The following is a 115,343-nucleotide window of genomic DNA, read 5'->3' as shown; positions in this document are numbered from 1 at the left end:
CTCCAATTATCAACTTATCTGCAAAGAAATCATTTATGTTCAACTGTACTTTAAATGCTACTAATTTTGATATTTCTAATGAAAGTAAAGTTGATGTAGAGCTATTAGTAGATGGATACCCTTATCCAGGAATGGACTCTGCCACAATATTTTCAAATAATGAAGTAATAAAAATAATTGGTTTAGCGATAATAAGAACTTCAACATGTACTACTATAAGTTTAATAAACAAATCAAATTGTCCTGTTAAATTTTCTAATATTAATGTAACAATTATTGAAATTTAGCTATTATATTAGTATATTACTAAAAATTAATCTCATTTAACCTTCTACTTTTAATTTTAATGTTTGAATCCCTCAATAAAAAATACCGTATATTACAAATGCAATATACGGTATTTTTTATTATCCTCTTATTAAATTTTCTATCTTAAACAAACTATTATTCTTATTAAATTAATTAACTTTATCAATATACCTTACTGTTACTTGTTTAACTTATAATTACTTATAAATTGCTTCAGTAGTTTTAATTTTTCTACTTACAGCATCAATTTGCATTTCTTTTACAACTTGTGTATATATCAAATCCACAATAAATATTTGTGCTATTTTTGATGATACTGCTCCACTTTCAAGCAAAGTTTCAGAAGAAACATAATTTAAATTTATATCAGAAACTCTTGCAAGTGTTGAATTTTCATTTTCAGTTATTGCAATTATTTTCGCACCATTTTCCTTTGCAATTTTTACAGACTTAATAATTTCTTCAGTTTCTCCAGAATGAGAAATTGCTAATACAACTTCACCTTCATTTGCAAGTGCAGACATCATTATCATAGTATGTGTATCTTGATAATACATGCTATTTATGCCTATTCTCATAAATTTATAATTAGAGTCTTGTGCAACTATTCCTGAATATCCAACTCCCATAAAATATGCCTTCTTGCAATTTTTTATTAAATCAGCACACTCATATATATCATTAGTATTTAATTTATTAACAGTTCTTTCTAATACATTAATATTGTTTCTTAAAAGCTTATTAGCTGTTTCTAATACATCTTCATTATTACTTATTTCATTATTAATAATACTATTGCTATTTTTTAATGATATTTCTTGAGCTAAGGTTACCTTAAAATCCTGAAACCCTGAAAACCCCATTTTTTTAGCAAATCTAGTTACTGTTGCTTCACCTGTATTAGTTTCTTTTGCAGCTTCTGATATACTCATGTAAATAACTTTTTCTGCATTATTTCTTATATATTCAATTATCTGCTTATCCGACTTACTTGTCTTAAAATTTGGAGTATCCAACTGATTTAATATGCCCATTTCTTCTCTCCTGCCACTACTACTTTTACTTAATATTTTGTTTTATATTATCTTACAATTATATAATTATCTGCTTTTAAAATTATATAAAGCTCCTAACATTCCTGCATTATTTTGATTTTCTGCAAATTCAATTTTAACATTTTTATATACTCTTTCAATAAGTTTTTCTTTTAAAGCCTTATTAATTCTTTCTTTTAAATAATCTTTTTGTGCCATTATTCCTCCGCCAAGCACAACTACTTCTGGATTAATAACATACACAATATATGAAATACCTAATGCTAAATTATCAACTAAATTATCTATTTCTTCAATACAATCAACATCACCTTTTTTAGCTAAATCAAAAATTATCTTTCCGTTGATGCTATCTTTACTAAGATTCTTTCTTATTGCAACTTTCTCAACTAATTTGCTAGTTGCAGCTATGTCTTGAAATGCACATCCATTAATTAGCATATATCCCACTTCTCCGGCACTATTGCTAAAGCCATGGATTACTTTGCCATTAATTATAACACATCCACCTATTCCTGTACCAATAGTTAAGCATACACATGAATGTGAATCTTTAGCGCCTCCAAGCCAGTATTCTCCAAGCCCTGCACAATTCACATCATTTTCTACTTCACAGGGTATATCAAATTCCTTTTCTAACTCTTTTTTAATTTCAACTCCTGTATAATTTGGTATTAAACTAGAAGCATATACTATTTTCCCTTCTTTAGGATCAACCATTCCAGCTGTTGATACACATATCCCCTCAACTTTATGTTCAGTTATATAATTTCTTATTATGTTTTTTGCTTTTTCTAAAATTGACAATCCACCTTTACTAGCTTCTGTATCAATTTGAGACATTGTAATAATTTCTCCATTTTCTTTTATAACAGAATGTTTTATTGCTGTTCCACCAATATCTATACAAATATATTTTTTCATAATATCACCTTTGCCACTTTTTAAATTAAAACCTACCAATATTTTATAAAAGCCATTATCAATTTATCTTATATCTATAAAATTACTTAAAAGGGAGTACAAAAATACTCCCTTAACAGTTTTTAAATTATCTTTACTTTAAATATTGCTTTTTTAATATCTTTACTTTCATCAACCTTTATAGCTGTCATATGAGCATCTTCTGGGTAACATATTAAAAAATCACCTTTTTCTAATGTTACTACAGCAGATTCCTCTCCATTTAGAGGTAAGAAATCTCCTTCTTCTTCATATTCCTTTTGCTCTAAATTATCAATATGATTAAGAGCAATTTTTTCTGTTCCATCTAACATTAAATGAACATCAATGTATTTTCTATGAGCTTCCCAAAATCTATCTGCTTTATTTGTAGTTTTATAAGATACTACGTTAACGAATACATCATCACCATTAATTTCATGAGTTCCTGTACTAAATTCATTCAAGTTATTTTCAATAGCATATTTAAAGCATTCTAAAATTCTTTCATCTATAAAATTATATCTTTCTTTATCTTTTATATTTCCAAAAATCATACTTATACTCCTTCTAGTTCTCCTCTTAAAGATTCATCAGTTTCTCTATCACAGAAAACTGTTGCAGCATCTAAAGTATTTACCTTTTTGCCAGTTACAGCAAGTTCTATAGAACTTGTTATATATCCAACAACTACTGATGTTGATATAGAAATAATTGCATATGCCCATGAAGTTACACTTGGAACATTGTACTTTAAGAATACAACAAGTGCTGCTGATACTGCAAAAGCTACATAAGCACCTAAGCTTGTTGCCTTCTTTGTGAAAGCTCCTAAAACGAAGATTCCTGCTAATACTCCAAGAACTAATCCCATAAAGCTATTAAACCATTCATAAGCTGATTTAATTTCACCATTTGCAAGTACCATTGATACTGCAATTGATACAATACCAACACCTAATGATATATATTGAGCTATTTTGGTTTGCTTTTCAAAACTTAATTCTTTAGAAGATATTTTAGATTGAATATCTAATGTCCAGCTTGTTGCAACTGAATTTAATCCAGTTGATAATGTTGATTGTGATGCTGCATATATAGCTGCTAATAATATTCCTGTTATACCAACTGGTAATTGGTATGCTATATATGATGCAAAAATTTGGTCTTGTTGAGCTGTTTGTGCTAATGCTGGATTTTGATTATAGAAAACAAATAATGCTGTTCCTATTAAATAAAATACTGTTGCTAAGAATATTGATAATACTCCATTTCCATAAGTCATCTTCTTTAATTGTTTAATATCTGTTGTAGTTGTAAATCTTTGTACTATGTCTTGGCTTGAAATATATGATGAGAATGTATTGAACCCTGCACCTACTAAAATTATAAATGCACTGTTCTTTAATATGTTTATATCAAAAACTACATCTGTTGGTGCTAAGAACTTTCCTCCAGCTAATTCGCTAAATACAGATCCTATTCCACCATCGATACTAAATAATAAGAATCCTAATGCAAATGTAACTCCAACTATTAATACCATACCTTGAATAAAGTCAGTCCATAATACTGATTTTAATCCACCTGTATATGAGTAAATTATAGCAATAACACCCATAACTATTATTAATATGTTTACATTAATTCCTGTAAGTTGAGCTAATACCATAGATGGTAAATACATAATGATAGACATACGTCCAATTTGATATATTATAAACATTAAAGCACCTAAAATTCTAAGGCCTTTATTTTTATATCTTATTTCTAAGTATTCATATGCTGTATCTATTTTTAATCTGCTATATAAAGGTAAGAAGAATCTTATAGTTAATGGAATTGCAATAATCATACCTAATTGTGCAAACCATAATATCCAACTTCCTCCATAAGAGTTACCTGCTAATGATAAGAACGATATTGGACTTAATAATGTAGCAAATATAGAAACAGATGTAACCCACCAAGGTATAGTTCCATCCCCCTTAAAGAATTCCTTACCCTTCATTTCTTTCTTTGAGAATGCTAACCCTGCTAATAAAACTGCTCCTAGATATACTACGAGCACAACCATATCAATCCATGTAAAACCCTTCACTTTAATCTCTCCTTTATACCTTTAAATTTTAGAAGTATTTATTGTAGATAACTTTAGCTTGCTTAACCATTTCTGGTGTAGCTTCCTTCATTGGCTTTCTGCAATATCCAGCTTCCACACCTTCTTCTTCTAGTAATAATTTTAAAGTTCCATATAAACCGTTTGCTAATATATCAGTAATTAAGTCATTAGTAACATGTTGAACTTCTAATGCTTCAGCAATTCTACCTTCTTTAGCTAATTCAAATATTTCTCTAGCTCTCTTACCATTTACATTAAATGTTGAACCAATAGCTCCATCTACTCCTAGAACTGTTGCTGGTAACATCATTTCATCAAATCCTGCATAAATTAATTTGTCTGGGAATCTTTTTCTCATTCTTTCTAATAAATAGAAGTCTGCTGCTGTGAATTTAACACCAATTATTTTTTCATTTTCAAATAACTCTGCAAATTGATCTAAACTCATATTTACTCCTGTTAAGAATGGAATTGAGTAAATTATCATAGTGTTGTCAACTGAATTTATTATTGTATTGTAATAATCCTTAATTTCTTCAAAATCAAATTTATAATAAAAAGGTGTTACAGCTGATAATGAATCATATCCAAGTTCTGTTGCATATTTTGCAAGTTCTACTGATTCCTTAACATTAATTGATCCTACTTGCGCAATTAACTTTACTGCATCCTTTGCTTCATCTTTAGCAATTCTAAATATTTCTTTCTTTTCTTCTGTTGAAAGCATAAAGTTTTCTCCTGTGCTTCCACCAACATATAAACCATCAACTTTATTTTTGTCGATGTTATGTCTTATAATTTGTCTAAGACCCTTTTCGTTAATGTTTCCTTCCTTATCAAAAGATACTAATAATGCTGAATAAATTCCCTTCATTTTTTAACCCTCCATTTTGTAAATGTTTACTTGAAATTTTAAAAAATTATTTATTTCTAATTTACTAAACATCTGGTATTTAGCTTAATAGCTTGTCTACCAGTATGATTTTTTATTAAAGTTTAGTAAATGATTTAACTTATTGATTTAACAAATTTCTTTGTTATTAATTGTGGTCTTGTAATTGCTCCTCCAACTACACATGAATATGCTCCACATTCAAATGCTTGTCTTAATTCTTCCGGAGTATTTATTTTTCCTTCTCCAATTACAGGTATTTTTAAATCTTTAGATAACCTTTTAATAAGCTCTAAATCTGGTCCATCTCCCTGTGTTGAATACTTTGTATATCCAGATAATGTTGTAGATACACAATCAACACCTAATTCTTCTGCTTTAACTGCTTCTTCATAAGTAGATATATCTGCCATAACTAATACTCCATTACTTTTTATATAATCTACTAAGTCTTTTAACGATTCTCCATTTGGTCTTTTTCTTTCTGTAGCATCTAAAGCTATCATTTCACATTTAGTATTTAAAAGCTTGTCCACCTCTTCTTTTGTAGGTGTTATATATATTGGTGAGTCTTCATAACACTTCTTAATTATTCCTATGATAGGTAATCCCGTTACTTTTTTTATTTCTATAATATCTTCTACCCCTTGTGCTCTTATAGCAACTGCTCCACCTTCTTTTGCTGCCTTTGCCATTCTTCCCATTATAAATGAACTATGTAATGGCTCGTCATCTAAGGCTTGACATGAAACTATAAGTTTACCTTTTACCTTATTTAGCATATAAACTCCTCCCATCAAGATTTAAAGAAAATAATTTTCACTTGTTGATATTATAATATCATGTAATCATTTACTTTGCAAGTAATTTTCATAAATTATTTTCTTTTTTCTTAATTTTATTATTTAAATAAGGTTTTATATTGATTTTTAGTAAAAAAAAGAAAATAAATTTCATTTTTACTTTGAAATTTATTTTCATAAATTCATTTTTATATAAATGTTTTTTGTTTTATTTTTAAAATAATATGGAAATTAATACAAAATAAAGGATACCCTAATGAGCTACCCCTGTCTACATCACAATAGGTCAGTTCATTAGGACACCCTTTTAAGTCGTAATATTTTATATTTTTAAGCACTTCATAGTAAACTATTCTTTGCTTTCTTAATGTACATATCTTATATAGAACTTTTACTCAATCTGTAACTATTATCTTCTTTCATATTCCTTAATTAAAATACTTGCCACAATAACTGATAAAAGATATGTTATAGATTTATCTTGAGTGTATAAAAAATTACTTATAATAATAAATATTATTATTGATACTATTAAAATCTTTATTAAGTAAATATTTTTTTTCTGTTTTAGGATATTAATTAAATCCTCACTTATACCATATATATTTTTTTCATCTGAAATTTTTTCTATTTCTCCACTAGGCGAGGTAGACATGCCAAATACATATACCCCTCCAATTAATGCTATAATCCAAACTATACCCTCCATTAATATTCCCCCCTTATTATTAATTAAAAAATATTGCAATAAGAAATCCAAAAACTATAATATTTTCTCATAAAGTCATACTCCTATACCTTTACTAAACAACAGAACATACGAAAAATGTAATATACCTGCTTTTATCCAATTTTTTTTATTGCTCATAATTTTTCTCCTCACATATATTTAGCATCTAATAAAACAATTATACACTAAATAAAGTATAATTTACATATTAATTACAAATACCATGTATTCACTTTTATGATTGTAATTTACCATTCACAATATTTAAAAATAGTGTACTTTATTTTTGAATTATGAATAAAAAATACCGGATATTCACTTTTTAATAATACGGTATTTTCATTAATTTAATATTTAATTTCATCTTCTTAATATTTTAATATTATTCACAGTATATTTAATTTATTTTATATACCTTTGTAGTTATTTTTAAATATTTGAATCTTTGTGTTTATGATTTCTCAAAGAAAATACCCATGCTTCATCTTCTGGTAATTTCTTTCCTGTAATATCTTTATACGCTTCCTTAATTCCATTTTTAACTGACCATTTAATAACAAAGTATATTACAATTAAAGTGATAATAGCAGTTCCACCGCTAATCCCTAATTCTTCCCACATAACTATCCCCCCCAAAAATATCTTCAATTAATACCTTACAATATTATACCTTTAATATAGATAGATAATACATAAGCGAGCTTCTCTATCTTTTTATAATCTAGCAATTCTGGAGTATCTTTTTCATTTAAAATAAATTCCGAAATACCCTGTTGACATATATGAATATTCGGATAATCATTTTCCTCAAATGCAAAATAATCGCTTACTCCCATATTTTGCTCAAAAGCAATTTTAGCCTTTTCTGTAGGATAATCATCAACAAAATCTATATTATTATTATTAAAAATCTCCTTAATACCTGAATATAATATTTGCGACTCACTAATTCTACTTAAAGTTTTTAAACCTAAAGGATTAGAATTATATGAATCTTTCATTCCAACACAGTCAATATTTATGTTAAAAATATTTTGATATTGTAATTGTTCAAGCTTTGTTACAAAATCTCTACTGCCTGCAAAAAGAGCCATTTCTCCATTAGTCATTAGAAAAATAACATCATAATTAAGAGACTCTTTTTTTGATGTATCCTCTAATAATTTAGCTATTTCAAGAACTGTAGCAACACCTGATGCATTATCAACAGCTCCATTAAACCAAGCATCAAAGTGAGCTGTCAAAATAATAGCAGTGCTGCTATCGTTTCCACTAATTTTGCCAATAACATTGCTAATATTTCTACCATCATAGGAAAAATTGTCTAAATATGATTTACCAAAAACAAATTCTAAATTTAATTGTTTATACAATTCATCAATATATTCAGTTGCTTTTTGATTCCCTTCTTTATTATATTCCCTATCTTTAACTTTTTCTGAACATAAGTATTCAACTACTTCGCTAACTGTAAATTTTCCGTCGAGATTTTCTTCTTGAACAATAATATTACTTCCAACCTCACTTTCATCTTGTTCTACATTATTATCATTACAACCATATAATAAAAATACACTTAACACTATTAGCAGAAATCTTATTTTATTCATATTAGCCCCCTATTCATTTAATATTACAGATAAATATATATGTTCTATAGCTATTCTGATGATATAATATAAAATTATACATAAAATAATAAATCATATAATAGCAAAACTAACCCACATTTTATTCTCCCTTTACATCGTATTAAGATTATTGATTTAATCTACTGAATAACTAATTAAGATTATCCATTATTCTATTAATTTATATCTTACTATTAATGGACTTAATACAATAATGAATGATAAATATAGTAAATAAAATACTAGAATATTAATTCCTAATTTGAATAAATATGTTTGAACTAATAGAGGTAACGGTATTAATACTGCTATTATTAATCTAGATACATTGTTAATTTTCAATGCAAAATTACAATTTTTACATTCTATTTTTTTATAACCAGAAAATGGCCATATAGAAAATAGTAATTCCACATATGAAAAGTTTCTTTTGCATTTAATACATTTTTGAATAATTTCCCTCTCCTATCCTTTTTAAATTTGTCATATAATACAATTATACACTAGAAAAATCATACTTTACATATTAATTCCAAATACCCCTTAATTCTCACCATATTAAAACTACTTACAATAATTTTGAATTACTCACTAAAAAATACCGTATATTCAGTTGAATAATACGGTATTTTTTTACTATTTACTCTCTAATTTATTTTAGTAAAATCTAACTCTACTTCTCCATCGGTTATTAATATAATAGTATTCTTGTTTGTTATTGTACCAGCGTTACATTTTCTATTACAGTTTATATTTTTATAAACTATATCAGCATTTTGATCCAATACAATAATTGCAGAATCACTATCTTTATTAATAAATTGGTATTGCAAATTATATTCTCCTTTATCATTTTTATCTAATTTATAAATTCCTTCCTTGTAAGCATTATTAATAGGCGTAATAGGAGTATTTGCATATACATTGTTTGTAGCAAAAATTAGAACTGTTATTATTAATGTTGCTATATAGATTACTTTCTTTCTCATAATATTCACCTCATAAATATTATTTACTACATTTAATATTTAAATACCGTATTATTCAATTTTCAAAGATCATTTAGTTCGCAATAATTTCCAATCTACTTTAAGCGTTTTTCTATATTTTTTAACGCTTTCAGCACATCATTTAGCACTATAGTATCTCCAGAAACCTCTCTATTGTTTTCTATATGCCAAATTATATTTTCTATTTGATTTTTTAAATCCATATTCTCCTCCTATTTTTGAATTGAACACTAAAAAATACCGTATATTCTTTTTGAATAATACGGTATTTTAATACAAAATTAATAATATTTTCTATATAATTTATTCAATTTTCATAGTTTCCATTTCTTCTCTAGTTATTCCGTTTCTTTCACCGTATTTAATCCAATAATTTGTAGAAGCTTTTATAAAAAGTTTCTTAGTTAATGGCATAGTTACAGTATAAAAACTTTTTTTACCATTATTAATAGAGTTAGCAAACTTTTTAATTTTTCTTTTTGCTAAAAAAGCAAATGGTGTTCCCATTATAGCTTCTCCTCCACCAATACATAAAGTAGATCCAAAAGGATAGCCATTTTGTCTTGCAAAAAATTTTATTATTTCCACCGCTATAAAATTTTGTTCTGATTCAATAAATCCACAATTAATTAATACATGTATTGTAGGCTTAATATCAATCTTATATTCTTCCAAGCTTTTTAAAAAAGCTGTAAACACTGCAGGAATACTATCAACATATAATGGAAATATAAAAAGAATATCAGAATACTCATTTATTTTTTCAAATAAGTCTTCGTGTTTTTTTGATACAATATTATATTCTAAAATTTCCCCTTTATAATGCTCTTTAAATACTTCTGCATACTTTTTAGAGTTAGATTTGCTAGCTCTAGGACTTCCATTTATAATAATTAATTTCCCCATAATAAAACCTCTTTTCTAACAATATTATTTAAATCCTCTTCTTGAACAAATAATATTTTATAATTTTCAAATAGCATATTATGCGAATTTCTATCAACAAGTTTTTTGAATAAATTTTTTTCTTCTTCTGAAATATTTCCATATACAATAATTGTTGCATTTTTTAATTCTACATCACGTTGAACATGATGAGCTTCTCCATGATAAAGCCTTATAAATGCTTGTTGAATTGGTAAAGAACGTTCAAGTAAAGTTTTTAGAGGTGTATCATAGGTCCCAAATTTAATTTTTGTTACATAAATTAAATTTTTACTTTTCGCAATTAATGGATAAACCCTAACTGCATCATCTCGTATGATACATTTACCTGGAGTTCTTGTCCAACAATTGAAGCAACCTAGACAATTAGCTATCTTTAGTTTTGATATATCAATATATCTAGAGTTTTCAGATTCAATGAAATTAATATCTAAATCGACATCAGTAATTAGCAAATTCATAATATCATCTCCTAACTCAATAAAATTCAAAAGTTTCATTTTCTAGGGTATATACTATCATATTTTTTATAATTACACCATATTTTCTATACTATATTATTTAATTTTTAAAGATCAAATTTTATTACTTCGTAATAATTTCAAAGTATTGGTGATTTTAATGAATTGCGCACTAAAAAATACCGTATATTCTCTTTTGAATAGTACGGTATTTTCATAATTTAATATTTAATTTCATCTTCGTTATATTTTTTATACTAAGTTACTCCACAATTTTGATTTTACTAAAATATATCTTAGCTTCCTAAATCAGCTCCACTACACATACAAAGCCATTAAACGTATTCATTTTTTGATAAATTTTACAAAAATGTAGTAGACAAGTTGTAAAATATATGTTAATATTCAATTATGTCAAGCGTAAGTCATATTAGATATGATTAAATTGGTTTGTTACTGAAATATTATATATCGTCAGGCAAGACCAATAGTTAGCAGTTTTTTTGCTATACTATTGGTCTTTTTTTATATCGATGGGGGATGTTTTTATGAAAATAAGAAAAATATTAAATAATAATTTAGTCCTTGCTAGCGACGTGCAAGGAAATGAAATAATAGTAAAAGGCCGTGGAATTGGCTTTAACAAAAAAAGATGGGATCTTTTAGACGAATCTGTTATTGAAAAAATATTTACACCTGAAAACTCTAAAAACAGTAAAGAATTACAATCTTATTTAACATCAATTCCTGAAGATTACTTGGATTTTGTTCAAGAATATGTTGATGATATTAAAAATTCCTATGATATTAAATTAAATAATAGCATTTACATATCATTAAGCGACCATTTAACCGGAACAATTAAACGATTTAACGAAGGAATATCTATAAACAATTTATTACTTTTAGATATTAAGCAATTATATAAACTAGAATATAAAATCGGCTTAGATATGCTTGAAAAGCTAAATGCAAAATTCAACGTAAATTTACCTTTAGATGAAGCTGGATTTATTGCACTACATTTTGTTAATGCACAAGATTCTGAAGGTAAAAATGATGGGTTTAAAATATCTCATATTGTAAACGAAATAATGGAGATAGTTAAAAGATATTATGATTCAATTGTTTTTGATGAAGAAAGCTTATATTATCAAAGGTTTATTACACATTTAAAATATTTTGCACAAAGATTTCTTCATAAAGAACTTAATTATAAAGAAGATACTAAGTTATTTGAAATCATTAGAAATCAATATAAAGAAGCTTATGGATGTGTTAAATTAATTTATTTAATGATGGATGATAAATATAATTATAAACTTACTGAAGAAGAAATGCTTTATCTTACAATGCATATTCAATCAATTACTGAGAAATCAACATTATAAAATTTATTACTGTTATCTTTGGCTTGTTACTGAAATACGAACTTAATATTCGTAGCGTTCAGGCAAAACCTTAAATATAAATTATATTTTTAAGGAGGATACTTAGAATGAAAAAAGATTATAAAAATGATTCTAAGAAATTAACAGAAGCACTAGGAGGAAAGGAAAACATCAAAAAAGTATTTCACTGTATGACAAGACTACGCTTTTACTTAAATGATAAAAGTAAAATTGATAAAGATTCAATAAATAGTCTTTCAGAAGTATCAGGAATTAACTGGCACAATGACCAACTTCAAATTATTGTTGGTAATGATGTTAATGAAATGTATAAAGAATTACTTGCTTTAGGTGTCCCATCTGATGATAATTCATCTGATATTGAAACTAATTCAAAAGGAATTGTTTCAAAGGTTGTAGATTCAATTACAGGATGTATGACTCCTATGATACCAGCATTAACTGCTGCAGGTATGATAAAAGTTGTATTAACTTTACTAACAACTTTTAATTTAGTTGAAACTACAAGTAGTAGTTATCAAGTAATTAACTTTATTGGAGATGTTGCCTTTTACTTTATGCCATTCCTAATTGCTGCTAATGCTGCAAAGGTATTTCATGTTAATCAAGCACTTGCATTAATTATTGCCGGAGTATTTTTACATCCAAATTTTACTGCAATGATAGCATCACAAGATCCAATATCACTATTTGGACTTCCAATTACTAAGTTTTCATATGCTTACTCAGTAATTCCTGTTATTTTAATGGTTTGGATTATGTCATATATTGAAAAATTAGTTGATAAAATTACACCACGTATATTTAAATTAATATTAAACCCTACACTTATAATGCTTATTAGTGCTCCAATTGCTTTAATAGTTGTTGGACCTTTAGGAGGATTAATTGGTGATTGGTTAGCTGTTGCAATTAACTTCTTATCTACAAAATTAGGTTTTGTTATTGTTGGTATTTTAGGTGCCACTTTCCCATTTATTGTTATGACTGGTATGCATCATGCTTTAACTCCAATTGGATTAAATGCAATAGCTACTGGTGGAGCTGATAAGTTAATATTTGTTTCTCAAGTTTGTTCAAACATTGCTCAATCTGGAGCATCTCTTGCTGTTGCTGTAAAATCTAAGGACAAAGATATGAAACAATTAGCTAGTGCATCAGGTATTTCTGCTTTAATGGGTATAACTGAACCAGCACTTTATGGTGTTACATTAAAATTAAAACGTCCTGTTATTGCTGCTTCTATTGCTGCTGGTATTGGAGGTATTGTTGGAGGAATATTACAAGTTTCTTTATATATTGCTCAAAACAGTATTATGGCTATCCCTGCATTTATAGGTGAAGCTGGAATGGGTAATTTACTTGCAGGTGTTATAATGATCATTGTTTCTTTTGTTGCTTCATTTATATTAACAATTTTATTTGGATTTAAGGATATTAATCTAGAAGAAAAAAAAAATTAAATATTGATGAAGATAAAATTGAAGAAAAACCACTTGTAGAAAGAATTGAGATATACTCTCCTATTGCAGGAACATTAGAGAAATTATCAAATGTTCCTGATAGAACTTTTTCTGACAAACTTGTTGGTGATGGTGTAGCAATAATCCCTACTGATGGAAAAGTATACGCACCAGCAGATGGTACAGTTATTTCTATAATGGAAAGCAAACATGGAATTTTATTTAAAACTAATACTGGAGTAGAGCTTTTAATACACATAGGTTTAGATACCATGAAATTAAACGGTAAGTATTTCAAATCTCATGTATCTAATGGGACAGAAGTTAATTTAGGAGATTTATTACTTGAATTTGATATAAATTCTTTAAATAAGGAAGGTTATAATTTAATAACGCCTATTGTAGTAACTAATATTGATAATTATATTAAAGCTGTTCCAATGTTATCTGAAAAAGAAGAAGTTAAAATACTAGATAACATCTTAACTATTGTTTAATTGCCAAGAAAGGATGAATTATATATGACTAAAAAGATGCCTAAAGATTTTTTATGGGGAGGTGCAACTGCAGCTAACCAATACGAAGGTGGATGGAATGAAGGTGGTAGAGGCCCTTCTATTGCAGATGTACTTACTGGTGGAAGTGTTAATAAAAAACGTAGACTAACTCCTCCCGTACCACTTGAAGATGAGTTTTATCCTAACCATGAAGCTACAGATTTTTATCATCATTGGAAAGAAGATATAAGATTATTTGCTGAAATGGGATTTAAAATTTATAGATTTTCAATTTCTTGGTCAAGAATCTTCCCTAATGGAGATGAAGAATTGCCAAACGAAGAAGGATTAAAATTCTATGATAATGTAATCAATGAGCTACTTAAATACAATATAGAACCTTTGGTTACAATATCTCACTATGAAAACCCATTACACCTTTCTTTAGAATATGGTGGATGGAAAAATAGAAAATTAATTGATTTCTATATTAATTTTGCTAAAGTTTTATTTACTCGTTATAAAGGGAAAGTTAAGTATTGGCTTACTTTTAATGAAATAAACATGCTAACAGTACCTTTTGGTGGTGTCTTCTGTGCTGGAATTTTAGATGAAAATGAAAATAATGAAGAAAATAGATATCAAGCTATGCATCATCAATTAGTTGCTAGTGCTTTAGCAGTTAAACTAGCACATGAAATAGATTCTAATAATCAAATTGGTTGTATGCTTGCATATCATAATGGATATCCTTATACTTGTCACCCTGAAGATATTTTATTTGCTCAACAATATGGCCAACTTCACAATAGTATTGCTGGTGATGTTCATGTTAGAGGTAAGTATCCTGGATTTGCTAAGAGATTCTTTGAAGAAAATAATATTAATCTTAAAGTAGATGATAATGATAATAAAATCCTACAAGAAGGTACAGTTGACTTTGTAAGTATAAGTTACTATTCAAGTATTTGTGTAAGTGCAACATCTGATGGTGAAAAGACTTCAAGTAATGGATCTGAGAATATTAAAAATCCATATTTAAAGGCATCTGACTGGGGCTGGCAAATTGATGCTACAGGTCTTAGATATGTATTAAATCAAATTTATGATAGATATCAACTTCCTATAATGATAGTTGAAAATGGTATTGGTGCAATTGATGAAGTAAGCCCTGATGGAAAAATTCATGATGATTATCGTATTGATTATATGAAAAAACATATAGAACAAATGAAAGAAGCTATCTATGATGGTGTTGAATTAATTGCTTATACTAGTTGGGGTTGTACAGATGTTGTTAGTGCATCAACTGGTGAAGTTAGAAAAAGATATGGTCTAATTTATGTAAACAAACATGATGATGGAAGTGGTGACTTATCAAGAATGCCAAAAGATTCTTTCTATTGGTATAAGAAAGTTATTGAATCTAACGGTGAAGATTTATAAAAAACAAGCTACTCTTTAGGAAAAAGGAACACTTTTCTCCCTCCTAAGAGTAGCTTATTATATGTATTTAAATACTATATTCATCTTACTTAACTTCTTATTAATATTTACTTTAATCTTAAAATTTTTACTTTCTATAAATATTAAACTCATTACTTCCCACAATAATACTGTTCCACCTGAATCTAATAATGATGTTAGTAAGGATTCTCCATAATATGTTTTTATATAAAACCAACAAGTTAAAAGAATTAATGCAGAAAATATATAATAACATATTCTTTTTATTCCCATAAGGCTGAACTTCTTTTGTAATATAAAAAATGAATTATAATAATTTATTATTCCTAATTTTGATTTTTCTTCTTTATCCTTATCCATAGCATCTTCTGGCATATTTATTAATAGTTCAACATTAATAGAACTTAATTTCTGTGGTACTCTTGAAATATATTCTTCAATCCATGAATGCACTTCCCCATTAATATCTCTCTCTGCAAGATTTCTATAATCTAAGGGATTGAATAACTCTTCATAGGAATTAACTTTAATTGGTATTGTACATTTAACCTTTTCTTTTGTTTTATCACTCATAAATTTTGCTCCTAAATCTTATATGTTCCCCCTTTTACATTTTTCTTATTAATATCATATTTTATACACTTTAGAAGAAATATTTTAACTAATAACAATTTGAAACTTTAAAAGTTGTAGTACCACTTATTAATACTACAACTTTTACTTTCCTTTCTGATTTCTCATTAAATTAAAATCTTCTTTTTTATTCAATTCAACATTCATTACTTAAAACAAATACATAACTCTTTCATATTTATCGTTCTTCTCTAAAATAAGATTTTCCAAGAGATGCAGGTGGCTGATTTTCTTTTTTATTCCTTGCACTAGTAATAATTAAAACAATTATTGTAACCAAATATGGAAGCATCTTAATTAGTTCTTGTCCACCTCTGCTAAGACCTGGAATATATGCATATACTACATATAATCCTCCAAATAAAATTGAACCCAAAATAGCATTTATAGGTTTCCATAATGAGAAAATTACTAATGCAATAGCTAGCCATCCCCTATTTCCAAACCCATTATTAGTCCATGTTCCACCTAAATACTCCATTACAAAGTATAATCCGCCTAAACCACTAATAGCCCCACCAAGTATAGTAGATACATATTTATACTTACTTACATTAATTCCAACTGAATCCGCTGTTGATGGATCTTCTCCAACTGCTTGTAAGTTTAATCCTATTCTACTTTTCTTTAAAAATATTCCTATACAAATGGAAAGTACAATTGCAAAATAAGTTAAAAATCCATAAGAAAATAATAAATCTCCAATTACAGGTATATCACACAAAACTGGTATTTTAGCTCTATATGCACTAGCAGTTACTGCAACTGAAATTTGTCCAACACCACCTGCTAATTTACTTATTGAACCTCCAAAGAAGTTACCAAATCCTATTCCAAAGGTAGTTAGTGCAAGTCCAACTACATTTTGATTGGCTCTAAGAGTAATTGTAAGGAAACTATAAATAAGACTACCTAAAGCTGAAAAAATCAAAGCACATACTAATGAAATTAAAAATCCAATAAATGCATTTGGATTTGCGCTACTATTTTCATAAAAGAATGCTCCCATAAGACCTGAAATTCCACCCATATACATAATTCCTGGTATACCTAAATTTAAATTTCCTGATTTTTCAGTTATAATTTCACCAGTAGCTCCAAATAAAATTCCAATTCCTTGTGCAATTGCTTTTTGAATAAATACTAAAACAACATTCATATTATTACACCTCCTTCTTAATTTTTGTGAATTCTAACTTATAATTAATAAAGAATTCGCATCCTATTAAGAAAAATAATATTATTCCTGTAATAATATCTGAAGCACTTTTATTAAGACCAAATTTTGTTGCAATTTGAATAGAACCTTGTTGCATAAAAATAAGAACTGCTGTAACTGGTATCATTGCAAATGTATTAAATTTAGCCATCCAAGCAACTATTATTGCTGTAAAACCAAATCCTCCTGCTATAGTTGTAGAAATTGTATGACTTGATCCACTAACAATAAGGCTTCCTGTAAATCCACATATTGCTCCTGAAAGAGCCATTGTTTTTAAAATTACTTTTTTTACATTTACCCCAGCATAATTAGCAGTATCAACCCCTTCACCAACTACTGATATTTCATAACCCATTTTGCTAGACTTTAAAAAGAAGAAGATTCCTATAGTTAATAAGGCTACTAAAATAATATTTAATCCATAAGTCATTCCAAATACCTTTGGAAACCATCCTGAATTGGTAATAGAATTAATAATTCCTACTGTATTAGATCCTTTTGGATTTTCCCAAAAAACAATACAGCAAGATACAATTTGTATTGCAACGTAATTTAGCATTAATGTAAATAATGTTTCATTAGTATTGAGATGAGCTTTAAAAAATGCTGGAATTAGTCCCCATATCATTCCTGCTACTGCACTAAATATAAAAATAAGTATCAATAAAACCCAATTTGATACCTTATCTCCCATATATATCATAAGAGCAGCTGCCATAGTTCCTCCCATAAGGACTTGTCCTTCTGCTCCTATATTCCAAAATTTCATTTTAAAAGCAGGTGTTAATCCAATTGCTATACATAATAATACTGTTATTTCGCGAATTGTTGTCCATAGTCTTGTACTATTTCCAATTGCACCTTCTATAATTGTTTTATATATTTCTATTGGATTTAAATGAGTAATTGGTACAATAAAAAGTGCACATGCTATCAAAGCAAAAAAAAGTGCTATTATACGAATTCCCCAAGCTTTTTTTATAGAAATAGTATCTCTTTTTACCATATGAAACAGTGGTTCTTTATTTGCAAGTTGTAAGTTTTTGCTCATTTTCCTCACTTTCCTTTCCACTCTTCGTCATAAGAAGTCCTACTTCCTCTTTATTAGTTGTTCTAGCATCTAATATAGCTGCAACTTTTCCCTTATTTAAAACAACAATCCTATCACAAAGTTCAAGTAAAATATCTAAATCTTCTATAACACAAATAACTGCTACACCTTTTTTCTTTTGCTCATTTATAAGATTATATATTGTGTAAGATGAGTTTATATCTAATCCTCTTACTGGATATGCAAGCATTAATACTCTTGGGTTGGAATTAATTTCACGTCCAACCAATACTTTTTGTACATTTCCTCCTGAAAGTCTTCCCACAGGAGTTTCTGCACTAGGAGTTACAATATCTAACTCTTTAATAATAGATAATGCTAATTCTTTTGCTTTTTTACGTGGAACAAAAAATCCTGAATTCTTTTTATAGTTTTTTAGCATCATATTATCAGTTATATCCATAGAAGATACCAGTCCCATACCAAGACGATCTTCTGGAACAAAAGATATCTTTATTTCATTTTTCTGAATATCATCTGAATTCATATTAGTTATGTTTATGTCCTTACCTTCTGATGAAGTATATATAATACTTCCACTTTTAATTTCTTGAATACCAGCTATAGCTTCTAAAAGCTCCTTTTGCCCGCTTCCTGCTATACCTGCAATTCCAAGTACTTCTCCACTATTAGCTACTAAAGATACATTATCTAAAGAATTTATTCCATCAGAATTAACACATGTTAAACCTTTAATTTCTATTCTTTTTTGTGGATTTATAACTTCATCTCTTTCAATATTAAGTACTATTTTTTGCCCTACCATCATTTCTGTAAGTGATTCAAAGCTAGCATCTTTTGTGTTTATTGTTCCTATATATTTTCCTTTTCTCAAAACTGAAACTCTATCTGAAATTTCTAATACTTCATTTAATTTATGAGTAATTATTATTATAGATTTTCCATCAGCACGCATATTTCGTAATACTGAAAATAATTTTTCTGTTTCTTGTGGTGTTAATACTGCTGTAGGTTCATCTAAAATTAAAATATTAGCTCCTCTATAAAGAACTTTTACTATTTCTACTGTTTGTTTTTGAGATACCGACATATCATAAATTTTTTGTGATGGATTTAGTTCAAATCCATAGCTTTCTGATAATTCCTTAATTTCTTTTTCAACTTGAACCATATTTAGCTTTTCTTTTTTTTCATTTCCAAGAATAATATTTTCTGCCGCTGTCAAAATATTAATTAATTTAAAATGCTGGTGTATCATTCCTATCCCTAATGAAAAAGCATCCTTGGGAGAACAAATATTAACTTTATTATCATTAATAAATACTTCTCCTTCATCTGGAAAATAAATTCCTGAAATTATATTCATAAGTGTTGTTTTTCCACTACCATTTTCACCTAAAACAGCTAGTATCTCTCCTTTATTAACAGAAAGACTTACTTTATCATTTGCAATAACTTGTCCAAACCGTTTAGTAACATTCCTCAATTCCAGTGCTACCTTTTCCACAATAAACACCCCTTTTTTTTAGTTAGGAGTTAATAGTTAAGAGTTAATAGTTAGTAGAATAAATTCAGCCGTGCTAAATTTTAAAAAAACATATATTTTAAGTCCCCCCAAGTAGTTTCCCCCTCAACTATTAACTCAAAACTATTAACTATTAACTGATAAAAGACTTTTAACTATCTTACTCTATTCCGTCAATTTTAATATCAAATGATGGAGCTGATGCTGCTTCTGATTCATGATAATATCCATCAGAAACATAATCTGCATATTTCTTATAGTCTTCATTTGATTCAATTAAATCTTCTAATGAAGAACCATCTACAGTAAATTTACTTGTATCAAATACATGAATTGTACCATCTTTAATACCTTGCTCTACTTCTGCTACCTTTTCTTCAGTACCTTCTGCAATAGTATTTTTATTTAATTCAGTTATGCAATCTGCTCCTTCTGAATATCCCTTACACCAATCTGTATCAATCTTTTCACCATCCATAACAGCTTTTACTGCATAAGTATAATATGGACCCCAATTAATAGATGCTGAGGTTAATGCTGTGTTAGGTGCTGTTGCTATCATACTTACGTTATAACCAACTATTGGAACACCAGCAGCTTCACAAGCAGTTGCTGCACCTACTGTATCAGCATGTTGACTTATTAATACACAACCATCTGCAATTAAAGCTTCAGCTGTAGATTTTTCTAAATCCATACTTGCCCAGCTATTTGTATATTGAACTTCCATTGTAGCTGACTCACATACGCTCTTAACTCCAAGATAAAATGCTGTATAACCAGAAATTACTTCTGCATATGGATAAGCCCCAACATATCCAATCTTACATTTATCTGCTGTTATTTCTCCCTTTTCTATCATTTCATTTAATTTCATACCAGCTACTACACCTGATACATAACGTGATTCATAAATAGCTGTAAAATAATTATGCATATTACTTAATCCTGAGCTTGCAGCTTTAAATCCTGTAGCATGGCAGAACTCTACATCTGGAAATTCCTTTGCAGCTTCAATCATATAATCTTCATGTCCAAAACTATTTGCAAAAATAACATTACATCCTTGTCCAACTAAATCTTTTGCTGTATCATAACATGTTTGATCTTCAGGTATATTTGTAACTTCAATAACTTGATCATCAGATAAACCTAAAGCTTCTTTCATTTCTTTAATACCAGTCATATGAGCTTCCGTATATCCTTCATTTTCATCTCCAATGTAAATAATCCCAACCTTTATATCAGATTTTTCACTAGTAGAGTCTTCGCTTTTAGCAGTATTATCTTTATCCGTATCTTCTGTGCTTCCTCCTGATTGACATCCTACAAGCATCATTACTGTCATAGATAATGCCAAAATTAAACTTAACAATTTTTTCATAAATAACTCCCCCTTCTATATTTTTTGATAATATTTATAAATTTGTTTACATTTAACAAATACTACACTTTTAAAACTTATATTCATTATTTTTTATATTTCTTAAAAAAATAAAAAAAACAAAGGTGCTGACATATATAAAATATGTTCAACACCTTTGTTGAATATTTCCATTTTTTATAATTTTAGTATACTACCCATTATTGAGTTGTCAAGTATTTTCCATTAATTAATCCAATAATAATCAAAACCATTCTTAAACTAATATATTTCTTTTAAACTTATTTTTAAATCAGTAAATACTGTACTAACATATTCATCTTCATTTTTATAAACATCAGAAATAATATATTGATTATCTAACAAAGAGTACTGTATAATTTTCCCACTTTGTTCTACAATATTATATTCTTCTACCTTAAACTTTTGATATACTGCAAGTTTAGTTATATAATCATGAGATGCCGTACTTTTAGAAACTACTTCAAATATAATTTTAGGAACTGAAGTAAAACTTTCTCCCTTTGTAGTAGCATTTTCACACATTACAAAAATATCGGGTTTATATTTATATAATTCATCTTTGCTTTGAAATATTACTTCTATTTGTTCATCAAAAGGCTCACATTTTGACCCTTTAAAGAAGTCATCAAGTTTAGATAATATTCTCCTTTTTATCCTATTATGCTCAATAGACGTATTTGAAGTTAAAAATATTGACCCATTATCAAATTCTGCTTTACCATTAAAATTCTTCTGAATTTCTTCAAAATCCTCTTCAGAGTAGATATAATCTTTAATAATATCCATTTTACCCCTCCTTACCACTCTTATTCTTACTTTTTATTATAGCCTAAACATATCTTTTCTTAAACATAAATTTTAATCTTAAGAAAGCTTCAATTTAATATCTATCTCTTCTTTTTCTATTACCCCTATTAAATCCATTTCTTCTGCTATTTCCCCTAAATACTTTCTTATATCTAAAGTCCTTACCATCATTCATCAATTCCTTACAAGCTCTACATCTTTCACTTGGATAATCCCAAGATAACTTTTTACCACAGTTTATACAAACTCTTTCATGATCTAAAAGATTAGTTAAAAGAAGTTCATTTATTCTATTTGCTGTATCTTCCTTTTCCATTGCAATATATCTATTATTTATCATCATATTAAAATTCTTACCAAAAGAATAATTTAATTCTAATGACTTATAATAACATTCAAGTTCATCAAGCTCCTTCTTTGAACTTACATTTTTCTTAAGTACTGGCTTCTTTAAATTTACTGCTCCAGAACTATACATCTTACAATACTCTTCCCACAATGCACATACTGCCTTATTATTTTCTTCAAAAGGTATTGTTGCCATTTTTAAAAGTTCTTCTTTTGAAGCCTCTATATTAAGCTTCTTTAATCTATTTAAAAGATAAATTATTGTTGTTACATCTGATTTTTCATAATATCCTTTTACAGGCATTGTACTCCATGTTTTTAAAGCATCTACAAGATCTATATTTATTTCAAGAATAGAATCTGGTATTCCTATAAAACATTTTTCAATTTTCTTTGTTTTTGCTTTTAATGCATCTCTTATCAAATTAGGATCGCTCATAGTTGCAACATAACCTTTATTATAGATACCTTTACGCCCTGCTCTTCCTGCTATTTGCTTTATTTCAGAAACATTTAATTTTCTTAGGGACACCCCATCATATTTTCTTGTTTCTAAAAATACAATACGTTTTATAGGAAGATTTACTCCCATTCCAATAGCATCTGTACATACTATTACTTCTGTTTCTCCATCTAAAAATCTTTCAAACTGTTTCTTTCTTGTTGAATATGGTAGTGATCCATAAATTATACTTGTTTTTATATTGTTATTAAGAAGCTGTGCTGAAACTGCAAGCGCCTTCTTTTTACCAAATACAACTAATGCATCTCCTGGTTTAACATCCTTATTTAAATCAAACTTTTTATCTTCAAATATCAGTTCCGTATCTCTTTTATGTTCAATAACTTCATATGTGTCATTACAATCTTTTATTAGCTTAATTATTACATCCTTTGCTTCTGGTGCCATACATATATGAACTTCTGGAGCCATTACACCTATTATAGCTCTTGTCCATGCCCATCCTCTTTGTTTATCCGCAATCATTTGAGCTTCATCTATAACACATACATCATAAGGAGTTCCAAGCTGTAGCTTTTCAATTGTTGATGATACATGCCCTGCATATGAAATAATATCTTCTTCTTCTCCTGTTAATAATGAACAAGATATATTTTCTGAATTAAGCTTATCTTGAATTTCAAGAGCTAATAACCTTAATGGTGCTAAATAAACCCCAGTTTCTACTTCCATAAGTCTTTCAATACTTGCATGTGTCTTTCCTGTATTAGTTTCACCAACATGAAGATAAAAATGTCTTTTCATCTCTCTAGTTTCTTTATATTCATATATTGGATTATCTAAAATTATTTCTTGAATTTCATCTTTTGCTTTATTTTTAATATAGATATTTTCTGATGTCCATACTAAACCTTTTATACATATCCAAGGAATACATTCTTTAAACTCTATCATTTCATCAATAGATGGTGCTTTTTCATTTTCTTTTAAATATTCCTTATAAAGAATATTTTCAACTACTGCAATTCTTTTTATTATTTCATTAATTTTATCTTCCTTAGATACAAGGTTTCTTCTAAAGCCTGGTAAATTAACACTTTTATAATATCCAAAGACCATACCTTTAGCATCTTCTAAAAATAAATTCATATGTTCTTTTGTCTTATAAATATTCACATTAATAAGATTATCTAATCTTTTATCAATTGAATTAACAACCTTAACTTTAAGTCTATTTATTCCTTTTGTTGATGAACTTGCCTCTTCACAGCTTTCTATCATAAGCTTTATTAATTTTTCTTCATCATCACTTTTATCTTCTTCTACAATTTCTGTATAACAATCATTAGCAATACCAAGTGCTACACAGCCCTTATCATAAATATCTAATAAAAGTTTTTCTTCTAATGGTGCTACCTTAACTGCAACTGCTGCACCCCATCTTGTTTTAAATCCGTTTCCTATTTCTACTTTTATTTTTTCTTCTATACTTCTTTTTTTATCATCATTTAACTCTTCTAAGTCTAAATCATAATATACCTTTCCATCTCTAGTTCTCTTATACCATCTAACACTATTCCATATGAATTCATCATTATATTTACTTTTAAATTTTTTATATAATTCACCTTTTTTTTGCTCCATTATAGTTGCTACTTTTTCATATATAACAGTAGCAATATCTTTTGGCTCATACTTATATACAGGTGTATCATCATCATTTTCTTCAATTTCTTTTAAGTCTTCAATATATGAACCTTCCCATGATACTTCATATAAAAAATCTTTCACATATGTATAATCATAAATATTAAATGGTCCATTATCTATTAAATCGACCTTTGAATTTATATCATACTTATTGTAATTTGAATCATCTATTTGAACTTTATTAACTTCTTTTATGTATTTAACAATTTCTTTTATTGTTTCATTAATAAATTCATTATCTATGTATTTAGCTATTTCATTTTTTGTTTCTTTTCTTAGTGTACACTTAATTGAGCTCATCCCATCATTCCTTTATAAATTACTTTGTTATATTTTATGAATCTTAATTCTTTATCTTATACCTAGCCGTTGTAATACTTCCGTCTCTTTAAGAAGAAGATATAAACAGATATCACTCCAAGACTAAATTCCTTATTTTTTAACCAATTCTAGTTCTTAAATTAGTTAAAAATTCCCCCTTAAGTTAAAATTTCAATTTATACAACATACATTTTATCACTATAGGTAGTTTAACAAAAATATATGTATTTGGGTATTTATTTACCAAACTATTTTTGTACAAATCATTTCCATTGCATAATTATCTATACTCTGCTAAATTATTTTATATAGTTGTCGAAAAATTAAGAATTATTTTACAATTATGAAATTCTATATTTTTTGTCAATCCCCTAAGGAGGGTTACTAATTAATGAACTATGAAAACATCATTTCAAACACTAACCAAGGTCCCACTCCAAAAAGAACTATATATATATCTGTAAAAGCTAAATTCATAATAGCTATTACCTTTTCGATACTTTGGGCATTATTCTCTATTTATCTATCAAAAGATTGGATTAAAGATTTAGCAAGTGTTACTAATTTATTTATAGCATTATTTATCATTACTGGAATTGCATACATCCCTGGATTTATAAATGCATTTTTGCTAGCTAGTATATTATTGGACAAGCAACCTAAATTTAAAAATGATGATCCTATGGATGAAGTAACTATTTTAATTGCAGCATATAATGAAGAAAATGGTATTTATAATACTCTTTCTAAAATAAAAGAACAAGATTACAAAGGAAAAATTAATACTATAGTAATTAATAATAATTCTAGTGATAATACTGTAAATGAAGTATATAGAGCTGCAAAAGAGCTAAATTTAAAAAATGTTAAATGTATAGATGAACCTAATCCTGGTAAATTCAATGCACTTAATAAAGGATTAAAACTTGCTAATACAGAGTATGTTATAACTCTAGATGCAGATACATTATTACATTCAAAAGCAATAAGATATTTAGTATCAAGAATAAATTCTGCCCCTTCAGATATTGCAGCTGTTGCAGGTAGTGTTTTAGTTAGAAATAGTAGAGATAATTTACTTTCAAAAATACAAGAATGGGATTATTTCTTATCTATTATGTCTATCAAAAGAATGCAAGGATTATTCCAAGGAACCCTTGTTGCTCAAGGAGCCTTTAGCATATATAAAACTGAACTAGTTAAAAGTCTTGATGGATGGTCTGATGCTATAGGAGAAGATATTGTATTAACATGGCAAATGTTAATGAAAAATAATAGAGTTTATTTTGAACCATTAGCTGTTTCATTTACAGATGTACCTACTAAGTTTTCTCATTTTTATAAACAGCGTTCAAGATGGGCAAGAGGAATGATTGAAGGATTAAGATTGGTAAAACCTTGGCAACAACCAAATATGTTTTTAAAATTTTTAACTGGTATTGATTTATTAATTCCTTATATGGATTTATCTTATACTATATTCTTCATTCCAGGATGTGTACTTGCATTATTCGGAAAGTTTTACATAGTAGGACCTATCATGCTTCTTGTATTACCTATAACATTATTAACATTTATTATTTTTTACTTTAAACAAAAAATATTCTTTAAAGCATTAAATTTAAAAGTTCGTAAAAATAAATTAGGTTTTACTACATTTATTCTCTTTTATCAAATGATAATGTCACCTATTTCACTTATTGGATATCTTCAAGAATTATTTGGAGCTAAAAGAGTATGGAAATAAATAATCTCCTATCAACTTTTCATACAATATTTACTTTAAATATAAATAAGCTTAAATAAACAAGCCGTATTCAGATTTAATTATTAAATTTAATCTAAATACGGCTTATTTCTATTTTTCATTAAATTTTATATACTAATCTTTGCAGGTATCTTTATTATAAATTCTGTAATTGTATCATTACTAGAAACTGATACTTTACCATTATTTCTTTCTACTATCTCTTTAACAATAGCTAATCCAAGTCCATGCTCCTTATTGCTGTTTTCCTTTGTAGTAAATCCAACATCAAAAATCTTATCTATTATTTCATCTTCAATTTTAGGTCCATTATTTTGTATTTTAATAACAACACTATTAAGACTATAATAAGTTCTAACTATAATAAGACCTTTTTCATTCATAGCTGTTACAGAATTATTTAATATATTTGAAACAATCCTTTGTATCTCCATTTCAGATACATTTATATCTTCTAATGAAGCCTGCTCATCAACAAAAATATTAATACCTTTATGTTTTATACCATTAACTATCATAGAAATAATTGAATCGTTATTATATATTTCAACTTCAGATATAATATTGTCATGTCCATTTATTATGGACTTTAAAGAATCCGTAAGCTTGTCATATTTCCCCATAAGACACAATCCATATAAATATGAAATTTGAGAACCATAATCATGCTTTACTTTCTTTAAATCATTTATTTTTTCTTCTAATTCTTTATTTAATAACATAATTTCTTTTGATTTTTTTTCAATACTTGCAAAATATAATATAATTCCTATAATAAATAACCCTGTCATTACAAATATGATATTCTTAATTATTAGGTTATCTATATCATATACTATAAAATTATAAGCTATTACCAAATCAGCTACTACAGTAGTTATTATTAATGACATCATAGATAAGTTTTTACTTCTAACAAATAAGTAAATTCTATAAATTAAGTCTTTTCTCAATAATATAAAAATATCCACTATAAAATATGGTACATATGTAATCATTATATATGCAAATTCTAACTTCTCAGTAGGAATCCCACCTTTGAAATATAAAAATAAATTAGACATAATAAGTGTATTAATATTTATAAATAAATATACAATAGATATAGAAATAGTTGCTCCTAATGAGTCCTTTTTAAATACGATTATTCCCATAAGTATTAATACCAAATGAGTAAGAATTATTCCTATACTTAAACTTCCTACTAAATATGTTGTTAAAGTAATAATAAGCCAAAAATTTGCTATTAAAAGTCCGAGCTTTAATTTACTATTTTTATCTCTATATTTAGTACAAAAATTTGGAATCAAAACTAGTACTAAGCTCTGAAGTATCGTATTAATTACATCTGCTAACCTTATAATTTCTGTTTTCATTACTTTTTACCTTTCATCATCCATCAATTTTATATTTATTTTTCAACAAATTTCCCTATAAAAATAACTATCTCATTTCTTTTTTCATATCTTATCTCGAATTATATCATATTTTTTCTTATTATTATACGTTTTTTATAATCATTATTAAATTTTTATAACTTTTTTTATATTATTAAGAAAACCAGTAAATATATGTTACCTCATAACTACTTAAATTATTTAACTCATATTTTATTAAAATATAAATTTATAAAATTATAAAATATATAAGCAAAAAGAGTTAGTATATTTATTATTTGCATAAACATATTAACTCTTTTTTCACTATATAAATAATATTTAATTTTAAATAATTTTCAGCAATTCTTTAAGATAAAAATATTATCAGTTTTCTGCTAATATCTCATTAACTCTTTTTACAATCCTATCAACTTCCCTTTGAGGATTACTCCACCAATTTTTGCTCCAAATTCTAATTATATTCCACCCTCTGCTTTCAAGATATCTTTGTCTATATATATCTCTTTCCCTAGCAGACTTAGAAGAGTGGAAAGCAGCTCCATCACATTCAATACCTAAAATATATTTAGACCTCTTCGTATCATAAACGCCTAAATCAATCTTATACCCCGATACCCCTATTTGAGTATCTACAACTAATCCAGCCTCTTCTAAAGCATCATGAACCTCATTTTCAAAATCAGAATCAAAATGTATTTCTTCATTTCTACCAACTTTAGAATCACATACACTATTTAAAATCTCTTGAGTTAACTCCCTGTTTCCATCAGAAACAGCTTTTACATATTGAAGATACCTCTTAAATAACTTAGGTCCATTATTTTTTAAAGAGTCAACTTTTAATTCTTCTGGTTCGATAGATGTAACTAGATAAATTTTCTTTTTAGCTCTACTAATAGCAACATTTAACCTATTTTCACCCCCATCTTGAGATAAAGAACCAAAATTCATGACAACTTTACCATGTTCATTTTTAGCATAGGCTGTAGAAAAAATAATAATATCTCTTTCATCCCCTTGAACATTTTCGATATTCTTTATAAATAAGCTAACATCCTCATTATTTTCTACTCTTTCACTTTCTGCTGTATATAACACTCCAAATGCAGGATCTTTTCCTACTTCAAGCTCTAACATTTTATCTATACACTCTCTCTGATTAATATTAAAAGTAATAATTCCTATTGTTTCATTTTCTTTTCTATTAAATAATATATCCTTAATTAATTTAACTACCTCTATAGCTTCTCTCTCATTTCTCCTATCATTCCACCTACCATTAACTTTAATTCTTTCTATTGGTTTTACACCATCACCACTTGTTTTTGAAATATTAGGTGATACCTCTAACTTTCCTCCATAAAAAGCATAATTAGAAAAATTTATTAATTCATCATATTTAGATCTATAGTGATAATAAAGTGAAGTTGAATCAAAACTATACTTTGCTAAATCTAAAAGACTTTCTTCTTCTAAAGCAGCTGCACTTTCCATATTCTCTTCATCCTCATCTTCATCTTCATATCTACCTAAAAAAGTTGATGATGGTCTTAATTGTTTATCATCCCCTGCTACTATTACTTTTTTTCCCCTATATATTACTGGAATTGCTGATTCAATAAACATTTGTGATGCTTCATCAAATATAATCACATCAAATAGACCCTCTGTTAAAGGTAATACTTCTGATACAGATTCTGGTGATAGTAACCAACAAGGATATAATTCAAATATACTTGAATCAAATTTATTAACAAACTCTCTTATAGGCAATAACTGACTCCTTTTAGTACATTGCCTATACATCTCCTTCCAGAGTTTTTCATTAGCACTCTTATTATAAATAGCATTATTATCCCACATCCTATTTATATATTCAGGTACCTTTTTCCTTTTATTAATCATTTCTTCTGATATTTCTTTTCTAATAGTTTCAAAATTTTCTACTCCCTCAAGCTCTTTTCTATATTGACATTGAATTCTTCCAATATGAACTTGAATTGATAAAGTTGCTATATTCTTAATTATATTATAAGCATACTTAAAATCTTTCTCCTTATAATATATATACTCTAATACTTTCAACTGATCTTCTTCAATATCATTTACTACCCCTTTTAATGACATTATTTCATCATACCTATTTAATACTTTACTGATAAGCTTTAAACTACTAATAACTTCTTGTTTATTATCAAAATTATTAATAATTTTTTTAACCTCTTTAGTAACTAAAATGTCATTTAAAAATTCTAGTTTATATATTACTGATTTAATACTCGATATTTCATTAGATATTAGTGTTGTTAATTCTTTCTCTTTTTCATTAAATAACTTTAGATTTTCCTCTTCTTTAGCTTTATTTTTCTTTAAATTTAACCAATACTTTATACTAAGTTTCGATCCTATAGTTAATTTATCTAAAAGATATCCATTTTCTTTTTTATTAATTTCTTTTACACTCTCAATTAAATTTTTATTTTCTAAAACTATTTTCTTAGAAATTTCGTTATACTTATTATTTTTATTTAATTTACTTATTATATCTTCATAGCTAGCTATAAGTTTGTTTATATTATTCTTTGAATCTTCTAAATCATATAAGTCTATATTATCTTTTAAATAATCTACATACTTATTACTACTCATTATTTCTTTCAATTTATAGTATTTTTCTGCCGTTTTCATTGATAAAAGTGAATTCGAAATACTTTCTAATTCACTATATTTAAGCCACTCAAATGGATAATTTTTTCTAAACTCTCTAAAAAATATATTAAGCCTACTATCACTTTCTATATTAACTTTAGATTTGCTATACATCTCTTGTAATGTTAATCCAAACTTAGTTTCTTTAGTTAAAACATTTGTTAATATGTTTAATTTATTTAACTTTTCATCAATATCTATTGATATATTCTCTATCTCCTTTATATTAAGATCATTTTTTTGCAATGAATCTATCCTATCTGCAACTTGTTTATAAAAATCCTTTTTATTAACTTCATTACTAAACCTTATCATTTTAGAATTAATACTAGCTGAACGATTAAATATTACATCTAAAGCTGCTTTTTTTTGTGAAACCATAAGAACTTTTTTACCATTACTTAAATATTGAGATACTATATTAACTATAGTTTGAGATTTCCCTGTACCAGGTGGTCCATAAATAACAAGTTGTGAATTTTCTTGAGCTTTTTTTACAGCAAGCTCTTGACTATAATCCAAATCTGAAATAAAGAAAAATTCTTTTTCCTTTATATCATTATGCTTTTCTCCACTATCTCTATAGCCATCACTCAAAGCTTCATTACCAATGTCTATATTCTTTAAAAGCTTATTCATTAAACTATTGCTTAAATCTTTACTTTCCATCTCCTTATAATCATTATAAATTGAACTTGCAATATTAAATTGCCCCAATATAATGTTATTTTTGATTATAAGCTCACCTAAATTATAATTAGGCATTGTATCTCTCGTTATCTCCATAAACTTTCTTACTTTTTTTTCATTAAATATAATTTTTATATTATACTTCTTTAACTCTTTAATTGCTCCCTCTATAAAATTTTCTCCGAATACTGATAAATCATTATATTCTGTATTTATGTCAATAATTTTCTCTTCATTGAATTTGGCATATCCTATAAGAAATACCTTATTTAAAAGAATAGAATCATCAACTTTATTTTTTAATACCCATCTATCTCCCTTTTTATTAATCTCTACAGGAAATAAAAATAATGGTGATTTTATAAATGTTTTATCTTTAAAATATCCTTCTACAAATGGATATCCTATATATAATTCATACCTACCTGTTTCCTTTTCAATGCTTTTTATTTCCTTAGTTAATGTTTTTATATTATCGGAATATCCAATTAGTTTTTCTTTTTTTCGCCTTAATTTCTCATTATCTTCTTCATACTTTTTATCTAATTTTTCTTTAATTGCCTTTTCGTCTATACATTTTTCTGTTTTTTTTAAATTTATTAACATCCTTTTTTCATTTTCATTGTACTCTTTCTCCAACTTCTCTAGTTTGGATGTATACCACTCATAAGGATCTGGTGATATATACAGTTCTTTTTTATTTCTCGATAAAATAAACTTTATTACCTCTTCATCTATATTTTCTGTAAACTCATCAAGACTTGTAATATCAAATGCTCTTCTTTTATATATCTTTTTCATTACAAGGCTTCTATTTCTTCCATTTACATTAACTAATCTAGTGCTATATTTTTCTAATATTTCTTTCATTTCCAACTCCCACCAACTTCTTTATAAATCATCTGTATATTAAAACCATATGTACAAAAAATAATATTTAGTAATACTATTTTCTATTTCTTTATCCTATTCTGTTCTTATCTTTTTTGGAATAATATTGCTATTATTGGCAAATTCATATATATTTATGTATTAAGAGTAAGTTGCACAAAATTATAAAACAAAAAAGAACCCTAGCAATAACTATGGTTCTTTCCTTAATTTCAATATTAATCAACTTTAGTTTTATAAGCTTCCATCATTACAAATACAGCCGTTAAGATATGCATTATCATTCCTAAAAATGGTATCCATCCAAGAGCATTACCTACAATCCCTAAAATACTACCTGTTATAGGCAAGTCCTCCTTTTTTGATAATACTAAATTTACAATATGGAATGCTAGCATAGCTGCTAATGGTACCCATACTAATCCTATTATTATACTTGCACCTATTACTGGAATTCCTAATAAAGCTTCGATTCCTCCAGCAACCCATTTGGTTACTCTTACTGTCTCCTTCATAATTCTCTCCTAATAAACTATTTATTAATTCCATATTATATATTCAAAATACCTTAATAAAATTCCTATATATTTAACTTAGTATCATCTATACATTTTTATTGGTTTACATATATTATTGGGGCTACTTTTAATATATTATTTATACTAAATTCACACTACTAATCATTCTCTTATTAAAAGATGGAATATCATCAACTTCTTCAAAATCATCATTAATAATGACAATTTCATTTCCATCAGTAACAACACCATACTTAACAGTATCAAAAATATTCATACATATCTTAAGATGACTAATTTCACTCTCTGTTCCTGATCCTAATTTATTACTCTTAATAAAAATAAATGGTACTTTATCTTTATTTTCATAAACATATACAACAATATCAACTACTTCAGCCTTAGCTTCTATATTAACTTTAACTTCAACATCTATTAAATCCTTAGGATATCCATATCTATTCATAAGCTCACTAATAATCCATTGTCTTGTGATTTCTTCACTTTTATAAATATCGTCAATCTTATAAGTAAATAAATACTCATCAATATCAATCCTATGTAATTTTCTAAAATTACACTTAGAATTAATTCTTAAATACTTACAGCTTATATCTTTAATAAATTTAGATGGATTTCCATAACTACTTAAAAATAGCTCTTCTGTAGCTCTAGTCATTCCTACATATAATAATCTTCTATCTATAGATTCAACAAAATCACTATCTTCAAATTCATTTGCAAAATCTCTTGAAGGAATAATTTTATCATTAAGTCCAGCTATTATTACAGCCTTAAACTGTAACCCCTTAGCACAATGCATAGTAAGAAGTTTTACACAATCTTCATTAAAATCTAATTCTTCATTACTTTCTAGTTCTTTATAAGGAATATTATTTTTTTCTAAGAAAATCTTAATATCCTTAAGTTGATTTTTAAACTTACTTATTATTGCAATATCTTTGTAGTCATACTTATTTTTTAGCTCATTTTCTATTGTTTCAGCAATATATTCTGCTTCTGATACTTTATTTTTAAATCCTCTATATACTGGATAAACCCCTTGTTTATCAATTAATGATGGCTTTACAAAATTATCATCCTCAAGGATATTTTTATCATCTTCAATTAAACTATATGCTGCATATGCTATTTGCATTGTTGTTCTATAACTCTTTGATAGTGATGTAGATTTGCCTGTCATATCAAGTCCTATACTAGTAAAGCTTCTTCCCTTTACAAGCCAAGCTTCTGGATAAATGCTTTGTGCTGTATCTGAAACAAATAACATACTAGAATAGCTTCTATTCATATATAATGTTTTAATAAATTCTAATTGTACTCTTGTTAAGTCTTGTGTTTCATCAACTATAATATGAGTGTATTTTTCTCCAACTTCCCTTTTTGCTTGCTTTAATGCCATTAATGCAACATCTTGAAGATCTACTAGCTTTTCTTTTTTTAAGTTATCATTATATTGAATCATTACTTCAAAAATAGCTTTTCTTATCTTAGAATTCTTTCTTAATTTGTGTGTTGATTCCACATTATTATTTGATATTCTTCCTATTCTATCAATTGTTTGATATTCTTCAATGTCTGTATAATTACAGGATTTCATCCACCTTATTTCTTCTATAATAAAGGTAAGATTCTTTCTATCTAGTACGTTTACTTTTTCATACTCTTGTTTTACTACATTTATTGCTTCCACCATAGCTTTATTTATTTGCTTTTCAGTAGCAACTCTTAATTTTTCTAGCTTTTCTTCTTTAATATATGAAGTAAAATACTTAAACATCATATTATCAATAGTTTCTATATATAGCTTGTCCTTATCTCCGCTTTCATATATTCCTAATGTTAATTGTTCATTTTCTTTATTTCTTTCTATTTCTTCATATATATATTTAATATAATTTATTAATGATTTGTTATATGTAATAACAAGGATTTTATCATCTTTTTCATAAGTATAATCCTTTAATAAAAATGGTATTTTGTGTACTGCTACTGTAGTTTTTCCCGAACCTGCTACCCCTTTAACTAGTACATGACCATTAGGTTTGTTTTCAATTATTCTTCTTTGTTCAACATTCAACCTCATTGTACTCTCTCGTTTCCCCTTTTATTTTATCTATAGCACAATTATACCATATTTTGTATATTAACTCTTCTATAAATCCTTTTTTCTTAACTATTAAAACCTTAACTTTTTAATTCTTACCACCCACTATTCTAAACTTGAATATTCTCATTTGTATTACACACAATAATCTTGAAAGGAGGCTATTTTATGAAAAAATATATTGCTATATTTCTGATTTTAATTGGATTAATATCTACTACATTTATTTCAATACCTGCATTTACTAAAAATATCTTTACAGAGGGTGTTTATAAATCGTCTGATTTTAACTTTTCAGAAGATAAAACTTATTTTGTACAGAACGTTTCATCAGAAAACGCTGTTTTCTTAACCCTTTATGACGAAAATCAACTTGTAATTCAAAGTATCCGCTTAGAAGCTAATTCAAATAAATAAAATATAACCTCATTGTATAATTTGAGATTATTTTTCCAGTTATCAGTTATTTCTAAAAACTCTTTCAGATTATTGGCAATAATTATACCAATTCCTTATTATCTAATACCATTTTGTAATTGTTTATTTAATAAAAATATATTTTCTATCTTATTTCCTTGCTCATCATAATAATTTATATCTGCCCCTTCAATATAGCCCTTTGTATCCCTATCTAAAACTTGACCTTGCATTTTTAAAAGTTCTTCAGCAATTTCAACTGGAACTGACGAGCTATCTCCCATAGTATATCTCTCTGTAACCTTTCCTAATAAAGTCCAAAGCTTTATTTGCATCATTTCTTTTTCTTCATTACTTATATTAGCTAGGTTTGAATTATTTAAAAGCTCTAAATAAAAATTATTTTCCACCATAGTATCTCCTTTTATAACCTTAAGTTATTTTATCTTTCTCTATTTAATCCATATCTAGTATTACGGCACAACTCTTCAAGATTTGTTCCACTTAAGTACTCTATTGATCCTTGACACTCACCATTAAAATACTCTTTCATAAATTCTATTAATTCATCATCAGCTATTTGATCCATAGCTTCTCCCTTAAAAAAATAAAAAATATCTTGTAGTTCTTCTAGTGTTTCTTCATAGTTTTCCTGAATAATATAAGGAGAATCACAAAATGCTTCAATTAACTCTTTTAAAATACCATCTCCAAATTCTATTCTTCCAGTATTCTTTAAACTTTCAAATCTTTTATTAATTAAATTTTCAATTTGTGTATCTGACAATGTAACTCCATATTTCATTGTAATTTCATTACATTTTTTTATTTCCATTGCTAATTGTTTTTTCTTCATATTTTGAATAGTTAAAGCAAAATTTTCACTCATTCCTATCACCTCTCATATAGCTTACTACTGTTGCTACACAAGTACTAGACTTGAAATTTTCGCTATTTTGTGGTATTATAAGAGTATAGGAAAAGTGCTATAAAGCTTGAAATATCAAGCTTTACAGCACTTTTATTTTTTATCAATTTTTTTATTATTTCTTACCTCGTATATTCTCCATCCCATACTATTTTTCTATAATTTTCTTTATCCGTGTCTCCTTCACTATTAAAAAATAAAATAACTGAATTTTCATCTAGCATTAATTCTTCTTTAAGCCACTTTAAATCTTTATTTCTTAAAACTTCACTTACAAATCCAAAACTTGAAGCTCCACTTTCCCCAGAAATTATTTTTTCATCACCTTTTAATGGATTGCCTAAAATCCTCATTCCTTGTGCTGCTACATAATCTGGACAAGATATAAAGTTATCAGCATAATCTTTTAAAATTCTCCATCCTACTGTTGTTGGTTCCCCACAAGCAAGCCCTGCCATAATAGTTTTCATCTCCCCTGTAACTGGGTGAATTTTACCATCATTAGCTTTAGCAGTTTTAAAAATACAAGCTGCTTCATTTGGTTCTACTATTGTTGTAATTGGCCTGTCTTCACCATAAACATCACCAAAAAAGCCTTGTACTGCAGCTGCAAAAGATCCCACTCCTGCTTGTACAAAAATATGTGTTGGCTTTACTCCATTTAATTGATTATAAGCCTCATAAGCCATTGTAGTATATCCTTGCATAATCCAAGTTGGAATATCTTCATATCCATCCCAAGCAGTATCTTGAACCATTACCCATCCATTTTTTTCTGCCAAATTATTAGAATATCTAACTGCATCATCATAATTAAACTCTGTAATTTCAGCTTCTGCCCCTTCAGCACGAATATTATCTAATCTTTCTTTTGCACTTCCCTTTGGCATATAAATCACACATTTTTGCTTTAATTGATTAGCTGTCCAAGCCACTCCTCTACCATGATTTCCATCCGTAGCTGAAATAAAAGTCAAATCTCCTAGCTTTTCTCTTACTTCTTTAGAAATCATTCTTTCATAAGGCATATTTTCAATATCCTCATCTAACTTTTTAGATATATAATTTCCAATAGCAAAGCTTCCTCCAAGCACCTTAAAGGCATTTAAACCAAAACGATATGATTCATCCTTAACATAAATATTTTTAACCTTTAATTTCTTTGCTAAATTATTTAATTCTACTAAAGGTGTTTTTTTATAAATTGGAAAGCTTGAGTGAAATCTTTGTACTTTTTTTGCAGTCTCTAATCCTAAATGTTTCACAGAAACTTTTTCTTTTTTTCTCTCATAGCTTACTATTTCAAAACTCATTAAATATCTCTCCTTGTTGCTTTATAAATTTTCTTATACTCATTAGCTTCTTCTATAGAAACATCTCTTTTATTAGTTCTTAAAAACATATCTTTATCTAAATAAACTCCATTATTTTTACTATTATCGAAATTTTCTTTTGAACTAAATATAGTAAACTTTTCTTTATATGGACTATGATTATAAATACAAAACAAAGCACAATTTCCACATTCATTACATAAATCATCAATATGAACTGTATATTTCTTACCATCCACATTAACTAACTTATTACTCCTGTTAGGACAGACATCAACACAGTTTTTGCACTTTGAGCAAAACTCGCTATAATCTCCACCTTTAATTTCAGCCTTCTTTTTAATATTTTTTGAATAATTAAAATCTGAAATTGATTTAGATGCAAGTGCTTCTAATTTTTCTACATTAATCTTTGTAATCTTGCCTCTCTTATAATCCTTGCATTTTTCGTTTAATCTTGTAATATTTTTATATCCCCCTTGCTTTAATAACAAAGTTGAAACTGTAACTGGATAAATTCCGGTATCTAAAATATCTTTTATGTTATTTACATCAGCTCCCCCAGAATATGAAATTGGTAAATCGCCATTAAATTCTTTTGCTATCATAGCTGCAACATTTATTGAAAATGGGTAAAGTGGTGGACCAGACATATACATATCATTTCCCTGTAATTCATTTCTTGTAATCTTAACTGGAAATGTATTAGTTAATTTAACTCCGAAAACTAAGTTTTTATTTTCTGCAATTTTAATTAATCTTCTAATAATATCAGTTAACTCCTTAAAAGAAATATCATGTTCAAAAGCTTCTTTTGATAAAACAACATAATCATATCCAAGCCCCTTTAATATTTCCTTTGCTTTATCATATCCAACTAATGTTGGATTACACTTTATATACACACTTAATTCTTTTTCATTTAATAAATACTCTGCTATTTTTTCAATTTCTTCTGGCAAACATCCATGCATTGTAGACAAGGTTATAGTATTACAAATATTAGGTGTTATATTTTCAATATATTCTGCTGTAACATTTTCAAATAGATCTAAGTTTTCAAGAGAATATTTTTTGCATTCTTTCCATATTTCTGTGTTTGAAGCATCTTTTAACCCTTCAATAAAGTTATCTATTTTCTTTGATTTAATACCTTTTAAGTCATATCCCACACTCATATAAAAAACAAAATCATTTTCATCATTAATATTAAATTCTTTTGAAATTAATTTAAGTAAAAACCATGCTTTTATATATTCTTCTAAAGCCTCTTGTACAGTTAATTCTGTAGACCATTCAGTATTATAAGCTTCTCCTTCTACATAAATACAAGGTTTTAAAATACCTAGTTCTTTACCTTCTAATACTTGAACTGTTTTTAATTCAAAGTGATTTGCACCACCTGCATAAGCTGCTAATATATTTTGAGCTAATTGCGTATGGGGCCCTGCAGCTGGACCTATTGGACTTTTAATTCTTTCTTTTGATACTGGTACATAATATATAGTTTTTTCTCTTTTATATTCTTTAATAGCTTGATTTAAAAGTTCTTTAAATGATATAGGGGTCATTTTATCACTCATAATTTACCTCCCATTCTCTTCCATAATTTAGTTTATTCTTCTCTTCACCTTACCATTACTTTCTCTTTATTTAAATATTGTAATTAAGTATTCACACTTTTCTATAACCTACTATTATTATCAAATAAGCTTATTTCATTTCTATTCACATAAGAGCCTTTACTTTCTAAAACCTTTCCCTTTTCAGCTATTAGCTTTCCTCTTAAAAATACCTTTTCAATTTTACCTTTCATACTTTTCCCATCATAAATACTTTCACTGTCATTTATAACTTCTTTTATATTTTCATCATAAATAACAATATCCGCATATGAGCCAACCATTAAACTTCCCTTTTGTGGATACAATCCATATGCTTTTGCTGGTCCATCTGTAAATTTGGAAATAATTTTTCTTCCAAACTCTGTATACATATTTTGAAAAGAATACTGTATTCCACCTATTCCCATGGCAATTTCACTTGTATATTTTTTATTTTTTAATTCCTTTGCAAATGGACAATGATCTGTACCAATTGTTGTAATAAAATCTATTTGTTCATATAATAATTTTCTTTCCTCTTCAGGCCTTAATGGTGGTGTCATAAGATATAAGTATCCCTCTTCACCCTTATATATCTCACTATTAAATAAATAATAATGTGGACAACTTTCTAAAATAATTTGTTTTGATTTTAATTCTTTAGAAAAACACTCCTTCAATCTCTTTACAGTAGTTCCACAGCTAACATGAACAATATATAATAGCCCTCCAGTTTCCCTTGCCATTTCTGCAAGCTTTAAAACTTCTGTTACTTCACTAACTACTGGTCTTGAAACTTCATGATCTTTGACTTTTACTTTTTTATCATCACTTACTAACTCATCATTTTCTGCATGAATAACAACCCTAACATTATACTTTTTTGATAGCTTTAATAAATAATATATGTATTTGTCATATGTTCTTCTATCTGTGTCAGCATATGTTGTAAATAACTTTATAGATGTAATCCCCTTTTCAATACCTGCTTTTATTATTTCTTCTGGAGAACTTTTAGGATTTGCAATAGTTGTATGAAAAGCATAATCACTTATACTCTTTTCTGCTAATTTCATTCTATTTTTATATGCTTCTTCAATTTCTTCTACACTTTTTATAGGATCTAAAAAATCAATATATGTTGTAACTCCTCCAAGCACCCCCTTAATTGAACCAGTATAAAAATCATCACTAGATATATTACTTCCTACCCCTAAACTAAAATGAACATGAGGATCAATAAAACCTGGAAGTACTAGCTTTCCAGAAGCATTTTCTTCTACTTTACACCCTAAATCTTCATTTGTAATATTAGTAATAACACCATTCTTTATATAAATATTACAATTGAAAAACCCTCCATTTAAATAAACTGTTCCATTTTTAATTCCTAAATCATACATAACTCTCTCCCACAAAATTCAATTGATTAATTTATAAATAAATATAAAAAAATTTTTATAATAAAAAAGACATAAAATAATTGTTTAAACTATTTTACGTCTTTAATAATTGATATATGATTATGTATTATTAGCTTTCTTTTCATATTGCTATAATACCATTAAAGCCTTTTATTATTTAATAAAAAATCCAACTACTTATTCATATATAGTTTCTAAATATAATTTTCTCCTTTATAAAAATTACAAATCTTAATTAATTTAATGTATCTTTCCTATTAATTTAGATAAAACAATATTAAGAATACTTTTTTATAAATTAATAATCTTTATTTTAAAAATATTAAATAATTATATTTTTATAATTGGAGTTTAAAATGGAAAATATTATAGATTATGCTAAAACCGAATTACATACAATGGATATAAAAGAATTTAATGATGTAGATTCATTAATCCTTTCTCAACTAAGTTACATAAAACTTGATGAATTAATAGGAACAATAGATAGTAATAGTGATTCAATACTTTTAAAAGATTTACTAAAAGCTGAGTTTTTTCCTAAAATGTTTAAGGATATTGCTTATGCAGAGCAAACTAAGGACTTGCTTTTTAATCTTTGCTCTAATCCTAGATTTAGAAATATAAAAATTAATTATCATATATCAAAAACTGATCCAATTTTTGAAAAACAATTTTCTGCAACAACATTTATTTTAAATGAAAATTTAGCTTATATAGCCTTTCGTGGTACAGATTATAGCATTGTTGGTTGGAAAGAAGACTTTAACATGGCATTTACTATTCCAGTTCCCTCTCAATTAGAAGGAGTTGGTTATATAAATAAAATTTCAAAACTAATTCCTCATGATTTTTATGTAGGCGGTCATTCTAAAGGTGGAAATATTGCTGTTTATGCTTCTATGCATTGTGATTTTGAAGCATCACCACGTATTAAAAAAATTTTTAGTCATGATGGTCCTGGTTTCCGAGAAGAAGTTATAAAAAGTGATGCTTTTATTAAGATACAAGATAAGATAAGTAAAACATTACCATATTCTTCGCTTATAGGAATGCTTCTAGAAAACCATGAAGATTATCATGTGATAAAAAGTAATAAAATTGGAGGCATAGGACAACATGATCCTTTTTCCTGGGAAATAAAGGACTCTGATTTTGTTTATTTAGAAAAGATTTCTCATGGTTCTAAATATACTTGTGATACGTTGCATCAATGGTTAAAAGATATTGATGATAAAAAGAGAAAATTATTTATTGATGGTTTATTTGATATTTTTACTTGTACTAAATCTGAAAGTTTTATTGAAATTTTTCATGATTGGAAAAAAAATCTTCCTCTTATATGGGATTCTGCAAAGCATGTAGATAAGGAAATTAAAACTATGATTTTTGAGTTATTTAAAGAACTTTCAACTTTCAATTTTAAAACCTTCAGTCATAACGATAAATAATCTCCTACATTAAATTTATCCTTAAATATTATGTGATTTATTGGTTAATTATTTTCATATTTAATTCATATTCATCCATAAACTTCATGTATTAAAATTTGAATTAAACACAAAACAATATTAATAAAAGTATTTTATTTTAAGGAGGTTATTATGTGTACACACAAAAGCAAAAAAATATCTGAAGTAATAAATAAAAGTGATGAAGATCTTAACTTACATGAAATAAAGGCTAAAACTGGTGCTGGTAATGGACTTAGTTCTACTAATACAACACCATCAGAAATGATAGATAACAATAATCCAACACATAAAAGTCATAAGATAAATGAGGTTTTTAATGAGCATGGAAGTGATTTAAACTTACATGAAATTAAAGCTAAAACTGGTGCTGGAAGTGGTCATAAATATACTACTATTCCATCTAATGATAATGTATCAAAAGTCCAACATAAAAGTCATAATATCTATGATGTAGTAACAAAAATCGAAGGAAAAGCTAATATACATAAAATAAAAGCACAAACTGGTGCTGGTAATGGCTATAAAGATCATAGTAAAAGTGCTGTAAATAATTCAAATAATACTACCTCTAATGAATCAATGACTCATAAAAGCCACAGAATTCATGCATTATTCCATAACTCCGATAGAAAATTTAATCTTCATGAAATTAAAGCTATAACTGGTGCGGGAAGTGGTTATAAACATTAATATTTAGTTGCTAACAAACCTTAATATTATAAAGTGAAATTATAAAATTTCACTTTATAATATTAATTATTACTAAAAATCAGCTGACTTTATACAATTTAAACAAACTTATTTACATACTTCTAATTTATTTTCTAATTTTAAATTCCATAACTAATCCCCATAGATAAACTTATTGTTTATCTATGGGGATTATAAATATTTTTCATATTATATTTCTATCTGTTTATATTTATCTGCATATCTATATTTATATTTAAATTCGCCAATCTATTTAAACCTCTTTATAAGCAAAAATAAATCTAACTCCTTCTAAATAAATAAATTCTATATCAGCTTTAATAATACACACACTTTTCTTTCTCTTCTTAGTTTTAACTTCGTTATATCTTCTTAATGCATCAATTTCATAATCAAAAATTCCATAGACTTCTTCAGTCTCCTGTCCCTTATCAGATATAACCATATACTTCCCATATTCAAACTCTGAACCTTTTTCCTCTGGACTCATTTCATTTAATTCTTTCTCAAATTTATCAAAAACTTTTTCTAAAATTTCTGCAATATTTTCTTTCTCTCCATCATAACTCATCAATTTTTCCTCTACTTCCAAACTAATTTATATTAATTTCAGCTCCAGATAATTTTAGATATTGTCCATCTTGTACTGTTATATAAGAATCTTCCATTAAATTATCATTAGTTATAATTGAATCAAGAACTCCTCTACTATCACTAGACACTTCAATATATCCCATACCAATATTTGAATTAACAGTTACCTTATACTCTCCAGCTGGTATATCTTTCCCTACAATATACTTTCCATCTTTATATATTCCATCACTTGGTACTACTGATGGCGCATCTGCAACTGCATAAGCTTCACCACTTCTAAGTTTTAGATATTCCCCATCATAAACTGTTATATAAGTATGACCTGATACATTATCATTTGAAATAATACTATCTAATGCTCCTGTTGAATCTGAAGCAACTTCTATATATCCCATTCCTTTTGCAAAAAATATATATTCTCCTGCTGGTAAATCTACACCTATTTTATAAGTTCCAGCTTTAATTTTAGTATTCTTCTTTTCTTCCTTAGTTGTATTACTTTCTTCATTTGCAGTATCTATGCTTACTTCTTGTGCTGTATCAGCGCTTTCTTCTTGAACTACAATACCTTGATTACTATTATTGCTAGAATCAGTAGTCTTATCACTTTCTCCTCCTGATGTGATTGCACCGACTATAATAACAGCAAGTATCCATACCCACCATTTTTTCCATATTGGTTTTTTAACTTTTTTCTCCATAAAAATAACCTCCAAAAAATAAATAATAATATTAACTTCACTTGATAATATTATTTTAATTACTTTTTGAAGGCCTTTGTTATGCTGTCAGCATACATTTTAATATTTTTTTAAATTAATTCTGTGATAATTCCATATATCATAAAAATAACAATATTATATATAATAACACCTGCTATCACTCTATTTTTCACATTACTTCTAGTCAAAGGTAATTTACTTTTTATATTTTTATAATTTCCATTAAATAAAGTAAATGATAATAATAAAGCTACAACAAATATATCTTCTAAAATTAATGTAATATCACCACTTCCCCAATTGCAAAAGAATCCAAAAGCTAAAAATAAGTACCATAAACTTGCTCCCAATATCATAAAAGGATTCCTAGCCCCACATCCTGGTAAATCTTTTATTTCAGATATTATATTAATTTTTTTATGTTTTTTTCCCTTATTTAAATTTGAATTTAAATTTTCTTCTTTATCTATTTTATTTAAATTAAGCTTTTCTTTTTCATCTGCTTTATTTAAATTAACTTTCTTCTTTCCACCAAATTTATTTAAGTTCAATTTCTCTTTTTCATTTGATTTCTTAAAATTATTGTATACTTTCTCCTTATTTGAAAATAAATTTTCATTATTTGAAGCTTCCTTTTCTTTTATTTTTGGAACTCCCTTTTTAGTTTTTTCATTTGTATATTTATTTTCATTTAAAGAAATTGATACTCTTTCCTCTTCTTCTTGTTTATACTTATCTTTTATAAATTCTGGCTCAGAGTTTTCAGATTTAATAACTGTTTCTTTATACTCTTCTTGTCCTTTATAGTATAAAACATTTTCTAAAGCTTTTTTTAATTCTTTTACATTAGAATACCTATTATCTGGTGAAATGTTTGTACACTTTTTAATTATTCCTTTTAATTTTCCCTCATTTAGCTCTTCTTTTATATGCTTTCCTGTAGTTAATACATTCAGCATTACCCCAACTGAATAAATATCACTTCTACAATCTGTTTGTTCAAAACCAAACTGCTCTGGTGGCGCATACCCCTTAGTTCCTAATATATGCGTATCCATATTTCTTTCTTCTTTATATACTCTTGAAACATCAAAATCTATAAGCTTTAATATTCCATTATTATCTATTATTATATTAGAAGGCTTTATATCTCTATGTATAACTGCTGGATTTAAATTATGTAAAACATCTAAAATCGAGCATAAATTAATCATATATTTTATTGCTTTTGTTTCTTCTAATGGTCCTTCATTGTCTAATATAGCTTGTAATGTTTGTCCATTAATAAACTCTTCAATTACTATTAATGAATCTTCACATTTAAATACTTCATATACTCTAGCCATGTAGAAATTTTCTATATTCATTATTTGTTTATATACGTCAATATTATAATTTTTTAACTCCTTTTTTATATAGATTCTTCCATCTACTTCACTTCTAACTAAATATACATTACTTTTTGCTGAATTATTAAGTTCTGTAAGCTCACTGTACTTTGATTCTATTTCATCAAAGCTAACATTTTCCATACTCCTCTACCCCTTAGTTATTTGATTTTTAGCAAGTTTTATTTTATCATTATTATATGAATTACTCAATTTTGAGTATAAAAATAATAATGGAGAATAATAATGTTAGATAATAATACTACTGAACTTGATAATATAATTAATAATATTAATTCTGAAAGTGAGCTTGATAATTTTATTAAAAATACACTTTCACCAATTCCTAAATTAACATTTTCTAAGTATTTAGATAGTTTAAGAATTTCTAAAAAAATAAAAAAGAGTGAACTTATTGCTAATGCTGATATTCATAGAAATTATGGCTATCAAATACTAAATGGAACAAAAAACCCAAGTAGAGATAATGTATTAAAACTCTGCCTTGCTTGCAAGTTATCTATTGATGAATCTAACAGATGCCTTACCCTTGCAGGATTTAATAAGCTATATTCTAAAAATGCTCGTGATGGCTTAATAATTTATTTTATAAATAATGGCTACTCTGTTATTGATGCAAATTTAAAATTAGCTGAGTTAGAGTTAGAGCTTTTAGGCAATGTTGAGTAAAAATCCTTTTGATATTATATAAATTAGCCCCAGAAGCAAACTAAACTAATTAGTAGTTCACGTCTAGGGCTAATCTATTTATCCATATCAAATATATAATCCATTTTATTAAGACTGTAAATAATTTTCTTCAAACTCATCTAAATCATTATATTTTACAACATCGATATTTAACCTATTATAATTTTCTTTATATTCTTCCATAGCTTCATCAAAACATTTTGCTGCTTCCTTTAAATTATTATCTTTTAACTTTTTCATAATATCAACCTTTTTAATATTATATTCATTATACATATCATCATAAAATTCCTGACAACTTGCAGCAGTGTTCAAAGATAAATAAGTATCATTTATATCAGCAGCATGATACATCTTATTTTTCCAATTAGAGTAAATTTCTTCATAAGATCCCTTAATATCATTTTCTGTTATTGTTTTTTTAGTAGTAACCTTAGCTCTCATAACACTTGAAAAATCTTTCATAGATTTCATTAATCTTGTTGATATATTCTTCATTTCTTCAATATTTTCTGATTCAATAAGCTTCTTATATAATTCAATAAACCCTTCTGGTAAATTTTCCATTTTTGATATTTCTTCAGGAATTCTCTTTACACCTGTATTTATATATTTTTTATTATATATATAAATAGCTTGTTCAATATTATAAAGCATTCCTGCTACCTTATATCTACATTCTCCATACTCACTACTAAGCATTATATTAGCATATTCCTTAATTCCTTCTTCAAGAAGCTTTTCAGCATTTTCATTATCCTTTATAGAAAATTTTTCTTTTAATCTTTTTATAGCCTTTAACTTTAACTCATCATATCTTATTAAGAACTTTTTCTCTTTAATATATAAAACATTTAAATCTAAAAGCTTTGTAATATAAGGGTTTTTATATTCAGCCATATCTTCAAGTACATCCCATGGTGTACAATAAATATCAAAAGCAACATCATCTAAAATAAAACATGAAGAAAGTTTCCATCCTTCATCATCATTTATGACAATACATAAATCTAAATCTGACTTGTCATGTATATCTCCAGTATAAAATGAACCATAAACCCCTATTAATGCAATGGATTCTGGACAAATACTATTTGCCTTCTTTATAACTGCATTAATTATTCTCTCATTTCTTTTCTCTAACTTCTTTTTTATAGACCCATCCATTAATTCTCACCTTTTCCCATTTTTCTGGACCTTTAATGTCCAAAAATTTTATTTAACTTTCCCCCAATGCTACTTTACCTCTTCATATTTTTTATTATTTGCTACATGATTCATTTCTCTATCCCCTCTACCATTATTTACAATTTAATTATCTTTTTAACTTTAAACAAAGTCAACATCTTTATGTAAACATTTAATTTTTTATATACTAAAAAGGAGTTACTATTTACTGTAACTCCGTTAAATGCTTCCAATACCTTCTTGGCATATGCTGATTTCTACATTTATGATTTTTACGTTCTTCAATATTTACAGAATTATAAAAAGTCCTCCATAAATTTTCAAAATCACTATCATCAATTTTATTACTTAACTTTTCTCCCTGTTCTTTAGTTAAGTCTGTAATAATTGCTTCTTTTGTGTTATAAACTATTGCCTTTTCTCTTTTTAAATCATGTATTATAAAATTTTGATCAGAAAACCTGTTAGTAAAATGCCTTAATATTATAGGTAATATATTATGATCTGGCTCAATAACTGAATAATAACTTAAAGGACCTATTTCCTTAAATCTTACAAAACCAGTAAAACTATGTGCTTCTCCACTTACTCTTTTGCAATATTTATCTACTAAAATTATTGTTTCATTATTTTTAGCTAAGTTAATATCTATTCCATACTTGTAACATAATCTTAAATAATCTAATGCAAGATTTTCTGATCCTTGTATATCACTAAGGTATAAGTAATATATATTTCTTAAAACATTATTATTAAGCTTTTCAGACATACTTTTATAAACTCTCTCAAACTTATCAATTTCTGTATTTATATCTATTACTTCATCTATTAAATTTGGAATATATTCTTTTGATTTTACAATAATGCAACTATCCTTGCAGCTATAAGCATAAAAAATAGATGTTAAAAAACCTTCAAAGCTTCCATCATATAAATATGAATTCAATATATTATCACCTCTTATAACTCCCCACTTATTGACGTATCTTTATCATTTAATAATAAAACTTTCTTTTCAGTAGAATAGCTGCCATTATCCTCTAAAATAATATTTCCTATATCCTTATTAAAAAATGATATTTGCTCAACATCTTCATCAATAATATTTAAATCAAATTTAGGTTTTAATGCACTTCGTATCTTAACATCATCAAAAGCAACAGCTCCAAAATACTTTCCTTTGCAAGTAACAAAATATTGTGCTCTTTTTATTACTATTCCTAGTTTTTTTAAGTCTATAAAATCTAAAGAATTTATTCTTCTAGCACTAATAATTTTTCTTGCTCCCCTTATTCCTATTCCTGGTACTCTAATTAACATTTCATATGATGCTATATTCACTTCCACTGGAAATTTATCTATATTATTTAAAGCCCATGTAGTTTTAGGATCAAAATTAATATCAAAATTAGGATTCTTTTCATCTAATAATTCATTGGCCTTGAATCCATATACCCTTAAAAGCCAATCCCCTTGATACAATCTATGTTCTCTAAGTGTTGGTGGATTTTTAATTTCTGGTAAGTTTCCACCATTATTAACTGGTACATAAGCTGAATAATAAACTCTTTTTAAATCAAATTTATTATAAAGATTTTCTGTTAAATTTAATATATTTAAGTCATTTTCCTTTGTTGCACCAACAATAAGCTGTGTACTTTGTCCTCCTGGTACAAATATTGGTGATGATTTATACCTTTTACGTTCATCTTTATTAGAGATTATGTTATTTTTTATTAAACTCATTGGCTTAAATATTTCTTCTTTTTTCTTTTCTGGAGCTAAAAGCTTTAATGAATTTGATGATGGTAATTCAATATTTACACTCATTCTATCAACATATGAACCTGCTTTTTTAATAAGTTCCTCATCAGCACCTGGAATTGCCTTTAAGTGAATATATCCTCTAAAATTATATTCTACCCTAAGTTTTTCAACTACTGTAGTAAGTAACTCCATAGTAAAGTTAGGACTATTAATTATTGCCGAACTTAAAAATAATCCTTCTATGTAATTGCGTCTATAAAAATTCATAGTTAAATTTATTATTTCCTCAGCTGTAAAAGAAGCTCTTTCCACATCATTAGATTTTCTGTTTATACAATAAGCACAATCATATATGCAACAATTACTTAATAATATTTTAAGTAAAGATATGCAACGTCCATCTGGAGTAAAACTATGACAAATCCCACTTGATGAAACTGAACCTATTGCACCCTTTTTTGAACTTCTATTAGAGCCTGAAGATGAACAAGACACGTCATATTTAGCAGCACCACTTAAAATTCTTAGCTTTTCATTAATATCCATTTTAATCACCAGCTTTATTAATAATCTATAGATATATTATAGAGCAACCAAACTCAAAGAACAAGTGTTCTTATGTTATATATATATTTACTCTATATGGAGCTTAATCATTTAACACTCTTACATATTAAAAAAGCAGCTGCATAAATTATGCAACCGCTTTAACTATATACTTCTACATAGTAATTTTCATAGCTAAGAACCATCTTAATTTACTATGCTGTTATTTATACTTATTTCATATTCAAGAGGAGTTATCTTTAATAATTCTATACTTCTACTATCTGGTTGCGAAATACCAACATATAACTTAAATTTATTACTATTAATATATCTGTTACCATTATTATCCACAATTTCAAATGCTTTTTTATCAATCTTTAATTCAACAGTTTTAATTTCATTTATCTTTAAAGAAACACGTTTAAATGCAGCTAAACTATGATTCTTAACAGCATATATTGATTCTAAATCTTTAATATAACATTGTACAACTTCTTCAATGTCATAATTTCCGATATTCTTTATATCTACCGTTACTGAAATATCATCTAAATTATCATTTATATTGTCAACCTTTAAATTACTAAGCTCTACATTAGAATAAGTTAAACCATATCCAAAAGAATATAAACTTTCTTCATTCATATACCTATAAGTCCTATTATTCATTGAATAATCTTCAAATGGTGGTAATTTATCTATCCCTTTATAAAATGTAATTGGTAACTTTCCAGTTGGTGAACAATTTCCAAATAAAATATCAGCCACAGCTTTTCCACCATGACTACCTGGATACCAAGCATTTAAAATTGCATCACACTTTTCATCTACTCCATTTAATGTTAATGCACTTCCTGTTCCTAAAACTACAACAATAGGTGTTCCAGTTTCTATTACAGCCTCTAATAACTCTTGTTGCTTTCCTGGTAAATTCAAATTGACCTTATCACCAGCAGCTTGACTATTACCTGTATCTCCTTGCTCACCTTCAATAGTTGAATCTAACCCTAAACATAATATAGCAACATCTGCTCTCTTAGCTATAGACACAGCTTCAGATATTCTATCATTAGGTAATGCTAATGATTCAACTCTATCTTTATATATATGACATCCTTCTGAGTAATATACTCTAACATCTTCACCAACCTCATCATGTATACCTTCTAATATAGTTGTATACTTAGATGCTGTACCATAATAATTTCCACTAAGCATTATTTTACTATCTGCATTAGGTCCTATAACCGCAATAGATTTAAGTTTTGACTTGTCTATAGGTAATATTCCATTATTTCTTAATAAAACTATTGATTTTCTTGCTGCTTCTAATGATAAGTTATTATGCTTCTTACAATCATTATCTTCATAAGGTATTTCATCATACTCACAATCATCATCAAACATACCTAATCTTATTCTTGTAGCAATTAATCTTTCTGTAGCTCTTGTAATATCTTCTTCACTTACAAGCCCTTCCTTATAGGCAAGCATCATTTGTAAATATACATTACCACAATTTAAATCACATCCATTTTTTATTGCAAGTGCTGCTGATTGTGTTGCTGTACTTGTTACTCTATGATTCATATGAAAATCTGCAATTGCCCAACAATCTGAAACAACATGTCCTTTAAAATTCCATTTTCCTCTTAATATATCTACTAGTAATGCTTTACTACCACAACAAGGTTCTCCATTAGTTCTATTATAGGCTCCCATAACAGATTCTACATCTGCTTCTTTTACACAAGCTTCAAAAGCAGGCAAATATGTTTCATATAAATCCTTATCATTTACCACTGCATTAAATTCATGTCTCAACCCTTCTGGCCCACTATGAACTGCAAAGTGTTTTGCACATGCTGCAAGCTTTAGATACTTTCCATCACCTTGCAACCCTTTAACAAATGAAACTCCTAATCTTGAAGTTAAATATGGGTCTTCCCCATAAGTTTCTTGACCTCTTCCCCACCTTGGATCTCTAAATATATTTACGTTAGGTGACCAAAAAGTTAATCCTTTATAAATATCTCTATCATCACTTTTAGAATATTCATTATACTTTGCACGCCCTTCTGTTGAAATAGCCTTTGCTACTTGTCCTAAAAAATCATCATCAAATATGGCCGCAAGTCCAATTGCTTGTGGAAATATAGTTGCAGTACCTGCTCTTGCAACCCCATGTAATGCTTCATTCCACCAGTTATATCTAGGTATATTTAACCTTTCATTTGCTGCTGCATTATATGTCAATTGCTCTGCCTTTTCTTTCAATGTCATTTGTTCTACTAATTTTTTTGCTCTTTTTAAAGCATCCTCATGACTAATTCTTTTTCTCATAACTCTCCCCATCCATTTCTCTAAATTCTTTTGGTGTAAAACCTGTTTGCTTTTTAAATGTTAATGAAAAATAATTTGAATCTTTATACCCTACTATTTCTGCAACTTTTCCAGTCTTCATTGACGTTGTCTTAAATAAATACTTAGCCTTTTCTATTTTTTTTCTTATTATATAATTATTACATCCTTCTCCTGTTGAGTTTTTAAATAATCTTGAAAAGTATGTTGGATTAACATAAAGCATTTCTGCAATACTATAAACCGATATGCTTTTATCTAAATTATTCTTTATATACTTTTTTGCCTTAATTATAATATCTTTGTTTTCTTTATCATCTATTCCATATAACTGTATTATAAAATCTCTTGTAATTTTAATCGTACTTTCTTTATCAGTTCCATGAATTGATATAGCTAAAGAATTAATCTTATCATTATTCATATTATCAAATTCATTTATATAAGAAAAATATACTGTTGTTGCAATATCAAAACATGATTTTCTAATTAAATATATAGATAAATTATATGACTCTATAAGTTTACTAAATCTATCATATATGTTTATTAAATTATCTAATTTATTAATATTTTCACTTATAGATTTCTTTAGATAATATAAGCTTTCATTATATTTTTTTATTTCCTGTTCACTTTCTAAACTATTTACATTATTAACATTAGATTGTGCTTTATTAATTAGCATAATTCCATCGTTATATGATATATTAGCCTTGCTTATATCATCAACACTGCTACCCCAAATCACCCTTTGATTTATGTTATATTCATCCTTTAAATACTGAATTAAAAATTTAATATTTTCTTCAAATTTATCATTATTAGTTGCAAACAATAAAATAATTATATTCCTATCCCTATCCTCAAATGTTATTCCCTTATTGTCACAATCAACAACTTCAATACAAGCCTTCTTTACAGATAAATTTAAGAGTTTGTAATGATTTTTCCATGACAAATTATCATCTAAAATATGCTTTAATATTACAACTTTAAATTTGTTGTAATTGTCCAATTTATATTCTTTTTTTATACTATTAATAGCTTCTTCTGAATTTATGTCATAAATTATATTTTGCATTAACTGATCTAATTTTAACTGTTGCTCTGTTCCTTCAACTCTAACAATTTTTCTATGTTTTTCAATTTTATCCCTTTCACTATCTAAATCTTTAACTATTTTTTTAATGACACTAGTTAGTTCCTCTTCATCAACTGGCTTTAATAAGAAATCATTTACATTCATTTTGCAACATTTTTGCGCATATTCAAAATTATCAAAACCTGTTAATACTATTATTTTCAATTCTGGATTAATCTCATTTACTTCTTTAACTAAAGTTAATCCATCCATTTCAGGCATACAAATATCCGTAATCATTATATTAAACTTGATATTCTGCATTTTTTCAAAAGCTTCTTTTGCCGATGATGCTATGTGAACTTCATCTATCCCTAATGATGCCCATTGTATTACATTTTTTATACCTTTTCTAATCATCTCTTCATCATCTACAATAATTGCTTTATACATTCTTATTCACTCTCCTTGGCAGTGAAATATCAACAGTTGTTTGTCCCTTTTCATTCTTGCGATAAAACAAGCCATATTCTCTTCCAAATGCCATTTCGATTCTTTTATTTACATTTCTAAGCCCATATCCACTACTCTCATCAAAAATTGAAATTGAATTATTAATTGTATCTATTTCTTCTTGATTCATTCCAACTCCTGTATCACTTAAAGATACTATTATTTTATTTTCATCAGCAATGGCACTTAAATATATTTCACCTTTCAATCCATTTTTAATTTTAATACCATGATAAATAGAATTTTCGACTAGTGGCTGTAATGTCATTTTAGGTATTAATACATCATAATATTCTTTATGGATATTTACATTTAATTTAACAATATCGCTATATCTCATATTTTGAATAATTAAATAATTATTTATAAGTTTAATCTCTTCGTCAATAGAAATTAGAAGTTTTCCAGAACTTAATGAAACTCTATAAAATCTTGCTAGGGCTTTTACCATATTTGATGCATTTTTACTCCCATCCGCTAATGCTTGCCAATGAATACATTCCAATGTATTATACAAAAAATGTGGTTTTATTTGTGATTGTAATCTATTTAATTCAATTTGCTTAATTTGATTTTCTTCATTTTTAACTCTATCCATAAGCAAATTTATTTCTTCAATCATTACATTAAATCCACGTGTTATTTGCTTAAAATCAGTACCTTCGTATTTATTTTCAATTCTTATTTCAAGATTTCCCTTTGCTACTTCATCCATTGATTTTACAACTACATCTATTGGTTCATAAAGCTTATTATTTAACTTATATAATATTAATAATACTATAAATCCAACTAATCCCATTATCAAAATAATAAATATTAAAGTTATATAAGTATCTCTTATTAAAAATATCTTTGGTATTTCATTAACTATATACCAATTCCATCCTTGTATTTTTTGATATACAATTATATTTTTACCTCTTTTTATTTCTCCCTTATCACCATCTAATTTAGAATATAAATCACTGCTATTACCTATCATTGATTTATCTTTATGAGAAATAATAATACCATTATTATCTATAATATATTGTTTATAATCATCTTCACCTCCTATACTTGTATAAAAATCATTAAATAAATCTACTCCTATTCCAATTACTAAAAAACCGATATATTCTTTTTGAAAGTACTTGTTACTTATCGGTGTATAAAGATTAATAACGTTTTTATTTTTATTAAAAATTTTTCTATCAAAGCTAATTTTAAAATTATATAAATTCATTTCTTGAGCATTATAATAATTTTCTAAAATTTTTTCTCTAAAATCATTGTTTGTCCAAGTTTCTCCAACATAAATTAATTGAGAATCATTTAATTTAACTAATGAGATATAATCAATATAATTATCAGAATCTAATGAATATCTAACTAAATTATATGCTTCATTTGTTATTTTTAAATAATTAACATCAGAGTTATTATCATACATTAGATAATCCTTTACCCTTTGATCATAACCTATCAATAATGAAGTTTCTGCAAAATCATCTAATTTATTTACCAATAAATTGTTAACCATTTCAAATTGACCTTTAATTAATTCAGTAGATTTATTAGTGATTTCCTTTCCTGCCAATATAGAAATAACAATCATCATACATATATTTACTGATAAACTAATTAAAACTACCGCTAATATTATTTTTTTATTTAATTTCATTGAATGTATTCTTTTAATAATATTTTTTAACCGCTTAAGCATAATTCATAAACCTTTCATTTAATATTAAATGTATACTTTAAAATACTTGGACATATTTTTCTTATCCTTTTACTGCTCCTGCCATCATACCCTTAATTAACTTATCTTGCCCTATTGCAAATGCTACTAACATTGGTAACATTGATATTGTCAATACTGCCATTATCATTGGTACATTCATTGTATATTGACCTTGATATTCCCATAATGCCAAAGGTAATGTTCTATTTTTAGTAGATTGTGTTAATACAAGTGCAAAACTAAATTCATTCCATATTGCTACACCATTATATATAGCTAATGTCACTAAACCAGGTTTAGATAATGGCAACATTACATTATAAAATATTCGATATTTATTACATCCATCTATTTCAGCCGCCTCTTCTAGTTCTTTAGGTATGTTACTCATAAATGTTACTAATATAAATACAGATATCGGCAAATTAAATGCTACATATGGCCCAATTAATGCCCATATTTTATCGTACATACCTGTTTTTATTGCCATCATAAATATTGGTAATAATGTTACATGAATAGGAACTGACATACACGCTACTATTATACCATATATTGGCTTATTTAATTTAAATTTAAATCTTGACAATGGATATGCTGCACATGCACTTAATGCCAATAAAATTACCAATGAAACCACCAGTACAATAATACTATTCTTAAAATAGTTATAAATATTTCCTTGGAATACTTCTATAAAGTTACCTAAATAAAATTTCTTTGGTAAATCAAATACACCGCCCATCATTAACTCAAATTGTTCTTTAAGTGCAGCAAACAACATAAACATAAATGGAACAAATGTAATTATAAGCCAAATAACTGCTAGAATTCCAACGATAACACTAATAAGTCTACTTTTCTTTGAAACCTGTTTTCTCATAAATTACTCATCTCCATTTCTATTTAATATTTTCATTGTAACTAGTGAAATTACTGTTATTAAAATAAACATTCCACAGGCTATTGTTGATCCATACCCCATCCTTTGTGATGAAAATGCAGTTTTATACATATATGTGGCCATTAACTCTGATGAAGTACCTGGTCCACCACCAGTCATTACATAAATTAAATCAAAATATTTTAAAGATCCAACCATAGAAAGTATAATTGCACTCTTAATAGATGGCTTCATCATAGGAAGTGCAACTTTCCAAAAATATTGTCCCTTTGTAGCTCCATCTATTATTGCCGCTTCATATACATCAGATGGTAAACTACTATAAGCTGCTAAAAAATAAACCATATAAAAAGGAATGAATTGCCAGCATATTGCAACAGATATTGTAATAAGTGCAGTTTTTGGATTTCCTAATAAATCAATAGCAGGTCCACCAAATAATTTTGAAACCCCTGAAATTATTCCTGAGTTTGCATCTAAAGCATATTTGAATAAGTATCCAATTGCTACTGATGACATTAGCATTGGTATAAACCATATTATCTTAAATATGTTTGCTTTTTTTCCTTTAAAATCTAAAAATGTAGCAAGTGCCATTCCTATAGGCAATTGAATTATGATAGATAAAATCATAATAATTATGTTATTTGAAAACGATTTTCTAAAGGTAGAATCCATTAATAATTCTCTCCAATTGTCAAGAGCTATAAATACTTTACCAGCTGATATTCCATTCCAACTATAAAAACTAGTCTTGAATGAATAAAATATCGGATATGCTATATAAACAATTAAAAAAAGTAATGCAGGTAATAAAAAAATAATTGAAGCATTTCTTATTGATTTTTCTCTTTTCTTTTTTAAACTTCCTTTACCGACTTCCATTTTATTTCCTCCCTCAAATTATTATGGGTAAAACATATCTATCTGCTTTACCCATAACAGTTAATTTTTCTTTATCACTACTTATTCTTCGCTATATATGATTCCATTGCACTTTGCAACTCTTTATTTGCTTCTTCTGGAGTCATAGTCAATCCAAAGATTTCTTGAGAAGTGGATTTGTGTACCTCAGCAACTTCTGCAGGTAAAGATTGATCATACCATAATTGAACACCTGTAGCTTCATTTACTGTATCTAATATTTTTTGAGTTAAATCATCTTTAGCCTCAAAACTTTTTAAAGGTATAATTTTTCCATACTCTTCACGTTCTTTTAACGCTTCATCATCTAATAAACTTTGAATTAATTTAAATGCACCTTCTTTATCTTTACAACTTTCAGAAATTGAATATAAGTTATCACCAATGGTTCCAATACATAAACTTTGATCTTCAGTAGAGTCTTCTAGCTCTGGGAATGGGAAAAAACCAAGCTTGTCCATAAAATCTGGATTTTCACCTATTACTGTTCCACTAAACCAAGATCCCATTAAATCCATTGCTGCTTCTCCCTTATATAACAATTGTCTTGCTTGTCCACTATCATCATCCATTCCATTAAAACCTTCATTAAAATATCCAGCTTTAACCCATTCTTGAATTTTATTTCCTGCATATTCAAATGCTTCATTTTCAAATGACCCATCTCCTAAAACTGCTTCTTCAAATGGAGAAAGCCCACCATAACGTGTTGCTAAATACATAAAGTACATTGATCCGGTCCACTTAGTTGAATTAGCTAACGCAAATGGTGCAACACCTTCTGATTTTAACTTTTCACATATAGCTTCTAAATCACTAATTGTCTTAGGTTCTTCTAAACCATACTTTTCAAAAACCTCTTTATTGTAGAAGAATCCTGCAACGGATACATTTTCAACAGGAACAGCATATATTTTTCCATTATAAGTACATTGTTGTATACCTGCATCTATAAATTTATCTTTATAATTATCTTTCTCCATAAATTCAGTAATATCTGCACATTGACCTGCATCAACATAAGTAGCTAAATTAGCTCCTCCCCATTGCACATACACATCTGGTGTTTGATTTGAACTCATTGCTAATGATAATTTTTGTTTATACGAATCATTAGTCATATCTACAACTTCAACTTCATATTGTGGATTTTCTTCCATAAACCTTTCTGCTGATCCGTGTAAAATATCTATAGCTTTACCTGTTTGGATATGCCATAATGTAAGTTTTGTCTTTTCACCTGTTGAAACTGAATCTGAACTTGTTGAAGTTGAATCATTGCTACACCCTACAAATACACTTGAAACCATTGCCATTGATAATAAAATAGCTGATACCCTTTTTAATACTTTACTCATATAAAACTCCCCCTATCTATATAACGTTTACAAGAACCATTTGTTCACCTAAACCTTATCTATGTATTAATTCTATCATCATATTTTCATAATAAATATAGAATATTCTTACTTTTTTCTATACTATTTTGACTTATATATATTATTTTTTTATTTCAACCTTATTTATAAAATAAACTTATTATAAAAATCTCAAATTAAATAACTCCAATAAAAAATGCTTAGATAAATATATTTCTACATTATCTAAGCTCTGATTATTTTTTTAATTTTACAAACTTGTTTCTAAATCAACCTTTTTATAATATTCATCTTGAAGTAATTTAACTATATTAGGGGCTTTTCCCCCAACCTTTATTCCATCGATTTCACAAGCAGGTACTATTAATTTACTTGAACTAGTTACTAATACCTCATCTGCTTCCATCATTTCCTTTACTATAAATGCTGTTTCATCAACCTTAATATTATTATTCTTACAAATTTCAATTATATGTTTTCTTGAAATACCAGGCAAAATATAATTATCAGTTGGGTGAGTTTTAAATACACCATCTTTTATTATATGAACATTACTATGTGATGCTTCAGTTACTATATCTCCTCTATGAAAAACCGCTTCATCACATCCAGCTTCATCTGCTTTTTGAGAAGCCATAACATTTGGAATTAAATTCAATGTTTTTATATTACAATGTAAAAATCTAGTATCTTCAACAGTAATAAGCTTAAGCTTTTTTTCATAATCCTTAACTTCACCAAATGGAGTTATTGTTATATAAAGATTGCCCTTTATTTCTTTATTATATATATGCTTTCTAGGTGCTGTCCCCCTTGTTACTTGCCAATATATAAACTTTACTTTTGAATCAACCTTACTATTTAATTCTTCCAATATATTAATTATTTCTGTTCTAGTAAAAGGTAAATTAATATCTAATAATGATACACTGCTATATAATCTGTCCAAATGATCATCTAATGCAAATATTTTATTACCTATCGAAAATGTAGCTTCATAAATCCCATCTCCAAAATAAATTCCTCTATCAAGCATTGGTATTTTTACTTCTTCTATTAATCCATATTCCCCATTATAATATCCTATATTTTTCATGTATTACCCCTCTTTTAAAACCTCTATTGCTTATTTATAACCATCCGTTTTTATAAATCAGTATCTCTTGGCTCCCTTTTTTCTTTCTTTGGAAATTCTAATTCGAATTTCTCTAACTCCTCATCAGTAACATTAAATAAAGAATCAAAATTATAAACTCCACTATGCTTTGATAAATAACCTTTTTCTAATTCCATTGCCATAAAAAATTCTGCCTTATCCTCTACAGACATTCCTGGCAAAGTAACTCCATACTTATATGCCCCTTCAAATCCTAATGGATTATAAAACTTATCATTTCCAGTAATAAGAACTGCCTTATACCCTAGTTCTTTTGCCCTATTTATTGATATTTCAATTATCTTCTTCCCTATACCTCTTTTTTGATATTCAGGATGTACACTAATTGGTCCAAAGGCAATTACATCATTAAGCATTTCACCCTTCTCATTAAACATCTTTGTATAAACAATATTAGCTATAATTTTCTTATCTACTACAAAAACATAATCTAAATCACTAATAAATGATTTTGCATTTCTCAATTTATGCAATACTAAATGTTCACTACATCCTGGTCGATATACATCCCAAAATGCTTCTCTTGTTAGATTTTCTACTTCTCTATAATCATCTTTTTGCTCTAATCTTACTACTAATTGCTCTAACCTAATTTCCATAACTGCTCTCCTTTTATTTTAACTCACAATAGATTGATTTAAATATTAATCTATCCCTTCTAGAGGTACTTTTGTATCATTTAATTAATATAAGTTAACCTATTATAAAAAATTGTTTTTTACATTATACATTATTTTCATATAACATTAAACATTCTAACTAAAATGGTACTTTAGTATAAATTTATAGATACATTCAAAAGGAAAAACTAAATATCACTATACTACATTGCTAGCATTTAAATTTTTATTAATACCTATTTCGAGAATATTGCAAATCCATATGATACTATCCAACTTGTCCCTATTATAAGTACAACTAGTAATAATAATACACTTTTATTTTCAGGATTAGATTTTTTTAAGTTCTTTCTTTGCTCTCTTACTATTAGGAAATTTATAATCATCCCACATAAAATTACAATAAGAAATAAAATTCTAACATAAGACATTGATATTCTATCAGCATATCCTAAAATATTAATTATTGTACTACACACCATTAATACTAATTCTATTGCACTAATAACTTTTAATGATTTCAAAATAACCCCTCCCTTTTTACTCCTTATCTTTGTTTTGATATATTTTTTTATGTTGAATATAAGCATTTATAAAAGATAAAATAACTACAACTATGTCTAATAAAATCAAAGCAAATGTCCTTTTACTAAAAATATTTATTATACAAGTTATAAAAAAAAGCACCCCAGAAATTATCCACAAATTCCTAGTTAATTTGTAATTCATAATATATACCCCCATAATATAATTCACTTAATAAATGATATAGATATTCTTATAAATAATTATACATTAATATTTTGTAAAAATATTACTTAATTCAAATTTATACCAACTAAATTTACCCTTACCTATTTATAAAAATAACTGTAAAACTTAAAGTTTCACAGTTACTATTTTTTCTTTATTATTTATATAAATACTTTATATTATTTAGTATTGATACCTTTTATCCATAACATCTCCTTTTTATAATTCTCTATAATATGGACAAATATCTTCATAATGTCCATCCTCCATTAAGAATCCCTCCGGTATAACCCCCAATTGTTTAAATCCTAAACGTTCATATAAATTTCTTGCATGTATATTACTTGCCACTACCGCATTAAATCGAATTATTCTAAAGCCATATTTTTTTCCTTGTTCTAAAGAATCAATTACAAGTTTTTCACCAATATGTAGGCCCCTACAGTCTTTTTTTTACAGCATAACTTGAATTACATATATGACCACATCTTCCTACATTATTAGGATGTAAAATATATAATCCTAACACTTCTGACTTTTCTTCATCAATTGCAATTGCCGTATATGTTTATTCATCAAAAAAATTCTTTGCTGAATTCAATGATAAAGTCTCCATCTGAGGAAATGCTATTCCTGTTTCAACTACTTCATTCCATATTTTAATCATTTCCTCTAAGTATTTTTCTTCATATTTTCTAACAATTATATTCATTATATTTTTTCTCTTTCTTCTTTATATTTACTAATGTAATACCTTTTATTTCAAATCTTTAATTACATACTTTTTAAACTCTTCTATAGTTTTCGAGTAATATGAATTTCTATTCCATCCCATATAAATATTCTTACGTCCAATATAATCCTTTATTTTTATAATAGATAGCTTATTAGTATTTATCATTGGTGTATTTAAAATTATTGCAATTCCTGCTCCTGCAGCAACTAAACTTGCAAGCATAGTTGCTTCTGTTGGCTCAACTGCTATTTTAGGTGTATATCCTATAAGTTCTGAATAAGATATTTTTTTCTCATTATTCCTATCATTATAAGCTATAAAATACTCATCTTTTAACTCTTTCAGCTCAACTTCCTCCCTATTTGCTAAATGATGATTTTTAGGTACTATTAAAACATACTCCTCTTTCTTAACTAATATTGTTTCTATTTCTGAATACTTATCAATCTTTTCAATACTATCAAAAAACCCCAAATCTACTCTTTCATACTTTAAATCTTTAAAAATTTCTTCTGTACTTTGATTATTAAAATTAAATCTTGTTTGAATATGTGAATTTATAAAATTACTTATTAAAAATGGAATAAATGTCGCTCCTATACAATAAGTTGATGCTATTGAAATAATATTACCATTATTTGTTTTCATATCATGTATTTTCTCTATGCCTTTTTCAATATCATTTAATGCTGATTCTGCATATTTTAAAAATACTTCTCCATATTTAGTTATTTTTATATTACGACCTTCTCTTTCAAATAGTTGTACATCTAATTCTTCTTCTAATTTTGAAATTGCTTTACTTAAAGCAGGCTGAGTTATTGATAATATATTTGATGCTGTAGTAAAATTCTTTGTTTGTGAAATCACTTTAAAATATTGTAATTGTTGTAAATTCATTTTTATATCTCCTACTGATTTTTATCTAATTTGTTAAAGGAATATAACTTAAATTTATAATACTCTTAATTCCATTAATATAACTACTACATATTGTGTAAATTAATCTAAAACTTTATTTTAATTTATATATATATCCTTAACTTCAAAACAAATCTATAACTTTTAGTTATACATTTATGAATATATTGAATTAGACCTACTCTAATAAATAGTGCTATAATATCAATATTGATTCATTACTTTTTATTAACTAATGGATTAATTATAAATTTTATGAATATAAAAGTCAAAAAATACTAACTATAAAAATATAAAAGAGGAGTGTGTTTATATGTTTAAAGTAGATAGAGAAAAATGTATCGCTTGTAGACAATGTATTCAAGATTGTCCTACACGTGTTATTTCATTAAAAGATGGTAAAGCTGATATAAATAATGAAGGTTGTATAAAATGTGCTCACTGTGTTGCAGTCTGTCCTGTAGATGCTGTTTCAACTGATGATTATAATATGTCTGAAGTAAAACCTTATAATAAAGAAACTTTCACTGTAGAAGCTGAAAATCTTTTAAACTTTATTAAATTTAGAAGAAGTGTTAGACGATTTAAAAATATTCCAGTAGAAAAGGAAAAACTAAAACAAATTATTGAAGCTGGAAGGTTCACTCAAACCTCTACTAATAGCCAAGATGTTTCTTATACTGTAGTTACAGATAAATTACATGAACTTAGAGAATTAGCTTATGAAAGCTTAAAGAAAAAAGGAGAATATATATTAGCTAACTTAACTCCTGAAACTGAGCATTTAAAAAGATATGCAAATATGTGGATTCATAGTTATAATCAATTCAAAGAAGATCCTTTAAAAAATGATAGAATATTTTTTAATGCACCATCAGTAATATTTGTTACTACTCCAAATCCTATTAATGGTGGATTAGCTTCTTCTAATATGGAGCTTATGACAGATGCTTTAGGACTTGGTACTTTCTTTAGTGGATTTTTATTAATTGCATCTAAAGACAATAAAGAAATTTTAGATTTACTTGGAATTAAGGATGGTAATACAATAGTTTCTTGCTTAGTTATTGGATATCCAGATGTTAGATATAAGAGAACTGTTCCTAGAAAAGAAGCTAATGTAAATTGGATTTAAAAACTTCGCCATATTAATATTAACGTTTTTATATATAAAAAGCATCATATTTAGTTTATGATGCTTTTTACATATACTTTTATTTCATATTAATTTAAACCTTTTATATTAAAATTAATATTATTTACTTATCTTCTCTAACTAAATAATCATTTCCATCCATATCTTTAAATTTAAACATACTTCCATATGGCATTTTCATAATTTCCCCAACTTCTACTTCATTTGTTTTCATTTCATTATAAGTAGATTCAATATCATCAGTACTTAAAATTATATTTGGATGACCTACATTTGCTTGTGGATTTTGAACTAACATTAAGTTCTTTTCATATATTACAAAAGTAGTAAATGAATCTTCACTTGGTCCAACTTCTAACCATTTCATATTTGGCCCCATTGGTTGTTCAAGTTTTACAACAAAATTCATTTTCTTAGTCCAAAACTCTTTAGCTTCTTCTTGATTATTTACGTATATTGTTATTTTTCCAATTTTATTTATCATTTGATTTCCTCCAGATTTTTGTATAAGTTAAACTATACTCTAATATTTATGTTTTAACCAGTAATTAATTTACAATACATTTTACTTTTACCATGAAAGCTTTCCTGTTTTTACTGCATCTTCATATATTGAAATTTTATAATTAAGTCTATCTAAAGTTTCATCTATTTTCTTTTTTTGTTCTAAAAGTGATTGTCTTTGTTCTAATAATAACTGCAATCTTGCTGGTATTGTTGAATCTCCCTCTTGATATAATCTTACATATTCAATCATTGCTTCAACTGGAAGCCCTGCACTTCTCATACATTTAGCAAGGCCAACCCATCCTAAATCACTATCTTGATAATCTCTAATACCACTTGCTGTACGAGTTACTGGTGGAATCATTCCTACTCTCTCATAATATCTTAATGTATCTGCTGAAATATCGTATTTTTTACTAACCTCTGCAATTGTCATACTACTAACCTCAACTTCCTTTTAAGTATTTAATTAACTTTATCTATTTCCCTATAAAATATTATATTTCATTTTTCTTAATAATTTAATAATACCCCTTGGAGCTAACTCCAAGTCAATATTTTTTATAAATTTCTAGCCTAAAATGAAAAGTTAAATTCTTGATTTTAATACTAAATTCACTTTTTTAAAAACTTATTCTTCGACTACTAAAATATTATACCGCATTAATAATTATTGAATTTTTCTATTAAGAAGTAAAAAAAGCAGTAGACAATTAAAAAATATCTACCACTTCATATTTATTATAATTAATTTTCTTTAAACATACTAACTTTACATTCTTCTAATAATTCATTTGTATTACTATCTTTCATAGTAATTGAACATTCTAAATTAACTAACTGATCAACATTAGTATTAAATATCATTTTATCAAACACTCTTGTTTCTGCTGAAATATTGCAGTTAAATACTGGTTCTGTGCTTCTTCCATCAACTATAACTTCTTTACTTTCTACTACAACATTTTTGTCAGTTTTATTTTCAATACATAAATTTAAATTTAAAGCATCATCTTCATTTCTGCTTATTCTAATAAAATACACCTTAATTTTATCAGTATTAACTATTATGTCTCCATCAACATCATCACTAACATTTTCAACAACTACTGAAGCATCTGATGCAACCTCTTCATTGCTTTCTTCATTAGTAACTTCAGTTTCCTCTATCTTTTCCTCTTCTTTTACTATAGGTTTAAGTCCAGTAAACTTTTGAATAGCTTCATCATCACTTAATACTTCTTTTACTTTGTTTAATTTACCATTACACTTATTATATGCTAAATTTAAAGTATCCCATGCACTTTCATTTTCAGCATATAAATCAAGTGAATTATTAAATAACACCACTAAAGCCTCTAATGAATATGGGAATGTCTTATCTTTTTCTTTTGTAGCACTAGCAATAGTATATTCATTATCATAATATTCTTCTAATGATTTGTTTAAATTTTTTAATGCCTCTTCTAATTCTTGTCTTGCTTCATTAAGATATTTTACCTCTAATTTATCTTTGCTATATATATCTAACATACTTTCATCTACTAAATATTTTGAAGCTAAATCTTCTACTTCACCTAATAAATCACTAGTCACTCCATAATATTCTGGAACTTTATGTTCAACTTTTTCTACGTTATTTTTCTTTTTATTAAATATATCAAATATCCCCATCCTAGTACTCCTTTACATACAAATGATTTTCTACTGTATTTTTATTAAACATATATATTTAAAACTATACTATATTAATCATAATTTTCAAGTAATTATTTAAAATAACTTTTAAATGAATATGTTTATTTACCTCTAATTCAAATATATTATTTAACAATTAAATAATATAGCCATAAATATTGGATGTTTAAACATTCAATATTTATGGCTTTATTTTACCCTTGAATATTATTATGTTGGCTTTCTTCTTTTACTAACTCTTTAAATTCCATGTCATATAGCTTATCTTGTAATTCTTGAATTTTATTATCTAATTCCTGTACTTTTTCCTTTGCATGGAGCATTTTCATATCTACTTTCCAATCATCTCTTTCTCGCTTATAGTATTTTATCTCTTCCCTTAGCTTTTCAATTTCTGATAGCATATTTACACTTCCTTACAACATTTCATGTACTACTTTTTTAAGCACACTTACTAAATTTATGCTCTTATTATAAGGTATGCGTAAATACAAAATTTATATTCTAAATTTAGCCACTCATCTATAATAATTACTTCACACTACCTCTACAGTTTTATCTATATTAAACATGGATTATAACTTTCTTAGTTATGCAACAGCACTTCTTAATAACCAAATTTTATACATGTTGAACTCCTATTTTATTGCATCTTTCATTTCTTTCACATAATTAAATAATTCATCATGCGCATTGTCCCCATATTTTGCAATTATCTTAACAATTGCACTTCCAACAATAACTCCATCTGCTACTTCTGCCATTTGCCTTGCTTGTTTTGAATTATTAATTCCAAAACCTATAGCACAAGGAATATCAGTAACTTCCTTAATTGATTTTACTATACTTGATATATCTGTTTTTATTTCATTCCTAACACCCGTAACCCCCATAGAAGAAACTACATAAATAAATCCTTTAGCCTCACTTGCTATTTTTTTTATTCTATTTTCTGAAGTAGGTGCAATTAAAGAAATAATATCAACATCAAATTTATTTGCTATATCTTCAATTTCATGTTTTTCTTCATAAGGTACATCTGGAATAATAATTCCATCAATTCCAACTTCTTTACATTCTTCAAAGAATTTTTCATACCCATACTTATAAACCGGATTAATATAAGTTAAAAATACTAATGGAATATTACTTTTTTCTCTTACCTTTTTTACAATTTCAAAAACTCCACTAGTTGTCATTCCACCTTTTAATGCTCTAATATTAGCTTCTTGAATTACTATACCTTCAGCTGTTGGATCTGAAAAAGGTATTCCTATTTCAATTAAATCAGCCCCTGCTCTTTCCATTTCTAAAATATATTCTACAGTCTTATCTGCCCCTGGATCACCTGCAGTTAAAAAACCTATAAATGCCTTTTTACTTTCAAATGCTTTATATATTTTACTCATAAATTTCTTCCCCCTTATATCTAGCTATTGCTGCAACATCTTTATCTCCTCTTCCTGAAAGATTAATAATAATATTTTCATCAGAGCTAAAATTCTTTGCTATTTTCATAGCATAAGCTACAGCATGTGCACTTTCTATTGCACAAATAATCCCTTCTGTTCTTGCTAAATACTCAAAGGCTTCAACTGCTTCATCATCAGTTATAGGTACATACTTAGCTCTTTTTATATCATTTAAATATGCATGTTCAGGTCCAATCCCCGGATAATCTAAACCTGCGGATATTGAGTAAACTGGAGCAATTTGCCCAAATTCATCTTGGCAAAAATAAGACTTCATTCCATGAAATATACCTACTGTTCCATTAGCCATAGTTGCTGCATTTAATGCTGTATCTACACCTTTCCCTGCAGCTTCACATCCAATAAGCTGTACATCTTTATCTTCTATAAAGTTATAAAAAGCTCCAATTGCATTACTTCCACCACCAACACAAGCAATAACTGCACTAGGTAGCTTTCCTTCTACCTTTAATATTTGTTCCCTTGCTTCTTTACTTATAACACTTTGAAAATCCCTTACTATTGTAGGAAATGGATGCGGTCCCATTACTGATCCTAAAACATAATGAGTATCAGAAATTCTACTTACCCATTCCCTCATAGTTTCATTAACAGCATCCTTTAAAGTCATTGTTCCACTAGTTACAGAATGAACCTTTGCCCCTAAAAGCTTCATTCTATACACATTTAAGGCTTGTCTATCTGTATCTTCCTTCCCCATGAATATTTCACACTTTAACCCTAAAAGGGCTGCTGCAGTAGCTGTTGCTACACCATGTTGCCCTGCTCCTGTTTCTGCAATTATTCTTGTTTTACCTAATTTTTTAGCTAACAAAGCTTGTCCAAGAACATTATTTATTTTGTGAGAGCCTGTATGATTTAAATCCTCCCTTTTTAAATAAATCTTTGCTCCTCCAAGATCTTTACTCATTTTTTCTGCATAATACAATAATGATGGTCGCCCAGCATATTCATTAAGTAATTTATTTAATTCCTCATTAAATTCTTTATCCTTTTTATAAAATTCATATTTTTCTTCAAGATTAATAAGTTCATTCATTAATGTTTCTGCTATATACTGTCCTCCGTAAATTCCAAATCTCCCTTTACTCATAAAATTACCTACCTTCCTACAATCTTTATTACTTCCTTCATTTTTTCAAAATCCTTAACTCCATTAGTTTCAATGCCACTGCTAATATCTATAGCCATTGGTTTTACCTTTAAAATAGCTTCATTTATATTTTCTAAATTTAATCCACCAGCAAGGAAAAATGGTCTATTAAGATTTTTTATATTATTCCAATTAAATGTCTTTCCTGTCCCTTGTCCATTATCTAACAATAAATAATCTGCACAAGAATCCTTCCATACTTCAATATCTTCAAAGCAGTTTACCTTTATTGCTTTTATAACTTCTTTTGTACTCCTTTCTTTTATAGTTTTTATATACTCCTCACTTTCATTTCCATGAAGTTGAACTATATCAATAATATTTTTATCTATTATCTCTAATACTTTTTCAATATCTTCATTAACAAAAACTCCAACAGCCTTAATATTAGTATTTAATTTACTTTTTAATTTTATTGCTTGTTTTATACTAACTTGTCTTTTACTTTTAGCAAATACAAAGCCTATATAATCTGGATTTAACTCATTTACATATTCAATATCTTTTTCTCTAAACAACCCACAAAATTTTATTTTTACTTTACTCATATTTGTATCCTCTTAAATACTCTAAGGCTGTCTTTTTATCCTTACTTCTCATAAGAGTTTCACCTATTAATACTGCATTTACATTAGCTTTTCTTAACTTTTCTATATCCTCCGAAGTTTTTATTCCACTTTCAGCTATAAAAATAATATCTTCTGGTACTAGCTTTCTTAAATTTATAGAATTATTTATATTAACAGTAAAATCCTTAAGATTTCTATTATTTACTCCTATAATTCTTGCTCTAGCTCTTAAAGCCATTTTAATTTCATCTTCATCATGAGCCTCCACTAATGCTGATAATCCTAAGCTATCTGCTATTTTTATATACTTTTTTAAAGTATCTTCATTTAATATTGAACAAATAAGTAATACTGCACTTGCTCCTAAGATTTTAGCTTCATATATCATATATTCATCTATTACAAAATCTTTTCTTAATACAGGAATTTTTACTTCACTGGCTATTTCTTTCAAGAACTTATCTTCACCTTTAAAGAAATATGGCTCTGTTAAGACTGATATTGCATTTGCTCCGCTTTTTTCATAATCCTTTGCTATTTGTAAATAAGGAAATTCTTCTGCTATTATTCCCTTTGATGGTGATGCTTTTTTAACTTCACAAATAAATGATATTTCTTTACTTTTTAATACTTTTTCAAAGTAAAATTGCTGTTCAACTATTGATAGTGCTTCCTTTTTTACTAAATAAAAAGGCTTTTCCTTTTTCTTCTGTTCTAATCTAACCTTTGTCTTTTCAACTATTTCATCTAAAATCATTTAATCACCTACTCATTAGAAAACTTAATGAAATCTTCTAATTTCTTTTTAGCCTTTCCACTATCAATAATATCTTCTGCTAATCTAACACCATCTTTTATTGAATCAGCTTTTCCACCTAAATATAAAGCTGCTCCAGCATTTAAAACAACAGCATTTCTTTTAGCACCCTTTACTCCATTTAAAATAGAAAGAGTAATTTCTGCATTTTCATTAGGACTGCCTCCAACTAATTCTTCTTTATTACATCTTTCAAATCCAAAGTCCTCAGGACGTATTTTATAAGAATAAAATTTTCCATTCTTAATTTCACAAACTTTAGTAGCTGCACTCATAGATATTTCATCTAATTTATCTTCCCCATAAACTACTAATGCTCTTTTTACGCCTAAATTATCTAAGACTCTAGCTAAAGGTTCTACTAATTCTTCATCATAAACACCCATTAGCTCAATATTTGCTCCTGCAGGATTACTCAGTGGCCCTAACACATTAAATACAGTTCTTATTCCAAGCTCTTTTCTTACTGGTGCTACATACTTCATTGCAATATGATAATTTTGTGCAAATAAAAAACAAATACCTATTTTATTTAATAACTCAGTACTTTTTTCTGGCGAAATAGTTATATTTACTCCTAAAGCTTCTAATACATCCGCAGCCCCACACTTGCTACTTGCAGCTCTATTTCCATGCTTAGCAACTGGTACCCCTCCAGCTGCAATTACAATTGATGATGTAGTTGAAATATTAAATGAATTAGATCCATCTCCACCAGTTCCCACTATCTCTAGTACATCTTTATCATGTAAAAGCTTTATACAATGATTTCTCATTTCTTCTGCTGAAGCAGTGATTTCTCCAATAGTTTCACCTTTCATACTTAATGCAGTTAAATATGCACTTTTTTGAATATCACTTGCTTTCCCGCTCATAATTTCATTCATAACTTCCTTGGCCATGTTATAACCAATATCTTGCTTATTGCTTAGTTTAATAATTGCTTCTTTAATCATTTAAATTGCCCCCTCTTTTATTTTGCCTTTAAAGAACTTTTCATTTACGAATCTTTCTCTTTTAATTTGTGAACATCTCTAGTTAAATTTATGAATATTCCCTTAAGGCAAAGTACAATAAATTATTTTTAACTTAATAAATTATTTATTATTTTCAATCCATCCTTAGTTAATATTGATTCAGGATGAAACTGAACACCATATACTTTATTTTTCTTATCTTCAACTGCCATTACTTCATTATCATCAGTCATTGCTATTACTGATAACTCTAATGGTAAAGTATTTTTATCTACAGCTAAAGAGTGATATCTTCCAACCTTTATTTTTTCATTAAGCCCTCTAAACAACTTGCTATCATTATTCACATTAACTATGCTTGTCTTACCATGCATTAAGTTCTTAGCATAAGTAATTGTTGCTCCATAAGCCTCACATATTGCTTGATGACCTAAACATACCCCAAATATAGGTATCTTCCCTTTAAAATACTTAACTACATCAATACAAATTCCTGCATTCTTAGGTTTTCCTGGTCCTGGTGAAATAATTATTATTTCTGGATTCATTGCTTCAATTTCCTTAATACTCTTTTCATCATTTCTTATTACAGTAATATTAGAATCAATAGTTCCAATAAGCTGATAAAGGTTATAAGAAAAACTATCATAATTATCTATTAAAAGTATCATTATCTAATCCCACCCTTTGCAATATTTAATGCATTAATAACAGCCTTAGATTTATTTATACATTCCTCATATTCATTTTCTGGAACACTATCTGCAACAATACCAGCTCCTGATCTTACAAACACCTTTCCATTCTTTGCAAATGCAAGTCTTATTGAAATACACATATCTAAGTTTCCCGTAAAATCTATATATCCAATAGCTCCACCATATATTCCTCTTTTATTTCCTTCTAACTCATTTATTATTTCACAAGCCCTAAGTTTTGGTGCTCCTGATAATGTACCTGCTGGTAATATTGAATCTATTGCATCTAATGCATCCTTATCTGATCTTAATGTCCCAGATACTGTAGAACCTATATGCATTACATGAGAAAACTTTTCTATACTCATATATTTATCAACTTTTACTGAATTAATTTCACTTATTTTACCTATATCATTCCTACCTAAGTCAACAAGCATATTATGTTCTGCTAATTCCTTTTCATCAGCTAAAAGTTCTTTTTCTAACTCCAAATCTTCCTCTTCATCTTTTCCCCTTTTTCTAGTTCCAGCTAGTGGGAAAGTATATAACTTATTATTTTCAAGTTTTACTAAAGTTTCTGGTGAAGCTCCTGATATCTCAATATCATTACTATAAAAATAAAACATATAAGGTGATGGATTAGTACTTCTTAAAACTCTATAAGCATCTAAAATACTTCCCTCTATTTCAGCTTCAATTTTATTTGATAATACTACTTGAAAAATATCACCCTCTTTTATATATTCCTTGGCCTTTACTACCATATTGCAATATTGCTCTTTAGAAAAATAACTTCTATAATCTGACTTTATCTTTAATGGTCTTTCTTCAGCTTTTTTACCATTAATAATCAAATCTGCCATTGCCTTTAATTCAATTTCTGCTTTTCTATAATTAACTTCTAAATTTTCAACCTTAATATTTACAATTAAGATTATTTTTTGCCTATAATTATCAAATGCTATTACTTTATCAAAAAGCATTAAATCTACATCATTAAACTTTTCTTCATCATTAGCATTTAAATTTAAGCTCTGCTCTCCATATTTTATATAATCATAAGAAAAATATCCTACAAGTCCTCCAGTAAATGTAGGCATTCCCGAAATCCTTGGACTTTTATTTTCTTTTAATATTTTTCTTATATATTCATTTGGATGCTTTACTTCTTCTTCAATAGTGGTCCCTGTAATAATTTTTAGTTTATGATTGTAGCAAGTAAGTTCAAGCTTTAGGTCATATCCTAAAAAGGTGTATCTTCCCATTTTATTAGTACTATCAACACTTTCTAAAATAAAAACATTAGTACTGATTCCCTTTAAAATTTTTAAGGTTTCAATAGGAGTTTTTATATCCGAATATAACTCCATACTTATTGGTACAACTTTATAATCTTCATTCGTAGTAATTTTTTTTACTTCTTTTAAACTTGGATAAATCATCTTTTCCCTCCTAATGTACTATTAATAATTTAAAAATTTATAATAGTATACTTACTATTAAAGAACGTAAAAAATCCCGCCCAAGACAGTATAATTTACTGTCAAGGACGGGTAGAATATACTACACCCGCGGTGCCACCTTGATTCACGAAATAATCGTACACTTTATCAGATACTAACATATCCTAGACAACTAACGTATGTCAAACGTCATAGAATACTAGGAGTAAAACTCTTTTCACTATGCCCTCAGTGGTCCATTTAATAGGCTGCGTTCTGCTTGGCTCTCATCTTTCCAAACTCTCTGTTAGTGCACGATCTATTTTTATCTCCACTTCAACGGTTTAATATTTTACTAATTTTAACATTTTTAATAAAATATTTCAATTAGTTTTGATAAAAATATTTTCGCTTAATTTAAGCACATGTATTTACTTCTTTTTCTTTTTTTTCATAGTAATTTAAAATATTTATTATAAAATTTCTTGTGTCCATATCTAGTTTTCGTGTACTTGAAAGCTCGTTGACTGAAAAGTTTCTAGTATAAAAACTATATGCTAATTCAACTATAAATCTTGAAGTATTTATAATTCTTGTGTCATTTAATAATTCTTTAAATTTAATAGTAGTGCCGCAAATATATTCTTTGGCAACACTATAAACTTCATCAATACTTAATAATTTTAATACTATATATAAATCTTTATTTAATTTTCCCATAAAATTTTTAACTAACTCTATATAATTTCTTTCATGATAAGAATCTACAAATGCTATATTATTTTCCATAACTAATCACTCCTTATGTAAACATTATACTATATTAATTTGTCAATTTTGTTACAACAATCTTAATATTCTCTTAAAAACCTTTAATATATATATTTCTCCACCCCTTTTATTACGGTTTGTATATTTATATTATATAGTATTATATACTACTTTGTAAATATTCTTCATATTATATTTTTGTTAAATAACTATAAACAAAATGAGCATATCTTTTTACAGATATGCTCATTTTTAATTACTTTTTATTCTCTTTTTTATTTTTTCTAAAAATCATATTTTTTAATTTGCCCCATCCATGCTTACTATCATTATTATCTATATCTTTACTTTTTATTGCAGGCTTTGCCTTAATAATTTCATCTCTTTCTATTTTTAAAGTACTATTTATATCTTCGTTTTTTATTTGCATTTTATTACTTTCAATGTAATTTACCTGACTATTTATATTTTTCTTAGCTACTTCCTTCTTCAAGATGTTACTATCTTCTTCAATAGTAGGCTTTGAAGTATTATCATAATTTAACTTTAATATAGAAATAGCACTTTCTAGCATATATAGTTTGTTATTATCACTAGAGTATAACCCCTCAACAAGTTTCCACTTAACCTCGTCTTTTTTCTTTACCCAAGCTTTAATATTTAGTGTATCTACACCATAAGCAATATCATTAATAGAAAATACTTCATCAAAGTTTTTATAAATAATATTATTTATTTTTTCTATAATATTAACTTTAATAATTGTTTCTAAAGAATTAAATATCTTTTTATTTCTCTTTAAAATATTATTCACACTTAAATCTACTTCTTGATTTAAGTCAAATTCTTTTTCATCAATTATCATTTTTAATAATTTACTTTCCTCATTTTCTGATATGTAAAATTCATTTATTATTTCACTCTTTTCAAGTAAATCATTTAATTTATCATAAAAATAGCTTAAGTATAACAACACAATTTTATCTTCATTAACTAATTCTTGCTCTATTTCACTTATCTCATCAATTATTTTATTTAATGTTATTATACATTCATAATTATTATTTTCTATAAAGGCTTTCTTTATTTTAATGAATAGACCTTTATTTTCAATATCATCCTCTTTTGTTATTTTATTTTCTATACTTTCAATTATATGCTCTACATTACTTATTGTATCTTCTTTTTGACCTTTGCTATTTTCTGTAATTACTTCTTCTGAACTTGTTAAAATTTCATCTTCCGTAATTATTTCTTGTTCTTTAATTTCCTCTTCTTTTAATTCCTCTACTGCTAAAGCTATTTCCTCTTCAACAATAATTTCATCAGCTATATTTTTAAACCCTAATTCAATTTCTTCTGAAATTTTTTCTAACCCTAATTGAACTTCTTCATCAATTTCTTCCATTGATATTCCGTTTGCTTTTTCTTTAGTTTCTTGAAGTTCTAAATCAACAACCTCTTCTTCTTGCTCTTTAATTTCTATACAAATTTCATCTTCTTCAAGATCATCTATAGACTCCTCTTCAACAACAAACTCTAAAATTGATTTATTCTTTTCTTCATCTTTTGTATCTTCTTTTTTCTCTTTAGAAAAATCTTCACTTAATGACTCTTGTCCACTTATTGTATATTCTTCTTTTACTTTTGTGTCATCAATAAATCTTATATCTATCTCATTAATATTATCTAAGCCAATACTACTTTCATCAATCTCTTCATTTGGATTAATATTTATATTTTTAACGTCAATATTGACAGCTTTTTTTAATATCTCTATATCTTTTTTTAATTTTTTTATTTCAGTATTGGCTAAAGCCAAGTTTATTTTTAACTTTTCTATTTCTTGTATATCTAAATGTTTTTCATCAATAGCTTTTCCCAATTTTTCATTCTCCTCTCGTGATGGATTTCAATTCTCCGTTTTATAGGCTATTTTAGCCTATTTTTCTCTTACCCAAAAACAAAGCCTTTTAAAGCTTTATTACTTGTGTCCACTGAACTTGAAATTAACTTAAGTACACTTGGTAAAAATATAGAAATTATAAATCCAATAGCACAAATTACAAATATATTATATTCCCTAGGTATTTGACCTGTATAAATTCTATAACCATGAATAGCACTAATTGCAATTGCTCCAATAATTATCATCTTTGATACTATCCAAGATGATACACTTAACACCTTACAAATTATACCTAATAATGTTAAAACAGCTATAATAGGAAGTGCTAAAATTTTTAAAGGTATTAATACTATACTAGTAACCCCTACTGACTTTTGTTTATTTGCAACTTTATTAATTCTTTTATTAACTCCATCCTTTACAGCTTGTCTTCCTATTTTGTCAGACTGTATTGCACTTTCATTTTGATAATTTTCACCTTGTCTATTATTTTTACTAAAGCCATCATTTTTACCGTTACTTGTATTACTTTTCTTAGTATTATTGTAACCTTTATTTCTTTCAGAATCATTATTTTTTTTCTTAATATTTTCTTTTTTATTTTTTATATTACTTTTCTTTTTATTTTTCTTGTTTTTAATAACTTTTCCTATAAAGTCATTTTCATATTCATCTTCACTATCAAATTCATCCTCATAGTCATTATTAAAAAACTCATTTACACTTTCAAATTCAACTTTAGATTTATATATAGGTACTTCGCTTTTTTTAGCACTTTCTTTAAGTACTTCCCTTTCTATTTCTTCTCTACTCATTATTATAGTAGCTGCATAGCTTTCATTTATATTTTGAGGTTCCTTTATATCTATACTATCATTTATAGCTTTATCTTTATTTATACCTTTATCTTCATTTATACTTTTATTCGCATCTTCTACTATAGTATTACCTATTCCATTTTCAACTTTATCTTCTTTTATATAAAGTTTCATTCCATCATTTAAATTAACAATATTTTTTTCATCTGATGCTATATTACTAGTTTCAATATTGCTATTTTCACTAAAGTCTTCACCTAAAATTTCTTTACATTTTACCTTCGAATACTCTTCAAAGCTATCCTTAGGGCAATCCCCTATAATTTTATCTTCATCGTTAACATTTCTTGATTTTTCCTTCTCTTCTACTGATTTAAATAACTTACTTACTTCTTCATCAAATACACCTTCATTTTCTTCTATTGGCTGAATTATTTCTTTTTCCTCTACATTTAACGCAGCTAATGCCTCATCAAATAATTCTATAAATTTATTTAATCTTTTTTCATCCTTAACTTCACTTTTAAAATAAGCAACTTGTTTTTCATAAGCTCTTTTAATTTCTTCTTTTGAGGCATTTTCTTCAACACCTAATACTTTATAATAATTCACAAAATCGCCTCCTTATTGTCACATTACATATTATTTATTTAAATATATAAAAGCATATGCTGTCCTTATTACTGATTATATCAATTTTATAAAAAATAAAAAGGTGCAAATTATAATAAAAAATCAAATTCATTATAATTACACCTTTTGTTTTTATAGTATCAGTTATGGTTTTATTTAACTTATATTGATGCTAGTATAAGCATTATAATTTTTAAATATAAATATGCTATATTCTGGATTAATTTCACTATATCAACATTTATTTTACAATATATTTATCTTTTCTTTAATTTTCTTTATTTTTCATCCTTTTATACATAAATAAGGTAAATATATTGCAATTTTTTAACAATATAACTATAATATAATTATTAACAAATAATAATTATTTTTTATTTCTATAATATATTTATTAATAATACAAATACTATATGTAAAAATTAAATGAGGTGAAATTATGAGTAAAATATCAATAATTGGAGCAGGTGCTATTGGTGCAACTACTGCATTTGCATTGCTACAAAGAGGAATTGCAAGAGAAATAGTAATAAATGATATAAATCAAGAAAAAGCATTAGGTGAAGTTATGGACTTAATGCATGGAAGCTCATTATGCCGTCCATGTAATGTTACTTTAGGAACTTTAGAAGATACAAAAAATTCGGATATAATTATAATTACTGCTGGCTCACCACAAAAACCTGGTGAAACAAGATTAGACTTAGTAGATAAAAACTACGCAATATTTAAAAGCTTCATTCCTAGACTTGCTGAATTAAGCCCTAATTCAATTTTATTAGTTGTTTCTAACCCAGTTGATATACTTGCATATATGACATATAAATTATCAGGATTCCCAAAAGAAAGAGTTATAGGTTCTGGAACTGTTTTAGATACTGCAAGACTTAGAAGTTTATTAGGTAAGTATTTTGGTATAGATGGAAGAAATGTTGAAGGATATGTTCTTGGAGAACATGGTGATAGTGAATTTGTAACTTGGTCTTCATTAATGGTAGGAAGTATTCCTGTTAAAAGCTTCTCTGAACAAAATTCAATAACATGGGATGAAGGAAATGAAACTGTTATTGCAGAAGATGTTAAAAACTGTGCTTATGAAGTTATAAAGAGAAAAGGTGCAACAGCATTTTCAGTTGCAATTGCATTAACAAGAATTGTTGAAGCTATTATCAGAGACGAAAAAAGTATTTTAACTGTTTCAACACTTTTAAATGACTACTATGGAGTTAGTGATGCTTACTTAAGTGTTCCAACTATCCTTGGTAAAAACGGTATTGAAAAAGTATTAAACATTCAATTATCTAAAGAAGAGCAAGAAAAATTTGTTTCATCAGCAAACTTAATGAAGCAATACATTGATAGAATTAACGATAAATAAAATTACAGTAATATAAAAATAGCCATGAAATTAATAAATATTATTAATTTCATGGTCCTATTTCTTACTTTATAATACTCTTCTAGCTCTTGTAGCTGAATCCCAACGTACATCTGTTATTCTAACAGTTTTACCTGTGTTAGGTGATTCAATCCATTGTCCATTTCCTATATACATAGCAACATGTCCAAGATTGCTATCGAATAATAAATCTCCTGGTTGTATATTATTTATAGATACTTCAACACCAGCATTTATTTGATCATAAGTGCTTCTTCCAATATTAATATTTGCCTTAGCAAATGCCCATTGCATAAGCCCAGAACAATCAAAAGCTCTTAATCCACTATCTACATACTGCTCTAATGCATCATATTTTCCTTGTGCTGCGTAACTAGGAAATCTTCCTTTTAAACTATCAATTGAAGCTCTAGTAACTAACTCACCAGCTGCACCATAAGCATAAGGTGAACCTATTTGTGATTTTAAAGCTTCTAAAACTATTTCATATGAACTAGATACAGATTCTGTACTACCAGTACTTCCTGTATTTCCACCATTATTTGTAGTTCCAGTTGTTATCTTAACATAATCAGCACTTACGTAACCTGTAGATCCATTAAAGTTAATTTTATACCAATTTCCTTCTTTTCCTGTTATAGTTACAGTTTGATTATTTAAAAGGTATCCTAAAACTAATGAATTTGATGAAGCTTCTTTTCTTACTCTAAGATTTGAAGAAACATTTACTACTACTCCAGTTTCATTCATAGCTTCACTTGATGAAGAATTTCCATTTGAAACTGAACCATTGCTTGTACTATTATTATCACTACCAGAAGATGGTTTATTTTCAGTTATATAATCCTTATGAACATAAGCTGTTGATGAATTATAAGTTATCTTATACCAACTTCCACTTTCTCCTATAATATTAACAGAATTTCCTGAATATAAAGTACCTAAAATAGTAGAACTTGTTGATGCAGCACTTCTTACATTTAATCCACCACTACTTACATTATACACATATCCCGTTTTATTAATTACATTTTCAGAAGAATTATTGCTTTCGTTACTTGCATTATTACCGTTATTTGTACTATTATTATTTGTACTTCCATTTGTAGTATTATTTGAGCTTCCATCAACTAATATATAGTCTTTATGAACATATCCATAACCACTATTATATTTAATCTTGTACCAGCTTCCTTCCACTCCAACTATACTTACTGAAGTGTTATTAGTTATATATCCTAATACTGATGCACTCGTTGAGGCTCCACTTCTTACTCTTAAATTTGAAGTTACATTAACTACCTTTCCAGTTGATGAAACTGTTGAAGATTCTGTAATTTCCTTAACATAATCTCCATGAACAAATCCACTTCCACCATTATATTTAATTTCATACCAACTACCACTTTTTGAAATAATGTCAAATGTAGCACCATTTCTTAATGTTCCAAGTACCGTTGAATTTGTATTAGCAGCTGATCTAACTCTTAAAGTTGAAGTTACATTAACTACTTGTCCTTTACTTACAGATGCCACGGCAACCCCACTATTATTAACAGTAGTTGCATTTACAGGTATAGTTTTAGCACTTAACATAGCTCCTACAACACCCGAAACAGCAATTATTTTTTTTAGCTTTTTCTTCTGCATTCTATTTTTCACATCCCCACCTATTAAAATATATATTTAGACATAATAAATTATATATTTTAATCAATGATTTTTCCATATATTTTACTACTTTTCTCATAAAATTCATTATTAAGATTAAATTTGTCATTTTAGCATTATTTTTTTATAAATTTAAAATATTCTATAGATTAAAATTGTGATTTTATAATCATATTTCTGCACATAAACATCTTCAATTTATAAAATTACATTTTGTCATTTCTTCTATAAAATTATAAATTTACTTAAAACTCATATATATCTGAAAATTCAACAATGCACCTTTCAATTTTAGTTGTTTTAACCATTTTTTTATGTTCAGTTGAACAATCATTAACTGTTCTAATTGGGATAGAAAAAGTAAATTGTGTTCCTTGTCCAATTTCACTATTTACTTTTATTTCGCCCTCGTGCATTTCAACTAAAGACTTTACAAGAGCTAAACCAATTCCACTTCCCTCAGTCATTCTATTTAATTTATTATTAATTCTCTTAAATCTATTAAATATAATACCTATTTCTTCTTGTGAAATTCCAATTCCGTTATCTTTAATAGAAATTAATACATATCCATTATCAATCGATAAATTAACATCTATCTTTCCAACTTTAGTTTTATCCTTACTCGTATACTTAATTGCATTTGAAATTAAATTTAATACTATTCTTTCTATTTTTTCCTGATCACAAGCTAACATAACTTCTTCAACTTCAGTATCAAAAGTTATATCAATATTTTTTCCTTCAACATAATCAACTATAGATGCAACCATATCTTCAACTAAATAAACTATATTACAATTCGTCATATTTAAATTATAATAACCCATATCAAATTCACTAACATCTATGATATTAGTTACCAATCTCAATAATCTATATGAATTTTGTTTAATTGAATTTATATACTTCTCTAAATTAAAGTTATCGACATTTACAATTTGATTACTTTTAATTCCATGCCCTATTAATTGTACTGCAGAAAAAATTATATTTAATGGTGTTTTAAATTCATGAGACATATTTGTAAATAATTCATTTTTTATTAATTCTGCATGAAATGCTTCTTCATACTTTTTACTTTCTGATTCATATTTTTTTTCTTCAGTAATATCACTACCTGAACCTACAAAAATCCCCAAATCATAAACATATATGGCTTTCCAGTAAATAATTTTATACTCTCCATTTTTACATCTGCATCTATTTGTACCTTCACATAAATTGCCATTCATTTTGCTTGCCCTAGCCCTAGCAATAACTTCATCTTTTTCGTCAGGATGAAACAAATCTTGCCATGCTATATTTTTTAAATCATCCTCTGTCCAGCCTAAACACTTATGCCATTCCTGACTAAATCTAATTATTCTTCCGTTCTTATCTATAAATCCAAGCAAATCAGTAGTTGTGTTCAAAAGCACAGAGATTTTAGCTTCAGCTCTCTCATATTTATTAACTGCTAATTTCAAATCTCTATCTAGTTTATTTATTATATTATCATTTTTATCTTTATCATCATATTCATTTGGATTAAATCTGATCAAATAGGCTTCTTCATTATTCCATTTTGTTTTATATACTTTTCCAATAAAACTTTTAATACCTTTCTCTTTACTTCTAAAACTATATATATTATCATTCTCATTTAATAGTTTATATGAATCTTTAATATTACAAAACAATTTACTATTACACAATAAATCATCTTCTAGATTCATATCTATTACTTCTTCTTTTTTATAATTTAATTTTTCTGCAAATTTTATGTTGCAAAACTTAATTATTTTATTCTCATTAATAACAACAATATAGTCGCTTACATCCTCAAATATATTCTCCATTTTTTCCTCAATTTTTATACTTTTCTATATTTATTACATTTTTTGCCCCACATTCTTACTATTATATCCAAGTAATTCACATTTTTCAATATATAACTACATATAACATCAAAAAGCTACATTAAACTTTGTTTAGTTTAATGTAGCTTTCTTAAAAATAAAATCTTAATCTTGCTTATAAATAACATACATTATATAATTTGATCTTTGCCACGCTTTCATAAAATCTTCGAATTTATACTTCAATCTTACACTTTCATCATCTTTCCCTGCTGGATCATTTACTATAACCCATTTTCCATTATTACTAACTTCAATTCCACAAACAACAATTAAGTGTCCACTTGTAGTTAACGGTGCATTTTCAATATATGGATATTCCTTATTATTAATATCATTTGTATACTTTACACTAACTTCAATTGAATTTCCATTGCTAATTTCCCTTATAAGTGAATCTATTCCTCCATATTCAACATATGCTTTATATCCAAGGCTTCCTGCATAAGCTACATTATAAGTCCAATTCCCAAATTCATTATAATTGTAATCAAAACAACTATATGCCACATCTTCAACTTTTAAATTTTCTCCTAATCTATTTAACAACATAGTTAAACTTGTTGGACTACAAATTTTATGTGCTATTTTTTCATCTCTTTTCATTTGTGAAATACACGGAGTTTCTATCAATTTATTTATTAATTCATATTTTTTATTTTTTAAATCATTATTATTTTCTTTATAATAAGTAATTGCTACTTCCCTAATATCTGCTGCAAAGCCTTTATTATCATAATAACTAATTATTTTTAGTTCAATGGCTTTACCGCTATATCCTTCATTTATGCTTAAAGTATCAACATCAATTCTTACTTCATCACACTTACTACTTTCTGAACCTCTTTTTATATTTGTACCCCATTTTCCCCAAGACATCCATTCTGACCATTTTTTCTTTTTATCTTTTTTATTCTGAACAAAAACTCTTGCTTGAACAACAATATAAGAATTTAATGGGGTTACTGCATTCCATGAAACTATAATCTTCTTAAAATCATCAATTTTAATAACTTTAGATAAATATATCTCATTATTTTCTTCTTTTATTACCTTTAATTTTTTCTTGTTAATAAATATCATTGAATTTAAATATTTATTACTCACCTATTCTCTCCCATATTAAATAGTATTCAAATATCATTATATTTGATTAATAAAAAATTGATAATAAATTAATATTTTATATTTTTAGTGCGTATTTTATTTATTATTCTTACTTAATTTTTATATACTTTTATTTAAAAATGCTTTGTAATAAATGTGTTAAAATTCCTGTATGTTCATTAAATATATTTATTCCTATAAGAATTAAAATGATACCACCTACAAGTTCTGCATAATCTTTAAATAACCCGCCTATTTTTTTACCTGCAATTACACCAATAAAACAGACAATAAATGTTATAATGCCTATTATAGTTGATGATGAAACTATATTAACATTTAAAAATGCAAAGCTTATCCCTACAGCTAAAGCATCTATACTTGTTGCTATTGCTAATGTTGTTAATTCTTTATTTGATAACTCTTCGCTTCTTATTCCTTCATCTTCTAAAGTTGTACTAGCTTCATTAACAGCTTCATTTTTCCCTTCTTTTGCTTCTTTTCTATTTTCATAAAATTCATAAATCATTTTTCCACCTAAAATAGAAAGTAAAATTAAAGCAATCCAATGATCTATTGCTTGTATATAGCCTTGAAAGCTTATTCCTAAAAGCCATCCTATTAAAGGCATAGCTGCTTGGAATACCCCAAAAAACAATGCTATTTTTATAGCCATTTTTTTAGTTAAATTTTTAAGTGTCATTCCCTTTGTTACTGATACTGCAAAGGCATCCATTGCTAATGCAAAACCAGTAAGTATAATTGTAATAATGTTCATATCTCTTCTCCTTCTTTTTATTATTATTTACAAAAAAAATAACGAGATTCATGGATGCTCAAAAAAAGCATCCATGAGTCTCGTTATTTAAGATTAAGCCCGGCTTTTAACAGCCATTATGTTGACCTAACCACATTTTCATGCTAACTACTCCCTCATCAGGACTAATAAATAATAACATCTTTATTCTTTATTGTCAATTGATAATGATATTACTCTAATTTTTATTGAAAATCTTTTATTACTTTAGACATAGCTAATGCTAAATTGTCATTGTGTGAATTATTTCTTATAAATATAAACTCTTTCTTTAATGTTTTTATTTTTATTAATTCTTCATTCTCATTTGATATTACTGAAAATCCTTTTAGGTCTTTTAATGCTATTTTCTCTAAATCTCTTACTTCTTCAGCGTATCCAATCGCTGCATGTCCTATATATTCTAAGTAAAGTGTATCATTAGTTAAGATTATGTTTACTTTATCTGCAATATCTCCACCAGCTCTAGTTAGTAAATTTCCTAGAAAATTTGTAATGACATCCTTATTATTGATAACCTTTGCAACAGTAATCTTCATTAAGATATCTTCACTATTTAAATTTAATTTAAACATTAAAATCACCCCTAAATATATATATCTATTTTAATTATATAGTAATATAATCCATTTTTAAATGTTTTTTGAAATATAAAAGCCCAATATTAATTAAAATATTGAGCTTAAACTTTATATCTTTATAGGCTTATTTTAGCTACCTTGGAGTAAATGCAAATATTGAGCATAATGGGATTGCTATATTATTATTTTTCTCAATTTGATTTGTACTACTTCCAAAAAGCACACCATTTGACACTGCAACTACAGTTATTGTATATGAAGCTGCTGTATTATCAATTACATCTACTTCAATTTTTTTACCTATATATTTTGTTAATGCAGCTGCTAAATCTGCATTACAACAACAATCAGAAGTAGGTAGTGTAGTTGGTGTAATTGCTTTAGGATAAGTGATATATTTAACATTACATAATGATATAGTATATACATCTTGTGAACCAGTATTGTCCTTTACATCTACTAAATCACTATCTACGCTATATCCTGTTGATGTTACATTTCCGTTTATTGTTGTATTATAAGTCACTAGTGATATTCCTGTTTGTCCTCTTATTAGTCCCACTGCATAATTAGTTGGATCTTTACAACAGCATTCTCCTCCTGGACCTGTTGGGCCTGTTACTCCAGTTGCTCCTGTAATTCCTCTTCCTGTTGGACCTGTTACTCCAGTTGCTCCTGTGATTCCTACTCCTGTTGGTCCTGTTACTCCTGTTACACCTGTTACTCCAGTTACTCCTGTTACACCTGTTACTCCTGTTACTCCAGTTACTCCAGTTACTCCTGTTACTCCAGTTACTCCTGTTACTCCAGTTACTCCTGTTACACCTGTTACTCCTGTTACTCCAGTTACTCCTGTTACACCTGTTACTCCTGTTGCTCCAGTTGATCCTGTTACTCCTGTTGATCCTGTTAATCCTATTAATCCTATTCCTGTTGGTCCTGTTATTCCAGTTGGGCCAGTTGGTCCTGTTGGACCTGTTATTCCACCAAAAGAACCAGTTGGACCTGTTGGGCCTGTTGGGCCTGGAGGGCCTGGAGGGCCTGGCATAATTTGATAGCAAATAATTCTTCCCTTGCAATCTCTTATGCATTTACACCATCTATTCGAAGTTTCATCATATATCAATTCCTGATTATGACAATAAAACTGATTATTATCCATACTTCATCCTCCTTTGCGATACTATCGTAACAATAATATATGTTTTAATAAAACAAAATGTGTATAAGCGCAAAATTATTGCTTCTTATCGAATCTTGAAAGAAATAACCCTCAAAAAATTTCTTTTATAAAAACACTTGTTGCTCCTAGATTATAATATTCTATCATCATAAAAAATCATTTGATCCACCTAATTTATAGCCATATTTTACAAAAAAATAATCACAACATCTTGGATACTTCCCAAGAAGTTGTGATTATCTCCTTAAATTTTTTATTTTTCTTCTTTACTCATTTCTTTTGCAACTTCATTAATTACTTTATTAATTTCATCTATTGCTTCTTCTTCACTTTTTACACTAACATCTTCATCATTCTCATTTTCTTCAGAGCTATCCCCATAATTATTTCCATTATTATTTCCACAATAAATTCCCTTTTTAATAGGTGCTATTAAAAATCCAGCTACTGCACCAGCAAAGAAACAAGCTGCCCCTAACAATACCTTTTCATCTAACTTCATATATAACCTCTCCTAAATTAATTATTTTTCTCTTAAAATTTTAACGATATTTTAGTTATATGTTTATAAATTCAATAATATACCGAAGTAAATATAGAATTAGATTTTATTATTTATTTAAATAAGGTAATACATCTTGAGAATAGGCTCTTAATACCTCACCTACACTCCAAGCTTGAGAATAACATCCTCTTCCTGTTGAAGCAAAATCACCATCAAATATTTCAGCAATACCATTAATACATCCATCTTTCATAGTATCTTCAAAAACCTTACACATATGATTTGCTTTTTCTATAGCCTCTTTAGAATAGTCATTAACTTTACAATATGCTGTTATAAATCCTCCAATTAAGAAAGCCCAAGTAGTTCCCATATGATATGCACAATCTCTATCAATTAATTTTCCTATATATTTCTTTTTATAATCCCTGTCCATAAACGAAAGAGAACGTAATCCATAAGTTGCATATAAATGCTTATATACTGTACTAACTATTTTCTTTTCTTTTTCTCTATCTAAAACTGCAAATGGCAATGATACTGCCCAAATTTGATTTGGTCTTATTTTATCATCATTTTTATCAACTACATCATAAAGACAATTTTTTTCTTCATTCCAAAATTTATTATTAAATGATTCTTTTACTCTACAAGAAAGCTCTCTATATTCTAAAGAATCATCTCCAAATTTCTCACATAACTCTTCCATTATTTTCAACGCATTATACCATAAAGCATTAATTTCAACTGGTTTTCCATGTCTAGGTGTAACAACAAAATCTCCAACTCTAACATCCATCCATGTTACTTGATCAAGACCTCCACCCGCAAATATTAATCCATCACTATCCATTCCAATTGAAAAGTCTGTTTTAGTAGAATAAGCCTTATATATTTCCTTTAACTTTGGATATAGCTTTTCTTTAACAAATTTATAATCACTTTCATCACCAGTATACTTTAAATACTTATAAACTGCTTGAAAATACCAAAGCGAAGCATCTACTGTATTATATCCAGGCTCAGTATTCTCATCTGGAAATACATTAGGAACTAGTCCATTTTTAATATATCTTGCAAAAGACTCTAAAATTTCTCTTGCTTCATCAAATCTTTTAGTAACTAAAGTAAGACCTTCAAAAGCAATCATTGTATCTCTGCCCCAATCTGTAAACCATGGTAATCCTGCTAAAACAGTCTTTAGCCCTGTACTTTCTCTATTAACAATGAAATGATCACCTGCTTTAACTAAATTATTTGCAAAGTCATCATTTAAATTAGCATTTTCAACTAAAGCTTCAGATCTCTTTTTATATTCATTCACTATTTCAAATCCACTTTTTTCATTTAATCCTTCAATAGTACATTTAACATAAAATCTTTTCTTTTCAAAAGGCTTTAATTCAATATGAACTTCATAAGGTGTATAATGATTATCTACCCCTAGGAAACCTGTTCTATGATCTATCATATAAAAATGATTTTCTTCCATTAAATAGTTTGGTGTTGCCATACTTGTAGGAATTAAACTTCTATCATAGAAATCTCCTTCCGAAGTATAAAAGTCTATTTTTATATTCTTATCTTTCTCAGGTATTAAAGTTAATATTTTTCCACTAGTCTTTACATCAAATTTTAAATCCCCTCTTTCACTAGTTTCTCCAGCCTCTCTATAATTAAATAAAGGTACTACTTTTAATGTTGCACTTTCACTTCCATTTTCAATTTCATAACATACAGCAACAGTATTATGTCCATATTCTATCGATATAGTTTTTTTAATAGATACATCTTCAATTGAATAATAATATTCTGGTACCGTATCCAAAATAAACTGCTCCAAATATTCTTGTCCATCTTTTGAAGTTCCGATATATTGTTGTGATGTTAAATCATACTCTCTATCATTAATTATAATTTGTTCTTGCGTTCTTGTTAAAATTAATTTTCTATTTACTGGCGCATTTAAGGATGCAATTAAATATCCATGAAATGCTTGAGCACCTCCACCAGCAACTGTATGATTTGCATATCCACCAATACCGTTACCTATAACCCATGATAGCTCATTTCCAGACTCAATATTCTTCCACATTCCTCTTCCATACTTGTACATCTCTATTCCCCTCCTGTAACTGTTATCATATCTATATTGAAATTATACATAAGTTTTAATATACAAACAATAAAACAAATATGCTACTTTTATATTAAAAATGCTATTACATTCAAAAAGAGTAAGATTTATAAATATAAATCCTACTCTTGCATTTTTTATTAGTGATGAGCGTCAAAATTTCCTTGACTAATTGCCATACGTTCTGCAGAAAGATTTGCAACAATCTCATTAAGAGTCCAATTAATTGATGTTTCAGTTACTGTAGCCTTTAATACATTATTAATTTTTAGCTTTCTTAAGTTTTCTAAAAATACATTTATTTTTGCAGGTGATAATGCATTAAATATTATGGCTCTTTCTTTTCTTCCATCAGTACAATCTGATTTTATATTATTTTCTAGTATATCCTTCATAACTGTATCAGCATTTTTAGGATATAAAACTATTTGGTCTCTAACCCCTAAAAGTGAAGCATATCCTTGAATTGATTTAAGTTCTTTTCCACCTATGTTATAAATAACTACACAAGCTCTTCCTTCTACTTGTGAATTATCATTCATATCTAATTTTGTAAATGTCATAAATAAACCTCCATTTTTTTCAATTCAACTGTCAATATAAATTATATCCTAATTATAACATAAAATTCATGTATTATGTAATTAAATAATAATAACTATTATTTAATTATTATTACAGTAAAATTAAATATACATTTACCTTCCACCTATCTTTTTATACAACTCATCTTTATCAATTATTTTTCTTTTAACTTTTAATTCTCCAATACTATTAACAACATTAGACCAAGTACTATATTCTTGAAATGGATTACTTCCTGCTTTTGCTTTTAACCATGAATTTAGAGTACTAGGAACATCCCCATCAACAGATAACAAATCTCCACTTTCATCTCCTAGAAGCCTTCTTCCTAAAAGTCTTATAGACTCTAAGTCTAATAATGAATTTGCCTTATTACTTATCTTCATTTCATATGGCATTAAATGTTCAATTGATTTTGCTACTGATAACAGCCTTTCTCCTTCCCTTACTGAATACCACCAACCTCCAATTAATACTCCATAACGTCTCCTGGTAGAAACAAAATAACTGTCAATTGTAATTCCATTGTGAGTCAATTCATTATAATGTAAAAAACAACTAATATTATATAAATTACTCAACACCCAACTTGCTGTATTAACTGACACCTTTCCTTTATAATACGTTAATAAATCTCTTAATAAAATTAAGTCTTCTTCTTTTTCAAATACTATTCCTATCTTCCCAGTTACTGTCCTAAAACTTGTAATAATTCTAGGCATATATTTACTAAATTCTTTTTCCATATCATCATTTGCATATTTTAAATTTTTTATTTGCTTTAAAGCATTTAAAGCAAATTTTTCATTTTCTTCATTAAACAAATATAATACAATTTCATTTCCTATATACATTTTTCCTAATTCAAAATTATGACTAATTCTAAATTTCATCATATAATATTTGCCATCACTTTTTTTTAATTTTATCATACCCGGCTTATTCCATATTCCCTTTTCTATATTTGACTCAGCCTCTTTATAAAGCTTGTTTATTTTTTCTGTAACTTCAATATATTCTTGTTTCTGCTCATTTAAATCTGGATGGTAAATCTTCATTAGCTCAACATACTGTTTTTTCATAGTTTCAATATCCTCACTAAATAATTCAGAAGGATATTTTATTTTTCTTATTTCTTCAATAGTAAGCATTTAACCCTCCTTAATTTGAACACTCTAATTAAATCATAGTTTATATTTATGAACTTAAAATAATTATTATGTAATTATTTATAAATCTATTTTCAAATATTTTCCAATTTGCTATAATATACTATAGGTTAGGGATAATTTAGATATATGAGGGATTGGAGTGTTTTATTATGAATAATGAACTAAAATTTAAAATATATAATAAACTTTCAAAAAAATGCTTTAAAGTAACCAGAATAGATTATATAGATAAACAAGTTTATTACTATGATAAAGATGAGGAAGAAACAATATCCTTAGATGATTGTATTTTACTGATGCCAACTGGAATTTGTGATTCTTTAGGTCGTGAAATTTTTGAAGGGGACGTTATTATTTATCAAGAAAATAGTTTTACTTATAAAAAGACTGCAGAAGTAGTTTATGAAAATGGCTGTTTCGTAGCAAAACAACTTTTATCTGGTACTATAGAACAAACAGCTTTAGATGAAGGTATGTATATTGATCAATTTAAGGACCTTTTATTTTCAACAACCTTTTCTACTTACAAACCTGTTAAAGTAATCGGTAATATATTTACTTACAAACTAAGTAAAAATAACAGTAAAATTAAAATACCTATAAAATTATAATTTTGCTTAAAATCAAATGAAGAAGAGTTTGAATATATAAATATCAAACTCTTCTTCATTTAATTTATTAATTATACTTCCATTATAATTGGTACTATTATAGGTTTTCTCTTTGTTTTACTATATATGAATGAACCAATATCATTTCTAATATTATTTTTAATCTCAGACCATTTAAACACATTATTATCTATAGATTTTTGAATACTTTCATAAGAAATTTGTTTTATTTCGTTTACTAATTCTTCTGATTCTCTAACATATACAAATCCTCTTGTAATTATATCTGGTCCACCAACTATTGCATGGCTTTCTTTTTCAATTGCAACAATAACATTAATGATACCATCTCTAGATAAGTTCTTTCTATCCCTTAATACTATATTTCCTACATCACCAACTCCGCTTCCATCAACTAATATATTGCCTGCTTGAACCTTTTTAGCAATACATGCTGACTTTCTGCTTAAGCTTAATACATCACCATTTTCTAATATAAATGATTTTTCTTTTTCTAAACCAACTTCCTCAGCAATTAAAATATGTTTTCTTAAATGCTTATATTCCCCATGTACTGGTACAAAATATTTTGGTTTTAATATTGAATGTATAAGCTTTAGTTCTTGCTCACAAGCATGACCTGAAACGTGAATTTCTTCAATTGACTTATAAATAACTTCTGCTCCCTTATGAGTTAATTCATTTATAACCCTTGAAACAGCCTTCTCATTTCCTGGTATTGGACTAGCAGAGATAATTATCATATCATCTTTTTCAATTTGTATATTTTTATGAGTAGAAGAAGCTATTCTAGTAAGAGCTGACATTGGCTCTCCTTGACTTCCTGTAGTTACAATTGTTATTTGATCATTGTTATAAAGTCTTAAATCCTTTAAATCAACTAATAACCCTTCTGGCATATCTAAATATCCAAGCTTAACTGCAACATCTGATATTTTTTCCATACTTCTTCCGCTAAATGCAACTTTTCTTCCATACTTAATTGAAGAATTAATTATTTGTTGTAATCTATGAATGTTAGAAGCAAAAGTCGCAACAATTATTCTTCCTTTTCCCTTGGAAAATAAATTATCTAACTTTTCCCCAACTGTCTTTTCTGACATAGTATATCCTGGATGACAAGCATTTGTACTATCTGCCATAAGTAATAGTACTCCTTGCTTTCCAAGCTTTGCAAATCTTTGTAAGTCAATTACATTTCCATCAACTGGAGTGAAGTCTACCTTGAAATCCCCAGTATGAACTATTATTCCTAGTGGAGTATGAATTGCTAATGAACAACTATCAGCAATACTGTGATTTGTTCTTATAAATTCAACTTTTAATTTATCTAATTTTATTATATCTCCAGGTTTTACAACATTTAAATTAACAATATCAAGCATCTTATGCTCTTCAAGCTTGCTTTCTATTAATCCAACTGTTAAGTTAGTTGCAAATATAGGAACATTAACTTGTTTTAAAATATAAGGAATTGCCCCTATATGATCTTCATGTCCATGTGTTATAAAAAATCCCTTTACTTTTTCTATATTATTAACTAAATATGTTACATCTGGAATTACTACGTCTATCCCGTACATTTCTGAATCTGGGAAAGTCATACCACAATCTACTACAACTATTTCATCCCCATACTCTATTACTGTTATATTTTTTCCTATTTCACCAAGTCCACCTAATGGTATGACCTTTATCTTCTTCTTGCTTTCCATCTAAATCCTCCATACTTTATATATCACTACTCTAATTTATTGTACAAAAATAAAAGTTGTATAAAATCAACTCTCTATTATTTATTGATATTCTTTTATAAATTAATACGTTCAATTCACTTAATTAACAAAAATACTTTAAAAGTTATTTTCTTAACATTGCATTTACAAAGCTTAACATCTGACTATGTTAATTCATTCCTTGTTTAATGTTGCTAAGCCGTATTTAAATATAATTTTCACGTCCTAATTATATAAAACAACTTAAATAAATACACTTAAGTTTTCCTAAATATATTCATTTAACTTATTTTATTTCATAAGTCATTATATCCAATTTGGAACTTTTTTTCAACTAAATTTATATTTGTTGAAAATGTAAGAACAAAAAAAAGAATATTATCTTTCCGGGAATTAGTGAAATCTCGTCTTGAATTTATATAATTGATTACAGATAATTTGCTAAAGATTATAAACTCACTATCGTTCAAACAGTATAATCTTCTTCACGCAAATTCTCTTCCATCAATTATTAAATTCTACGACTCACTTTCAATATTCCCTCCAATATAATAGTCTTTTTTCTTTTACATATTGAACTGCATTACCCCAATTTTATTTTGATTAGCAATATTCATTATTTTTAGTAGTAATAAAACTTAATTTCCTCTTCATTCACTTTAATGTATTTATCTTCTTTTAGATTTAAATTTTTTCATAAAAATGACCCTAAGGTAAGCATTTATTAAATACTTACTTTAGGGTCATAAAAACTTAAATTAATTCTAGTAACTTTAAAACATGTGTTGCTATATTTCTCTCTTTACCTTTATATGGATAAGAGTGAATATGAATTGCTGGGTTGAAATTTAATTCTATGATTGCATAATTAGTATTTTCATCACTATAATCTTCTAGCATCATATCCACACCACAGATTTTAGCACCTGCTGCTTTTGCTGCATTTACTGCAATATCTTTAAATTTTTGTGGAATATCATCTGTATAATCTACACTATCTCCACCAGTACTTATATTAGAATTTTCTCTTAAGTACACTATTTCATCCTTTTTAGGTATATAATCAAAATTCTTTCCTTGTTGTTTTAAGAATAATTCTGCATTTTCCTCTAGTCTTATTTTTTCTAAAGGTGTAACATACCCTTTACCTCTTAATGGATCTTGATTTTTAATTTCTACAAGCTCTGTTATAGTCTTTTTACCATCACCAATAACATTTGCTGGCACTCTATGAAGTATTCCAACAACTTCATCATCAATAACTAAAAATCTATATTCTTTTCCCTTAATAAACTCCTCAATAAGAACAGTATTATCATTTTTAAATGCTATTTCAAAAGCATGAATAATATCTTCTAAGTTAGCTCCATTTGGGAAAATATTAATTCCAATTCCGAAGTTTGTGCTCTTAGGTTTTATTACTATTGGCTTATTAATATAATTTGCTGCCTTAATTTTTGCTTCTTCAATACTGTTAAACTCATCACCAAGTGGAACTTTAACTCCCTTTTCAGCTAATACCTTTTTAGTTACAGTTTTATTTTCCATTATTAATACTGAAACATAGGTGTCTTTTGATGTTTTAGTTGCTTGCTTAACATATTCTATTTTTTCATTTTTCTTTAAAGATATAAAGTTTTCACTTCTATCTACTATATTTACAGTAATACCTCTTTTAATAGATTCCTTCATTAAAATTTGTGTGGATAACTCTAAATCTTCATATCCTTCTAACTTAAATCTATTTTTATAAGCATCATTTTTATATTCTTTAGCTAAGTTTAAGAATGTATTAATATATCCATTTTCCTTTATAATTTCAGAAATTCTATAAGCATAAGTTAAATTACTATCCTTAACCTTTTCTATCATATTATTTATAATTTCTTCAAAGTTTAAATTTAGCTTATTATTAACTTCTTTAACTTCATTTAAAATTTCTAATCCATATTGAATTCTATTAATATTTTTTCCATCTTTCTTTAATTCAATATCCTTAAGCCCTGAAACAGCAATCAATTGTTGATTTTCTAATGCTTCTTCTTGCCATTTATCAAAATTGCTTTCCTCTTTAACCAATAGATATATATTAAATATTTGTAGGAATTTTAAATCCTCTAAACTTATTCCACCTTTTTCAAATGGATTAATATCAATAGTTCTATACTCTAAATACTTAATTCCATCATTTATTAGTGATTCCATAAAATTGCTTGTATCACTTGGTTTTAATCTAACTTGACTATAAATTTCTTTATGACTTTCAATAAGACCATCACTTAAATACTGTTTTATACTTTTAATATGATCTTCTACAGTGCTATAGCTTGGGAATAAATCTACTTTATTTTTATAACCACATTTTCCATTTCTATGTGAAATAGCACCACTACTACTATATCCATGCTTAGTTAATTTCATTAATGGACATTTAATTTCACCTATAAAACTTTCATGCACTATTGGCGCTGCTCCTAAAAGATATACTATAAGCCATCTATATCTAAGATAATTTCTAGCTACCTTTAAGTAAACACTATTTTTAAATTCTTTGTATGATTCCTTTTTACCACTTACTTCGTATAATTTATTTATTATATTTTCATCAAATGAAAAATTATAATGAATTCCTGATATAAGTTGCTTTTTCCCACCATATTTTTTTAATAACTTTTCCCTATACTCTTGAGCTTCTTTACTATGATTTTCAAATTTTGCAACAGGTATTTTATCATCATCTGGAATAATACATGGCATAGATTCTGGCCATAAGTATTCATCACCTATTTCCATAGCAACAATATCATAAAGTGCTCTAGTAAAGTTATATGCTTCTTCTGTTTTTTTGAAAGCTGGTGTAATTACCTCTACTTGACTTTCTGAAAAGTCTGTTGTTATATATGGATTTCTTGCCTTATCTCCAAATATAATCGAATGATCTGTTTCTGCTAGAAATCCTTCTGCATCTAATCTTAGCGTTTCTCTTTCGATACCAAAATTCCCACTTACAATTTCATTGCCAGTAAATAGATCTTTTATTTTATTTAACATTACTTTATTATCTCCTTACTAATTTAATGGTTTGTATTCCTCTCTTAAAGATCCTATTATAATATTTCTAACATCTTCACTTAAAGTTTTTTCTTCATCTTTTGTTAAATTTACAGTTTCAATTGCTTTATGAAATGTAACTGTAATTGTTGAAGGTTTAAACTTATTATTCTCTTCAAAGGATGTAAATGATGCATCAATAGTAACAGGGACTATAGGAACTTTAGCTTTTGTTGCAAGCTTCATGCTTCCTTTTTTGAAAGGTAATGTTTTTCCATCTAAACTTCTAGTTCCCTCTGGAAAAATCATCATAGAATAACCTTCTTTTAAATTTTTAACTCCCTCACTTATCATTCTTACTGCATCTCTCGGGTTTTGCCTATCTAAAGCAATACACTTTCCTTTTGATAACCAATAACTTAATATTGGAATCTTAAGTACTTCTTTCTTTGCTATAAATCCTACTAGTTTGTTAAGGGAATAAAAAATTACTGGAATATCTAATATACTTGTATGATTCCCTACAAATAAACAAGTCTTATCAGGTATATTTTCTCTTCCTTCTACTCTTATATCCATCCCTACAACATTTATTGTGAACTTAGACCATAAATATATACTTCTTGATGCATATTCTGTTGCCTTCTCTAACCCTTGTGTTCTTTTTATATGTTCATACTTGAATCCTTTTAATCTAGCATAAATCATATAAAACAAGTATTTTACTCCTTTGATTAACACAATATTTTCCTCCTAGTTATTGTTTTATAAATTATTCTAATGTCAATTCTACCATAATTATCATACTTTTTCACACATAAAAAAACAGTATATTGTTAAAGCTTGTTTAACAATATACTGAAATAAATTATTTATTATTTAAATGGATTTTCTGTTTTATAAAGCATTCCTTTAGGTTGATTGAAACCTACTTCTTTAACTCCTAAGTAGTTAAATACATTTGTTATAGCTTTTCCAAAATGTCCAAATGCAACTGCTCCATGATGTGGATATCTTCCTTCTATTAATACATGTCTATAGAATCTTCCCATTTCTGGAATTGCAAATATTCCAATTGATCCAAATGATCTTGTTGCAACTGGTAATACTTCACCTTCCGCAACATATGCAGTTAATTCAGCATCTGCATTACTTTGTAATCTAAAGAATGTAATTTCTCCTGGAATAATATCTCCTTCTAAAGTACCTCTAGTAATGTTTGGTTCTTGATTTGGTTCTAAGCTTCTAGCCATAATCATTTGATTTTTCATGTTCTTGAACGATAATTTACATGCTGGAGTATTTCCACAGTGGAATCCCATAAATGTATCTTTTAATGTATAGTTAAATTTATCTTTGATTTCAGAATCATACATATCTCTTGGTACACTATTGTTAATATCTAATAATGTAACAGCATCTTTACTTACACAAGTTCCAATATACTCACTTAATGCTCCATAAATATCAACTTCACATGATACTGGAATTCCTCTTGAAACTAATCTACTATTTACATAGCAAGGAACAAATCCAAATTGAGTTTGGAATGAAGGCCAACATTTGTTAGCAAATACTACGTATTCTCTAGATCCTTTATGAGCTTCCATCCAATCTAATAATGTTAATTCATATTGAGCTAACTTAGGTAATATACCTGGCATTTTATTTCCTTCTCCAAGTTCTTTTTCCATGTCAGCTATAACTTCTGGAATTCTTGGATCATTTGCATGTTCATTAAATGCTGCAAATAAATCTAATTCTGAGTTTTCTTCTATTTCAACACCTAAGTTATATAATTGCTTAATTGGTGCATTACATGCTAAGAAGTCTTGTGGTCTTGGCCCAAAAGATATAATCTTTAAATTTTGTAATCCTAAAAGTGTTGTAGCAACTGGTTCAAATTCCTTAATCATATCAGCAACTTCTTCATAAGTTCCTACTGGATATTCTGGAATATATGCTTTAATGTTTCTTAATGATAAGTTATAGCTAGCATTAAGCATACCACAATAAGCATCTCCTCTTCCTCCAACTAAGTTGTTTCCTGTTTCCTCAGCAGCAGCTACAAACATAACTGGTCCACCAAATTCTTTTGCAAGTAATGTTTCTGCCGTTTCAGGTCCAAAGTTTCCAAGGTAAACAACTAATGCATTTACTCCTGCTTCTTTAACTTCTTCTAAAGCTTTTCTCATATGAACTTCACTTTCAACTGTTGTAGGACATTCATAAATTTCCCCATAAGTTTCTTTATATGCTGCAACTACAGCTTGTCTACGTCCTGCTGATAATTCCATTGGGAAGCAGTCTCTACTAACTGCAACAATTCCTAATTTTACATCTGGTATATTCTTAAAATTCATAATTAATTCCTCCAATTTTTATGTTTTATTTTATTTAAAATTCTTTATTTGATTTATCTTGTTATAATTACTTTAAACAAATATTCTTGCCCTTAAGCCCAATAAATGCTCCTTGTGCTCCAAGATCTGTTTCTGGATGCCCAATTAACCATTTATTTTTAGCAAATAATAATGCATCTTCACCTTGTTTTTCTATAGTAGCTTCTAATTCTGTATTTGTATCCTTTGGTAATATTACTACACATCTAAATCCACCTTCATTAGCATTACAAGGTGCATAATGTAATGTAGTTCCATAAACTTCTATAGCAGTTCCCGCTGGAACAAATATAGCTTCAATATTTGAAGTATCATACGAGTAATCGTCTTCAATGTCTTTTTCTAAACCTAATAGTAAAATTAAATCAGTAACAGCTATATTAATTTCACTAGTTCTGTGATATTCAACTGCATTTAGCATATAGTTATTTCCATTACAATAACCTATTTGAATATCTAATCCTCCAAATTCTCTGTTCTTAAAGTCTTTAGCTACTTTTAACTCTTCTAATTCCTTTATTGAAGGCTCATATATAACTCCTTCTGGCAATGGAGTTTCTTCCATTTTATTTAAAAGTTCCTTAACATCATAATTATTAAGTACCTTACCATACTTTTTAAATTCAATGTCATTGACATTTTTTATAACCATTTAATTCAACTCCTTTTATATGGGAGTACAAGCCCATTTAACCCTTTTATTTTCCTTGATATTCAACAATATTTATTTTAAATACATAATTTACAATTTAATGTGTGTAAGAAGTAATATGTTTTACTAGGGCTTGTACATATTAAATTAATAGCTAATTTAATTAGCTAATTAATTTCATTATTACCTTCCTATTTATGAACCTTAAAAGTCCATCAATTGGAAAATTGTTCTTAAAATAATTTCATTGTTTCATTAACAACATTTTCTACTGTAAATCCAAATTGTTTAAATAAAGCATCTGCATTTCCTGATGCACCAAATGTATCTAGCGAAATTATTCTTCCATCTAATCCTACATATTGATACCATCCAAATGAAGTTAAAGCTTCAACAGCAACTCTCTTTCTAACGCTATTTGGAAGTACACTTTCTTTATATGCTTCATCTTGAGCATTGAATATTTCAAAAGATGGAATACTTACTACCCTTGCATCTATTCCCCTTGCTGCTAATTCATCTGCAGCTTTATAAATAAGTTCAACTTCTGAACCTGAAGCCATTAAAATTACATCTGGAATTTCTTTCTTAGAATCTTTAAGGATATATCCACCCTTTAATGCTCTCTTTGCACATCCATCATATAGTGGTAACTTTTGTCTAGTTAATACTAATGAAGTTGGAGTGCTTCCATTAGTTACTGCATAATACCAAGCTGCTGATGTTTCCTTTGAGTCTGCTGGTCTAAATACAGTCATATTTGGCATACTTCTAAGTGCTGCTAATTGTTCTATTGGTTGATGAGTTGGCCCATCTTCCCCTACTCCAATACTATCGTGAGTTAACACATAAGATACTGGTAAATTCATTAATGAAGATAATCTCATTGCACCCTTCATATAATCACTAAACACAAAGAATGTTGCACAAAATACTTTTAATCCACCATGAGCATACATACCATTTGCTATAGCGGCCATTGCATGTTCTCTAACTCCAAAATGAAGATTTCTTCCACTTCTATCTTCTGCTGAAAAATCACCTTTTCCAGTCATATAAGTTTTATTAGATGGCGCTAAATCAGCTGATCCTCCAATTAAATTAGGAATTAAATTTGCTAATCTATTTATCATAATTCCTGAAGATTCTCTTGTAGCCATTTCTTTATCAAAGCTCCAAAGTTCTTCATTATTTAATAGTGATTCACTATCTATTTCTCCAGACATCCATTTAGAATATTCTTCTGCTAATTCTTGATATTCATTTTTATATCTTTCAAATAAATTATTCCAAGAATTTTCTTTTTCTACTCCAGCATTAATATACTTGTCCATATTTGAATATACTTGCGCTGGAACATAGAAATCTTCTTGCTTCCATCCTAAGTTTTCCTTCATTGCTTTTACATTTTCAGCTCCTAAAGGTTCTCCATGAGCTGATGCTTTTCCTTGCTTTGCAGGACATCCAAATCCAATTTGATTTTTAACTATTATCATTGATGGTTTAGTAGTTTCTTTCTTAGCTTCTTCTAAAGCATTTTCAATTGCTTCAATATCATTTCCATCATTCACTTTAATTACTTGCCAGTTATATGCTTCATATCTCTTTGCTACATCTTCTCTAAATGCTATATCTGTATTACCTTCAATAGAAATATTATTTGAGTCATATAAAACCACTAATTTTCCTAATCCTAAAGTTCCTGCAAGTGAAGATGCTTCTCCTGAAATTCCTTCCATTAAGCAACCATCGCCAACAATAGCATAAGTATTGTGATTAACAACTTCATATCCTGGTTTATTAAACTTTTCTGCTAAATGAGCTTCTGCAATTGCCATACCAACAGCATTACAAATACCTTGCCCTAAAGGTCCTGTTGTTATTTCAACACCTTGAGTATGTCCATATTCCGGATGACCTGGTGTTAAACTTCCTACTTGTCTAAAATTCTTTATGTCTTCCACTGTTATTCCATATCCAAATAAATGTAATAAAGAATATTCAAGCATTGAACCATGACCTGCCGATAATACAAATCTATCTCTATTATCCCATTTTGGGTTCTTACCATTATGATTCATATTGCTCCATAATGTATAAGCCATTGTTGCAGCACCGAGTGGTAATCCTGGATGTCCTGATTTTGATTTTTCTATTGCATCAGCAGAAAGTACTCTTATTGCATTTATGCATAATTTATCTAATTCTTTACTCATATTTAACTCCTTCTCATTAGCCCTTAATGACTTCTATTTAACAAATACCTATATATCCCCTAGAGGTATAGTATTAAAACTTTTATATTATTTTCTTTACCTCTAGGGTGATATATTACTTTCCGAAAGCTGCTGCCCAATCTGCCTTAAATTTCTCTAATCCTGCATCTGTTAATGGATGTTTAACCATTTGCATTACTAAGGCATATGGTACTGTTGCTATATGTGCACCTGCTCTAGCTGCTTCTATAACATGAATTGGATGTCTAACACTTGCAGCAATTATTTCTGTATTTATTCCATGCACTTCAAATATTTCAGCAATTGTTCTTACAAGTTCCATACCATCCATAGATATATCATCTACTCTTCCTAAGAATGGGCTAACATAAGTTGCTCCAGCATTTGCTGCTAAAAGAGCTTGGTTGGCAGAGAAAATTAATGTTACATTAGTTTTAATTCCTTCTCTAGCTAATACCTTAACAGCTTTAAGGCCTTCAACTGTCATTGGAATTTTAACAATCATATTTTTATGAATAGCAGCAATTTCTCTACCTTCTTTTATCATTCCTTCTGCATCTTCACTTACAACTTCTCCACTTATAGGTCCATCAACTATTTCTGTTATTTCCTTTATAACTTCATTAAAGTCTCTACCTTCTTTAGCTATTAATGATGGATTTGTTGTTACTCCACAAATTACTCCCATTTCATTTGCTTCTTTAATATGTTCTACATTTGCTGTGTCTAAAAATAACTTCATTCAAAACTCCCCTTTATATTTTAATTATTATTTAACGACTTTTTAAAACTTATTTCAAAAGTTTCTTTATAAAAAGGCAGCCTTTATTTATCTGCCCTTTATCGTAAAACATCCATGTTACACAGTATTACTAAGATATATATTTTGAAAACATCTTAATTCAAAAATGCTTCTAATGGAACCATTGCAGCTCCTACTAAATATGATCCCTTAAATTCTGTAACATCAATCTTACAATTCTCCTCATTAGTGAATAAATTGTCCTTATAAACAATATTTCTTAAATACTCTATATTTTCTTTTAATAGAATATTTATATCTCCTCCTAAAACTACGCAACTTGGATCTAATAACATTGTTAAATTAGAAATTCCTATACCAAGTATATTAAAATACTTTTCTAAAGCCTCATGTGTAGCTTTATCTCCATTTTCAAATAAAGATATAAATTCATCTATATCATCTATTTTATAATTACTGATTTTATTATATTCTTCTAATAATTCATTAGTTGATGTATATGCTTCTAGACATCCCTTAGAACCACATTTACATGGCTTTCCATCAATAGCAATTTTAATATGTCCCATTTCACCAGCTGCATTATTACTTCCTCTGTAAATTTTACCATCTATTATTATCCCTAAACCTAATCCATCTGTTATTGATACATATAAAAGATTACTTAATATATGTTTTTTATTTAAGAATTCATAATAAGCTGATAAATTTGCTTCATTATCTATAAAAATAGGAACATTAAACTCTTCAAAGCTTTCTTTTAAGTTATAATTTTCAACTCCTAATAAATAACAATTTTTAATTATTCCTTCTTCTGAATCTACTGTACCTGGAATTGAAATTCCTATTCCCAATAACTTATCTATAGAAATATCATTTTTCTTTAATATTTCCCTTAGATTTTCCTTAGCAATGGCAACTATGCTTTCGATTCCATCATTATTATGTCTTATTTTAATATCTTCTATAATTTCTTTTTTTAAATTTATTAAAGATAACTTTACATGACGAGGAGTTAGCGCTATTCCTAAAGCAAATCTACAATTTTCATTGATTTTTAAAGCCATTGCTTTTCTTCCACCTGTAGATTTTAAAGACCTTACATCACTAACAATCCCTTCATCCTTAAGCTCTGATATATTAGTAGAAACTGTTGTAATACTTATGTCTAAACTTCTTGAAATATCTAATTTAGTTATTTCATCTTTTTCTAGTAATAACTTAATTATTTTTTTTCTATTTGTTTCTTTGATTTTACTATGATTTACTTCCATCAAATTATGCCTTCCCCTCTTAGTTAAATTATCCTGCCTTAAATATCCTTTAATCTTGGATAAAGCGAATTATACACTTCATATATCTTATCATAAAGGGCTATATTATCACAATTTGGATTTACTAAATCCTTACCTTTTATTATCTTTTCACAGGCTTCTTCAACAGATTCATATATTCCAACACCTACTCCTGCTAAAATAGCAACTCCTAATGCTGGACCTTCTGATGCTTTTATAGTTCTTAGTGGATAATTAAATATATCAGCTAAAATTTGTCTCCAAACTTCACTTTCTGCTCCTCCACCACTTACTCTAACATCAGTTATATCAACTTTCATATCTTCTATAATATCTAAGCAATTTTTTAAACTGAAACTAACACCTTCTAGTACACTTCTAACAAAGTCAGCATGATTATTTATTAAAGATACTCCAACAAATCCACCCTTAACATTAGGATCAATATGTGGTGTTCTTTCTCCCATTAAATATGGCATATAAATTACTCCATTTGCTCCTGGCTTTGAAGTAGCTGCTTCTTCTGATAAATAATCGTATATACCTATATTCTTTTCTTTAGCTTCTTCAATTTCTTTTTTACAGAAGTTTTCTTTAAACCATTTTAAAGATAATCCTGCACCTTGAGTAACTCCCATTACATGCCACTTATTAGGAACTGCATGACATAAGGTATGAACTCTACCTTCTTTATCAAATCTTGGTGTATCTGTTGAAGCAAAAACAACTCCTGAAGAACCAATAACTGTAGAAATTATACCTTCACTAACTATTCCACTTCCAACTGCTCCAGCTGCTTGATCTCCAGCTCCTCCAACTACAGCAGTACCTGCTTCTAATCCAGTAGCTTTTGCAACTTCTTCAGTAACATGTCCACTTACAACAACTGATTCATAAACATCTGCTAATATATTATTATCTATTTCTAAAGCCTCTAGTAATTCATTACTCCAATTTCTTGTGTTTATATCTAACATTTGCATACCACTTGCATCTGAAACTTCAGTTGCAAATATACCTGTTAATTTAAATCTTATATAATCCTTTGGTAATAATACCTTATTTATATTTTTATAATTTTCTGGTTCATTATCTCTAACCCATAATAGCTTTGAAAGAGTAAATCCTGTTAGTGCCGGATTACCTGTTATTTCTATTAGTTTTTCCTTACCTAAAACTTCTGTCATGTATTCACATTGTTTTTCAGTTCTTTGGTCACACCAAATAATTGAATTTCTAATTACTTTATCATGCTTGTCTACCAAGACAAGCCCATGCATTTGACCACTTAATCCGATACCTTTTATATCTGAACTATTAACTTTGCTCTTTTTAACTACATCTTTAATTCCGTTAAGACAAGCTTCCCACCAATCTTCTGGATTTTGTTCTGCCCACCCTGCTTGTGGTTGATATAAATCATAACCATAAGTTGCAGTTTCAATTGTATTTCCTAATTCATCGAACAAAGCAGTTTTCGTTCCTGATGTGCCAATATCTAAACCTAATAAATACCTCATAATCCCCTCCACAATATATAACTCTTTTTTATCTTAATCTTTTAAAAATTATTATTAAATAACTTTTTAAATGTTATTTGATAAGTTTATTATAATACCAGTTTTATACTTTTGCAACTACTTTTAAAAAGTTTTTGTATACATTTTCATAATTATTTAAAAATATACCTCCTACAAAAGTTTATATATATAACTTCTATAGGAGGTATTAATATTTTTTTCTTTATTTAACTTCTTTCAATCTTAACCTTGCTTCCACCCATTCCAGCTTCTGCAGGAGTAATTATAAGTTTAACAGGAACCCTATTTTTAATTGATTCAACGTGGCTTATTATACCAACCTTCAATTTATCATTATGAATTCTTTCAAGTGAACTCATAACAACTTCTAAAAGATTATCATCTAAAGTACCAAAACCTTCATCTAAGAAGAACAATTCAAGTGGTGCTGTACCCTTAAGTTGAATTTCTGCTGATAACGCAAGTGCTAAAGCAAGTGACGCTAAGAAGGTCTCCCCTCCTGAAAGTGTAGATGCATCTCTTTCTGCTCCACCATTTTTATAATCTCTAATTATAAATCTTCCATCTTCATCAACTTCTAAACCATAATTTCCATTAGTTATTTCCTTTAGCTTTCTACTTGCCTCAAGTGAAACATACTTAAGTCTTGTAGCTGCAACAAATTCAACAAACTTTTTACCTTTAAATAATTTATCTAAATCATTTAACAACGCAAGCTTGTGATCTAATTCTTCTTTTTGCTTTAATAAATCTTTTAATTCTAGCATCTTTTCTTCTATGACCTTAAGCTCTTCTTGAAGTTTAATTTTTATTTCATTATACTCTTTAACTTTAATTTCCTTTTCCTCTTTTTCATTTTGTATATTAACCCATTGTTCTTCAGTTAACTCTCTATTTCCAATCTTCTTAGAAATGCTTTCAATAGCTCCCTTTATTTTTGCTAAATCATCATTATACTTATCAATTTCAACCTTTAAAGCTTCTATTTTAACCTTCTCTAAAACATTCTGTTTAACTTCATCTTCACTTAAAAATCCTTCTTCTTTTAATGCCATATCAAGCTTTTGCTTTTCTTCTTCTTTTCTTTTATAAAGTTCTTTTCCTTTTGAAGTAATACTAATTAATTTAGAATTACACTCTTCATAATTTTTATCTGCTTCTTCTTTTGCCTTTTCTGTAAAGATATAATTGTCTTCAATTATTTTCATTTCTTTTTGAACTTTATTTAATATTTCTTCTATATTATCTATATCTTCAACTTTACTTTTTATTTTTAATAAATTTTCTTCTCTAACTTTATTTTTTTCATCTAAAGTTGTATTAATTTTAGCTAATTCTTGATCAGTATAATTTAAATTATTTCTTGCCTCTTCTTTTTCTGTATTTAATTCATCTATTCTATTTCTATAGCTTTTTATAACTTTTTCTATTTCTTCTCTTTCATTTTCAATTTTATTTATTTCAGTATTTTTAGTTATAAAATCTTCAACATTAGTTTTTTCTCTAAGAATACTTAATTTTTCTTCAACTTGCTGCAAATTTTCTTCTTGCTTTTTTTTATCTTCTAATAATTCATTTATTGTATTTTCATTACTATTAATTTTAGTTTCTAATTGTGTATGCTTAAGTTTTAAATTATTACATTCTTCTTTTAAATTCTTTATTATATTTTCAAGCTCTTCCTTTTTAATATTGTAATCATTTATCTTAGTTTTTAAATCATTCATTTTCACTTGAAGATTAAGTACTACTTCTTCATTAAAATCTTCACCTAAATCTTTAATTACTGCTTCATTTTCTTTTATTTTTTCCTTTGCAATACTTAACTTAGCTTCTATATCCTTTATGCCATTAAATAACTCAAGAGATAGTTTTTCTTTTAAATCTATGCTTTCTTCTAGATTAGTAACATCCTTAATATCTACATGCTTAATTTTTTCCTTATGATGTTCAACTGAACCACAAACTGGACAAATATCTCCATCTTTTAATTCTTCTCTTAATTTATGAGCCAGGTTTTCTCTTTCTATTTCAAGTATTTCTATTTTTATTTTTTTAACTTCATTTTCTAAATTAATATACTCTTCTTTTTTAGGTTCTAAATCTTTGCTTAATAATTCAATAGCATTTTTATTTTTTAATAATTCTTCATTTGCCTTTTTAAATATATCTAACTTCCCTTTAAGTTCAGAGTATTTTTCTTGCATATCAAATAAATCATTTTGATTTCCCGGGCAATTTTTAATTAATTTTTCTAAAGTTTCTTCATTTTCTACTAATAAATTATCTTTCTTATCTAATTCAAGCTTTAATAATTGTTTTTCATCTAAATATTTTTTTACTTCGCCTCTATTAGCTTCTATCTTAACTTTATACTCATTAACTATCTTAAATAAATTATTATAATCTCGGGTGATAACTACTCCTTCTTGAACATTTTCTTTTAACTCTCTTTGAATATTTAAAGTATCCCTGTATTCTTCCTTTTCTTTTAATAACTCATTTCCCTTTTTTAATCTCTTTTCACAATCAATTAATTTTTCATTATTTTCCTTCTTCTTTTTAAGTAATTCATCTGCTCTTTTATTAATTTCTTTAATTTCATTTTCTAAATCAATTAAAGCTTTTTTATCCTTTATTGCTTCCTTTATTTTTTCTTCTTGAACCTTATATTCTGGCAATTTGCTATCTTTATTTATTCTAGCTTTATTCCATTCTTCTTCAAATTTAGCCTTTTTCTCTTTAAGCTCTTCACATTTTACTTTAAGTTCACTTAATTCTTTTTCTGTAAAGTTAATATTTTTTAATGTTTCTTCATAAGAAATTATATATGGATTAACTTTATTTGCAGCTTCAGCAGCTTTAACCTTATCCTTAAATAAATTTATTTCATCAGCTTTTTCAATAAGCTTGCTTTCTTTAGTCTTATAATCTTTAACTTCAAGTTGCATATTCCATAATTCAGTATTTTCTTTGAAACTTTTTTCTATTGCTTTAAGTTCTTCATTAGCCTTTTCTAAATTTCCAATACTTATATTTAGTTCTTCTTCTTTTTCTCTTTTCTTTTCTTCACTTATATCTTCATATCCCATAAGCTGACCTAGAAGAACACTATTTTCAGTTCTTTCTTTTGTTATTTGTTTAGATAATTTACTTGAAAGCTTATCCCCATACTCACCTAAGTTGAAAAGTCTTTCTAACATTTCTCTTCTTGGTTTTCCTTCAAGCTTTAAAAACTCTGAAAACTTACCCTGTGGCAAAACAACAGTCCTTGTAAAATCCTCTAAACTTAAACCAATTACTTCTTTACATTTATCAGTTACAGTTTTAACCTTATCAGCTAAAACCTCTTCTCCATTAGTTATATCAACTATTTTACACTTCCCTGATACAGGATTTCCTGATTTTTTATCTCTTTTAAATTCTCTATTAACTAAATACCTTTTAGTTTCTGCTCCTGATATTTGAAACTCAAAACTAACATTTAACCTATCACAATTTGTATTTATATAATTAGAGCTTTTTCTCGAAACATCTCCATATAAAGCTAATGTAATACCATCTAAAACTGTAGACTTTCCACTTCCTGTTGGCCCAAATATTCCAAATAAACCACGATCAGTTAATTTTTCAAAATCTATAGTTTGCTCTTCTATAAAGCTATTTAATCCCTTTATCTTAAGCTTAATTGGTCTCATTTTCATCCCCCTCTTCATTTATTAACTTTAATAATAAGCTTACAACTTCTTCATCAGCTTCTACATTTCTTTCTTTCTTATAAAACTCTCTAAATATTTCTTCAAATGATTTTTCTTGAATACTAATAGCACTTTCATCATCAGCTTCATTTTGAAGTTTTGGTATTATCTCCAAAATATCCTTTTTAATTTCCTTCATTTTCTTTATTTCATCTTCTCTTATATATCTGTCGCACTTAATCTCTAAATAAACCCAACAATCTCTATCTTTATTTTTTTCACATCTCTCAATTGCATCATCGATACTTTCACATTTCCAAACTTCAATAGGCTTGTAGACTTTAAATTCTACTTCATTTATTTTACATTCTTCTTTTGCTTTTATATCCACAATAAAACACTTCTTTGTAATATTTATTTCCTTTTTATTATAATGAAGTGGTGAACCTGAATATCTTGCCCTTTTATTAGTACCTGGTACAACTTGAGGCTTATGTACATGTCCTAATGCTATATACTGAGCTTCTTCTGGTAAACATGATCCATTAACAATGTAACTTCCACCAAGCTGAATACTTCTTTCTGAACCACCTTCTTCACTTCCCATAGCAAATAAATGTGAAACCGCCAAATTTATAGTGTCTTCTCTATAATTTTTCTTTAATGAATCAAATAATGATTTTATTCTTTCTCCATAAGTCTTTAATCTATCTTCATCACTATCCATTTCCCCATAAAGAACCTCATTTAATCTTTTTTCACTTGGATATGGTACAGTTAGTATTACTGCTTTTTCATTATTAATTTCTATTTCAATAAATCCTTCACCAGAATTAATAACCTTATGTTGACCATATTCTCCACATTGCACAACAGTTTTAGGGGTTCCAACCATTATTATTCCATGCTCCATAGCAAGTGGCCCTGCTGCAACTAACCTTTCAGGATTATCATGATTACCTGCAATAATTAAAGTTACTCTTTCTCCATTTTTAGAAAGCTTTTTTAATGTGTCATAAAACATTTTTTCGGCTCTTGCTGGTGGATTACTGCTATCATAAACATCTCCAGCAATAATAACTAAATCTATTTCATTATCTTCAACTATATCTATAAAATCCTTTAAAAATAATTCCTGTTCATCCATTCTACTTGCACCTTCTAAATTCTTTCCTAAGTGCCAGTCTCCAGTATGTAGTATTCTCAAAACATAACCTCCTCTTATAATTAACTCATTATTAATTATTCCTATTATTTAATTATAACAAAAAAGATGATACATTTCTGCATCATCCCTTTTTACTTTCATCTATTTAACTTCTTTGCACCAGCTAGAAGATATTCTTGAATTATCTATATAGCCTAAATAACTATGTCCAACTTGTACTTCTCTTCCATCATATTTATTGATTTGATCTTTATTTAATTTCTCAACTCTTTCATCGCTAGATAGGTATACATCCTTACTAAAAATATATCTTTTTTCCTTACAAAATATCATAGTTTGTCACCTCGAATATTTATTTATTACAAATATATTATACACCCTTTTACTTATATACCCATCTAAGTTGTAATTTTCTAATTTCTGAATAATTTTATTCATATTTTTTACAATTATGCATTTTACAGAAAAATTAGAATAATTATTCTAATTACTCAATAAAAAACTTCTTAATGTATTTAATTTTAATATTATATAAGCAATAATACTTCCAACTATAGAGCTTATTGAAAATGGAATAATGTAAACAAATAAAGCAACTTCCTTTCCTAAAACAAAGGCTGCCAATGGATATGCTAGCAATGCACCTATTATTCCAGTTCCAATCACTTCTCCAACAACAGCTATCTCTACTTTTTTAAACTTTTTATATAATATAGCAGCTAAAAATACTCCAACCATACTTCCTGGAAAAGCTAATATACTTCCCGTTCCTAATATATTTCTTAATAATGATGATACAAAAGCACACGAAATCCCATATGCAGGTCCTAATGTAACTGCCGCAATTACATTTATCAAATGTTGTATTGGCGCCACCTTTGCTCCTAATACTGGAATAGACAATGATCCTAATATAGTCGCTAAAGCTATTAATATTCCGCATATAACTAATCTTTTCGTTGCGTCTTTACTTTTAGTTAATTCCATATATAATTCCCCCAAATACTTTTTTATCAATTTTGTTATTCACTAATTTTCTTTACCCATTTTTCACATTCTAATCTTATATCATTAGCTTTTAATATTGCTGAAACAACAGCATATCCATCAATATTATATTGCTTTAATTTATCAATATTATCTAAAGTTAAACCTCCAATTGCTACAATTGGTAAATTGACTTCTTTCTTAATTTCACTTAACCTATCAACTGTTACACTTTTTGCATCTAATTTTGTTGTAGTTGTAAACATAGCTCCAACCCCAAGATAATCTGCTCCATTTTCTTTAGCCCTTATAGCTTCTTCTACTGTTCTTGCAGATACACCAATAATTTTATCTTTTCCAGTAAGCTTTCTAACTTTATCTACTGGTATGTCACTTTGTCCAACATGAACGCCATCAGCATCACAAAGCATTGCAATATCAACTCTATCATTAATAATAAATTTCACATTATATTTTTTAGTTAAATTCCTAAGCTTCATTGCCTTGTCTAAGAATTCCTTACCACTAGCATTTTTTTCTCTTAATTGAAGCATCGTTACTCCACCCTTTAATGCTTCTTCAATACAATTATAAAAATCTCTTCCTTTTAAAATATCTGAATCTGTTACTAAATAAAGTTTTAAATCTTTCATTTTTATCACCTTTTTTCTAATATTTATGCTGCAATATCTTTAACATTAGCTATTTTTTTAAATCTCTCTAAAGGAATTATAGATAAAAGCATTATACATAAAATACCTTCAACTCCAGCACTAGTAAAATTATATAAGAATGAATAAAGATAAGTATTCATCCCTTCCGGTGCAAACTCTGCAAAAAATACTACACCTGAAACAAAATAAGAAAATACACTTAAAGTAACTGCAAATAACCCTCCTAAAATCACCTTATATTTCTTATCACTACCAAAAACACATGTAAAACCTAAAGCCATTGGCCCAAACAAACAATCTAAGAAAAATTGAACTGGATGTATTACATATGCTCCATTTAATAATGATAAAAAACCCCATATTAATCCACCTGTTATACCTGCAGTTCTACCATATAATAATGAAAGTATCATTATTGGTAACATAGAAAATAAAGTAATTCCACCACCTTGAGGATATTTTACAAACTGAATTAAACTAAGCATAAATGATAGTCCACTCATCATTGCAATTACTACCATTTTCTTTGTTGTTATAGGATTTCTTTTTAAATCCCTAAAATAAAATGCAAATAATATTGCTGATATTATCGCTATAAAAATAACCATATTACTTACCTCATCTTAAAATAAATTTTATCTCATGGTTGGTCATTGTAACACTCAACCTAAAACTAAAAATTCAGTTTATTTATTTGCCATATTCCAAAACTCCATTTCATAAAGACTAGATTTTATAAATATGTCCTTTAGCTTTTCCTTTTTTACTTCTGATATGTCCTTACATATATCATCTATATAATCAATCCACTCTTGTGCACATTCCCTAAACTCATTTGATGCATATCCTTCTATCCATGGAGCATAAAAATTATCTTTTAAGTTTTCCTTATATGTTTCATATAAGTGCTTCCCAATATAATAATAACTCCAAGTACATGGCATTATAGTCATTGCAATATCCTTTGAATCACCTTTTAATGCAATTCCAAGCATGTAATTTGTATAACTTTCAGTTGTTAATTCACTTTTATAAGCTTCTACCTCTTCTGTACTTAATCCAAAGTCTTTTAAGTAATTAACATGAACTGCAGTCTCATCATCTAATACTCCTTTTATGGATTCATGATAAAACTTCATTTCCTTCATAGTTTCTGCTTTAACTAATCCCATAGCAAAAACCTTAGCATAGTCCTTTAAATATAAATAATCTTGAATTAAATAATTTTTAAACTTTTCTTTATCTAAAGTTCCTTCTCCTATTCCTTTAACAAAGGGATGCTCTAAATATCCATCCCAAATTTTCTTAACTTCACTAAATAAAACTTCTGAAAATTTCATATTATTCAACCCTTCCATATTCTTTTAATTTATCACTATTCATTTCATAAATATTGTTCATAAGTTCTTCCTTGAAGCTTCCTATTGCAATATTATTTCTATCGCTTAATTCACCACTTACTCCCATTGTAAGTACCCCAATTGCAACAGCTTCTATCTTACTAACTTTTTCATCAGACTTAATAAGAGAATCATAAGCTCCTAAATAGCTTCCTATTAAGCTTCCTGTCATACACCCTGTACCAGTTACACTCTTTAACTTTGGTGTTCCATTATATATCTTTATAACTCTATTTCCATCACTAATAAAATCAACTTTTCCAGTAGCAACTACCACACATCCAAGCTTTATAGCTACTCTTTTTACTACTTCAGATATATCTTCACCATCATCAAAGGAATCAACTCCTTGTCCTCTTACATCAAGTCCACCTATAAACTTTATTTCAGCTATATTTCCTTTAACAACATCAAATTTAATTTCATTTAATAGTTTATTTGTAAAGTTTATTCTTGTCTTTGTTGCAAAAACACCTACTGGATCTAATATAACAGGCTTATTAAATTTATTAGCTGCCTTTCCTGCTTTAACAAATAAATCTAACCTACTTGAATTCATAGTTCCAATATTAATTACTACTGAGCTAGCAACACTAACTATCTCTTCAACCTCTTCATCAGAATAGCTCATTAAAGGGCTTGCCCCTAAAGCTAATGTTATATTTGCACAATCATTTATTGTTACTTCATTTGTATAATGTAATACTAAAGGATTTATTTCTTTAACTTTATTTATTAATTCAAACATTACTTCTTCTCCTTATCTAAGTCTTAGTCTTCAAATTTATAAAAATGATTTACAGGTCCAACACCTTTGCCTATATCAAAGCTATGTCTTATTGCTTCTGTTATATACTCTTTACTTAATTTAACAGCCTCTACTATGTCATATCCTAATGCTAAATGTGATGTTATTGCTGATGATAAAGTACATCCTGTTCCATGAGTATTTTTTCTATCTAGTCTTTCTTGTTTATAAATTTCAAATGTATCATTTCCTATTAATACATCAACTGCATCACCTTCAAGATGTCCCCCTTTCATTAACACATACTTAGGTCCTAATTCTAATATCTTTCTACCTGCTTCTCTCATATCATCTACATTATTTATTTCTATTCCTGTAATTTCTTCTGCTTCTGGTGTATTTGGAGTTATTATATAAGCCATTGGTATAAGCTCTTCAATTAAACTTTTCTTTGCCTCCGGCTTTAATAATGAATATCCACTTTTAGATATCATGACTGGATCTACTACTAAATATTTAGGATTATATTTTTTTAATGTGTTTACAATTGTGTGAATAATTCCTGGACTTGATACCATCCCTATCTTTACAGCAGCTGGCTCTATATCTTCAAAAACTACATTTATTTGACTTTCTATTATTTCTTTACTTAAATCTTCAACAAGAAAAACTCCTTGTGTATTTTGTGCTGTTATTGCTGTAATGACACTCATTCCATAAGTCCCTATTGCACTAAATGTTTTTAAATCTGCTTGTACACCTGCTCCTCCTGATGAATCTGATCCTGCAATGGTTAATGTGGGTATTTTGTAATTTCTCATATTTCTTCTCCTTTTTAATTTTTAATTTTTCCCAATAAAAAAAGCTATATCCCAACTGGAATATAGCGTTATAATTACAAATAATATATTTACTTTTACTACAAATTATTTAAACTTATACTATGATAAAGTTTAAAAATTACCTTGTAGATTATTTAAAGTATACATTAATAAGCTTTCCTACGCTGGCACTATCCAGATCAGGTACAAGGGTTAATAATTTCTTATCTCTCAGCCTTAATTGGCACCCCTAGCATTTTATATAGTTCTTTATATCCATATTATATAGCATTGTAATTTTTTGTCAACATTTTCTAATATAAATTCTTCTATTTTTTGTCATACTAACTAAAGAAAGTAGATTTTCTAAAGCTACTTAATAAATTTAATGTTTAGATAAGAAGTTTTCTTAAAAATATTAATATTTTTTGTTATAAATGAAACTGGATTCCTTTCAGTCGCTGAGTACACTAAAGTGTACCTTCAACTTGCTAAATTAAAATTTGGAGTTTCAGGCAAGTTCGATTAACTAAATTAAAATTTAGAATCCTCTTTAAGGAAACTCGAC

100 protein-coding genes, 2 pseudogenes and 1 riboswitch (1 of these 103 only partly in view) are annotated in these 115,343 nt (G+C 27.3%); of the genes and pseudogenes, 13 read left to right on the top strand and 89 right to left on the bottom strand.

What is annotated here, in order from left to right; all coding sequences use genetic code 11:
* Positions 1 to 287, top strand: a pseudogene (locus TY07_RS18705) (collagen-like protein) (its annotated part extends 554 nt beyond the left edge of the window); the annotation flags it as partial.
* Positions 288 to 506: 219 nt separating this feature from the next.
* On the opposite strand, the gene TY07_RS03895 reads toward TY07_RS18705, so the two are convergent.
* From TY07_RS03895 to TY07_RS03835, 14 genes are all read right to left on the bottom strand, one after another.
* Complete coding sequence (locus TY07_RS03895) at positions 507 to 1,343, bottom strand: MurR/RpiR family transcriptional regulator (RefSeq protein ID WP_042395599.1); 837 nt, start codon at positions 1,341 to 1,343, stop codon at positions 507 to 509.
* Between the two features lie 66 nt (positions 1,344 to 1,409).
* Entirely contained in the window at positions 1,410 to 2,288 is an 879-nt protein-coding gene (locus tag TY07_RS03890; protein WP_042395596.1) for an ROK family protein, read from the bottom strand.
* Positions 2,289 to 2,410: 122 nt separating this feature from the next.
* Positions 2,411 to 2,863, bottom strand: a complete 453-nt coding sequence (locus TY07_RS03885; protein ID WP_042395593.1) for a NanQ anomerase/TabA/YiaL family protein — start codon at positions 2,861 to 2,863, stop codon at positions 2,411 to 2,413.
* Between the two features lie 2 nt (positions 2,864 to 2,865).
* A complete protein-coding gene (locus tag TY07_RS03880) occupies positions 2,866 to 4,407 on the bottom strand; it encodes a sodium:solute symporter family protein (RefSeq protein WP_042395588.1) in 1,542 nt (513 codons plus the stop codon).
* A 28-nt stretch (positions 4,408 to 4,435) separates the two neighbouring features.
* Positions 4,436 to 5,302 (bottom strand): N-acetylneuraminate lyase, encoded by an 867-nt coding sequence (locus TY07_RS03875; protein WP_042395585.1) that lies wholly within the window; start codon positions 5,300 to 5,302, stop codon positions 4,436 to 4,438.
* 134 nt (positions 5,303 to 5,436) lie between these two features.
* Positions 5,437 to 6,102: an N-acetylmannosamine-6-phosphate 2-epimerase gene (locus TY07_RS03870; protein WP_042395582.1), complete on the bottom strand. Its 666-nt coding sequence runs from the start codon at positions 6,100 to 6,102 to the stop codon at positions 5,437 to 5,439.
* A gap of 430 nt (positions 6,103 to 6,532) precedes the next feature.
* Positions 6,533 to 6,832: a hypothetical protein gene (locus TY07_RS03865; protein ID WP_042395579.1), complete on the bottom strand. Its 300-nt coding sequence runs from the start codon at positions 6,830 to 6,832 to the stop codon at positions 6,533 to 6,535.
* A 450-nt stretch (positions 6,833 to 7,282) separates the two neighbouring features.
* Positions 7,283 to 7,474: a DUF6019 family protein gene (locus TY07_RS03860; protein ID WP_042395576.1), complete on the bottom strand. Its 192-nt coding sequence runs from the start codon at positions 7,472 to 7,474 to the stop codon at positions 7,283 to 7,285.
* Between the two features lie 35 nt (positions 7,475 to 7,509).
* Positions 7,510 to 8,463: a M28 family metallopeptidase gene (locus TY07_RS03855; protein ID WP_042395573.1), complete on the bottom strand. Its 954-nt coding sequence runs from the start codon at positions 8,461 to 8,463 to the stop codon at positions 7,510 to 7,512.
* A 189-nt stretch (positions 8,464 to 8,652) separates the two neighbouring features.
* Entirely contained in the window at positions 8,653 to 8,925 is a 273-nt protein-coding gene (locus TY07_RS03850; protein ID WP_278244465.1) for a TIGR04104 family putative zinc finger protein, read from the bottom strand.
* 206 nt (positions 8,926 to 9,131) lie between these two features.
* Positions 9,132 to 9,473, bottom strand: coding sequence for a hypothetical protein (locus tag TY07_RS03845; protein ID WP_042395569.1), 342 nt, complete (start codon positions 9,471 to 9,473; stop codon positions 9,132 to 9,134).
* Positions 9,474 to 9,568: 95 nt separating this feature from the next.
* The gene (locus tag TY07_RS18700) at positions 9,569 to 9,697 is read right to left on the bottom strand and encodes a hypothetical protein (RefSeq protein WP_260457847.1); all 129 of its coding nucleotides are present in this window, start codon (positions 9,695 to 9,697) and stop codon (positions 9,569 to 9,571) included.
* 100 nt (positions 9,698 to 9,797) lie between these two features.
* On the bottom strand, positions 9,798 to 10,400 hold the full coding sequence (locus TY07_RS03840; protein WP_042395568.1) for an NADPH-dependent FMN reductase family protein: 603 nt from the start codon (positions 10,398 to 10,400) through the stop codon (positions 9,798 to 9,800).
* Complete coding sequence (locus TY07_RS03835) at positions 10,388 to 10,900, bottom strand: flavodoxin family protein (protein ID WP_042395564.1); 513 nt, start codon at positions 10,898 to 10,900, stop codon at positions 10,388 to 10,390. The genes TY07_RS03840 and TY07_RS03835 overlap by 13 nt, the downstream gene beginning before the upstream one ends.
* 548 nt (positions 10,901 to 11,448) lie before the next feature.
* On the opposite strand from TY07_RS03835, the gene licT reads away from it, so the two are divergent.
* The 4 genes from licT (at position 11,449) to TY07_RS03810 (ending at position 15,718) form a co-directional block, all read left to right on the top strand.
* The gene (licT, locus tag TY07_RS03830; RefSeq protein ID WP_042395561.1) at positions 11,449 to 12,291 is read left to right on the top strand and encodes a BglG family transcription antiterminator LicT; all 843 of its coding nucleotides are present in this window, start codon (positions 11,449 to 11,451) and stop codon (positions 12,289 to 12,291) included.
* Positions 12,292 to 12,398: 107 nt separating this feature from the next.
* Positions 12,399 to 13,775: a PTS transporter subunit EIIC gene (locus TY07_RS03825; protein WP_042395559.1), complete on the top strand. Its 1,377-nt coding sequence runs from the start codon at positions 12,399 to 12,401 to the stop codon at positions 13,773 to 13,775.
* A 2-nt stretch (positions 13,776 to 13,777) separates the two neighbouring features.
* The gene (locus TY07_RS18295) at positions 13,778 to 14,272 is read left to right on the top strand and encodes a PTS sugar transporter subunit IIA (protein WP_172684747.1); all 495 of its coding nucleotides are present in this window, start codon (positions 13,778 to 13,780) and stop codon (positions 14,270 to 14,272) included.
* A 24-nt stretch (positions 14,273 to 14,296) separates the two neighbouring features.
* A complete protein-coding gene (locus tag TY07_RS03810; RefSeq protein ID WP_042395551.1) occupies positions 14,297 to 15,718 on the top strand; it encodes a glycoside hydrolase family 1 protein in 1,422 nt (473 codons plus the stop codon).
* Between the two features lie 57 nt (positions 15,719 to 15,775).
* Here the strand turns inward: TY07_RS03810 and TY07_RS03805 are convergent, their stop codons facing one another.
* The 7 genes from TY07_RS03805 to TY07_RS03775 form a co-directional block, all read right to left on the bottom strand.
* Positions 15,776 to 16,312: a hypothetical protein gene (locus TY07_RS03805; protein ID WP_042395549.1), complete on the bottom strand. Its 537-nt coding sequence runs from the start codon at positions 16,310 to 16,312 to the stop codon at positions 15,776 to 15,778.
* A 238-nt stretch (positions 16,313 to 16,550) separates the two neighbouring features.
* Positions 16,551 to 17,531 carry an ABC transporter permease gene (locus TY07_RS03800; RefSeq protein WP_042395548.1) on the bottom strand — a complete coding sequence of 327 codons (981 nt, stop codon included), beginning with the start codon at positions 17,529 to 17,531 and terminating at the stop codon, positions 16,551 to 16,553.
* Positions 17,532 to 17,535: 4 nt separating this feature from the next.
* Positions 17,536 to 18,645 (bottom strand): ABC transporter permease, encoded by a 1,110-nt coding sequence (locus tag TY07_RS03795; RefSeq protein WP_042395546.1) that lies wholly within the window; start codon positions 18,643 to 18,645, stop codon positions 17,536 to 17,538.
* Complete coding sequence (locus TY07_RS03790; protein WP_042395645.1) at positions 18,617 to 20,176, bottom strand: ABC transporter ATP-binding protein; 1,560 nt, start codon at positions 20,174 to 20,176, stop codon at positions 18,617 to 18,619. The genes TY07_RS03795 and TY07_RS03790 overlap by 29 nt, the downstream gene beginning before the upstream one ends.
* Before the next feature lie 175 nt (positions 20,177 to 20,351).
* Complete coding sequence (locus TY07_RS03785; protein WP_042395544.1) at positions 20,352 to 21,575, bottom strand: BMP family ABC transporter substrate-binding protein; 1,224 nt, start codon at positions 21,573 to 21,575, stop codon at positions 20,352 to 20,354.
* Positions 21,576 to 21,836: 261 nt separating this feature from the next.
* Positions 21,837 to 22,385 carry a Uma2 family endonuclease gene (locus TY07_RS03780; protein ID WP_042395541.1) on the bottom strand — a complete coding sequence of 183 codons (549 nt, stop codon included), beginning with the start codon at positions 22,383 to 22,385 and terminating at the stop codon, positions 21,837 to 21,839.
* Positions 22,386 to 22,479: 94 nt separating this feature from the next.
* Entirely contained in the window at positions 22,480 to 25,227 is a 2,748-nt protein-coding gene (locus tag TY07_RS03775; RefSeq protein ID WP_042395540.1) for a helicase-related protein, read from the bottom strand.
* A gap of 412 nt (positions 25,228 to 25,639) precedes the next feature.
* Between TY07_RS03775 and TY07_RS03770 the strand changes: the two genes are divergently transcribed.
* Positions 25,640 to 26,995 carry a glycosyltransferase family 2 protein gene (locus TY07_RS03770; protein ID WP_042395537.1) on the top strand — a complete coding sequence of 452 codons (1,356 nt, stop codon included), beginning with the start codon at positions 25,640 to 25,642 and terminating at the stop codon, positions 26,993 to 26,995.
* Positions 26,996 to 27,123: 128 nt separating this feature from the next.
* Here TY07_RS03770 and TY07_RS03765 read toward each other — a convergent pair whose 3' ends face one another.
* From TY07_RS03765 to TY07_RS03750, 4 genes are all read right to left on the bottom strand, one after another.
* Positions 27,124 to 28,392 (bottom strand): sensor histidine kinase, encoded by a 1,269-nt coding sequence (locus tag TY07_RS03765; RefSeq protein ID WP_042395535.1) that lies wholly within the window; start codon positions 28,390 to 28,392, stop codon positions 27,124 to 27,126.
* A gap of 387 nt (positions 28,393 to 28,779) precedes the next feature.
* The gene (locus TY07_RS17180; protein ID WP_052330606.1) at positions 28,780 to 32,685 is read right to left on the bottom strand and encodes an AAA domain-containing protein; all 3,906 of its coding nucleotides are present in this window, start codon (positions 32,683 to 32,685) and stop codon (positions 28,780 to 28,782) included.
* Between the two features lie 239 nt (positions 32,686 to 32,924).
* Complete coding sequence (locus TY07_RS03755) at positions 32,925 to 33,221, bottom strand: hypothetical protein (RefSeq protein ID WP_042395531.1); 297 nt, start codon at positions 33,219 to 33,221, stop codon at positions 32,925 to 32,927.
* Between the two features lie 142 nt (positions 33,222 to 33,363).
* On the bottom strand, positions 33,364 to 35,331 hold the full coding sequence (locus tag TY07_RS03750; RefSeq protein WP_074431745.1) for a UvrD-helicase domain-containing protein: 1,968 nt from the start codon (positions 35,329 to 35,331) through the stop codon (positions 33,364 to 33,366).
* A 189-nt stretch (positions 35,332 to 35,520) separates the two neighbouring features.
* Here TY07_RS03750 and TY07_RS03745 point away from each other — a divergent pair, with 189 nt between their 5' ends.
* Positions 35,521 to 35,769, top strand: coding sequence for a hypothetical protein (locus TY07_RS03745; RefSeq protein WP_042395636.1), 249 nt, complete (start codon positions 35,521 to 35,523; stop codon positions 35,767 to 35,769).
* A gap of 98 nt (positions 35,770 to 35,867) precedes the next feature.
* Here the strand turns inward: TY07_RS03745 and TY07_RS18695 are convergent, their stop codons facing one another.
* The 5 genes from TY07_RS18695 to TY07_RS03720 all read right to left on the bottom strand — a co-directional run bounded on the left by TY07_RS18695 (position 35,868) and on the right by TY07_RS03720 (position 41,038).
* On the bottom strand, positions 35,868 to 36,104 hold the full coding sequence (locus TY07_RS18695; RefSeq protein ID WP_042395634.1) for a DUF6179 domain-containing protein: 237 nt from the start codon (positions 36,102 to 36,104) through the stop codon (positions 35,868 to 35,870).
* A gap of 107 nt (positions 36,105 to 36,211) precedes the next feature.
* The gene (locus TY07_RS03735) at positions 36,212 to 36,658 is read right to left on the bottom strand and encodes a DUF6323 family protein (protein ID WP_042395528.1); all 447 of its coding nucleotides are present in this window, start codon (positions 36,656 to 36,658) and stop codon (positions 36,212 to 36,214) included.
* 161 nt (positions 36,659 to 36,819) lie between these two features.
* Positions 36,820 to 38,010, bottom strand: coding sequence for a diaminopropionate ammonia-lyase (dpaL, locus tag TY07_RS03730; protein WP_042395525.1), 1,191 nt, complete (start codon positions 38,008 to 38,010; stop codon positions 36,820 to 36,822).
* A complete protein-coding gene (locus tag TY07_RS03725; RefSeq protein WP_042395520.1) occupies positions 38,010 to 39,614 on the bottom strand; it encodes a hypothetical protein in 1,605 nt (534 codons plus the stop codon). Before TY07_RS03725 ends, dpaL begins: the two co-directional genes overlap by 1 nt.
* 101 nt (positions 39,615 to 39,715) lie before the next feature.
* On the bottom strand, positions 39,716 to 41,038 hold the full coding sequence (locus TY07_RS03720) for an amidohydrolase family protein (RefSeq protein WP_042395515.1): 1,323 nt from the start codon (positions 41,036 to 41,038) through the stop codon (positions 39,716 to 39,718).
* A gap of 377 nt (positions 41,039 to 41,415) precedes the next feature.
* Here TY07_RS03720 and TY07_RS03715 point away from each other — a divergent pair, with 377 nt between their 5' ends.
* Complete coding sequence (locus TY07_RS03715) at positions 41,416 to 42,510, top strand: Mbeg1-like protein (RefSeq protein WP_042395512.1); 1,095 nt, start codon at positions 41,416 to 41,418, stop codon at positions 42,508 to 42,510.
* Between the two features lie 153 nt (positions 42,511 to 42,663).
* Positions 42,664 to 43,224, top strand: coding sequence for a hypothetical protein (locus TY07_RS03710; RefSeq protein WP_042395510.1), 561 nt, complete (start codon positions 42,664 to 42,666; stop codon positions 43,222 to 43,224).
* Between the two features lie 274 nt (positions 43,225 to 43,498).
* On the opposite strand, the gene TY07_RS17175 is transcribed toward TY07_RS03710, so the two are convergent.
* The 3 genes from TY07_RS17175 to TY07_RS17170 all read right to left on the bottom strand — a co-directional run bounded on the left by TY07_RS17175 (position 43,499) and on the right by TY07_RS17170 (position 46,096).
* Complete coding sequence (locus TY07_RS17175) at positions 43,499 to 43,816, bottom strand: hypothetical protein (RefSeq protein ID WP_052330605.1); 318 nt, start codon at positions 43,814 to 43,816, stop codon at positions 43,499 to 43,501.
* A gap of 22 nt (positions 43,817 to 43,838) precedes the next feature.
* Complete coding sequence (locus TY07_RS03705; protein WP_052330604.1) at positions 43,839 to 44,543, bottom strand: Rv1352/Rv1906c domain-containing protein; 705 nt, start codon at positions 44,541 to 44,543, stop codon at positions 43,839 to 43,841.
* Between the two features lie 110 nt (positions 44,544 to 44,653).
* Positions 44,654 to 46,096: a serine/threonine-protein kinase gene (locus tag TY07_RS17170; protein ID WP_052330603.1), complete on the bottom strand. Its 1,443-nt coding sequence runs from the start codon at positions 46,094 to 46,096 to the stop codon at positions 44,654 to 44,656.
* A 102-nt stretch (positions 46,097 to 46,198) separates the two neighbouring features.
* Between TY07_RS17170 and TY07_RS03690 the strand changes: the two genes are divergently transcribed.
* Positions 46,199 to 46,642, top strand: coding sequence for a helix-turn-helix domain-containing protein (locus tag TY07_RS03690; RefSeq protein ID WP_042395507.1), 444 nt, complete (start codon positions 46,199 to 46,201; stop codon positions 46,640 to 46,642).
* A gap of 108 nt (positions 46,643 to 46,750) precedes the next feature.
* Here the strand turns inward: TY07_RS03690 and TY07_RS03685 are convergent, their stop codons facing one another.
* The 14 genes and pseudogenes from TY07_RS03685 to TY07_RS03615 all read right to left on the bottom strand — a co-directional run bounded on the left by TY07_RS03685 (position 46,751) and on the right by TY07_RS03615 (position 63,247).
* Positions 46,751 to 47,830 carry a nucleotidyltransferase domain-containing protein gene (locus TY07_RS03685; RefSeq protein ID WP_042395504.1) on the bottom strand — a complete coding sequence of 360 codons (1,080 nt, stop codon included), beginning with the start codon at positions 47,828 to 47,830 and terminating at the stop codon, positions 46,751 to 46,753.
* Positions 47,831 to 48,056: 226 nt separating this feature from the next.
* Positions 48,057 to 48,797: a TIGR03915 family putative DNA repair protein gene (locus TY07_RS03680; RefSeq protein WP_042395503.1), complete on the bottom strand. Its 741-nt coding sequence runs from the start codon at positions 48,795 to 48,797 to the stop codon at positions 48,057 to 48,059.
* Positions 48,798 to 48,811: 14 nt separating this feature from the next.
* On the bottom strand, positions 48,812 to 50,164 hold the full coding sequence (locus TY07_RS03675) for a putative DNA modification/repair radical SAM protein (protein WP_042395500.1): 1,353 nt from the start codon (positions 50,162 to 50,164) through the stop codon (positions 48,812 to 48,814).
* Positions 50,165 to 50,371: 207 nt separating this feature from the next.
* Positions 50,372 to 52,510 (bottom strand): glycoside hydrolase family 3 C-terminal domain-containing protein, encoded by a 2,139-nt coding sequence (locus tag TY07_RS03670; RefSeq protein ID WP_042395497.1) that lies wholly within the window; start codon positions 52,508 to 52,510, stop codon positions 50,372 to 50,374.
* Positions 52,494 to 54,065 (bottom strand): response regulator transcription factor, encoded by a 1,572-nt coding sequence (locus TY07_RS03665; RefSeq protein ID WP_042395494.1) that lies wholly within the window; start codon positions 54,063 to 54,065, stop codon positions 52,494 to 52,496. The genes TY07_RS03670 and TY07_RS03665 overlap by 17 nt, the downstream gene beginning before the upstream one ends.
* Positions 54,058 to 55,791, bottom strand: coding sequence for a sensor histidine kinase (locus TY07_RS03660; protein ID WP_242833227.1), 1,734 nt, complete (start codon positions 55,789 to 55,791; stop codon positions 54,058 to 54,060). The genes TY07_RS03665 and TY07_RS03660 overlap by 8 nt, the downstream gene beginning before the upstream one ends.
* 103 nt (positions 55,792 to 55,894) lie before the next feature.
* Positions 55,895 to 56,737 carry a carbohydrate ABC transporter permease gene (locus tag TY07_RS03655; RefSeq protein ID WP_042395489.1) on the bottom strand — a complete coding sequence of 281 codons (843 nt, stop codon included), beginning with the start codon at positions 56,735 to 56,737 and terminating at the stop codon, positions 55,895 to 55,897.
* A 3-nt stretch (positions 56,738 to 56,740) separates the two neighbouring features.
* On the bottom strand, positions 56,741 to 57,643 hold the full coding sequence (locus TY07_RS03650; RefSeq protein ID WP_042395487.1) for a carbohydrate ABC transporter permease: 903 nt from the start codon (positions 57,641 to 57,643) through the stop codon (positions 56,741 to 56,743).
* A 77-nt stretch (positions 57,644 to 57,720) separates the two neighbouring features.
* A complete protein-coding gene (locus TY07_RS03645; protein WP_042395485.1) occupies positions 57,721 to 59,040 on the bottom strand; it encodes an ABC transporter substrate-binding protein in 1,320 nt (439 codons plus the stop codon).
* Positions 59,041 to 59,311: 271 nt separating this feature from the next.
* A complete protein-coding gene (locus TY07_RS03640) occupies positions 59,312 to 60,157 on the bottom strand; it encodes a D-amino acid aminotransferase (protein WP_042395482.1) in 846 nt (281 codons plus the stop codon).
* A gap of 50 nt (positions 60,158 to 60,207) precedes the next feature.
* Complete coding sequence (locus tag TY07_RS03635; protein WP_042395478.1) at positions 60,208 to 60,837, bottom strand: GNAT family N-acetyltransferase; 630 nt, start codon at positions 60,835 to 60,837, stop codon at positions 60,208 to 60,210.
* A gap of 257 nt (positions 60,838 to 61,094) precedes the next feature.
* Positions 61,095 to 61,382 carry a hypothetical protein gene (locus TY07_RS03630; protein WP_042395476.1) on the bottom strand — a complete coding sequence of 96 codons (288 nt, stop codon included), beginning with the start codon at positions 61,380 to 61,382 and terminating at the stop codon, positions 61,095 to 61,097.
* A 448-nt stretch (positions 61,383 to 61,830) separates the two neighbouring features.
* Positions 61,831 to 62,323, bottom strand: a pseudogene (locus tag TY07_RS03620) (N-acetyltransferase family protein).
* 45 nt (positions 62,324 to 62,368) lie between these two features.
* Positions 62,369 to 63,247, bottom strand: coding sequence for a LysR family transcriptional regulator (locus TY07_RS03615; protein WP_042395468.1), 879 nt, complete (start codon positions 63,245 to 63,247; stop codon positions 62,369 to 62,371).
* A gap of 334 nt (positions 63,248 to 63,581) precedes the next feature.
* Here TY07_RS03615 and TY07_RS03610 point away from each other — a divergent pair, with 334 nt between their 5' ends.
* Entirely contained in the window at positions 63,582 to 64,403 is an 822-nt protein-coding gene (locus tag TY07_RS03610) for a nitroreductase family protein (RefSeq protein ID WP_042395466.1), read from the top strand.
* 124 nt (positions 64,404 to 64,527) lie between these two features.
* Here the strand turns inward: TY07_RS03610 and TY07_RS03605 are convergent, their stop codons facing one another.
* The 14 genes from TY07_RS03605 to TY07_RS03540 all read right to left on the bottom strand — a co-directional run bounded on the left by TY07_RS03605 (position 64,528) and on the right by TY07_RS03540 (position 77,891).
* On the bottom strand, positions 64,528 to 64,908 hold the full coding sequence (locus tag TY07_RS03605; RefSeq protein ID WP_042395464.1) for a VOC family protein: 381 nt from the start codon (positions 64,906 to 64,908) through the stop codon (positions 64,528 to 64,530).
* A gap of 87 nt (positions 64,909 to 64,995) precedes the next feature.
* On the bottom strand, positions 64,996 to 65,367 hold the full coding sequence (locus tag TY07_RS03600) for a MerR family transcriptional regulator (protein ID WP_042395462.1): 372 nt from the start codon (positions 65,365 to 65,367) through the stop codon (positions 64,996 to 64,998).
* Between the two features lie 311 nt (positions 65,368 to 65,678).
* Positions 65,679 to 66,605: a hypothetical protein gene (locus tag TY07_RS03595; RefSeq protein WP_042395461.1), complete on the bottom strand. Its 927-nt coding sequence runs from the start codon at positions 66,603 to 66,605 to the stop codon at positions 65,679 to 65,681.
* A gap of 218 nt (positions 66,606 to 66,823) precedes the next feature.
* Positions 66,824 to 67,033 carry a hypothetical protein gene (locus tag TY07_RS03590; protein WP_042395459.1) on the bottom strand — a complete coding sequence of 70 codons (210 nt, stop codon included), beginning with the start codon at positions 67,031 to 67,033 and terminating at the stop codon, positions 66,824 to 66,826.
* Between the two features lie 234 nt (positions 67,034 to 67,267).
* Complete coding sequence (gene trpA / locus TY07_RS03585) at positions 67,268 to 68,038, bottom strand: tryptophan synthase subunit alpha (protein WP_042395456.1); 771 nt, start codon at positions 68,036 to 68,038, stop codon at positions 67,268 to 67,270.
* Entirely contained in the window at positions 68,031 to 69,215 is a 1,185-nt protein-coding gene (trpB, locus tag TY07_RS03580; RefSeq protein WP_042395454.1) for a tryptophan synthase subunit beta, read from the bottom strand. The genes trpA and trpB overlap by 8 nt, the downstream gene beginning before the upstream one ends.
* Positions 69,216 to 69,223: 8 nt before the next feature.
* Positions 69,224 to 69,823, bottom strand: a complete 600-nt coding sequence (locus tag TY07_RS03575; protein ID WP_042395452.1) for a phosphoribosylanthranilate isomerase — start codon at positions 69,821 to 69,823, stop codon at positions 69,224 to 69,226.
* A complete protein-coding gene (gene trpC, locus TY07_RS03570; RefSeq protein ID WP_042395447.1) occupies positions 69,816 to 70,601 on the bottom strand; it encodes an indole-3-glycerol phosphate synthase TrpC in 786 nt (261 codons plus the stop codon). Before trpC ends, TY07_RS03575 begins: the two co-directional genes overlap by 8 nt.
* 8 nt (positions 70,602 to 70,609) lie before the next feature.
* Positions 70,610 to 71,617 (bottom strand): anthranilate phosphoribosyltransferase, encoded by a 1,008-nt coding sequence (trpD, locus tag TY07_RS03565; RefSeq protein WP_042395446.1) that lies wholly within the window; start codon positions 71,615 to 71,617, stop codon positions 70,610 to 70,612.
* Between the two features lie 128 nt (positions 71,618 to 71,745).
* Positions 71,746 to 72,309: an anthranilate synthase component II gene (locus TY07_RS03560; RefSeq protein ID WP_042395442.1), complete on the bottom strand. Its 564-nt coding sequence runs from the start codon at positions 72,307 to 72,309 to the stop codon at positions 71,746 to 71,748.
* On the bottom strand, positions 72,309 to 73,781 hold the full coding sequence (gene trpE, locus TY07_RS03555; RefSeq protein ID WP_042395440.1) for an anthranilate synthase component I: 1,473 nt from the start codon (positions 73,779 to 73,781) through the stop codon (positions 72,309 to 72,311). Before trpE ends, TY07_RS03560 begins: the two co-directional genes overlap by 1 nt.
* Before the next feature lie 417 nt (positions 73,782 to 74,198).
* Positions 74,199 to 74,570: a hypothetical protein gene (locus tag TY07_RS03550; RefSeq protein WP_042395437.1), complete on the bottom strand. Its 372-nt coding sequence runs from the start codon at positions 74,568 to 74,570 to the stop codon at positions 74,199 to 74,201.
* Positions 74,571 to 74,808: 238 nt separating this feature from the next.
* Complete coding sequence (locus TY07_RS03545) at positions 74,809 to 76,437, bottom strand: ring-infected erythrocyte surface antigen domain-containing protein (RefSeq protein WP_042395435.1); 1,629 nt, start codon at positions 76,435 to 76,437, stop codon at positions 74,809 to 74,811.
* 68 nt (positions 76,438 to 76,505) lie between these two features.
* A complete protein-coding gene (locus tag TY07_RS03540) occupies positions 76,506 to 77,891 on the bottom strand; it encodes a J domain-containing protein (RefSeq protein ID WP_042395432.1) in 1,386 nt (461 codons plus the stop codon).
* 460 nt (positions 77,892 to 78,351) lie between these two features.
* Between TY07_RS03540 and TY07_RS03535 the strand changes: the two genes are divergently transcribed.
* Positions 78,352 to 79,290 carry an L-lactate dehydrogenase gene (locus tag TY07_RS03535; RefSeq protein ID WP_042395429.1) on the top strand — a complete coding sequence of 313 codons (939 nt, stop codon included), beginning with the start codon at positions 78,352 to 78,354 and terminating at the stop codon, positions 79,288 to 79,290.
* A gap of 69 nt (positions 79,291 to 79,359) precedes the next feature.
* On the opposite strand, the gene TY07_RS03530 is transcribed toward TY07_RS03535, so the two are convergent.
* From TY07_RS03530 to TY07_RS03485, 10 genes are all read right to left on the bottom strand, one after another.
* Positions 79,360 to 80,973 (bottom strand): C40 family peptidase, encoded by a 1,614-nt coding sequence (locus TY07_RS03530; RefSeq protein ID WP_052330602.1) that lies wholly within the window; start codon positions 80,971 to 80,973, stop codon positions 79,360 to 79,362.
* Between the two features lie 254 nt (positions 80,974 to 81,227).
* On the bottom strand, positions 81,228 to 82,823 hold the full coding sequence (locus tag TY07_RS03525) for a sensor histidine kinase (protein WP_052330601.1): 1,596 nt from the start codon (positions 82,821 to 82,823) through the stop codon (positions 81,228 to 81,230).
* A 165-nt stretch (positions 82,824 to 82,988) separates the two neighbouring features.
* Complete coding sequence (locus TY07_RS17165) at positions 82,989 to 83,990, bottom strand: C39 family peptidase (protein WP_052330600.1); 1,002 nt, start codon at positions 83,988 to 83,990, stop codon at positions 82,989 to 82,991.
* Between the two features lie 130 nt (positions 83,991 to 84,120).
* On the bottom strand, positions 84,121 to 84,768 hold the full coding sequence (locus tag TY07_RS03515; RefSeq protein WP_042395426.1) for a manganese efflux pump MntP: 648 nt from the start codon (positions 84,766 to 84,768) through the stop codon (positions 84,121 to 84,123).
* Between the two features lie 224 nt (positions 84,769 to 84,992).
* On the bottom strand, positions 84,993 to 85,382 hold the full coding sequence (locus TY07_RS03510; protein ID WP_042395422.1) for a hypothetical protein: 390 nt from the start codon (positions 85,380 to 85,382) through the stop codon (positions 84,993 to 84,995).
* A 139-nt stretch (positions 85,383 to 85,521) separates the two neighbouring features.
* Positions 85,522 to 86,550, bottom strand: coding sequence for a hypothetical protein (locus tag TY07_RS18290; RefSeq protein WP_198133969.1), 1,029 nt, complete (start codon positions 86,548 to 86,550; stop codon positions 85,522 to 85,524).
* Positions 86,551 to 86,824: 274 nt separating this feature from the next.
* On the bottom strand, positions 86,825 to 87,073 hold the full coding sequence (locus TY07_RS03500; protein WP_042395419.1) for a hypothetical protein: 249 nt from the start codon (positions 87,071 to 87,073) through the stop codon (positions 86,825 to 86,827).
* A 109-nt stretch (positions 87,074 to 87,182) separates the two neighbouring features.
* Complete coding sequence (locus TY07_RS03495; protein WP_196048711.1) at positions 87,183 to 89,192, bottom strand: amylo-alpha-1,6-glucosidase; 2,010 nt, start codon at positions 89,190 to 89,192, stop codon at positions 87,183 to 87,185.
* Between the two features lie 161 nt (positions 89,193 to 89,353).
* Positions 89,354 to 89,776, bottom strand: a complete 423-nt coding sequence (locus TY07_RS03490; RefSeq protein ID WP_042395416.1) for a DUF3783 domain-containing protein — start codon at positions 89,774 to 89,776, stop codon at positions 89,354 to 89,356.
* A 135-nt stretch (positions 89,777 to 89,911) separates the two neighbouring features.
* Positions 89,912 to 90,949 (bottom strand): J domain-containing protein, encoded by a 1,038-nt coding sequence (locus TY07_RS03485; protein ID WP_042395413.1) that lies wholly within the window; start codon positions 90,947 to 90,949, stop codon positions 89,912 to 89,914.
* Between the two features lie 170 nt (positions 90,950 to 91,119).
* On the opposite strand from TY07_RS03485, the gene TY07_RS03480 reads away from it, so the two are divergent.
* A complete protein-coding gene (locus tag TY07_RS03480) occupies positions 91,120 to 91,581 on the top strand; it encodes a YopX family protein (RefSeq protein WP_042395410.1) in 462 nt (153 codons plus the stop codon).
* A 71-nt stretch (positions 91,582 to 91,652) separates the two neighbouring features.
* Here the strand turns inward: TY07_RS03480 and TY07_RS03475 are convergent, their stop codons facing one another.
* The 18 genes from TY07_RS03475 to thiD form a co-directional block, all read right to left on the bottom strand.
* A complete protein-coding gene (locus TY07_RS03475; RefSeq protein ID WP_042395407.1) occupies positions 91,653 to 93,317 on the bottom strand; it encodes a ribonuclease J in 1,665 nt (554 codons plus the stop codon).
* A gap of 774 nt (positions 93,318 to 94,091) precedes the next feature.
* The gene (gshAB, locus tag TY07_RS03470) at positions 94,092 to 96,389 is read right to left on the bottom strand and encodes a bifunctional glutamate--cysteine ligase GshA/glutathione synthetase GshB (RefSeq protein ID WP_042395403.1); all 2,298 of its coding nucleotides are present in this window, start codon (positions 96,387 to 96,389) and stop codon (positions 94,092 to 94,094) included.
* 18 nt (positions 96,390 to 96,407) lie between these two features.
* Positions 96,408 to 97,130 (bottom strand): lysophospholipid acyltransferase family protein, encoded by a 723-nt coding sequence (locus tag TY07_RS03465; protein WP_157029131.1) that lies wholly within the window; start codon positions 97,128 to 97,130, stop codon positions 96,408 to 96,410.
* A gap of 134 nt (positions 97,131 to 97,264) precedes the next feature.
* Complete coding sequence (locus TY07_RS03460; protein WP_042395398.1) at positions 97,265 to 98,752, bottom strand: L-fucose/L-arabinose isomerase family protein; 1,488 nt, start codon at positions 98,750 to 98,752, stop codon at positions 97,265 to 97,267.
* A 67-nt stretch (positions 98,753 to 98,819) separates the two neighbouring features.
* Entirely contained in the window at positions 98,820 to 99,443 is a 624-nt protein-coding gene (locus tag TY07_RS03455; protein WP_042395395.1) for a DUF4867 family protein, read from the bottom strand.
* A 233-nt stretch (positions 99,444 to 99,676) separates the two neighbouring features.
* Positions 99,677 to 101,659: a transketolase gene (gene tkt, locus TY07_RS03450; RefSeq protein WP_042395391.1), complete on the bottom strand. Its 1,983-nt coding sequence runs from the start codon at positions 101,657 to 101,659 to the stop codon at positions 99,677 to 99,679.
* A 115-nt stretch (positions 101,660 to 101,774) separates the two neighbouring features.
* A complete protein-coding gene (fsa, locus tag TY07_RS03445) occupies positions 101,775 to 102,422 on the bottom strand; it encodes a fructose-6-phosphate aldolase (RefSeq protein WP_042395386.1) in 648 nt (215 codons plus the stop codon).
* A gap of 155 nt (positions 102,423 to 102,577) precedes the next feature.
* Positions 102,578 to 103,720, bottom strand: a complete 1,143-nt coding sequence (locus TY07_RS03440) for an ROK family transcriptional regulator (protein ID WP_042395382.1) — start codon at positions 103,718 to 103,720, stop codon at positions 102,578 to 102,580.
* Between the two features lie 35 nt (positions 103,721 to 103,755).
* Positions 103,756 to 105,258: a xylulokinase gene (gene xylB / locus TY07_RS03435; RefSeq protein WP_042395379.1), complete on the bottom strand. Its 1,503-nt coding sequence runs from the start codon at positions 105,256 to 105,258 to the stop codon at positions 103,756 to 103,758.
* 227 nt (positions 105,259 to 105,485) lie between these two features.
* Positions 105,486 to 108,977: an AAA family ATPase gene (locus TY07_RS03430; RefSeq protein WP_042395376.1), complete on the bottom strand. Its 3,492-nt coding sequence runs from the start codon at positions 108,975 to 108,977 to the stop codon at positions 105,486 to 105,488.
* Positions 108,964 to 110,184, bottom strand: a complete 1,221-nt coding sequence (locus tag TY07_RS03425; RefSeq protein ID WP_042395374.1) for an exonuclease SbcCD subunit D — start codon at positions 110,182 to 110,184, stop codon at positions 108,964 to 108,966. The genes TY07_RS03430 and TY07_RS03425 overlap by 14 nt, the downstream gene beginning before the upstream one ends.
* A 102-nt stretch (positions 110,185 to 110,286) precedes the next feature.
* Positions 110,287 to 110,478 carry a hypothetical protein gene (locus TY07_RS03420; RefSeq protein ID WP_042395372.1) on the bottom strand — a complete coding sequence of 64 codons (192 nt, stop codon included), beginning with the start codon at positions 110,476 to 110,478 and terminating at the stop codon, positions 110,287 to 110,289.
* Positions 110,479 to 110,628: 150 nt separating this feature from the next.
* Entirely contained in the window at positions 110,629 to 111,132 is a 504-nt protein-coding gene (gene thiW, locus TY07_RS03415) for an energy coupling factor transporter S component ThiW (protein WP_042395370.1), read from the bottom strand.
* Positions 111,133 to 111,167: 35 nt separating this feature from the next.
* Positions 111,168 to 111,791: a thiamine phosphate synthase gene (thiE, locus tag TY07_RS03410; protein WP_042395620.1), complete on the bottom strand. Its 624-nt coding sequence runs from the start codon at positions 111,789 to 111,791 to the stop codon at positions 111,168 to 111,170.
* Positions 111,792 to 111,808: 17 nt separating this feature from the next.
* Positions 111,809 to 112,414 (bottom strand): energy-coupled thiamine transporter ThiT, encoded by a 606-nt coding sequence (thiT, locus tag TY07_RS03405; protein ID WP_042395368.1) that lies wholly within the window; start codon positions 112,412 to 112,414, stop codon positions 111,809 to 111,811.
* A gap of 78 nt (positions 112,415 to 112,492) precedes the next feature.
* Entirely contained in the window at positions 112,493 to 113,146 is a 654-nt protein-coding gene (gene tenA / locus TY07_RS03400) for a thiaminase II (protein WP_042395366.1), read from the bottom strand.
* Between the two features lies 1 nt (position 113,147).
* Positions 113,148 to 113,954 (bottom strand): hydroxyethylthiazole kinase, encoded by an 807-nt coding sequence (gene thiM, locus TY07_RS03395; protein ID WP_042395363.1) that lies wholly within the window; start codon positions 113,952 to 113,954, stop codon positions 113,148 to 113,150.
* A gap of 23 nt (positions 113,955 to 113,977) precedes the next feature.
* On the bottom strand, positions 113,978 to 114,775 hold the full coding sequence (thiD, locus tag TY07_RS03390) for a bifunctional hydroxymethylpyrimidine kinase/phosphomethylpyrimidine kinase (protein WP_042395362.1): 798 nt from the start codon (positions 114,773 to 114,775) through the stop codon (positions 113,978 to 113,980).
* A gap of 160 nt (positions 114,776 to 114,935) precedes the next feature.
* Positions 114,936 to 115,037: riboswitch (TPP riboswitch) on the bottom strand.
* Between the last annotated feature and the right edge of the window lie 306 nt (positions 115,038 to 115,343).

Source organism: Clostridium saudiense (assembly GCF_000577815.1).
Taxonomy (GTDB): Bacteria; Bacillota; Clostridia; order Clostridiales; family Clostridiaceae; genus Clostridium; species Clostridium saudiense.
Note: the sequence above shows the minus strand (reverse complement) of the source record. Positions and strands in the feature narration are given on the sequence as shown.

Excerpts from the sequence above, each read along its gene's own strand:
- TY07_RS03895 (WP_042395599.1), bottom strand. The coding sequence starts at position 1,343 with ATGGGCATATTAAATCAGTTGGATACTCCAAATTTTAAGACAAGTAAG.
- TY07_RS03890 (WP_042395596.1), bottom strand. The coding sequence starts at position 2,288 with ATGAAAAAATATATTTGTATAGATATTGGTGGAACAGCAATAAAACAT.
- TY07_RS03885 (WP_042395593.1), bottom strand. The coding sequence starts at position 2,863 with ATGATTTTTGGAAATATAAAAGATAAAGAAAGATATAATTTTATAGAT.
- TY07_RS03875 (WP_042395585.1), bottom strand. The coding sequence starts at position 5,302 with ATGAAGGGAATTTATTCAGCATTATTAGTATCTTTTGATAAGGAAGGA.
- TY07_RS03870 (WP_042395582.1), bottom strand. The coding sequence starts at position 6,102 with ATGCTAAATAAGGTAAAAGGTAAACTTATAGTTTCATGTCAAGCCTTA.
- TY07_RS03865 (WP_042395579.1), bottom strand. The coding sequence starts at position 6,832 with ATGGAGGGTATAGTTTGGATTATAGCATTAATTGGAGGGGTATATGTA.
- TY07_RS03860 (WP_042395576.1), bottom strand. The coding sequence starts at position 7,474 with ATGTGGGAAGAATTAGGGATTAGCGGTGGAACTGCTATTATCACTTTA.
- TY07_RS03855 (WP_042395573.1), bottom strand. The coding sequence starts at position 8,463 with ATGAATAAAATAAGATTTCTGCTAATAGTGTTAAGTGTATTTTTATTA.
- TY07_RS03845 (WP_042395569.1), bottom strand. The coding sequence starts at position 9,473 with ATGAGAAAGAAAGTAATCTATATAGCAACATTAATAATAACAGTTCTA.
- TY07_RS18700 (WP_260457847.1), bottom strand. The coding sequence starts at position 9,697 with ATGGATTTAAAAAATCAAATAGAAAATATAATTTGGCATATAGAAAAC.
- TY07_RS03840 (WP_042395568.1), bottom strand. The coding sequence starts at position 10,400 with ATGGGGAAATTAATTATTATAAATGGAAGTCCTAGAGCTAGCAAATCT.
- TY07_RS03835 (WP_042395564.1), bottom strand. The coding sequence starts at position 10,900 with ATGAATTTGCTAATTACTGATGTCGATTTAGATATTAATTTCATTGAA.
- licT (WP_042395561.1), top strand. The coding sequence starts at position 11,449 with ATGAAAATAAGAAAAATATTAAATAATAATTTAGTCCTTGCTAGCGAC.
- TY07_RS03825 (WP_042395559.1), top strand. The coding sequence starts at position 12,399 with ATGAAAAAAGATTATAAAAATGATTCTAAGAAATTAACAGAAGCACTA.
- TY07_RS03810 (WP_042395551.1), top strand. The coding sequence starts at position 14,297 with ATGACTAAAAAGATGCCTAAAGATTTTTTATGGGGAGGTGCAACTGCA.
- TY07_RS03805 (WP_042395549.1), bottom strand. The coding sequence starts at position 16,312 with ATGAGTGATAAAACAAAAGAAAAGGTTAAATGTACAATACCAATTAAA.
- TY07_RS03800 (WP_042395548.1), bottom strand. The coding sequence starts at position 17,531 with ATGAATGTTGTTTTAGTATTTATTCAAAAAGCAATTGCACAAGGAATT.
- TY07_RS03795 (WP_042395546.1), bottom strand. The coding sequence starts at position 18,645 with ATGAGCAAAAACTTACAACTTGCAAATAAAGAACCACTGTTTCATATG.
- TY07_RS03785 (WP_042395544.1), bottom strand. The coding sequence starts at position 21,575 with ATGAAAAAATTGTTAAGTTTAATTTTGGCATTATCTATGACAGTAATG.
- TY07_RS03780 (WP_042395541.1), bottom strand. The coding sequence starts at position 22,385 with ATGGATATTATTAAAGATTATATCTACTCTGAAGAGGATTTTGAAGAA.
- TY07_RS03775 (WP_042395540.1), bottom strand. The coding sequence starts at position 25,227 with ATGAGCTCAATTAAGTGTACACTAAGAAAAGAAACAAAAAATGAAATA.
- TY07_RS03770 (WP_042395537.1), top strand. The coding sequence starts at position 25,640 with ATGAACTATGAAAACATCATTTCAAACACTAACCAAGGTCCCACTCCA.
- TY07_RS03765 (WP_042395535.1), bottom strand. The coding sequence starts at position 28,392 with ATGAAAACAGAAATTATAAGGTTAGCAGATGTAATTAATACGATACTT.
- TY07_RS17180 (WP_052330606.1), bottom strand. The coding sequence starts at position 32,685 with ATGAAAGAAATATTAGAAAAATATAGCACTAGATTAGTTAATGTAAAT.
- TY07_RS03755 (WP_042395531.1), bottom strand. The coding sequence starts at position 33,221 with ATGAAGGAGACAGTAAGAGTAACCAAATGGGTTGCTGGAGGAATCGAA.
- TY07_RS03750 (WP_074431745.1), bottom strand. The coding sequence starts at position 35,331 with ATGAGGTTGAATGTTGAACAAAGAAGAATAATTGAAAACAAACCTAAT.
- TY07_RS03745 (WP_042395636.1), top strand. The coding sequence starts at position 35,521 with ATGAAAAAATATATTGCTATATTTCTGATTTTAATTGGATTAATATCT.
- TY07_RS18695 (WP_042395634.1), bottom strand. The coding sequence starts at position 36,104 with ATGCAAATAAAGCTTTGGACTTTATTAGGAAAGGTTACAGAGAGATAT.
- TY07_RS03735 (WP_042395528.1), bottom strand. The coding sequence starts at position 36,658 with ATGAGTGAAAATTTTGCTTTAACTATTCAAAATATGAAGAAAAAACAA.
- dpaL (WP_042395525.1), bottom strand. The coding sequence starts at position 38,010 with ATGAGTTTTGAAATAGTAAGCTATGAGAGAAAAAAAGAAAAAGTTTCT.
- TY07_RS03725 (WP_042395520.1), bottom strand. The coding sequence starts at position 39,614 with ATGAGTGATAAAATGACCCCTATATCATTTAAAGAACTTTTAAATCAA.
- TY07_RS03720 (WP_042395515.1), bottom strand. The coding sequence starts at position 41,038 with ATGTATGATTTAGGAATTAAAAATGGAACAGTTTATTTAAATGGAGGG.
- TY07_RS03715 (WP_042395512.1), top strand. The coding sequence starts at position 41,416 with ATGGAAAATATTATAGATTATGCTAAAACCGAATTACATACAATGGAT.
- TY07_RS03710 (WP_042395510.1), top strand. The coding sequence starts at position 42,664 with ATGTGTACACACAAAAGCAAAAAAATATCTGAAGTAATAAATAAAAGT.
- TY07_RS17175 (WP_052330605.1), bottom strand. The coding sequence starts at position 43,816 with ATGAGTTATGATGGAGAGAAAGAAAATATTGCAGAAATTTTAGAAAAA.
- TY07_RS03705 (WP_052330604.1), bottom strand. The coding sequence starts at position 44,543 with ATGGAGAAAAAAGTTAAAAAACCAATATGGAAAAAATGGTGGGTATGG.
- TY07_RS17170 (WP_052330603.1), bottom strand. The coding sequence starts at position 46,096 with ATGGAAAATGTTAGCTTTGATGAAATAGAATCAAAGTACAGTGAGCTT.
- TY07_RS03690 (WP_042395507.1), top strand. The coding sequence starts at position 46,199 with ATGTTAGATAATAATACTACTGAACTTGATAATATAATTAATAATATT.
- TY07_RS03685 (WP_042395504.1), bottom strand. The coding sequence starts at position 47,830 with ATGGATGGGTCTATAAAAAAGAAGTTAGAGAAAAGAAATGAGAGAATA.
- TY07_RS03675 (WP_042395500.1), bottom strand. The coding sequence starts at position 50,164 with ATGGATATTAATGAAAAGCTAAGAATTTTAAGTGGTGCTGCTAAATAT.
- TY07_RS03670 (WP_042395497.1), bottom strand. The coding sequence starts at position 52,510 with ATGAGAAAAAGAATTAGTCATGAGGATGCTTTAAAAAGAGCAAAAAAA.
- TY07_RS03665 (WP_042395494.1), bottom strand. The coding sequence starts at position 54,065 with ATGTATAAAGCAATTATTGTAGATGATGAAGAGATGATTAGAAAAGGT.
- TY07_RS03660 (WP_242833227.1), bottom strand. The coding sequence starts at position 55,791 with ATGAAATTAAATAAAAAAATAATATTAGCGGTAGTTTTAATTAGTTTA.
- TY07_RS03655 (WP_042395489.1), bottom strand. The coding sequence starts at position 56,737 with ATGAGAAAACAGGTTTCAAAGAAAAGTAGACTTATTAGTGTTATCGTT.
- TY07_RS03650 (WP_042395487.1), bottom strand. The coding sequence starts at position 57,643 with ATGGAAGTCGGTAAAGGAAGTTTAAAAAAGAAAAGAGAAAAATCAATA.
- TY07_RS03645 (WP_042395485.1), bottom strand. The coding sequence starts at position 59,040 with ATGAGTAAAGTATTAAAAAGGGTATCAGCTATTTTATTATCAATGGCA.
- TY07_RS03640 (WP_042395482.1), bottom strand. The coding sequence starts at position 60,157 with ATGAAAAATATAGGATATTATAATGGGGAATATGGATTAATAGAAGAA.
- TY07_RS03635 (WP_042395478.1), bottom strand. The coding sequence starts at position 60,837 with ATGGAAATTAGGTTAGAGCAATTAGTAGTAAGATTAGAGCAAAAAGAT.
- TY07_RS03615 (WP_042395468.1), bottom strand. The coding sequence starts at position 63,247 with ATGAATTTACAACAATTACAATATTTTAAAGTGATTTCACAAACAAAG.
- TY07_RS03610 (WP_042395466.1), top strand. The coding sequence starts at position 63,582 with ATGTTTAAAGTAGATAGAGAAAAATGTATCGCTTGTAGACAATGTATT.
- TY07_RS03605 (WP_042395464.1), bottom strand. The coding sequence starts at position 64,908 with ATGATAAATAAAATTGGAAAAATAACAATATACGTAAATAATCAAGAA.
- TY07_RS03600 (WP_042395462.1), bottom strand. The coding sequence starts at position 65,367 with ATGACAATTGCAGAGGTTAGTAAAAAATACGATATTTCAGCAGATACA.
- TY07_RS03595 (WP_042395461.1), bottom strand. The coding sequence starts at position 66,605 with ATGGGGATATTTGATATATTTAATAAAAAGAAAAATAACGTAGAAAAA.
- TY07_RS03590 (WP_042395459.1), bottom strand. The coding sequence starts at position 67,033 with ATGCTATCAGAAATTGAAAAGCTAAGGGAAGAGATAAAATACTATAAG.
- trpA (WP_042395456.1), bottom strand. The coding sequence starts at position 68,038 with ATGAGTAAAATATATAAAGCATTTGAAAGTAAAAAGGCATTTATAGGT.
- trpB (WP_042395454.1), bottom strand. The coding sequence starts at position 69,215 with ATGAGTAAAGGGAGATTTGGAATTTACGGAGGACAGTATATAGCAGAA.
- TY07_RS03575 (WP_042395452.1), bottom strand. The coding sequence starts at position 69,823 with ATGAGTAAAGTAAAAATAAAATTTTGTGGGTTGTTTAGAGAAAAAGAT.
- trpC (WP_042395447.1), bottom strand. The coding sequence starts at position 70,601 with ATGATTTTAGATGAAATAGTTGAAAAGACAAAGGTTAGATTAGAACAG.
- trpD (WP_042395446.1), bottom strand. The coding sequence starts at position 71,617 with ATGATTAAAGAAGCAATTATTAAACTAAGCAATAAGCAAGATATTGGT.
- TY07_RS03560 (WP_042395442.1), bottom strand. The coding sequence starts at position 72,309 with ATGATACTTTTAATAGATAATTATGATAGTTTTTCTTATAACCTTTAT.
- trpE (WP_042395440.1), bottom strand. The coding sequence starts at position 73,781 with ATGATTTATCCAAGTTTAAAAGAAGTAAAAAAAATTACTACGAATGAA.
- TY07_RS03550 (WP_042395437.1), bottom strand. The coding sequence starts at position 74,570 with ATGGAAAATAATATAGCATTTGTAGATTCTTATCATGAAAGAAATTAT.
- TY07_RS03535 (WP_042395429.1), top strand. The coding sequence starts at position 78,352 with ATGAGTAAAATATCAATAATTGGAGCAGGTGCTATTGGTGCAACTACT.
- TY07_RS03525 (WP_052330601.1), bottom strand. The coding sequence starts at position 82,823 with ATGGAGAATATATTTGAGGATGTAAGCGACTATATTGTTGTTATTAAT.
- TY07_RS03515 (WP_042395426.1), bottom strand. The coding sequence starts at position 84,768 with ATGAACATTATTACAATTATACTTACTGGTTTTGCATTAGCAATGGAT.
- TY07_RS03510 (WP_042395422.1), bottom strand. The coding sequence starts at position 85,382 with ATGTTTAAATTAAATTTAAATAGTGAAGATATCTTAATGAAGATTACT.
- TY07_RS18290 (WP_198133969.1), bottom strand. The coding sequence starts at position 86,550 with ATGGATAATAATCAGTTTTATTGTCATAATCAGGAATTGATATATGAT.
- TY07_RS03500 (WP_042395419.1), bottom strand. The coding sequence starts at position 87,073 with ATGAAGTTAGATGAAAAGGTATTGTTAGGGGCAGCTTGTTTCTTTGCT.
- TY07_RS03495 (WP_196048711.1), bottom strand. The coding sequence starts at position 89,192 with ATGTACAAGTATGGAAGAGGAATGTGGAAGAATATTGAGTCTGGAAAT.
- TY07_RS03490 (WP_042395416.1), bottom strand. The coding sequence starts at position 89,776 with ATGACATTTACAAAATTAGATATGAATGATAATTCACAAGTAGAAGGA.
- TY07_RS03485 (WP_042395413.1), bottom strand. The coding sequence starts at position 90,949 with ATGCTTACTATTGAAGAAATAAGAAAAATAAAATATCCTTCTGAATTA.
- TY07_RS03480 (WP_042395410.1), top strand. The coding sequence starts at position 91,120 with ATGAATAATGAACTAAAATTTAAAATATATAATAAACTTTCAAAAAAA.
- TY07_RS03475 (WP_042395407.1), bottom strand. The coding sequence starts at position 93,317 with ATGGAAAGCAAGAAGAAGATAAAGGTCATACCATTAGGTGGACTTGGT.
- gshAB (WP_042395403.1), bottom strand. The coding sequence starts at position 96,389 with ATGTTAAATAAAATAAAAGATCTATTTACTGGCAATGAAATTGTAAGT.
- TY07_RS03460 (WP_042395398.1), bottom strand. The coding sequence starts at position 98,752 with ATGAATTTTAAGAATATACCAGATGTAAAATTAGGAATTGTTGCAGTT.
- TY07_RS03455 (WP_042395395.1), bottom strand. The coding sequence starts at position 99,443 with ATGGTTATAAAAAATGTCAATGACATTGAATTTAAAAAGTATGGTAAG.
- tkt (WP_042395391.1), bottom strand. The coding sequence starts at position 101,659 with ATGAGTAAAGAATTAGATAAATTATGCATAAATGCAATAAGAGTACTT.
- fsa (WP_042395386.1), bottom strand. The coding sequence starts at position 102,422 with ATGAAGTTATTTTTAGACACAGCAAATGTAGAACATATTAAAGAAGCA.
- xylB (WP_042395379.1), bottom strand. The coding sequence starts at position 105,258 with ATGAGGTATTTATTAGGTTTAGATATTGGCACATCAGGAACGAAAACT.
- TY07_RS03430 (WP_042395376.1), bottom strand. The coding sequence starts at position 108,977 with ATGAGACCAATTAAGCTTAAGATAAAGGGATTAAATAGCTTTATAGAA.
- TY07_RS03420 (WP_042395372.1), bottom strand. The coding sequence starts at position 110,478 with ATGATATTTTGTAAGGAAAAAAGATATATTTTTAGTAAGGATGTATAC.
- thiW (WP_042395370.1), bottom strand. The coding sequence starts at position 111,132 with ATGGAATTAACTAAAAGTAAAGACGCAACGAAAAGATTAGTTATATGC.
- thiT (WP_042395368.1), bottom strand. The coding sequence starts at position 112,414 with ATGGTTATTTTTATAGCGATAATATCAGCAATATTATTTGCATTTTAT.
- tenA (WP_042395366.1), bottom strand. The coding sequence starts at position 113,146 with ATGAAATTTTCAGAAGTTTTATTTAGTGAAGTTAAGAAAATTTGGGAT.
- thiM (WP_042395363.1), bottom strand. The coding sequence starts at position 113,954 with ATGTTTGAATTAATAAATAAAGTTAAAGAAATAAATCCTTTAGTATTA.
- thiD (WP_042395362.1), bottom strand. The coding sequence starts at position 114,775 with ATGAGAAATTACAAAATACCCACATTAACCATTGCAGGATCAGATTCA.